We start from the raw sequence: 115,343 nt of genomic DNA on the forward strand, positions 1-115,343 counted from the left end.
AAGCGCGAAGCCCACCTTAAGATAAGATTTCCCATCCGAAAGGAGTAAGACCCCAGAAAGACCATCTGGTTGATAGGCCTAAGGTGTAAGGGCAGTAATGTCTTTAGCTGATAGGTACTAATAGGTCGAGGGCTTGACCAAAACATCCATTGTTCAGTTTTGAGAGAATAAAAAAACAATTATTAGTTATGCACTATACATTGTTCATTTCCACGATAGTGCACAAATCCGGTGGCAATAGCGAAGGGGATACACCTGTACCCATATCGAACACAGAAGTTAAGCCCTTCAGCGCCGATGGTACTTGGCGGGTAACTGCTTGGGAGAGTAGGTCGTTGCCGGTTATAAATAAGAAAAGAGTAAGAAGAAATTATTTCTTCTTACTCTTTTCTTATTTGAGAAACTTGTATAATTAACATTATCAATTTCAAAATACAATATGTAGATAATTTGACTGACTCCCTCTATTACATTTTGCATTTTAAAATTCTTCACATGTATTATGCAATTTCTTCATTTATAAAAATAGAAACTTAAAACTTTTGAAAAATAGTAAAATTATGATAAAATAATGTAAAAATCCATAAGGTTTAGTGGGTAGCTTAAAATTTTTAACTATTAACTATAAAAAAAGTTATATACAAAGGAGATAAGGATATGATTACCGAGAATGAGCGAAAGGTGTATGAAGTTTTATGTAATTTAGGGATATCATATACTAAATATGAACATGATCCGGTATATACTATTGAGGAAGCAAATAATTTAGATGTAAATATTATTGGGAAGCATTGTAAAAATTTATTCATCCGCAATAGAAAAGGAAATAAGCATTATCTCGTTATTGTTATTGATTCAAAAAGGGTGAATTTAAAGTTGTTATCTAGCGAGATAGAGAGTACAAGTTTAAGTTTAGCTTCAGAGAAAAGGTTATTCAAATATTTAGGACTTAAGCCAGGAGCCGTTAGTCCATTTGGATTGATAAATGACACTACTAAACATGTAGAAGTACTAATAGATGAAGATTTAATAGGTTCAGATATTATAGGTTTTCATCCAAATGTAAATACTGCGACAATTACTATATCCTATGATGACTTTAGAAAGTTTATTGATTGGTGTGGTAACAAAGTTTCTCATGTTCAGATAGACTAATAAAATAAAAGTGTATAAATATAAATATTACTAAAGAGCTTTTTTGATGTTTTCGAAAAAAGCTCTTTAGCGTTTTTTATTTATTTATTTATTTTATTTACCTTTTTAACCCAATAGTCATTTTTACTAATACCGCAAAAACTACATTTATACACACCATTTTTTTTGTCCTTTTTAAAAATTGTCTTTTGTTGACAATATGGGCAATAAAGTTCTCCCAATTTTAGTTTTATACTTTTTGGTATTGATTTATCTTTAACTTCTTTAGGTTTTTCCATGATAGAAAATATAGTTATTTGTTCGTTAATAAAGATCACCCTCAATTAAAACTATTAATAATTTTATTTAGGATCTACATAGTAAACCTTAATATATACATATCAAAATATAGGGTGTTTCTGAGAAGGTTTGATATATTAAAGTATTTGTTTAAATCCCTATAGTAGCATCTAATAGTCAGCCAAAAAATTTGAATTAAAAATATTTAATATTATTATAACCTAAAGCTAGAGGGCTGTACATATTATTTTAATTTTATAAAATATTAGAAATAGTACAAATTTTATTTTGTGAAATATTTTAGTTGAAAAATAGAATATAATTTAGTAAGGTTTTATATAGTGAAAGAAATTAAAAGGCGAGTTTATATATCAAAACAATCGTAGAAACATTGATACTTTTAGGATGTATAAATTAAGTTTGAGATTGTTTCATTATAATCATAAGGAGGAAAGAAATGGATAGCAATATAATAGTAGATAGATTAATTGTACATGTATTGGATATATCAGTTGGAACACCAGTCTTAGCTAATTTAGAGTATAATTTGGATTCTAATATTAAAGAATACATAGAAAACCATATTTTGAAAATATTTAAAGATATAGATTTAAAGAAAGTATATTTTAAAAATGATGATAATAATATTAAGAAAAATTGTTTAGTACTAAAGAATAAGAAGGAAGATTTTGTTGATGTGAGTAAAGATATAGCATCAATGATATACTTTTTCATAAATCAAAATCCAGATATTCCCTCAGCTGATTTAGTATGTACTTTATTTGAAAAAGATGGTTGTGAGTATTTTGGTATACTAAAGTTCAATTACAAAGAATCCTATATACATTTTATACAAGAAGATGATGGTGGTAGAGATGTCAGGATTATTAAGCAAAAAACTGCATTACCTACTACATCACAGAAGATTGATGAATGTATAATTATTAATATGAATGATTTATCTATATTACTAAAGGAAAAAAAATATGAAATAGATGGGGAAAAGCAGTTATATTTATCAAAAAAAATACTACAATCTACAGAGGTTTTATCGGATAAAGAGAAAGTGGATATAATTAATAAGGCATCAAAAAAAGTTGTAAAGAAATATTGTAATGATGATGTTACAAAAATGGCTGAAATAAGAAATGCTATGGCAAAAAGTTTTGAAGATTCTAGTACTATTAATATTGAAGAAATAGGTGACAAAGTATTCACAGGAAATTTAGAAATACAGAAAATCTATGCTGAAGAAATAGAAAAGCAAGGCCTTAAAGAAAAATCTGTTACTGTAAATGAAAATGTGGAGAAAAGGATTAATAAAAAACAACGATTAGTAACTGATGATGGGATTGAGATTAAGCTGCCTACTTCATATATGACTAGAAAGGATAAGGTAGAATTTGTGACTAATATAGATGGAACAATTTCAATTCTTTTGAAAAACATCAATGAGATAAAAGACAAATAAATTTATCATAAAAATAACATTTTCAAAACTAGTAAATGGGAGATTTATAATAAATTTATTATAAACAAAATAAAGGTACTTAAAGTTTTTCTTATATCCGTATGCTATATGTAAAATCAATTTTTAAATAAGTAGGTGATATAAGTGGAACGGGGAATATGCCAAATTTGTGGAATGTTTTTCGAAAAAAATTATAAAAACCAAGAGCTTTGTTATAAATGTTATGAAAAGGATAAATCTGAATATAGCATTGTCAAAAATTATTTGCTGGAAAACAATGGCGCTACTATTATGGACATATATTATGATACAAATGTTACAATAAAGACAATAGAAAGATATATAAAAGAAGGTAAGATAGAGATTATTGATGAATAAAATATATTTATTAAGTACACCTAAATTCTCTAAAATACATCTTTTTTAAAAGGGGTGATTTTAGATAGTTTAGGTGTTTTATATTACTTAATAAATATAAGTTCATTTTGTTTAGATTTAGTTGAAATTCAATAGAGCTTAAAATATAGCTGTTCTTTTAACGAAATAAGTTGAATTGGACAATATTGAAGAAATATTGCTATAATATGGATAAAAGATGTTTAACTATGTTATTGAAAGGCAGATAATATGAATGATAAAAATGATATAAAAATATCAGTTAGAAATTTAGTTGAATTTGTTTTGCGAAGTGGAGATTTAGATACTAGTTTCAGAAGTACGTCAAGAGCTGTAGAAGGGACAAGAGCTCATCAAAAAGTACAAAAATCCAAGGGGGAGAATTATGAAGCCGAAGTTATGCTAAGACATAGTTTTAAATATAGAGGTTTTGTATTTAAGATAGAGGGTAGAGCCGATGGAATTATAAAGGAAGCGATAGGTAGTAATGTGAAAAATGATGAAAATTTAGCTTTAGGCTCACATACAAGTCTAATTTGTATAGATGAAATAAAATCTACTATGAAATCTCTTGAAGCTATAGATGAAAATTATAATGAGGTACATTGGGCCCAAGCAAAGTGTTATGCATATATTTATTCATTACAAAACGGATTAAAAAATATAGATGTTCAGCTGACTTATTTTCATTTGGAAACGGAAGCTGTCAAAAATATTAAAAAAAATATTAGTTTTGTAGAATTGGAAGAGTTTTTTCATAATATTTTAGATAAATATATAGTCTGGGCAAATTTCACTTCCAAATGGTCTAATATACGCAATAATACAGCAAAGGATTTAGTTTTTCCCTTTGATAATTATAGAACAGGGCAAAGAGACCTTGCAATTTTAGTTTATAGAACTATTAGAGATAAAAAGAAATTATTTGCTCAAGCTCCTACAGGAATAGGAAAAACAATATCAACACTATTTCCTACAGTAAAGGCATTGGGTGAGGGGCACACAACAAAAATATTTTATCTAACAGCAAAAACTATTACTAGACAGGTTGCCGAAGAAGCCTTTATAAAAATGAGGCAAAAAGGTTTGAAATTCAAATCTTTAACACTGATAGCTAAGGATAAAATATGCTTTAAAGAAGAATCAAGGTGTGACCCTGAATACTGTGAATATGCAAAAGGTCATTTTAATAGAGTCAATGATGCACTGTTAGATATACTTAATAATGAAGATGAATTTTCTAGAAATGTTATTGAAAAATATTCAAGAAAGCACAATGTTTGCCCATTTGAGTTTTCCCTTGACTTAGCTATATGGGCAGACTGTGTTATATGTGATTTTAATTATGTTTTTGATCCTAGAGTATATCTTAGAAGGTTTTTTGAATTTAATAGTAATGACTACACATTTTTAATAGATGAGGCTCATAATTTAGTTGATAGATCTAGAGAAATGTTTTCAGCCACTTTGTATAAGAAACCTTTTCTAGAGTTAAAAAAAATATTCAAGGATAAAGAGCCTAAAATAGAAAAGGCGCTTGATAAGATTAATTCATATATGCTTAAGATAAAGAAGCTTTGCAAAGAGGAACATTTTTATATACAAAAAGAAATGCCTAATGATATATGTTATTTATTAAATTCATTAATGGCTGATAGTGAAGAATTTCTTGCCACAAAGCAAGGAAATGAAGGGCATAAAGAGTTATTAGAATTGTTTTTTGATTGCTTAGCTTATGTAAGGATTTCAGAACTTTATGATGATAAGTATGTGACTTATATAGAAAAAAATAATAAAGATGTAAAGTTGAAAATGTTCTGTCTAGATCCATCTTATCTATTAAGAGAAGCAGCAAAAAGAGGGAAGTCAGCGGTGTTTTTTTCCGCCACATTATCGCCAATAGAATATTTTAAGGAGATTTTAGGTGGAGATATGGAAGATAATAGTGTTTTGTTACCTTCTCCATTTGATAAAAGGAATTTATGTATTATGATTGCTGGTAATATTTCAACCAGGTATAAAGATAGAGAAAATAGTTACAATGAGGTGGTAGATTATATAAAAGCTTCAACAACTGAAAAACAAGGAAATTATATTGTGTTTTTCCCATCATATAAGTATATGAATGAAGTTTATGAAAGATTTTTGGAGAAGTATCCTGGGATAAATTTAGTAATTCAAGCTAATATAATGACAGAGGAAGAAAGAGAAGAATATCTTAATAAATTTCATAATAATCCAAAGGAAACTTTAATAGGTTTTGCAGTAATGGGAGGAATATTTTCAGAAGGAGTGGATTTAAAGGGTGAAAGATTATCAGGAGCAGTAGTAGTAGGCGTAGGACTTCCTAAAATATGCTTGGAGAGAAATATAATAAAGAACTATTTTAATGAAAAAAACAATATGGGGTTTAATTATGCTTATCTTTATCCAGGAATGAATAAGGTTTTACAGGCTTCAGGGCGTGTTATCCGAACTGAAAAGGATAAAGGCTTAGTGTTATTGATAGACGATCGCTTTACCTACAAATCTTATAAGAGGATTTTCCCCAAAAGCTGGGGCTATAATATTCATGTTTCATCAGAAAATCAAATTAGAACTTTACTCATGTCCTTTTGGCGTAATAGGAAATAAGAAAATATTTAATATTATATTAGAAGATATATATAGTTATGATATAATATATTAAAAATATGATGATAATTGTTATATTATGTCGAAAATAAAAAAATAATTTGTTATCATGGTCTGGAGAGGCTAAAAAAATTTTTAAAATATATTTTATTCTAACTAAGTTAAGAGGATAATATTCCTATATATAATTTTGCTAAATTAGAATTATGTGATTTCCTCATTTATCTGAAATTAATTTTTAAGTCTTTCTGTATCGATACATCAGTAAGGCTTTTTTGCTTTAATTTATATTTGAAATTTATTAAACTTTGAGGTTTGTTTATCTTTATATATTTATAACTTTAAAATATACGGTTGTAAAACTCATATATAGATCCCAAAAGACTTTTCTCTTTATTAGGGAGGATAAAAGATGAAAGAGCTTAAGGAAAGTTTATCTGTAGTTAGCATGAAGGATTGCTTAAAAATGAATAGTGGTAAAAATATTGACCAAGATACTATTCAAAAAGATAGTGCTAATTTTCTTCAAAAAATTATAAATACAATACCAAATCCAATTTTTGTAAAAGACTTTAATGGGATCTACCAATATTGTAATATTGCTCTAGCTAAGTATTTAGGTTTAAAACATGAAGATGTTATTGGGAGTAGTGTTTATGATGTTTATCCAAAAGAATTGGCAGATATTTATTGTAAGGCAGATAGTGAGCTTATGAAAAAAGGAGGGACTCAGACTTATGAGGCAAAATTAATTCATAAAGATGGATCATTACATGATGTAATTTTTAATAAAGGAGTTATTAAAGATTTAAAAGATGAAATCACTGGTTTAGTTGGAGTAATTGTTGACATTACTGAGAGAAAAGTTAATGAAAAGAGGATACGAAGGCTTTTAAAAATGAAAGAAGTGGCTTTAGAAGTGAATCAAGCTATTATAGGCATAAAAAATATTAATGAATTATTTGATATTATTTTGAAAAAAGTAACTGATGTAATAGAAGATTCTCAGCTTGCTTGCGTTTTACTCTTAGATGATAATAAAAAACTAAAAATTGCATCTAGTAAAGGATACGATGATGAAGCAAGTAAAAGTTATGCACTTAACTTAACTGATACATTTTTATGGAGAGAAGCAAATGGAAAATTTGAGAAAGCTATAATCATAAATGACATACAGAGAAAATACAAAAATGAATTTCCAGATATTTTAGAAAACAACAAATTTTTTGATGTTCAATCTTCAATCAGTGCTCCAATTATAGTAGATAAGAAGTTATACGGGTTTATAAATGTTGATAGTAGCTATAATAATGCATATGATGAACTTGATTTAGAAATGATGGAATATTTACGAAATCAAGTTTCTATAGTCATTAGTAATCATAAACTTTATGAGAAAATAATTTATTTATCAAAGTATGATAAGTTAACCAAAGTGTATAACAGAAGCTATTTCGAAGAATTATTTAATGAATATATAGAAAATGCAATGAAAAATAATGAAAGATTCTATCTCGTACTATTTGATTTAAATGGATTAAAACTTGTAAATGATACATATGGACATTTAGCGGGAGATAAATTGATTAAGAGTTTTGCTATTAATATTTCAAATCTTATTGAAGATAATAATTTTCTTGCACGGTTTGGTGGAGACGAATTTATTGCTGTATTTTCATATATTAAATTACAGGAGCTAATAGATAAATTCGAGATTATAATTAAATATTTTAAAAATAATCCAATTAATTTTGAAGGAAATTTTATTACATGCCAATTTAGTTATGGAATTGCTAAGTTTCCTTATGATAGTAAATATTACGATCAATTGGTAAGTATTGCTGATGAAAGAATGTATGAATTTAAGAAAAAAATAAAAAAGCCCAAGGAAATCTATAAATATAATATTTGAGGAAATTGCATAATACATGTGAAGACTTTTAAAATAGAAAATGTAGTAGAGGACGTCAGGCAAGTTATCTACATATTGTATTTTAAAATTAATAATGTTAATTATGCAAGTTTCTCATTTAAGTAAGAAATAATTATTTTCCTGATTTTTTTATAAAAGTGAACTAGGCTTACACAGAGTATTCCCCTTCATCATACTATAATATTAAGTACTAAAGAATAATCTGTTTTAAGATTACCACTGTCAGTAGTGAGAGAAGGGGTGAAAAATAAAATAATTTATTATGTATAATAGACATAGAAATCTAAGGGTATTGAAAAATAATAACGAAAATGATTCAGACATTATCAATATTGAAGAAGACTTTGAGGAAAATATTGATGATTTAATAAATATAGACACTGAGGAGAATAATGTAATAACTCCTACTGAAGTAACCGATGGAAAAGATAATCAAATAGTAGATCCACAGACACAAGCAGATTCACTGGAAGATATTATTCAAAGACTAATAGAAGATCAAGATGAAGAATCAATAGAACAGATGAGAAGGCTTATACATCTATTTAAACAAATACAAGGACCACTTAGGTTCATCCAGCAAATACAAGGACCTTTAAGATTTATTCAGCAAATACAGGGACCTTTGCAGCTTGTGAGACAATTACAAGGACCTTTGCAAATACAAAGGCAAATGATGAATATGCAGCGGCCAACACAAATGTTAGGAAAATCAATGGCAACTAAACAGATTTATAATCAAGTCCAAAGAAAAGCAAGTCAGCAAGTCAGTAGGCAGATGCAACAGCAGTTTAATAAACAAATACAGGATGTAATATATAAACAAATGTATAGTATGGTTCAAAGGCAAATAGGAGAGCAGATAAAACAGAAATTAGGAAAAGAAATACAGCAGCAATTACCAAATTTACTTAGGAACTTTATAAATAATAAGTCTAAATAAGATTTGAAATTAATCCAGGGAGATATCCTTGGATTAATTATTGAATTTAAAACAGGTTTATAGAAATCAACAAAAGAAAACTTCAGAGTTTAATTTGATTTTTTTAGATTTTCAGTCACGTGTTTGTATAGAAATTCAAGTAAAACTATTAATTTAGAGACATTAAAAACTCTTAAAAGCATTGAGTATTTAAATATCTCAAAATTAAGTTTTACTATATGTTGTCTGTTACTACCGTGTCTTTTTCATTTTTAGGATAACCAATAGAAGCTTCCAATTTTGCCTCCAAAAGTTCTTGGAATATATCTTTAAAACTCTCTTTAAAGAGGGCATAGATATCTCCTACGTTATTAATTTCATTAGCACTGATGATCTGCCGCAATTGCTCTTTTGTAATAGCCATAATAAAACTCCTTCCTGATTAGAATTATTTATATCTAATTCTTGCCAAGAAAGAGCTGTTTTCTACCTGGGACACAAAGTTTTTTACATTACCTTCAGGAACTTGAGGCATAATTTTATCGGTTATCTTGCTTACAAGCTCTGAGGATATTTCTACATCATAAAGTTTTTTTATTTGTTAAATTTTATATTCTCTCGTGGTTCACCCTGAAGGGAACACTCCTAGTATCTGAATTTAAAATTAGCTAATTGTTCAATTTCTAAATGCTTTTCATTTTCAAACATGAATACATAATATTTATCATATAAAAGTTCAGATTGAAAATTTGTCGACTCTGACAAATTTATTATGTTTTCTACATTATTTTTACTAACACCAAGATAAATATAAGAAGTCTCAATAAATCCATATGTATTTTTATCGTCATCACACCTAATCAAAATTCCATTTTCAGTAGACTTTTCTAAGTTGTGAAGATTAAATTTTTTTCTATTATATATTTTGAAAGACTCTTTTGGTGTAATTAAGTCGAAAACTATCCGTTCATCTATAGTAGGTAATTTTGACAAATTTAATATGTCAAAAGATATATCCTTTACCTTAATAAAATTCAATTTGTCATTATCCAAATAAACAATACAACGATTAGCGTTATTTGTATCGTAAATAATAGTATTTTTACAAAGTAAATTTAATGAGATTTCATATGTAAAACACAAGACAATACATAATAACACATATAAAGTAACGGAAACTAAAATTATTTTTTTTATTTTATTAAGCATTTTTATAATTCCTTTAATATATTGTGTTTCCTAGAAAACTCTGATAGATTTAAAATAGTAGGGAATGAGACTTTATTCAAAAATCCCACTCCACCATTTTGTACAATTAAGCTTTTGGCTCAACTGATCCTAGTATTTGAAATATTGATATAAAATATTTTTTTCTAGGATACTCATATTTTATAGCCCTGGAATACTCCAAAGTTCAGAATAGTAATTAGTATTTATTTTACCTTTATAATCACCATCATAATACACCTTTAAGTCGCCAACTTTAAATTCTTCTTTATATTTATTTTGATGGTATCTTTGCGTTGGTCTTGAAACATCAGCGTAATATCTAGATTCGGCGTGTCTTAAAATTTTATCATCAAGGTCATCTTCCTCAACATAACCATAGCGATTAATTCTTGATACAATATCCGAGTTTACGGAAAGTCTTTCACTTGTTTGCATATGATCATACCAATCTACGCCTCTTTCTGCCACATAAGCATATACAAATATCTGAGTCGCATCATATTCATATATTAAACTCTCCTCTACACTTTGTCCAAAATAGGCACTTGGTGGGATTGCTGTACTATATAATGCATATGGAATATTAAATAATGAAGCAACATAACTGGATTTGTAAGTAATTGTTTCTGCAAAATCACTTAGCGTATAGTTACCATCATCTAATAAATTCATAGTACCCCAATTAAAAAGTGGGTTATACCTTGCGTTGCTTCGTTTAGTATCATTTGTATAAACAACAACCTCGTATACTTCATATTCTTCCCCACCATAAGATGTATAAGATGTAATACCATAGGTTTTTAAATATCTAGTGCTTGAAGGAGGGTTTGGCTTAAGGCTAGACATACTAATGCTATTAGATTGTGCATTAACATCTAATTCAACAACTGTTTCTAGTTCATTAATTTCAACAAATAATGATTGTATTTCTGCTTCTGTTTCAGCTGTAACTTCTTGTAACTGTAGCTCTTGTATCTTATGTAAATTATCAAGAAGTATTTGTTTATCACTATTTGATGATTTATCTACAATTTTTTTATCTTGCTCTGTATAAATACTTTCTACTTCACTTTTACTAATTTTATTCCCACTTAATGAAAGAGATGTACTCTCACCTGCAAAACTGGTTACTGATATGCTAAAAAATATACTAATTGTTAAAATTAAGCTTGTTATTTTTTTTTATCATATGTATTCTCCTTTTATAATAAGTGTTTCCTCGAAAACTCTAATAAATTGATCAAAAATCATACTTCCAACATTTTATGTAATTAAAGTTTTTGACTTAGCACCCCTTAGTATTTGCAATATTAATATAAAATAGTTCTCGAGGTTATTCAGTTTTAGTTTCTAATCCCTTGCAAGGTATTATCTTTAGTATATCAGTTTATCTATTATTTTGCAATACATACATTTTTTAAATAATATGTAAAAATATATAAAATAGTTAAGCAAATAGTCTAACGATAACTTTATTGATAGACTAAATAAAAACACCGAACGTATTGAAACAGAATATATTGATAGCTTAAAAATAAGGATAACCTTATTAATTCTTGCTTATGAACAATAAGACCAGGAGAAATAGGATGATGAAGAAAAAAGATAAATTGGCGACCGATGGAAGAATCCCCCTTTCAAATAATCTTTGTGAGGCCAATATAAAACCATTTGCCACAGCAAGACGTGTATGGCTCTTTGCATACGTTATGGAAGTTTAGCATAAATATGTTGCTTTGCATATGACGCCTTCTTTTGAAGCGCTTACTTTTGCTATATGAATTCTATATAGAAATTCAAGTAAAACTATTAATTTAGAGACATTAAAAACTCTTAGAAGCATTAAGTATTTCAATATCTATAAATTAAGTTTTACTATATGAATTCTATATAGAAATTCAAGTAAAACTATTAATTTAGAGACATTGAAAACTCTTAGAAATATTGAGCATTTCAATATCTATAAATTAAGTTTTACTATATGAATTCTATATATATGATAGAATATTTATATAGTTATTTTTTGATTGGAGGATTCTCATGGAAAAGGTATGGAAAATTATTTCTGAAAAAGCTGAAGGTATGTCTATAGTAGAAAATATACTTCATTCTAAAGGTATTACCGAAAAAGAAGAAATAGAAGAATTCTTAAGTGACAAACCTCAAAAAACCTATGATCCATTTATTATAAAGAATATGACGGAGGCTGTAGGTAGAATTATTTATCATATAAATAAGAGAAGTAAAATTATAATTGTTGGAGATTATGATGTTGACGGAGTCACAGCCACAGCATTATTATTGCAATTTTTTGAAGCCATAACTAAAAATATAGATTATTATATACCTAATCGTTTTACCGAAGGCTATGGATTGAATTTAGAAGCTATAAAATATATGAAAGAAGAAATGAAGGCTGATCTTATTATTACAGTCGATAATGGTATAAGTTCTGTAAAAGAGGTTGATTATGCTAAGGAATTGGGGCTAGAAGTTATAATTACTGACCACCATAATCCCCCTGAGATATTGCCTAATTGTTTAGTTATTGATGTGAAACAGCAAGAGGATAATTATCCATTTAAAGAATTATGTGGATGCGGTGTGGCTTTTAAGCTTGCACAGGCGATTCAAAAAACCCTTGGATTACCAAAATCAACTATATCTAGGCTTCTTGATTTAGTTACCTTAGGAACTATTTGCGATATTGTTCCTTTAATAGATGAAAATAGAACTTTTATTAAATATGGACTAAAAAGAGTTAATAAAAATAAGCGCTTAGGATTATCTATTTTAAGACAGGTAGTGGGACTTAAGGATAAAGAGATAACTTCAGGAAGAATTGGGTTTGTATTGGGGCCATGCTTTAATGCTGCTGGAAGACTTGAGGATGCCAAGTATGGTGTGGAGCTTCTTCTTTCTAATGATATAAGCCAAGCTACAAAATTAGCACAATATTTATACAAGCTTAATAGAGAAAGAAAATTAGTGCAAGAATCAGGAGAGGGGTATTGTAAAGATATTGTGGAAAAAAACTATATGAATAATGACTTTTTAGTAGTTCGTGCTGATAATATTTCAGAAGGGGTTATTGGTATTGTTGCTGGAAAAATAAAGGATACTTTTTATAAGCCTACATTAGTAGTTACTAAAAGTGATGAGGGACATCTAAAGGGAAGTGGAAGGAGTATATCTGGTATTAATATTTATGAAGAGATGAAAACTTGTTCCGATATTTTTCTTGGCTTTGGGGGGCATGAAATGGCTTGTGGATTTTCCATAGAGGAAGATAAACTAGATGAGTTAAGATCAAGATTAGATTTTAGAGCTAAAAGGATAAAAAAAGAAAATCCAGATATATTTGTTCCTAAACTAAATATTATGACTCAGATTTCCCCGGATGAATTTACTATTGAACTTATCAATGATATAGCAAAATTAGAACCATATGGTATGGGGAATCCTAAACCTTTATTTATGATAAATAATATACGGGTGGATAAAACTAAGACAAAAGGCTGTGGAGCAAAGGGGAAGCATCTTAAATTTGTTGGGAAAAGTAATAATATTGTTTTGGATGGAATAGGATTTTCTCTAACAGAAAGGTATCGAAGAGTTGGTGAACCCCAGTCTTTAAATCTTGTATTTTCAGTTGACATAAATGAGTGGAATGGCAATATAAAACCTCAAATGATCATTGAGGATTTCAAAAAAGCTCAAAATTAATAGAAATAAAATGTTATAATTATAACATTAGAAGTTGCATATTTATACTTAAAAAATAAAAAAGTTTAAGTGTTATGAAGAAATTGTAAAAAATCAAATAAGTTGATGTATAATCTGTTATAATTGGATATATAAGGATTATTTAAATATACAACTTATAAAAGGAGGATAAATATGAATGATAATAATTTGTTCAGAAAAGAGGTACTTACTTTAAAGCGTTATGTTCCAGGGAAACCTATAGAAGAGGTAAAAAAGGAACTAGGATTAGAAGACATAATTAAACTTGCCTCCAATGAAAATCCTTTGGGTCCCTCAAAGAAAGCTGTTGAGGCTATAAGAAAAGAAGCAGAAAGTATTAATATCTATCCTGATCCAGCTGCCGCTAATTTAAGAGAAAAATTAGCGAGGAGATATGATTTAAATCCGCAGCAGATAGTAATAGGAAATGGCGGAGAAGAAATTATAAAATTTATAGCCCAGACATTTATTAATGCTGGTGATGAAGCAATAATGGCAAATCCATCCTTTGGTTTATATGGAACCAGCGTTTCTCATATGGGTGGAAAGTTGGTACAAATTCCACTTAAGAATTATAAACACGATTTTGAAACATTTGTTCAAAAAGTTAATGACAAAACAAAATTAATATTTGTATGTAATCCTAATAACCCAACTGGAAATATAATGACCAGTGAAGAAATAGAGTATTTATTTAATAATATTCCGGAAGATATAGTAGTAGTTCTTGATGAAGCATATTATGATTATGCCATAAAAAATCCCAAGTATCCTGAAAGTTTGGAAATACTTAAGAAAAGACCTAATACTATTATACTTAGAACATTTTCAAAGGTAGCAGGTTTGGCAGGGGTTAGAACAGGATATTGTTTAACATCAAAAGAAATAGCTAATGAAATGACCAAGGTTAAAGGTGTTTTCAATGCAAATAGATTGGCGCAAGTAGCTGCTCTTGCTGCACTTGAAGACAAAGAACATATAGAAAAAACTGTAGAGTTAAATTATGAAGCTATGGAAATCATGGAAGAATATTTTGAAAAGAATAATTTAGAATACATAAAATCCAATTCTAACTTTGTTTTTGTCAACGTAAATATGGATTCAAGAATAGTATTTCAAAAATTATTAGAAAAGGGAGTTATAATAAGACCAGGATATTTATGGAACTGGGATAACTGGCTTAGGGTTAGTACAGGAACAATTGAACAAACACAAAGATTTATAGAAGCATTAGGTGAGTTATTGTAAAAATAGATTTAAAAGATAATTAAAATAGAAATGTTTAGGAATAATAATATGTTCCTAAACATTTTTATTATATATATTTCTCAAACATTTTCAAAAAAGCTCAGAATTCAATAATTAGAATGGACAAAGTGATATTAATCTTTTTTGGTTCTATATGGAATCAAATCTAGCATTTCTTACATTCCAATGTACATCTTTAATATATTTTTCAAGTTTTTCTTTATCTTTTAGATCAAATAAATTAACTATTTCATTGTGCTCAGAATTGGTTCTCTTTAAGATTTGAGTAAGATCTTCAGTTTCTTTAGTTATATAGGTTTGTCTTATAAAACTTCTTTTTAATTGATTAAGAAGACGTATAAGTTCTTCATTATTACAAATATTTATAAAGGTATTATGGAACCTAGCTTGTAACTTATAATAATCATCAAAACACTTGACATCAATTGCTTCATCCATGTCTGTAACCAACTTTTTCATCCTTTTTATTTCTTTGGAAGTGATGAAGTCTAAAGCATGAATTGCTGCTAATCCTTCTAAAGACCCAATAATTATATACAATTCCATAGCTTTATTTTCATCTATTGGTCTAACACGAAAACCTTTTCGTGGAATATTTTCTAAATAACCTTCTGTGGCTAGTTGAATAAGAGCTTCTCTTACTGGAGTTCTACTAATTTGTAGTGCTTCGCAAATTAATTGTTCATTGATTTTTTCATTTGGGGTAAGGCTACCTTCATTAATTTTTTTTGATATGTAATTATAGACATGATCTTTTAAACTCATATATTGGCTCATTACGTTCCTCCTTAATACTATTATACTATATAAAAAAAATTTTTCTAAAGATAAATAATTTAAAGGTTTAATAATTTTAAAATAGAAAATATAAAAGCCCTTATTATTTTTTTGGTTTACTTCTAGTGCTAAATTATATTATACACAACATACTATATATTGTATACGAAAATTCTTATTAAAAAGTAGTTGACTTTTAAGTGAAAAGGGTATATATTATAAGTGAATATATGAACAATCATTCATATGAAAACAAAAAGAGGTGATCTCATGATAAAAAATAACTCAAGCATAGATATATTGAGGGATAATTCTATTGATGAAGATATTGTTGATAAAGTAAGATCAAATATGCCTACAGAAGAAAAACTATACGATTTAGCAGATCTATTTAAGGTATTTGGCGATACCACTAGAATAAAAATAATATGTGCTTTGTTTCAAGAAGAATTATGTGTAGGTGATATTGCTACAACATTAGGCATGTCACAATCTGCAATATCTCATCAGTTGAGAGTTCTTAAGTCATCAAAACTTGTGAAATATAGGAGAGAAGGTAAGGTTGTTTATTATTCTCTTGATGATGAGCATGTTAAAAATATTTTTGATCAAGGATTTAGTCATATAAGCCATAAATAGCTGACTTTAAAGGGGGAAGAAAAATGTTGAAAAAAGCTAAAATAGAACTAATGCTGGAAGGTCTTGATTGTGCAAATTGTGCTGGAAAAATAGAAAGAAAAGTCAGTGAACTAAAAGAAGTTATAATGGTTTCACTAAATTTTGTTACTAAAATACTTACTATTGAGATAGATAGTATAGATGAAATAGAGGCTGTAATATTAGAAACAAAGAATATAGTAAAAAGATATGAACCTCATGTTGTAGTTAAGGAAAAAATAATTGATAAAGCTTCAAAAAAGGTTTTAGTTTTGATGGGACTTGTATGTGCAAGTTGTAGTGCAAAAATTGAAGGAAAGATTAAGGATTTAAAGGGTGTCCAAAATGCATATATTGATTTTGCAACTGGTAAATTAATTATAGAAGGGAATAAAAAGGATTTAAATAGTATAACAAAACAAGCAATAGAAATAGTCAAAAAGATTGAACCAGATGTAGATGTTGTTGAGGAAAATAAGAAAGATATTCAAAGGAATAGTCATAACCATGATAATGATAATTGTGATGGTGCTTGTCAAGGTCATGTTCATAATCATACCCATGAGCATAACCATGGTGAAGGTAAAAATAAAAGAGAGCTTATAAGATTAGGAATAGGCGCAGCATTATTTCTAACTGCTATAATTTTTAAATTTTCTTACCCTATTGAATTTATTATATACTTTGCAAGTTATATTTTAGTTGGTGGAGAAGTACTTTTAAGGGCAGTTAAGAATATAATAAGAGGACAGGTGTTCGATGAAAACTTTCTAATGGCCATAGCAACTGTTGGAGCCTTTGTCATTGGAGAATTTCCAGAAGGTGTAGGAGTTATGCTTTTTTATCAGGTAGGAGAGTTTATGCAGGGCTTGGCAGTTAATAGATCAAGAAAATCTATTGCTGATTTAATGGATATAAGACCAGACTATGCAAATTTGAAAATAGGAAATGAAATAGAGAGAGTATCGCCTGAAAATGTAAGTGTTGAAGATATAATAGTTGTAAAGCCCGGTGAAAAAATTCCCCTTGATGGAATAATTACTTTAGGAAATTCTACTGTCGATACATCTGCACTTACTGGGGAATCAGTTCCAAGGGAAGTAGAAACAGGAGATGAAGTCTTAGGCGGCTTTATAAATAAAAGAGGACTTTTAAATATTAAAGTAACAAAGGAATTTGGAGAGTCTACTGTATCTAAAATATTAGATATGGTACAAAATGCAAGTAGTAAGAAAGCACCAACTGAAAATTTCATAACAAAATTTGCAAGATATTATACTCCAGTTGTAGTATTTAGTGCCCTTGCACTTGCCGTTATTCCACCACTTATTATTGATGGGGCAACTTTTTCAGAGTGGATTTATAGGGCATTAATATTCTTAGTAGTATCTTGTCCCTGTGCTTTAGTTATATCTATCCCTCTTGGATTCTTTGGCGGGATAGGTGGGGCATCTAAAAATGGAATACTTGTAAAGGGTGGTAATTATCTTGAGGCGCTTAATAATGTGGATACAGTAGTCTTCGATAAAACAGGAACATTGACAAAGGGTGTATTTAAAGTAACTGAAATTAAAACAAGCAATAATATATCAAAGGAAGAACTATTAGAATTTGCAGCATTAGCTGAAAGTTATTCTAATCATCCTATTGCTACTTCTATATTAAAGGAATATGGAAAAGAAATTGATAAAGAAGATATACAGTCATATAACGAAATATCAGGTTTTGGAATAACTGCAGTAGTAAAAGGAAAAGAAATTTTAGCAGGAAATGATAAATTAATGAAACAAAATAATATTGAATTTACTAGTATAGATATACCAGGAACAATAATTCATATAGTTATAGAGAGAGAATATGCAGGATATATTATTATTTCCGATGAAATTAAGGAAGATTCAAAAGAGGCAATAATAGGACTTAAAGCAATTGGAATAAGAAATACGGTAATGCTTACTGGTGACAATAAAAATGTAGCTGCAAAAGTGGCCGATAAGCTTGGCTTGGATAAAGTATATTCAGAGCTATTGCCTCATCATAAAGTAGAAAAGATAGAGATGTTAGAAAGACAGAAGAAATCCAAGGATAAACTTATCTTTGTTGGAGATGGTATAAATGATGCACCGGTGCTTGCTAGGGTAGATGTAGGGGTGGCCATGGGAGCTTTAGGTTCAGATGCTGCAATTGAAGCAGCCGATGTTGTACTTATGACCGATGAGCCATCTAAACTAGTCAGTGCAATAAAGATAGCAAAGAGAACTAAGAGAATAGTAATGCAAAATATTATATTTTCTTTAGCCGTAAAGGGTGGCGTTTTACTTCTTGGAGCTATTGGATATGCAACTATGTGGGAAGCGGTATTTGCTGATGTAGGAGTGGCCTTAATAGCTGTACTTAATTCTATGAGAGTATTGAATGTGAAAAATATTTAAAATAGTTTGTACTAGTTGAAGAGATTATAGCTAGATTTATTATAGAGGTTTTCGGTAATCCTCAGCTATTGGAGAATATTAAGATGGAGCATAAGAAATATAGATCAATTTAATATTATGGTTTGTCGATATGTGGTAAGAATTTTTATATTGTATAAATTATAAAATTTTTTAAGGGTTTTTTTAAAACATTAATAAAAATAAAACTTAGGTGATAAGCAAATTATCTCCTAAGTTTTTATATATTATAAGTATATACTCCTTAATTAAATTACATTAAGACCATAATATAAGCATTAAAGATAAGAATTAGCATTAGATTTCCTAACCTAAATAAAGTTAATCTTAAGGTTAAAGTTTAAAATTAGGATTAAATTATTTATGTGTATAAAGTCATTACTAATTTATCAAAATTACTGTCTTCAAGTAATCCATTCTCTAATAGAGTATCTCTAGTTTCTTCAGGTGACTTTGTCATTTCATAGCATGAGCCCATAAGCTCATATAATCCAGCCTTTTCTAAAATAGGCTCAAGAACTTTCATTTCTTCATTCTTAAATCCCTGATCCATTGTTCCTTGGTTTTCCCAAGTATCCTTTGACGTTATAAAAACAACAGCTCCGTCATCTGTTTCTGCAAATGAAAATAAAAAATAACTTCCATCCATATTTTATCATCTCCTAATCATTAAGGAAATTGCACAATTACCTTTTGTAAAAATTATCTATTATATTTGCTTTTAAAAAAATATATATTATGCAATTACCTCCATTATGAAATTTACTTAATATAGATATGTGACTGAGGAACTAAAGAAACGGAAGTAGATTCTGAGGTTTTCTTGGGGGCGATTTTTATAACACATTTTGTCCTTTTTCTTCCATTTGAATAAAAACTCGTTTATAGACAGAGATAAAAAGGATTCTCAGTGGCTACTGGAGTAAGTTGAATTTCTTAAGCACATATCTATAGATAAAAAAATTATTTTTCATACTATATTAAATATGTCCATTTTTTTAATGTTTTATGATATAATTTTTAAATCTGAAGATTTAACTTGTTCATGAAAAGATATTGAATAGTTTAAAAAGAATGGTAAAAGTATATAATGTTGTATTTATGTAGTGGGATCTTATAAAAAGAAAGAAAGTGATAAATATGTATAGAATAAAAAGTTTTTTTAATACACATAAAATTTTATTGACCTCAATTATAGCTATAGCTTTGCCTGCTATTGGAGAAATGAGCTTAAACACTCTGCTTGGAGTAGCTGATACCTTGATGATTAGTCACTTTATAGGACCAAATGCTTTATCTGCTGTAGGTTATGCAAATCAAATAGTTTTCACACTAATTTTTATTTTTTCTTCATTCAATACAGGAGCTACAGCAATGATTTCAAGAACCTATGGAGAGAAAAACTATAAAAAGCTTAATATTATTGCAGCACAATCAACTTCTATTAATTTGATAATAGGAATTATTGTAACAATTTTAGCCTTTCTATTTGCAAGACAAATTATAGGCATCTATGATGTTTCTGAAGATGTATTTCGTATGGCTCTTGAATATTTCTATATTATTGTATTGGGAATGCTATTTATGTTCTTATCATTTTCATGTGCAGCTATTTTAAGAGGGTCTGGAAATACTATTACGCCTATGGTAATTACAGGTATTGCTAATGTAATGAACATTATTGGTAACTATATATTAATTACTGGCTTTGGTCCTTTCCCAGAAATGGGAATAGCTGGGGCAGCATGGTCTACAACCATTTCAAGAATGATAGCTATTATTTTATATACAAATATATTATTTATTAAGAAAAATCGTGTTCGTATTAAAATAAAGTATATGAAGATTACAAAAAATATACTGAAGCCATTATGGAATTTGAGTTATCCAGGGGCCATTGAACAGGCATTAATGCAAATATCCTTTGTTATTGTAGGTATTATTGTATCAAAACTAGATACTAATTCTGAAGCAGCATTTCGTATACTTCTTAATATTGAATCTATTTCGTTTATGCCAGCAGTTGGATTGTCAATAGCTGCTGCAACCTTAGTTGGTAAAACCTTAGGAGAAAATGATACAGAAAAAGCTTCAGCCACAGGCTATACAGCTGCCATTATAGGAGTTCTATGGGGAATATTTATGGGAGGAATTTTCTTTGTTTTTCCTAAACAATTGTTAGGAGTATTTACTCCAGAAAAGAAAATCATTCTACTTTCATTGACCACCATGTATTTTATAGGTTTAAATCAACCCTTTTTAAATTATATGATAGTTATTTCAGGAGCGTTAAGGGGAGCTGGAGATACAAGAAGTGTAATGGCTATAGTTTTTCTAAGATTATGGAGTATGTTTGTACCTTTAACATATTTATTCATTATAGTATTAGACAAAGGAGTAGTAGGAGTCTGGTATGCAGAGATTATGTCGTTTCTTGTTTTTTCCATAGTGATTTCATTGAGATTTAAAAGTAAAAAATGGACAGAAATTAGAATCGATTCATAAGATAAAGGGATTTTAGAATATATTATAATTATTAAATTTTACTGGAAACGATCAGAAGCTATTTTGAAATTTTGTGATATATTTGTTTGATTGGGAAAAACTATATAGTATCTTTAATTATATATAGTTTTATTAAAAATCTATATATGATAATCTACGATAATCTACTTCAATTTGGAGGACTAACATTGAAGAAAGAAATTATTTCAGATAAACAGGGTATATCTCTTATAGTTCTTTTTATGATCGGAGAGTCCTCAATACTTGTATCAGGTTTGAGTGCAAAAGAAGATTTATGGTTGTCTATCTTATTATCCATAGTTATAATGATACCCTTTATGATTCTATATTGTAATTTATTAGCTAATCATTTTGGGAAAGATTTATTCCAAATAATAGAGTTGTATTTTGGAAAAATTATTGGAAAAATTATAATTTTATTCTATACTTTATATTTTTTTGATTTGGTTGCCATAGTATTAAAGGATTTTGGAAACTTAGTTACGACTACTAATTTTCCTGAAACTCCCATTATTATCCCAATGGTGTTTATTCTAATTTTATGTAGCTGGATAGTTAAGGAAGGAATTGAGGTTATTGGAAGGTGGGGAGAGGTTATAGTAATTATCCCCGTTGTTTTAACATTTATTGCTATAATATTTCTTATTCCCAATATGGATTTAAGAAATATTATTCCATCAATGAATAGCGGTGTAAAACCAGTTATTAAAGGAGCTTATGAAGTATTTATGTATCCCCTTGGTGAGACAGTAGTATTTACAATTGCATTTTCTACTTTTAAAAATAAAAAATCCGTATATAAAATATTTATTAACAGTTTATTAATTGGAGGAATATTTTTATTAATTACATCATTAACTATTATCCTAGTTCTAGGGGTTGACTATGCTTCCAGCTTGTATTTTCCTTTATATGCCACAATTGCAAGGGTAAATGTTGGAAGTGCATTACAGAGAATAGAAGCTATATCGGCAATTGTATATTTGCTGGGAGGTTTCATAAAAATAAGTATATATTTATTAGCAGCTTGCAAGGGAATTGCTGAAATATTTAAATTTAAGGATTATAGATTTATAGTAATGCCTGTATCTCTATTAGCAGCTAATTTGTCTTATTTTGAGTTCGATAGTATTATTAGCTTTAATGAATGGGTTTTTGATGTTTGGATATATTATGCTTTTCCATTTATAGTTATTTTGCCTACTATTATATTTATTGTTTATAAAGTAAGAAATAAACTGTTATTAAAGCACAATATGTAATATATAATTTTTTTAGGACACGTGTCAAACTGCTATAAAATAGAGAGGAAGAAATGGTAAAATGAGAATGAAGAAATTGACATTTCTATATATGCCAATTTTCTCCACCCATGTTCTACAATTTCTTTTGATTTCCACTGAATTATATGGGATTAAGGTTTTTTATTATTGATATTCATCATTCAATTGAGGAAATTGCATAATTATCTTTTTTTAAAATTAACTGCCATACATAGTTTTAAAATTTCTATAGAACTATTATATATATTATACGGTTTATCTTAATCTATTAACATTAAAATTATTTTGTATAGGTGTTTAAGTCAACACTATCTATGATTTTATTCATTTCATCATCACTTATTCCACTAAAGATTAAAGCATAGTCTATATTATTTATTGAAACTTCAGCAATAGTTGTTCCATCTTCCTCCAATAATGTATACTTAGTTCCATCTGGAGTTGTATAAGTGTCTTTATAAACTGCATCAGTTACTGTTATAGAAGTCATGTCTCCACTTAAATTATTGGTCATTACAGTAACACCAAATAATCTTTCTTTATTTTCTTTAGAAGTATAAGTAGTATAGATATTAAAATTTTTATCGTAGAGATTTTCTACCCTAATATTATCATCAATTACAAAATCCTCTGGAATATAGGAAGGCAAAACAATATCTATATCTAAAGCTTCTTTAACTTCTTGGATATTAGAAAATGTTTTTATATCAACTTCCCTTGATGATTTTTTTGTGGCAGATGGAGTATTGTATGCATCACTTGCTTCGCTTGCAAGTCTTTTAGCTTCATCTTCTCTTATATCCTGATTAGATCTAACTTTAACGGTAGTATCTCTATTAAAGAAATTAAATTCTTGGAATAAACCTGTAGCATATGCTGCCGTTATTCCTATAGTTATAGTTAGTATTAAACTAGCTGCTAAAGTTGTAAATTTCTTATAATTATTTTTCATGGTATCATATCCTTTCTTATTTTGTTTAATAATTTTTTTGGCGAAAATTTTGCTGTCTTCTATTTCATAAGGAAAAGGCTTATCAGCTGATAGTTTATCAAGTTGCTTTTCGATTTCGGGCATATCCATATTATCAATAGCCTTATCAAGTTTGTTTTTTATGTTATTAGATTTCCCTATATCTTTAAAAGTATCTTTCATTTAAAAAACCTCCCTTTTGATTTGGAATGAGCTCATATCCAATCACTTAATATATGTAGAAAATATATGTTTGTAACAAATTTTATATAAAATTTTCTTTAGCCACATTATGTGTTAATTTTTTAATTTCACGTCTTAGCCGTACATATCTCATACGCAAGGTTGCTTGATTTATATTGAGCATTTTAGCAATTTCCTTATAGTTTTTATTATCAACATAATAAAGTTTATAAAGCAGTTGTTTTTCTTCAGACAATTTCTTTAATATATAATCAATATAACAATTTTCATCAATTTTTTTGTCATATTGTGTTTGAAGTTCATCATATACATCTGAATAATCACTTAAAAAATCTTCATCTATGGAGGTTTCCATCGATGTTTTCTTGAAATTTTTTCTCTTAAAGTTGGCTGCTAAATATTTAGCTGTTTGATAAATGAATCCACCTATATTATCATGTTTTTGAAGGTCACCTATACGGTTATATACAATAACAAAAACCTCCTGGGTAAGGTCTTTGGCATCTTCTATATTTCCTACTGAATAATATAGATATTTTATTATTTTTTTATGGTATTTTTCGCATAATGATATAAATAGTTTATCCAAATTTAAAACCCCCTTTCTATGTTGTATATGTAGGGATAAGTAAAATGTAACATAAATTTTATTATTAATAAAATAAAAAAATGTGACTAGAAGAATTTCAAGTCACATTTACATTTCAAAAATTTACTTTGTATATATTAAATTATTTGAGCAAATTCAATAATAACCTTATAAATTAACTATCTTACTGGGATATTTATACAACTATTTTATTTATGAAGAAACTTTAGATATTTTAATGTGCTGGAATAAAAGTTTTCAAATCATACATATGATACTCAATTGGTAAAGAATCAGTTACTATTTTACCATTAAGCATATTATTTTTTTCTATTTTTGATTTTAAATTTTGGAAATCTATGCTGCCAAGAGAAATGTCTCCATTATTATGATTTGAGCCATTAACGATTAAACCAGAGTTTCCTGTTATATTACATTTTAGGATAATAGTTCCTTCTTTGTTTAATACTATATTACCAAGAATATTTTTTGTGTCACTAAGAATTTTACTTTCATATAAACTTCCATCTTCTAATAATAAATATCCAATCATTTTTCTACCTCCTATTATTTTTGTCTCACTGAACAAACTTAATAAAAAAGAGTAAAAATTATACATCGAAATGAATAAATATACAATTGCTCTTTATAAAATTATATCATATCATATGATTTTTTCAAGAAATTTTATAAAATTTATATATCCAGATAAATACATAATTTCAATTTGAGACAATTGCATATACTAATATTATTCTTAATTTAGTTATTTACAATACAATATATTTTCATAGTAGTATTCTAGAAATTTTTACAATAGATAATTATGCAATTTTTTCATATCAAAAAATTCACAAGTATTGATGTTTTTATGATGTATAAATTTAAAATCGAAGATTTTGTTAAAATGGATTATAATATAAATAAATAGCAAAGGTAATATTTTGATACTGAAAAAGGAGGGCTTTATTTGAATAAAAACACAAAGATTATGATTGTTGATGATGATGAAAACATTGCTGAATTAATATCATTATATCTTGATAAAGAAGGCTATGAAACAAAAAAGTATTTTAATGGAGTAGAAGCTCTAAAGGATTTTAATTTGTTTATTCCAGATTTAGTTATTTTAGATATTATGCTTCCCCAGATAGATGGATATGAGATATGTACAGAAATTAGGAAAAAAAGTGCTGTTCCTATAATAATGCTTACAGCAAAGGGTGAAACCTTCGATAAAGTTTTGGGATTAGAGCTTGGAGCAGATGATTATATAGTAAAACCCTTTGAACCCAAAGAGCTATTAGCAAGAGTAAAGGCAGTTCTTAGAAGATATAAGACAAAAAATGCTGACAATAGACAATTAGTAATTCCAAATCTTACTATAGATTTATCCGATTATTCAATAATATATCATGGCAAAAAAGTTGAAATACCACCAAAGGAATTGGAACTGTTATATTTTTTAGCTTCTAATCCCAATCAGGTTTTTACTAGACAGCAAATTCTTGATAATATTTGGGGATATGATTTTATTGGAGAAACAAGAACAGTAGATGTGCATATTAAAAGGCTAAGGGAGAAATTTAATAAGAATGATCCGTGGAAAATAAAAACAGTTTGGAGTGTAGGATATAAATTTAATTCTGATTATTCCTAGAAGATTGAAAATAATAATTTATTTGATTTTATAAATTCAATTTCGGACAATTGCATAATATATATGGTAATGTTTTAGAGATTTTAAAGCTAGATGTAGTATGTGACTTTCACAATAGGTGATTATATAATTTTCTTAACTAAGCTTTCATGAATTTTTATGAATGATGAGGGATTAAACTAGAATAAAGAGGCGATTAAATTGAGATCATTATTTGGTAAGATGTTTACAATATATGCGATTATTATATTAATAAGTTTTATAGCACTAATTTCTATATTATCTGCCACATTTGAAGATTATTTCATGACTCAAAAGGAAAAAACACTTATTGAGCAATGTCAAAAAATCCAAAAGCAGTATTCTTTGGTTTATGAAAGGGGACCAAGATATATAGAAAGCTTGGAGAGGGAAATGGAGGCTTTAGATAAATACTTGGATGCTAGAATATGGTGGGTAAATAGAAATGGAGAAATTTATGTTGATTCAAAAATAGATGAAACAACATGGATAGGTGAGAAGCTTAGAGTTCAGGAAATAGAAGAAGTATTTAAAGGATATATAATAAAAAGGAAAGGTAGATTTAGAAATTATTTTAAAGAGCCTGTACTTACTATTGGATATCCCATTATAGTTAATGATAAGGTTGAAATAGCTCTATTTATGCATTCTCCAATACCAGAGATAAAAAGAACGGTGTCAGATGTTTATAGGATAACCATAATAGGTCTTGTTTTTTCAATAATAGTGGCGTTTATAGCAGTATTTTTCTTATCAAAGAACTTGAAAAAGGATATAAAAAATCTCAATGAGGCAGTTGAATTCGTTTCAAGAGGAAATTTTGAAAATAGATTAACAGTTACAAGAAAAGACGAGTTAGGCAAGCTGGCCGAAAATTTCAATTATATGGCTGTTGAGCTCAACAAATTGGAAGAACTTAGAAGAACATTTATATCGAATTTGTCCCATGATATCCGTTCACCTCTCACATCAATCAAAGGATATCTTCAAGCCATTTTAGATGGAACCGTTCCTATAGACAAACGGGATAAATATTTAAATATTGCTTTAAAGGAAAGCGAAAGATTAACTAAAATGACAAATGATATTTTAGACTTATCAAAAATGGAAAGTGGACAGCTAGATTTATCAAAAAGTGAGTTTAGCATAAATAATTTATTAATTAATGAAATAGAAAAGCATGAAAATAGATTAATTGCTAAAAATATTGATATAGAATTTGATTTATTGGAGGGAAATGATTTAGTATATGCAGATATAGAGCAAATTACAAGGGTAGCATATAATTTGATTGACAATGCCATAAAGTTTGTAAATTGCAATGGTAAGATTAGTTTAAAAACAACCCATAAGAAAGATAAAGTATATATTTCAATAAAAAATACTGGGGATATCATTGAAGAGGAAGAGCTAAGATATATATGGAATAGGTTTCACAAGTTGGATAAGTCTAGAGGGGAAGATAAAAAAGGATCTGGCTTGGGATTATCTATAGTGAAGGCGATAATTAAAAAACATGGAGAGGATATAGTAGTAAGGAGTAGCAAAGAAGAAGGAACACTATTTACTTTTACCCTGCCAAAGAAGTAAATTTACTTGAGCAAATTGCATAATTACCTTACCCAAAAATTATCTACTATATATGGTTTTAAAATCTTCAAAGCCATACCATATATATTATGCAACCCAGCCAAATTAGAGTTATGCAATTTCCTCACTTATGAATTTGTTTACAAACAGTTCATATTCTCTTAAATTTTATGGTCTATTATGTAATTATAATCATTATAAAGCTTAGGAGGGATTAAAAATGTTTGATAACAAAAATGAATTCTTACGTGATTGTAAGGAAATAATTGAAGTAAAAAGCAAACCTGTTAAAAAGAAAAAGTCTTTTAGAAATATTTTGATATTCGGGATTATATTTTCTATGATTGGAGGTTTTTCTATAGGGGTTGGATACAAATTTAGTGAAGACTATTTAGCTGGATATGCTAACAATAATGAAGTAGTAAAGGAAGATAATGAAACTAAAATCATAGACTCCTCTTTAACTGAAAAAGTAAATTACAAAAGAAGCGAATCTGCAATAGCTGATATAGTTGAAGATGTGGGACCTTCAATAGTTGCTATTACCAGTAAAGTTAGGGTAAGGGATTGGTTTAACAATCAATTCATACAGGAAGGGCAAGGTTCAGGGGTTGTATTTCAAGTCAATGATGAAAATATTATGATTGTAACAAATGAACATGTTGTAAATAGGGCAGAGGATGTAATTGTAAGGTTTTATGATAACAAAAATGTGCCGGCTAAAATTGTTGGTGTAGATCCAGAAACAGATTTAGCCGTTTTAATGGTAGAAAAAAAGAATATGGATAAAGAAATTTCAGATAAAATTAGAGCTGCAAAATTAGGAGATTCTGAAGGATTAAGAGTTGGAGAGACAGCTATAGCAATTGGAAATCCTATAGGATATAATAATACAGTAACAGTGGGTGTTATTAGTGCCTTAAATAGAAAAATTGAACTACCCGATAAAAAATTAGAATTAGTTCAGACAGATGCTGCTATAAATCCGGGAAATAGTGGCGGTGCTCTTGTAAATGTCTATGGTGAAGTTATTGGAATAAATACAGTGAAAATTGCAGACACAAAGGTTGAAGGAATAGGTTTTGCTATACCAATTAATTCAGCTAAACCTATTATCAATGAACTAGTAGAAAATGGTTCAATATCAAGGCCATATTTAGGAATACTGGGAAGAGATGTTGATCAAAACATTTCTGAACTCTATGAATTACCTATTGGAGTCCTTGTGGCTGATGTAATAGAAAAAAGCTCAGCAGATAGAGCAGGACTTCTAAGAGGCGATGTTATAATTGAATTTGATGGTAAAAAAATATTTTCAATGGATGAGCTTAGTCAATTAATAAAAAACAAAAAAATAGGAGATGCTGTTAAAATAAAAATTATTAGAAATGGTAAGGAAAAAAAGGAATTAAGAGCTGTATTGCAAGAGAAAAATTAGAATAAAACGATAGAAAATTTTATTTAACGATAATTTTTTAGATTGTAACAAAGAGTTTAAGTCAAAACTGATTTAAACTCTTTGTTTTTATTTTCTTTACAAAAGGGTTATTAACATCTATAATCTTACATAGATTGTATTTTAGCATTTATAAATAATAATACTTTTATTTTAATCTTATTTTGACTTCCTATATGATATAAATTTAATTTACTAATATTTAATTATATATACATAAAAACTATGATTAAGGAGACATAAATTATGGACAAGATTATATACACCCTTTTGATTGCAGGAGCTGGAGGATATATAGGAATAAAGTTGAAGGTACCAGCAGGAGCTCTAATTGGAGCAATGTTTTTTGTTGCAATTTATAATGTTTATACTGGGCAAGGCAATATTCCTAAAAATTTTAAATTAGCAGCCCAGATTGTAGTTGGTGGAATGATTGGATTAAATTTTACCATGGATACAGTTCAAGGATTAAAAAAATTAATAATACCAGCATTGATGTTAGTAATAGGATTAACACTTTTTAGTATTAGTTTAGGATTTATAATATCAAAACTTACAGGTTTAGATTTAATAACTGCACTATTTAGTTGTTCACCAGGAGGACTTACAGATATGACAATAATATCTGAGGCCTATGGAGCCCAGACCCATAAAGTGGCTTTGCTTCATCTGATAAGATTAATAACAGTTATAACTGTATTACCATTAGTAATAAAACTATTTTCACAATTTATTGAAACGTAAACGTAAATTTTATTTGTTTAAAGTTTCAAGCTTTTTTGTTCCTATATTTTGATATCAAATAGCATAATGTATAGAATAAAGTAAGACCAATTCCGGCAGCAAGCCCCGGACCTTGTCCTGGAACTAAAGGCATACTAATTATAATAATAATCAAAGCAACAATTGCTGTCCATGAAGTATATGGGAAGCCTGGAAGTTGACAATTTCCTTTGGGGGGACATCCATGAACTTTACGAAATTTATAATGAGTTAAGACAATAATCAAATATGTAAGCAGCAATGAAAAACCGCCAGAACTAACTAAAAATACATATATTTTTTCAGGTAAAAAGAAGGATAATGCAAAGGCTAGAAGCATAGCTATTCCTGAAAAAATAATTCCCCTATAGGGTATATCACCTTTATCTTTAACCCATTGAGGAGCATAGCCTTCATCAGCCAGAGAACGCAGCATACGGCCAAGTCCAAAGGTTGCGGCTAACATAGTGGAAAGAATTGCAGTAACTAGAACAATATTCATTCCCTTTGCAGCCCAATGTATTCCATTTAATTTTAGGGCAGCCACCATAGGACTCACTTCTTCAGTAAGTTCTTTAGTTTGAATTAAAGGCAAAAGCAGTGCAATGGCTGTAGTGTATAAACCAACCAATCCCAAGACTGTATAAGTAATAGCCTTTGGGACATCACGATGGGGATTTGCTGTTTCTGAAGCAGCCAGACCAATTATTTCAAAGCCTGCATAAGTAAATATTACAATCAGCATGCTGCCGGCTATTCCTGAAATACCTCCAGGGAAAAAGGGTTCTCTGTTTAGTTCACCAATTCCTACAGGAGCTTTGTTTGGCAAAAGGCCAGTGATTAATATAAAAGCTAAGAATATAAATCCGATTATTGATAAAAGCTTTATTGCTGCTAAACCGCTTTCTAGCTTGCTTAGACGGTCAGTTCCAATTAGATTTATCAATGTAATTAAAACAATTATTATTGATCCTAAAAGAGGCAGTGAAATTTTAGGAATCCATCCACGAATAAGTATAGATACAGCCGTTGCTTCACTAGACATGGCTAGAACTAATCCAGTCCAATATACCCATCCCACAACAAATCCAACACTTGGACCAAAGGCCCTTTCCGCAAAGGTTCTAAAGGAGCCTGGAGTATTGTCAGCAACTGTCATTTCCGATAGAGCAAATAAAATAAGATAAATTAGTCCCCCACCCAGTAGATAAGCAATAAGTACTGCAGGTCCTGAAGCTTTTATAGGTATGGCTGAACCCAAGAAGAATGAACCGCCGACTACAGTGCCTAGAGCCAACATAGTAAGTCCCAATGCTGATATTCCTTTGTTTTCCATATTTATATGCCTCCTAAAATAGATAGTAATTATATATATTTAGTATTGCCATAATAAAACTTTCATATTAATTTAACCTGTTGTACTAGTAAATTAAATATTTAATTTCAAATGTGATTTGAGTGATTTTAATAAACTTGTTTTTTCCTTCAGGTACCTTCCATACTCCTTTGGATTAATATGTTATAATAGTAGCAAAATATACAAATATGGCATTAAAAGGGATTGGTGAAAGATGACAAAATCACTGCTTAAGCAAATACAATCAACTGTAATGAAATATGCCGAAGCAATAGCTAGTATCGTTGGCGTTGAAGTTGAGATTATAGATAAGAACTTTATAAGAATTGCTAGTACAGATATATATAAAGATGGAATAAATGAGAATATGCTCAATGAAGGGTTTGTATATCAATATGTTTTATCAACTGGACAATATCAGGTTATAGAAAATCCAGGGGAACATAAATTGTGTGAAAATTGTATAAACAGACATTGCTGTGTAGAAAAGTTGGAGTTATGTACTCCAATTAAATTTAAAGATGATATAATAGGGGTTATCGGACTGATTTGTTTGGAAGAAAAACAAAGAGAATATATTTTAAATAATTTAGATTCTCATTTAAAATTCCTTCATCAAATAGCCTACTTTATCAGTGTAAAAGTATCTGAGCATATGGAAAAGAAAAAAAATAATTCTCTAATAGTATTATTAAAAAAAGTAATAAATAGTATAAATAAAGGTGTATTGATAATTGATTCAGAAGAGCGAATTGTAGAGATGAATAACAGTGCTATTACTCAGTTGAAATTAGATAAGTCCTGTATTAATGAAAGGATACAAATCAAATCTAATGAAGAGTATATAATGGGAGGAGAAAGTTTACAAATTAAAATTTTAAAAAATACACATTATGTTATAGGGCAGACTATACTTGTATCACATATTATCCCTAATTATGAAAAAATATTGATATTTGATAAAATAAATAAGTTAAAAAAGGTAGTTTATGAAGCTAGTAATCTTGATTATAATGTGGCGGGAAAAGAAATTATTGGGAAATCAAAACAAATTATTGATATCAAAAGAAATATAAAGAAGATTTCTACATCTAGTTCAACAGTATTAATTACTGGAGAAAGCGGGACAGGAAAAGAACTAATTGCCAGAGCTATACATAAGCAAGGAGATAGAAAAGATAACCCCTTTGTTGCAATTAATTGTGGTGCTATTCCTGATACTCTCCTTGAAAGTGAACTGTTTGGTTATGTCAGAGGTGCATTTAGTGGAGCAGATCCAAAGGGCAAAATTGGAAAATTTGAATTGGCAAACGATGGTATTATATTTTTAGATGAGATAGGAGATATGCCTTTACATCTTCAAGTTAAAATTTTAAGGGTTCTTCAAGAAAGAAAGATTATTAGAATAGGTTCAAATAAGCCTATTGATTTAGATGTTAGAGTAATAGCAGCCACTAATAAAGACTTAATGAAGCTTATTATAGAAAAGAAATTTAGAGAGGATTTATTTTATCGTTTAAATGTAATCCCTATTAAAATCCCACCTTTAAGAGAAAGACGAGAAGATATTGAAATTTTAGGGATGAAAATGATAGAAAAATATAATAAGTTATTCAATAAAAAAGTTCAGGGAATAGAGGAGAAGGCTATAGAAATTTTAAAGAGACATCCCTGGTATGGAAATGTAAGAGAATTAGAAAATGTAATAGAATGTATGATTAATTTTGCAGATGATAGTGGGATGCTAACTGTTAATATGATACCTAAAACTGTTCTTGAACACAACGAAGTTAAATATGAAAAAAATATAGAAATAGGAGATTTAAAAACTTCTGAATATGAATATATATTAAAGGCTTTAGATATATACGGATATGATACAAAAGGAAAGAAAAAAGCTGCTGAAAAACTTGGAATTGGAATAGCAACTTTATATAGAAAATTAAAAGAAAATGGAAAAAATAAGGTTATAAGATATTAGAGAATTTAAGAAATTATTTTCTTAAGTAAAACATTAACTAAAGCATAGGGGAGCAAACCTCTATGTTTTTTTAAGCACTTATCAAAATGATAATCATTATTATTTTGATAAGTGCTTAAAAATACACAAATTGAATCAAATTTTTATTAAAATGATAAAAATTTATAAAAAAAATTATATATAGTAAAGTAAATTTATAAATGATATGATAAAAAATTAACTTTTTAAGCTGTGTTAGAAACATAGAAATCAAAAAAGAAAGCCAGTGGTATAGTATTTGCATGTAGAGTATAGAGAAAATATTTCTAAAAATTTTAAGAAGTTTAATAAAGATGGCCTATTTTAAATCTTAGAATTGTTTATCTATAGTGAAACAATATGAAAGCGTAATTTATACATCCTAAAACTATCGATGCTTTTGCGATTTTTGATGTATAAATTCACCTTTCAATTTGTTTCACTATATAAAAGGTGGTGAAAAATAAAGGAAGTAATTTAAAAAATAAGGGGGATTATATTTATGAAGAATAATGCATCTGTTTATGAATTGGATGGAAGACCAGAGTTGAAAATAGCTCTTCCTTTAGGATTACAGCACGTCTTAGCAATGTTTACGGGGAATTTAGCACCTATTATCATAATTGCCAATGTAGTAGGTCTTACAGAGGCGGAAAAGATATATATGATACAATGTGCTATGGTCGTTGCAGGGATAGTTACAATGATTCAGTTATATCCTGTAGGAAGGATAGGAGCAAGACTTCCGCTTGTAATGGGTACAAGCTTTGCCTTTGTTCCAACAGCTATTGCAGTAGGGCATGCATATGGATTATCAGGTGTGCTTGGGGCTTCCTTACTTGGTAGTTTTGTTGAAATAATAATGGGGATTTTTATTAAACCCTTAAGAAAATTTTTTCCACCTCTTGTAATTGGTTCAGTGTTAATGGCTATAGGATTATCACTACTTCCAGTGGGGATTGAGTACTTTGCAGGAGGAGCAGGCGCCGAAGATTTTGGATCATTAGATAACATGTTTTTAGGATTCTTGGTATTGTTTATTATTATATTATTACAAAGATTTGCAAAAGGAATATTTAGTATATCTGCTATACTGGTAGGAATAGTTGTTGGATATCTAGTGGCAATTCCTATGGGAAAAGTAGAGTTTTCATCAGTGGCAGCAGCCAGCTGGATTAGTATACCAATGCCTATGAAATTTGGAATGGATTTTCATTTGGATGCTGTTTTAAAATTTTCTGCCATCTATCTTGTGGCAGGACTTGAATCTATGGGAAATATTTCAGGCATTACTATAGCTGGGTTAGATAGAGAAGCAACAGAGGATGAGTTATCTGGAGCTGTTATTGCTGACGGAGCAGGGAGCTTATTTGCTGCTATATTTAATGTACTTCCCAATACAGCCTTTGGCCAAAATGCCGGTATAGTTGCAATGACAAAGGTTGTAAACAGGTATTGTGTTGCAACAGGAGCCGTATTTTTAATATTAGCCGGTATTATTCCTAAGATCGGGGCAGTTGTTTCAGTAATGCCCACAAGTGTACTTGGAGGTGCAGTGATAACTGTCTTTGCAATGATTACTATAAATGGAATAAAGATGATTAGTAGAGCAGGATTTAATAGTAGAAATAATATAATATTAGCAATAGCATTTTCCCTTGGACTAGGACTATCACAAGTACCAGAAGCTATGGAGAATATGCCCTATTTATTTAAAGAAATTTTTAGTGACTCAGTAGTTGGAGTAGGGGTTTTAGCATTGATATTTAATATAGTATTTCCAGAAAATAAGGAAGAAGTAGATGAAATTAGTAAAGTACAAAATTAAGAATATTGGATTATATCTATTTTTATAATAATATAATTAGAAATAAAAGGAATTCATTAACAATTAAATGAATTCCTTTTATTCTAGAATAAATTTTCTTTATATTTCTTTATAATTGATTTTACATCAAATAGAATTTTTTATAAAATCATCAAATACCTTATTAGCTTCATAAGCCAAGCGTTCTTCATCAATACCATAAAGCTTTCCGTTTTTTACAACTATCTTTCCGTTAATAATTGTATAGTCTACAGGTCTTTTTATTCCAACGGTTCCAAGAATAGATTGGGGATCTAGCTTAGCGCCAACACAATCTATATTATCAATATTTATCATAAAAAGGTCGGCAGGTTTTCCTTCTTCTATAGAACCTATGTCATTTCTACCTAATATCTTAGCTCCTCCTTTAGTTGCAATTTTTAATATACTATAAGCAGTTGGTGCTAGATGACTGTATTTTAATCTATGCAGTAAATAACAAACTCTAATTTCTTCCAATAAATTAGAACCATCATTACTTGCACTTCCGTCAACAGCAAGACCAACAGGAACACCTAACTCCAGCATTTTTGAAATTTCTGCTACGCCGGAAGATAGTTTCATATTTGAAATTGGACAGTGAGCTATACCCGTGCCTGTGCTGGCAAGTAATTTCAATTCTTCATCGTTAAAGTGAATTCCATGGGCATACCAGACATCATTTCCTATCCAGTCAACACTTTCCATATATGCAAGAGGCCTCATACCAAATTTTTCTATACAAAAGTTTTCTTCATCAATAGTTTCTGCTAGGTGGGTATGAAGCCTTACATCTTTATGTCTTGCAAGTTTTGCAGATTCCTTTAGCAAATCAGAAGTTATACTAAATGGTGAACATGGGGCAAGGACTATTTGTTTCATTGAGTTGAAATTAGCATCATGGTATTTATCTATCAGTCTTTCACTATCTTTTAATATTTCTTCTGTAGTCTGTACCAAATCATCTGGAGGTAATCCACCGTCATTTTTTCCCAGTGACATACTACCTCTGGAAGCATGAAATCTTACTCCCAAAAGCTTAGCAGCAGAAAATTGTTGATCTATAAAAATTTTATTATTGATTTTGGGAAATACATAGTGATGATCAAATACAGTGGTACAGCCGTTTTTTAATAAATCAGCCATTCCTATTAATGAGCTATAATAAATCACATCAGGATTTAATTCCCTCCATATTTCATATAAAGTTGTTAACCAATTAAACAATTCCATTTTTTGAACCTGTGGAAGATTGCGAGTAAAGGTTTGATATAAGTGATGGTGTGTGTTTATTAGACCAGGATATACAAACATGTTCTTGGCATCTATAATAGTATCTGCCTGATATTTTTCTGGTCCAATTTTTTTTATTATATTTCCCTCTATTAAGATATTAGTATCTCTAAGTACTCTGTCCTGCCTATCAATAGTTACTATAGCCTTAGCATTTTCAATTAAAATACTCATTTCAATATCCCTCCTTTTATTTACTGTAAATAGCAAAATATATGCCAATATTCTGCTTATACCTATGAAAATAGTGATGTAAAGATGAAAATCTTAACTCATTATAGAATTTATTAAAATGTATTACAAACATCAATACTATGGGTTTTAATCTGATGAATAATTTAACATGAAAAAGTTCTAACAATTTTTATGTTTATCAAAACGGTAAATATTATCAATTTGATAAACATGCTGATTCTAAGGCAGTCAATTTAAAAAAATATCAAAATGATAATTATTAGTAAATAATACTTTCTGAAAAGGCTATTTAACAAGATAAAATGTATTATCCATAATATCTTTAACAAAAAAGTATATGTACAATAAATCAGGAAACTAATTTTAGTAAAAAGTTTTAAATTATGCAGACGAATGAAATTTTTGTACTGTCTTTTACAGCAGCTAGGTTAGAAAAGAAAAAAATATGTTTTTCTTTCAAATATAAATACACAATTGGCATAGTATTTGCTCTTTAAAATTAGTGGAATGATGAAGACTAGAAAGGGGTACAAAAAATGGAAAAAAATGTAAAATGGAAAGAAAATAATATGTCAGAGGATAATAAAAAAGCTTCATTAGACTTTTTAAGTTATAAGGAAATAAATAAAGCAAGAAATTTTCATGAAAGTTTTCCTCAATATAGTAGGACTCCTTTAGTTAATTTAGATAATTTAGCTAAAAGATTAGAGGTGGGAGGAATTTATCTTAAAGATGAATCTTATCGTTTTGGATTAAATGCTTTTAAGGTACTGGGAGGTTCTTTTGCTATTGCACAATATTTAGCTAAGAAGCTTGGAAAGGATATTTCAAAACTTCCCTTTGAAAAGCTAATTTCAGATGAAGTCAGAAATAAATTAGGAGAAATAACATTTTTTACTGCCACGGATGGAAACCATGGTAGAGGGGTGGCATGGACAGCAAATCAATTAAAACAAAAATCTGTCGTATATATGCCAAAGGGATCTTCCCAGATAAGATTAGAGAATATTAGAAAGGAAGGGGCTAAGGCTTCTATTACTGATCTTAATTACGATGATGCAGTACGTCTAGCAAATAGAGATGCTAAAAAATGTAATGGAGTTATGGTTCAGGACACAGCTTGGGAAGGATATGAAGAAATACCTACTTGGATTATGCAAGGATATGGAACGATGGCTTTGGAGGCTTTTGATCAATTAAAGGAATATAAAGTAGAAAGACCAACCCATATTTTTATTCAGGCAGGGGTAGGCTCATTAGCAGGTGCAGTTCAAGGATTTTTTGCTTCAGTATATGATAATTGTCCGACTACTGTTGTTGTTGAAGCAGATGAAGCTGCATGTCTTTATAAATCAGCTTTAGCTAGCGATGGAAAACCAAGATTTGTGTCGGGAGATATGCCTACTATAATGGCAGGTCTTGCTTGTGGGGAACCAAATACCATAAGCTTTGAGATATTAAAATCATACAGCAGATATTTTGTATCATGCCCAGATTGGGTTGCTGCAGATGGCATGAGGATTCTTGGAAATCCATTGAAGAAAGATAAAAAAGTCATATCAGGAGAGTCAGGTGCAGTAACGGCTGGACTTCTGTCTGCTATTATGAGTAGAGAAGAGTATAAGGAGCTTAGGGAAGAGCTTAAATTAGATAGACAATCTAAAATATTGTTATTTAGTACAGAAGGAGATACGGATCCAGAGCACTATAGAAAAGTGGTTTGGAACGGTAAAAATCCTTCTATAGATTTATAATAAAAAACTTAAAATTTTTGAAGGGGGAATAAAGATGAATATAGAATTCAAAAAAGTGGTTGAAAAGGCAGAAGAATACAAGGAAGATATCTCTAAATTTTTAAGAGATATGATAGCTATTCCAAGTGAGAGCTGCATGGAAAAGGAAGTAGTTTTAAGGATAAAGGAAGAAATGGAAAAAGTGGGCTTTGATAAGGTGGAAATTGATCCTATGGGTAATATATTAGGATATATTGGACATGGAAAACATGTAATTGCTATGGATGCCCATATTGATACAGTAGGTGTAGGAGATGAGAGCCTTTGGGAGTACAACCCATATGAAGGGTATGAAGATGATGAAATTATAGTGGGAAGAGGTGCTAGTGACCAAGAAGGCGGAATGGCTTCTATGGTATATGCCGGTAAAATTATTAAAGACCTTGAATTGGAAGATGATTATACATTGATTGTTACAGGAACAGTTCAGGAAGAGGATTGTGATGGCCTTTGCTGGCAATATATCATTAATGAAAGAAATATAAAACCTGAGTTCGTTGTAATCACTGAGCCTACCTCTTTAAATATCTATAGAGGTCAAAGGGGAAGAATGGAGATTAAAGTAACTACTAAAGGAGTAAGCTGTCATGGTTCGGCTCCGGAAAGAGGAGAGAATGCTATTTATAAAATAGCACCTATTCTTAATGAATTAAAAGCATTACATGAGAACTTACATACAGATGAATTTTTAGGAAAAGGTAGTTTAACTGTATCAGAAATATTTTTTACATCACCATCAAGGTGTGCAGTAGCAGATAGCTGTACTATTTCTATAGATAGAAGATTAACCTGGGGTGAAACTTGGGAAGGAGCATTACAAGAAATTAAAAATTTACCCTCGGTAAAAGAAGGAAAAGCTGAAGTATCTATGTACAATTATGATAGACCTGCATATACAGGATTAGTTTATCCAACTGCATGTTACTTCCCAGCATGGGTAGTTGAAGAGGAACACTTTGCTTGTAAAACATTAGTAGATGCTTATGAAGGGCTATTTAAAAGTAAACCTTTCGTAGATAAATGGACATTTTCTACCAATGGGGTTTCCATTATGGGAAGATATAATATTCCATGTATTGGATTTGGACCAGGCCATGAAGATCAGGCCCATGCACCAAATGAAAGAACATGGAAAGAAGAGCTGGTGAAATGTGCTGCAATGTATGCAGTTATTCCTAAAATTTATGTAAATAAATATGCATAGTAATTCCAATATATAATATCTATAAAAAATAAAAAAGGGGAGAATGGCAATGCAAACTACATTTAGAGGAAAACACTTTATAACTTTACAAGAATGGACAAAGGAAGAGATAGATACATTACTGGATGTGTCCTTTGACCTTAAAAGAAAATTTGCTATGGGAATGGAGACAAATTATCTGAAAAATAAGACTGCTTTTTTAATGTTCTTTGAACAGTCCACTAGAACGAGAAACTCAATGGAAGCCGGAATTGCACAACTGGGGGGACATGGAAATTTCCTTGATACAAGTACAATGCAGGTATCCCATGGTGAGGTTGGTAAAGATACTGCTGTTATACTTTCAAGATTTGGTCATGGTATAGCATGCAGAAACTGCTTCTGGGAAATAGGTAATAAATATTTAAGAGAAATGGCTAAATGGTCTACAGTACCTGTGATGAATTTACAATGTGACCTATACCATCCAATGCAAGGAATTGCTGATTTAATGACTATCAAAGAAAAAGTTAAGGACACAAATAGATTAAAGGTTTCAATTATATGGGCTTATGCAACTAGTCATAAAAAGCCAATTTCAGTACCGGTTACACAAGCTTTACTATTCCCTAGATATGGTATGGAAGTAACACTTGCTTATCCAGAGGGATATGATTTGCCGGATTGGGTGATAAAGCAGGCTAAAGAAAATGCTGAAAAACATGGGGGCTCATTCAAAATTACACATAATATGGAAGAAGCCTATAAGGATGCACATGTTGTTATTCCTAAGAACTGGGGCAGTTGGGTAAATAATCAGGATGATGCAGTGATAGATGATTTGTTGGAATCTTATAAAGATTGGAAATGCACAGAAAAAATGATGTCTTTAGCTGATAAAGATGTAATGTACATGCATGCATTGCCTGCAGATAGAGGAAATGAAGTGGAAGATTCAGTAATTGATGGTCCACACTCTATTATTTATGATGAAGCAGAAAATAGACTTCATACTGCTAAGGCTGTTATGACATTGACAATGGGTGGTAAGTAAAGATGAGTAAATTAGCAGTAATAGCTATAGGTGGAAACTCATTAATTAAGGATAAAGATCATCAAACAGTAGAGGAGCAGTATAATGCTATTTGTGGTACGGCTAAACATATAGCTGATATTATAGAAAAAGGATATGAAGTAGTAGTAACCCATGGAAATGGTCCACAAGTAGGGTTTATTTTAAGACGATCAGAAATTGCTTCAGAGACAGAAGGTATTCATTCTGTTCCACTAGTAAGCTGTGGTGCCGATACCCAGGGAGCTATAGGATATCAGATACAGCAGGCACTAAATAATGAATTTGCAAAAAGAGATATCCATAAAAAGGCTGTTACAGTAGTTACTCAGGTAGAAGTTGACAAGGAAGACAAAGCTTTTTCAAATCCAAGTAAGCCAATTGGGTCCTTTTATACTAAAGAACAGGCTGATGAATTAAAGCAAGAACATCTCGACTGGAATCTAGTAGAAGATGCAGGTAGAGGTTTTAGAAGAGTAGTGCCTTCACCAATACCAAAAGAAATAATAGAAAAGGATGTAATTGATAAATTAACAGATTCAGGATACACAGTAGTAGCAGTTGGCGGCGGTGGAATACCCGTAATTAAGGATGATAATAATCAGTTGAGGGGTATTGATGCAGTAATCGATAAAGACTATGCTTCTAGTCTATTGGCAAGTCAGCTTAAAGCAGATTTACTAATAATATCTACAGGTGTTAAAAAGGTTTGTATTAATTTTGGCAAGCCAGATGAAGAAGCATTGGATAAACTAAGTGTAGAAGAAATAAAAAATTTAAGAGAAGAAGGACATTTTGCACCTGGCAGCATGCTTCCCAAAATTAATGCAACACTAAACTTTCTAGAAAATGGTGGAAAGAAAGCGATTATTACTTCACCAGAGAACTTAAAGGAAGCTGTGGCAGGAAAGGATGGTACTCATATTTATAGATAAAAAAATTAATTTCTTAGATGTAGATTTAAATCTACATCTAAGAAATCATAGTATAGAAAATTTTTTCACATTACATGTTTTTTTAAAAAGCAGAATCAATGTTTAAAAACAAAAAAGGATTGATAAAAATGCTACTTTTAGGAAATGGTAGAGTAATTACCCAAGATAAGGATATACCTTATATAGAAAAGGGCTGCATTGCAATTCAAGATAATCTCATAAAAGAAGTTGGGAAAATTGAAGAAATTAAAAAAAAATATCCTCAAGGTGAGTTTTTAGATGTAAAAGGAAAAATAATTATGCCAGGTATGGTGAATACCCACCATCATATTTATAGTGCCTTTGCAAGAGGAATGAACTTAACAGGAAAAGCACCTCAAAACTTTATAGACATATTAGAGGGGCTGTGGTGGAAAATAGATAAGAAGCTTAGTTTAGAAGATGTAAAATATAGTGCTTACACTACTTATATAGATTGCATAAAAAATGGAACAACTACTGTCTTTGATCATCATGCAAGTCCAGGAGCAGTCAGAGAAAGCTTATTTACTATAGGAGATGCTGCAAAGGAGCTTGGAATACGCAGTTGTCTTTGCTATGAAGTATCTGATAGAGATGGTCAGAATATAATGCAGGATGGTATTAAGGAAAATATAGAATTTATGAAATATGCTAATAGCTCTAAAGACAATTTATTAAAGGGAATGTTTGGTCTCCATGCATCCTTTACTTTATCTGACAAAACCCTTAATCAATGCGTAGAGGCTATAGATACTTTAGATGGAGGATTTCATATTCATACAGCAGAAGGAATAGAGGATGTTTATGACTGCTTAGACAAATATGATAAAGGTGTAGTACAAAGACTTATGGATTTTAGCATCTTAGGAGAAAAGACTATAGCAGTCCATTGTATACATGTCAACAACTTAGAAATAGATATATTAAAAGAAACAAAAACCAATGTAATACATAACCCAGAATCAAATATGGGGAATGCAGTAGGATGCGCTCCAGTTATTGAAATGATGAATAGGGGAGTATTACTAGGACTTGGAACAGACGGATATACAAGTGATGTATTTGAATCAATGAAGGTAGGAAATATTATTCATAAGCATCATCTTGGCAATCCAAATGTGGGATTTACAGAAATTCCTAAAATGCTATTCCAAAATAATAGTAAAATAGCAGCTAAATATTTTAAACATCCTGTAGGAGTATTAAAGGCAGGTGCATATGCAGATATTATTGTAGCTGATTATGATCCATTAACACCTATGAATAAAGATAATTATAATAGTCATATATTGTTTGGATTGTCAGGAAAAAGCGTTGAAACTACTATTGTTAACGGAAAAATAGTAATGAAGGATAGAAAATTACAAGGGGTAGATGAAGAAAAGATTTATGAGAAATCAAGACAATTGGCTTCAAAGCTTTGGATGAGAATTTAGACAAAAGATATATAGTGAAACAAATTCAAAGGGAGGGATAATCATGGCAAATTTGAGAGTAAATATATGTGGAATGGAATTTTCTAATCCAATCATGACAGCAGCAGGACCGGGAGCTAAGGACGGAGAAATGTGTGTAGCAGCAGCAGAGGGAGGAGTAGGAGGAATTGTTACAAAAACTATATCATTAAACCCAGCAGATGTACCTCGTCCATGTATGGCTAAAACAAATAGTGGATTTTTAAACACTGAGCTTTGGTCAGAGCTTTCAAAGGAACAGTGGATAGAAAAAGAATATATAAAGGCTAAAAAAACTAATTGTCCTCTTATTATTAGCATGGGGTATACAGAGGAGCAAATTAAAGAACTAGCACCCCTTATAAAACCCTATGCAGATGCTGTAGAATTATCTACCCATTATGTGGGAACCGATGCCACTCCTATTGTAGAAGCACTAAAGGCTGCTAAAGATATATTAGATGTTCCAGTCTTTATGAAAATGAGTCCCCATACAGATATTCAAACTATAGCAAAAGCCGTTGAAAATGCAGGTGCCGATGGACTTGTAATGATTAATTCCTTTGGTCCATGTATGGCTATAGATGTAAATACTGGATATCCTATTATGGGAAGTAAAACAGGCTATGGTTGGCTTTCAGGGGCTCCTATTCGTCCCCTTGCAATTAGATGTATTTATGATGCTGCACAGGTTGTAGATATTCCAATTATTGGAGTAGGCGGGATAACTTGTGGCAAGGATGCAGCTGAAATGATGATGGCAGGTGCTTGCGGAGTACAAGTATGTACTGAAGCTATATTAAAGGGCCCAAGCATTTACGGTAAAATTGCAGAGGAATTAGATCAATTTTTAGATAAAAAAGGTTATAGGGATATTAATGAAATTGTAGGACTAGCAATTAACAAAACTAAAGAAAGAGTATTTAGGACAAACTCTTTGCCTCCAAAGATAGATTTTGAAAAATGTATTAAATGTGGTAAGTGCAAAGTAAGTTGTGTTTATGATGCTATTACTATAGAAGATAGATTAAAAATAGATGAGAATAAATGTTTTGGATGTGGATTATGTGTAACAAAATGTCCTAAGAATGCTTTAAGTATATCATACAAGTAGCTTATTGCTAGATATTTTAAGAGGAAAAAATTCTTTTATAAAGAAAGAAGGAAATAAAGTGTATGAATTTATAGTAAATGGGACAAATGTAAATTGTAATGAAGATAAGCGGCTTATAGATTATTTAAGAGAGGATTTAAGGTTAACATCAGTAAAGGATGGATGTTCCGAAGGAACTTGTGGTGCGTGTACCATATTGGTGAACGGAAAAAAAATGAGAGCATGTATATTAAAGACTTCAAAAGTTACTGGTAAAGAAATTATAACTGTAGAAGGTCTTTCAGAAAGAGAAAAGGATGTATATTCTTATGCTTTTACAAAGGTAGGAGCTGTCCAATGCGGTTTTTGTATACCAGGAATGGTTATAAGTGCTAAAGCACTTTTAGATAAAAATTTAGCCCCTACAGAAGAAGATATTAAAAATGCAATAAAAGGAAATGTGTGTAGATGTACGGGATATGTTAAGATTATTGAAGCTATAAAAATGGCAGCTCGTATTTTAAAAGAAAAATCCATAGTTCCTAAAGTAAGCTGCAAAGGATTAGTCGGAGATAAAATGCAAAGGGTAGATGCTAGAAATAAAGTATTAGGTGAAGGCAAATATGTTGATGACATGTGTATAGAAGGAATGCTTTATGGTAGCGCTTTAAGACCAAAATATCCAAGGGCTTTGGTGAAAAAAATAGATATATCAAAGGCTGAAAAACATCCTGGAGTTGTCTGTGTATTGACAGCAAAGGATATTCCAGGTCAAAGATATATAGGGCATTTAAAGCAGGATTGGCCAGCATTGATTGCAGAAGGAGAAGAAACAAGGTATGTGGGCGATGCTATTGCACTTGTTGGAGCTACAAGTAAGCAGGTTTTAGAAGAAGGATTAAAACTAATAGAAGTTGAGTATGAAGAGTTAAAACCACTAACATCACCTAAAATGGCAATGGAGGAAGGTGCTCCCCAAATACACAAAGGTGGAAATATTCTGCAAAAAGATGTACTTAAAAGGGGAAATGTTGATGAGACTATTGAAAAGTCAAAATATGTAGTAACCAATAAATATTATACCCCCTTTACAGAACATGCATTTCTTGAACCAGAATGTGCAATTGGGATGCCCGATGGCGACGGAATACTTTTATATACGGCAGATCAAGGAATTTATGATGATCAAAGAGAAGTTGCAAACCTTTTAGGGGTACCTAAGGAAAAGGTGCGTGTTATAAGCAAATTAGTAGGTGGGGGTTTTGGTGGAAAGGAAGATATGAGTGTACAGCATCATGCAGGATTGCTTGCATGGCATACAAAGAAGCCTGTAAAAGTAAAGCTTTCCAGAAAAGAAAGTATTATGATTCATCCCAAAAGACATGCTATGGAAATGGAGTTCACTACTGCCTGCGATGAAAATGGATATCTGACAGCAATGAAGGCCAGAATTATAGCCGATACAGGGGCCTATGCTTCACTTGGAGGACCGGTACTTCAAAGAGCATGTACCCATGCTGCAGGACCCTATAACTACCAGAATGTAGATATAGAAGGAATTGCTGTATATACTAATAATCCACCGGCAGGAGCATTTAGAGGCTTTGGAGTTACTCAATCTAATTTTGCCACAGAATCTAATTTAAATGAATTAGCTAGAATGGTTGGAATATCAGATTGGGAAATCAGATATAAAAATGCAATACGGCCAGGACAAATTCTTCCAAATGGACAAATTGCAGATGAAGGAACAGCCCTAGAAGAAACCTTACTAGCAGTAAAGGAAGAGTATGAAAGTTATCCCTATGCTGGAATTGCATGTGCCTTTAAAAATAGTGGATTAGGTGTAGGTGTTTCTGATATAGGAAGGTGCAGATTAACTATAGAAGATGGGAAGGTTCATATAAGAACCAGTGCTGCTTGCATGGGACAGGGAGTAGCAACTGTTACAACTCAAATTGTTTGTGAAACAACAAAATTATCTCCAGATATAGTAATAGCAGATGACCCTGATACGAAAGTCACACCTAATTCTGGAATGTCTACTGCTTCAAGACAAACATTATTTACAGGTGAAGCTACAAGAAGAGTCTCATCAAAATTAAAAGAAGCTTTAGATTCTGGGAAATCATTAGAAGACCTTGAAGGACAAGATTTTTATGCAGAGTATGAGGGAATAACAGATCCATTGGGATCAAAGAAGAAAAATCCAGTAAGTCATATTGCCTATGGATATGCTACTCATTGTGTATTTATAGATGAAAATGGAAAGCTTCAAAAGGCAATAGGTGCTCATGATATTGGCAGAGTCATTAATCCTATAAGTTTAGAAGGTCAGATTGAAGGTGGTATTGTTATGGGCCTTGGATATGCATTAACAGAGGATTATCCACTAAATGAAGGAGTTCCAACAGCTAAGTTTGGAACATTAGGCCTTTTCAGAGCTACAGATATTCCAGAAATTAAGCCCATTATTATAGAAAAAAATCCAAATGTATTAGCTTACGGAGCTAAGGGTGTAGGTGAGATTTCTTCTATTCCTACAGCAGCTGCAGTACAGGGAGCTTATCATAAACTAGATGGTATTCATAGAACAAAGCTGCCCTTAGAAAAAACTCCGTATAGTAGAAAAAAATAAATTTGTAAAGGAGATTTTAGTATGGAAAAATCAATAATAGCAACAGAAAAAGCACCGGGAGCTATAGGACCTTATTCACAGGCAGTAAAGATAGGAAATCTTATTTATACTTCTGGGCAATTACCAATTGATCCTGAAACTGGAGAGCTTATTGAGGATGTCAAAAAAGCTACAGCACAAGCATTAGAAAATGTTAAAGCTATATTAGAAAAAGCTGGAACAAGTATGGAAAAAGTAATAAAAACCTTAGTGTTTGTTAAAGATTTAAAAGATTTTGAAGCTATAAATGAAGTGTATGCAACATATTTTTCAAAGAATTATCCTGCAAGGTCTTGTGTAGAAGTAGCTAGATTGCCTAAAGATGCTAGAGTGGAAATTGAAGTTATAGCGTCATTATAATAGTAGTACATTTTTTTTAATATCTAAGTATTTTGTATTGTCCCTCCCAGTTTTTTTGGGGAGGGATTGTTGTTAAAAAATATGGAAAAAAAGGAATATGGTTTTTCTATATAAAAATGAGGTGAAATAGAATGTCAACCTTGATTAAAAATGGTATAATTGCAACAGCAAGTGATGTTTTCAAAGGAGACTTATATATTGAAAGTGGGATTATAAAGGAAATAGGGCTAAAACTAGAAAAAAGCAGATGTCATGTAATTGATGCAGAAGGGAAATATATTATTCCCGGGGGAGTAGATGTACATACCCATTTAAACTTAGATGTAGGAATAGGCGTTTCAAACGATGATTTTTATACAGGAACAGTTGCTGCAGCCTGTGGAGGAACAACAACAATTGTAGACCATATGGGTTTTGGACCAAAGGGATGTAATTTGCATCATCAGGTGAAAGTATATCATGAATATGCTAAAAACAATGCAGTTATAGATTATGGGTTTCATGGCGTAATTCAGCATATAAATGATGATATTCTTAAAGAAATGAAAGATATAATAGAGATAGAAGGAATACCTAGCTTTAAAATTTATTTAACTTATGATTTTAAATTAAGTGATGAAGAAGCAATAAAAACCCTATTGAGACTCAAGAAGCTTGGAGGGCTTACAACAGTTCATGCAGAAAATCATTATATGATAAAATATTTGAAGAAAAAGTTTATTGATAATAGAAAAATACAGCCTATTTATCATGCCTTGAGTAGGCCCGAGGAGAGCGAAGCTGAAGCTATCAGTAGAATAATTCATTTAGCATACGTTTCTGATAATGCACCCTTATATATTGTTCATTTATCAACTAAACTTGGACTTGATTATATAAAAAGGGCTCAAGAGACAGGTTGCAATGTATATGCTGAAACTTGCCCGCAATATTTATTGTTGGATGAAGAGAAATATAACTTGCCAAATAATGAGGGATTGAAGTATATTATGAGCCCTCCAATTAGGAAAAAGCATAATCAAAAGGCTTTGTGGAAAGGGATTAGAGACGGAAATATTCAAGTTATTGCAACTGATCACTGTCCCTTTTCGTTTTATAGGGAAAAGCAGATGGGAAGAGAAGATTTTACAAAATGTCCCAATGGTATACCTGGAGTTGAAACGAGGATACCTCTTATATTTTCAGAAGGAGTAATGAAAAATAGAATAGATATTAATAAATTTGTAGAGGTTACGAGCACGGCTCCTTCAAAAATTTTTGGATTATATCCAAAAAAAGGTACGATAGCAGTAGGGTCGGATGCTGATATTGTATTAATTGACACTAAAAAAGAAGTCGTATTAACTAAAAAGATTTTACATGAAAATGTAGATTATACTTGTTATGAGGGAATGAAATTAGTTGGCTATCCCATTCTTACGATGGTAAGAGGAAAGATAGTTGTAAAGAATCATGATTTTGTCGGAGAAAAAGGGTATGGCGAATTTATATGCAGAAGGAAAAATATTTCATGAAGAAACAAATATCAAAAAAATGTTGATTTTTGTAATGTTTTTATGGTAAAATCAGTTCTATAAAATTTAATACTAAGATAATAGCTTTGAAGCTATTATTTTTACTGGATGAAGATAGTGGAAGTGTTGATTGCGACCGTTATTGGACAGGCCTCTGGAGAGACTCGTCTGAGCACCGAAGGGGAAAGCCATAAAATATGGTGAAACTCTCAGGTAAAAGGACAGGGGATTTGGAAATATTAAAAACCTTGTAAAGGGCTTATTTAAGTCTTTATAAGTTTATTTTTGAATTTTCTATGTTTTATGGAGGCTATATCATTATGATTTAGTCTCTTTTGTTTTTTTGAAAAATCATTTAGATAAAAGGAGGAAATATTGGTGAAGGCAGTTATTACAGTTATAGGAAATGATAAAACAGGAATTATAGCTGAAATGTCATCGGTTTTAGCAAAAAATGGTGTTAATATTCTAGATTTAAATCAAACTATTTTACAGGGCTATTTTACAATGATAATGGTTGTTGAACTGGAAAAAATGGATATAGGTTTTATGGAATTAAAAGATAAGCTCCAGATTTCGGGAAAGAAAATAGGTATGTCAGTAAAAATACAGCATGAAGATATATTCAATTCAATGCATAAAATTTAATAAGCATAAAGAATTGCAAATAAAAAACATGGAAATATTCATTATTTTCTTTCAAATTTATTTTAATTTATATTTAATAGGAGATGAAAAGACAATGAGTTATTTTAATAATATATTAGAAACTATAAATATGATTGAAAGAGAAAAGCTTGATATTCGAACTATTACAATGGGAATATCATTATTGGATTGCTGTGATTCAGATGGAAAGAAAGCTAGAAGGAAAATTTATGATAAGATAATAAAATACGCTGAAAAATTAGTAGAAGTTGGAGAAAGTATTGAAACAAAATATGGAATACCCATAATAAATAAAAGAATATCTGTAACCCCAATTTCTATAATTGCTGGTGCTAGTAATGATGATAATTATGTGGAGTTTGCCAAAACCCTTGATGAAGCTGCAAAACATGTAGGAGTTAATTTTATTGGAGGCTTTTCAGCCCTTGTACAAAAAGGTTATTCAAAGGGAGATAAAATTCTTATTGAGTCAATACCTAAGGCCCTTGAAAAAACCGATAGAGTATGTTCTTCAGTAAATATAGGAGATACTAGGTCGGGAATAAATATGGATGCGGTACGGGATATGGGAAGGATAATTAAAAAAACTGCCTATTTAACAAAAGAAAATGAAAGTATAGGCTGTGCAAAACTTGTGGTTTTTGCCAATGCAGTAGAGGACAATCCTTTTATGGCAGGAGCATTTCATGGAGTTGGAGAAGGAGAATGTGTTATAAATGTAGGGGTGAGCGGTCCAGGTGTTGTTAAGGCCGCCCTTGAAAAGGTAAAGGGTAAGAGTTTTGATGTTGTTTCCGATACTATAAAAAAAACAGCATTCAAAATTACAAGGGCTGGACAATTGGTTGCTATTGAAGCTTCAAAAATGTTAAATGTTCCCTTTGGAATTTTAGATTTATCACTGGCACCAACACCTGCCGTTGGAGATAGTGTGGCAAGAATTTTGGAAGAGATAGGTATTGAAAGCTGTGGAGGTCATGGTACTACTGCAGCATTGGCATTATTAAATGATGCTGTTAAAAAAGGTGGGATAATGGCATCATCCCATGTAGGGGGATTAAGTGGAGCCTTTATTCCAATAAGTGAAGATGAAGGAATGATAAATGCTGTAAAGGCTGGTTCTTTAAATATAGAAAAGTTAGAGGCAATGACATGTGTTTGTTCTGTAGGACTTGATATGATAGCAATACCTGGAGATACTCCAGAAAATACTATATCGGCTATTATAGCCGATGAAGCTGCAATTGGAGTTATAAATAAGAAGACTACAGCTGTAAGAATAATTCCTGTTTATGGTAAGGGATTAGGAGAAGAAGCTATATTTGGAGGCCTTTTAGGAAGAGCTCCTATTATGCCTGTTAGTAAATTTTCAAGTGATAATTTTATAATTAGGGGTGGTAGAATACCTGCACCAGTTCATAGTTTCAAGAATTAATACTTACTATAGACAAACAATATTAAACCTCAAAATTGTTTATCTTTAGAATAGAATAAATATTTAAATTACTATGTTTAATATTAGTTACTGAGTATTCCAGCTTATCCTACGCCAGAACAAGTAGTTAATGCCATAGCTGCTCTAAGAAAGTATGGTAAGATAATAGAAAGATTTAAAAAATAATTAAATAATTATGAAGTTTTCTAAACTAAAACAAATGCTGCAACTCAAGCATTTGTTTTAGTTATTTCAAATTAATTTCCTTATATTGATAATATATTAAGAATTTGTTACAATATATATATATTATAAATTAAACAAATACTTTTCTATTAATAATATTATATTGTATCAAGCCAATATAGGTTATAGTTATCAATTCTATTTTTCTTATTATTTAGTTCTATTTTTCTAATAAATCCAATAATAATTATAAAAGCAATATTATAAATACTTTACTCCGATTCTGAAAAACCAAATCATGGCTTTTTGGAACGATAGGGTATAAGAAGTAATTTTTATGCCTGCCGATGTGCAAAGGAGTTCATCTATTAGAGATGTATCAAGATATCTCTTTAGATGAACTTTTTATATTCAAAAAATTAAAAGGGGGTGAGTCTGGCATCATAAAAATGGTGGCCAGAGTAAATTGTGAGTAAAATACTGATTATTTCACCTGAAAAGTGTACAGGTTGCAGGACCTGTGAATTGGCATGTTCATTTAATAAGACTAATGAATTCAATCCCAAACATGCAGCTGTTTCAGTAATAAACTATGATGAAGCAGCAATATCAGTGCCAATGATGTGTATGCAGTGTGAAGACCCATCTTGTATGAAGGTATGTCCTGTTTCTGCAATAAGAGCCAATGAACTGGGAGCAGTAGTTATTGACAGTGACAAGTGTATAGGTTGTAAAATGTGTATCAGCGCCTGCCCAATAGGAAATATAACCTACAATTCAAAGGAGAAAAAACTAATAAAATGTGATCTCTGTGATGGTAATCCAATGTGTGCAGAGTTTTGTCCATCGGGGGCTATTGAGTTTAAAGAAGGAAATGCCATTTTTCTTAATAAGAAGAAAAAAATTGCTGAAAAATTTAAGGAATTATTTGGGGAGGTGGAATAATGTTTGGTTGGGCTGGTAAATTATTAAGAGTCAATTTAACTGATGGAACCATAAAAAAAGAAAATTTGAACATGAAGGATGCCAATTTATATTTAGGAGCACGAGGGCTGGGAAGCAAAATTTTGATGGACGAAGTAGACCCTAAAATTGATGCCTTTAACCCGGGAAACAAATTGATTTTTATGGCAGGACCTTTAACAGGAACTTTAGCTGCCTGTCCTGGAAGATATGAAGTAGTTGCAAAGGCTCCTTTAACGGGAACAATAGGAGCTTCAAATTCAGGAGGTCATTTTGGACCAGAATTAAAATTTGCCGGATATGATGGAATAATATTTGAAGGAAAATCTGAAAAGCCAGTTTATTTATACATAAATGATGAAAAGGTAGAACTTAAAAGTGCAAGCCATCTTTGGGGAAAAACAGTACCTGCAACAACCGATGAACTTCTTAAAGAAACTATGGAAGATGTAAGGGTTGCATGCATTGGACCTGCAGGAGAAAAGAAAGTATTATTTGCAACTGTAATGAATGATAAGAATAGAGCAGCAGGGAGATCTGGACTTGGAGCTGTTATGGGATCTAAAAATTTGAAGGCGGTTGTTGTGAGAGGAACAAATTCAGTTAAAGTGGCAAAGAAAGAAGAATTTATAGAAGCTTGTAGAGATGCAAGAAAAAAAATAAAAGAGCATCCAGTAACAGGTGAAGGACTTGCAGCCTATGGTACTGAAGTACTTGTAAATATTTTAAATGAAATACAGTCTCTCCCTACAAGAAACTGGAGAGATGGGGGATATTTTGAAGATGCAGATGATACAAGCGGAGAAACCTTAACTGAAAAGTATTTGGTGAGGAATAAAGGATGTTTTGGTTGTTCAATAGGCTGTGGAAGGATAACAAAAATTGAGGAGGGGCCCTTTAAAGGCTTTGGAGAAGGACCAGAATATGAGGCAGGGTGGTCCTATGGTGCTAACTGTGGAGTTAACGATTTAGCGGCAATAAGTAAAGCTAATTTTATATGTAATGAGTTAGGTCTTGATCCTATTACTATGGGAGCAACCATAGCATGCGGAATGGAAATGTATGAACGGGGAATTTTATCAAAGGAAGAGCTGGGTAGGGAATTAGTATTTGGAGATGCCCAGGCCATAGTAGATTTTACAAAAATGACTGCAATGAGAGAAGATTTCGGTGATATAATGGCTGAAGGCTCCTATAGAATGGCAGAAAAGTATGGTTATCCTGAGCTTTCTATGTCAGTAAAGAAACAGGAAATGCCTGCTTATGATGCAAGGGGAGTTCAAGGAATGGGGCTAGAATATGCAACTTCTAATCGTGGAGGATGTCATGTTAGAGGATATCTTACTTCTCCTGAGGTATTAGGAATACCAGAAAAACTTGATCCCCTTGTTACTACAGACAAGGCAGCCTGGTTAAAGACCTTCCAAGATCTTACTGGTGTTATTGATTCGGCAGGTATATGCTTATTTACTAGTTTTGCAATTGGGTTACCAGAAATTTCATCAATGCTCAGAAGTGCTTTGGGATTAGACTATTCAGATGAGGAAATATTGAAAATCGGTGAGAGAATATGGAATTTAGAAAAAATCTTTAATATGAAAGCTGGTTTCACTGCAAAGGACGATAAGTTACCAACTAGATTGTTAAATGAACCATTGACTTCAGGGCCAGCAAAGGGAAAGGTTGTTGAGCTTGATACAATGCTTAAAGAATACTACCAAATCAGAGGATGGGATGAAGGAGGAGTGCCTACTGAAGAAAAATTAGAGGAGCTTTCCATAAGATTGTAGCTTTAATTATATTAATCAAAGATATATATGTAACTATAGATTTATGCTTATAAAAACTTTAGAAACTAAGGAAACCACTGAAGTTTTCTTTTAGGTTTCTTTATAAATATCTTTTATTCTTTTAATGATAATAAAGTCTATTTGCTGCTAGCAAATACTATAAAATTATTTTATTGACTAGAATAAAAAGGAGTTTATAAGAGAAGTGTAAAAGGATTCTCAGTGGTTTGCTGAATAAGTCAAACTTTACATGCTGTAGGAATTTAATTTTCCATAGACTGCATAGACTCTAAGCGACTATAAATACAAGGAGTACAGATTATGAAAATAAATAAATTGGATTCGACTAAAATGTTCAATATTATAAAAAAGTATCCAAATAAACAGCAGTATACCCTTGCTATACTTCAAGATATTCAAAAAAAATATAATTATATTCCAAGAAGTGCTTTAGAGATGATTTCAGATTATTTAGATATTAATCTAAGTGAGTTATATAGTATAGCCACCTTCTATAAAGCTTTAAGTTTAAAGCCAAAGGGTAAATACATAATAAAGGTTTGTGATGGAACTGCTTGTCATATAAGGGGTTCCCAAATAATAATAGATGAGATAAAAAAAATACTTAAAATAAATCCAGGTGAAACTACCGAAGACGGTATATTTTCCTTGGAGACGGTGGCATGTCTTGGATCATGTGCCTTAGCTCCTGTAATGGTTATTAATGATAAATATTGTGGTAAGGTTGTTCCTAATAGGATTAGGGAAATTTTAAAGGAATATGGGAGCGTGGAAAAGTATGAAGGATAGATGGAATAATAGGGAAGATAATTCTAATGAAAATAATACTATAAATAAGAGAAAAGTCTTAGTATGTTGTGGAACGGGATGTCTTGCTAATAATAGTCTTAAAATTTATAATGAGCTCAAGAAAAAAATTCAATTAATAGGTGAAGATATAGAGGTTGACACCCTTGTAAAATCTACGGGATGTAATGGTTTGTGTGAAAAGGGTCCTGTAGTAAAGATTATTCCGGATAATATTTCATATTTTCAGGTTAAAGTTCAAGACGTTGATGAAATAATAGATAAAACAATATTAAAAGGGGAGGCTATTGAATGTCTTCTTTATTATGATGTTAATAAAAAACAAAGAATAAGATATCATGGTGATACAAATTTTTATAAAAAGCAGTATAAAATAGCCCTCAGAAATATTGGAGAAGTGGATCCGATAAATATAGATGATTATATAAAACGAGATGGATATAAAGCCTTAAAGAAAGCACTATTTGAAATGAAAAAGGAAGATGTTATTGATGAAGTTAATGAGTCCGGTTTACGTGGGCGAGGGGGTGCAGGATTTCCTACAGGTCTCAAGTGGAGAAAGTGTAGAAGCATAGACAATTTTCCGAAATTTGTAATATGCAATGGAGATGAGGGAGATCCGGGAGCCTTTATGGATAGAAGTATTTTAGAGGGGGATCCAAATAGTATTATTGAAGGCATGATTATTTGTGGATATGCTATTAATGCCAAATCAGGTTATATGTATATACGGGATGAATATGGTCTTGCAATAAAAAATATGTCGAAGGCATTATTTAAAGCAAGAGAAAAGGGTTTTTTAGGAAAAAACATATTAGGGAGTAAATTTGATTTTGATATTGATATTGTTAGGGGGGGAGGGGCTTTTGTCTGTGGTGAGTCTAGTGCTCTTATGGCCTCTATTGAGGGAAGGGTTGGAGAGCCTAGAGCAAAATATATTCGTTCCATTGAAAAAGGCTTATGGAATCAACCTACTGTCCTCAATAATGTTGAAACCTTTGCAAATATACCACCTATAATAAACAATGGTTCAGATTGGTTTAGAAGGATTGGAAGCAAAGATAGTACAGGGACAAAGGTATTTTCCCTTGTAGGGAAAGTCAAAAACACGGGATTAGTGGAAGTTCCTATGGGTACAACCTTAAGGGAACTTATATTCGATATTGGAGGAGGAATTATTGGGGATAGGAAATTTAAAGCGGTACAGACTGGAGGACCTTCCGGTGGCTGCATACCCGATAGATATCTTGATGTTGGAATAGATTTTGGATCCCTCAGCAGTATAGGATCCATGATGGGTTCTGGCGGTATGATAGTTATGGATGATCGTACTTGTATGGTAGATGTGGCTAAATATTATTTAAGTTTTTTAGCAGAAGAATCATGTGGAAAATGTGTGACCTGCAGAGAGGGAATAAGAATGATGCAGCATATTTTAGAAGATATTACAAATGGTAAAGGGAAAGAAGAGGATATAGATTCGTTACTTGAGCTTTGTGAAGCCGTAAAGGAATGTTCTCTATGCGGATTAGGCAAAACTGCACCAAATCCTGTTATAACAACTATAAAATATTTTAGAGATGAATATATGGAGCATATAATTAATAAAAGATGTCCTGCAGGTGTTTGTAAGGAATTGACAAGCTTTTATATTGATAAAGAGCTTTGCAAGGGATGTGGGTTATGCAAGAAGAATTGTCCTGTTGATTCTATAAAAGGGACAATAAAAAGCCCTCATGAAATCGACATATCTAAATGTATTAAATGTGGAAGCTGTATTAATAGCTGTAAATTTAATGCTGTAAAGATTGGAGGGCAAATAAATGCAAATTAAAATAGACGGAGATTATTATGAAGCAAAAATGGGAGAATTTATACTTGATGTGACAAGAAGAAATAGTATTAAAATTCCAACATTATGTCATAATCCAGCTTTACCAGGGTTAGCCAGCTGCAGACTTTGCATAGTGGAGGTAATAGATGAGAGAGGCAGTAAAATCGTAACTTCATGTATATATCCTATTAAAAAGAAAATTGAAGTAAAGACAAATTCAGAAAAGATTATTAAAATGAGAAAAACTATTATTAAACTTCTTGCAGCCAGATCACCAGGAAATCAAGCTATTAGGGAACTTGTTGAGGAATATAAAGTAAACACTGACGTATTTGCTGGTATATTTCAGAAGGATGAATGTATACTTTGTGGACTTTGTGTAAAGGCATGTGATGAAATTGGAACAGGTGCAATAGTAACTGTAAATAGAGGTATTATAAAAAAAGTTTCGACTCCCTATGATGAGGCTTCAGAGGATTGTATAGGATGTGGAGCATGTTCTGAAATTTGTCCTACCGATGCTATTCCAATAGAAGAAAGAAATGGTATAAGAACTATATGGAATAAAGACTTTCAACTACTTAAATGCTTAAAATGTGGCAAATATTTTTCCACTAAAGAAGAATTTGAATATATAAATAAGAAGCTTGGAAATGAAGATTGTGAGCTTATATGTAAAGACTGTAAAAGAAAAATTTTGGCCAAGGAATTCAAGGAAATATTTAAGGGGATAAGATAAAATGAAATTTAAAATCTAATGCTTATAACTTAGAAGGAGAGTATTATCGGTGAAAAAATAGTTCTCAAAAAATCATGACCATAATAATCAAAAGTTATAAATATGATTATCGTGGTCATATTTATTATAAATGAAACTATTAATTTAATCAATTAAGTCATTTTCTAAAATCTACTATTGAGAAATTTTGGCTTGATATAATTTCTCAATGAAGAAAATGGTATTTTAATTTCTGGGATTTGTGATGCAATAGGTGCTATTTCATGGAAGCCAAAAAACACAACAAGATTTCCATTTTTTATATAGAAGGGATGATACTCAGAAATCCCTTTGAAGCTTTCAGCTGCACCTGGGAAATACTTTTCCCTATTAAACAATAGTTCATTCTTTACTTCATTATTTATTAAATTCTGATAATCCACATCTTCTTTGAATAAGTCCTTTAAAGAAATAGGTTCCCCTGTTAAAATATTAAAATTATAGGATACTTTGATGTATGAATTGATTCTATTAATATATTCATGATAAATTATTAAAATACTTATGATATTATGATTATTATAAGTAATCTCATATATGGATGAAATAATAAAAGGGGTGAAATCTTCTCCATTTCTTTCGGCCTCTTTTGCATATTCTTTGGCCGCTTTTTCCATCTGTCTTTTAAATTCCATAATATCACTTTTAATAGAATTATTAATAAAACCTTGGGATTGTTGGCTTTCAAGGCCTTCTAGCTGAGGATATTTAAGATCCTCTCTAATATATTTATCTTTATATTTTATTTCATAGGTTTTTATTATAATGGGATTTACTCTATTTAGAATTGAGCGCTGTTTTGGACTGTCTATAATATATTGTTTTGGCATATAGGGAAAATATAGGGGGTAAATATATCTATATGTATATCTCATTTTTCCACTCCTAATTATCCTTTTTATAACAATATATGTATTAAGTAAATAAAGGTTACTGACCTTGACCATTAGGTAAAAATGATGTAAATAAACATTAAAGCATCGATAGAACTAGCATAACTAGTTAAAATAAGGATAGAGAAAATCTCCATCCTTACCTCATTTTAATATTGGCATATTATATCTTCTCAAAGCTTCGTTTAAAATTCTTTTAATAAGATCTTTGTATTCTCTGTCCATTGCTTTCCAAATTAAGGTTAAATCACTGAAACCATCAATTAACCCGGGCAAAGGATTAATTTCTATAAAATATGGTTTATTATCCAAATTAGATAATCTAAGATCAATTCTCGCAACATCCTTACATTCAAGAAGATTAAATATTTTTTTTGCAAATTTTTTAATCTCCTTTTCTTCTTTATCCGATAGATTAGCAGGACAAGTGTAAGAGGTAAAGTCCTTTGAATTCTTCTTTACATTATAACTGTAAAAGCTTGTTCCCCTTGCATTGTCAAAATTAATTTCCATTATAGGGAGAGCTTCTAAATCATCGCCGTTTCCAAGGAGTCCAACGGTAAATTCTCTACCATCTACATATTCTTCAACTAGTGCTGGTATATTATAGTTGACAATTATTCTATTAACTAATGAATATAACTCTTCATCATTTTTAGCAACTGAATTATCGATTATTCCTTTACTTGACCCCTCTGCATTTGGCTTTACGATCAAAGGATATTTCAATTTTTTACTTAAATTTTCCTTCCCTGTAAAGAAAACCTGAAATTTTGGTGTTTTAATATTATCATATGCAACTATTTTTTTGGTTAAAGACTTATCTAAAGCTACTCCTAAAGTAGTTTCATCGGAACCTGTAAAGGGTATAGAGAGCATGTTTAAAAGTGCAGGAACTTGTGATTCTCTACCTCGACCCTTTAAACCTTCAGCAAAATTAAATACAATATCAATATTTTTGTCATAAATTAAATTTACTATTTTACTTGTGGCTTCTAATAAAATAACATCACATCCAGCTTCCTCAAGAGAAGCCTTTATATGGTTTACTGTGGTAAAATCGTCCAATTCTGCTTCATCATCTTCATTTAGAATATTGTGATTCCTTTTTAAATTATAGGTTAGAGCAACTAAAAGCTTTTTGTCTTCTTCCATTTATATTTATCACTCCATTTAGATAAATTTTAAATATTGATGCTGTTTTACTATGATTACTTAAGGCAATTCTACCACTTACTTATGGGGTTAGCAACAAAAACTTTTACTATTTTACTAATCTTTTTTTTGTGATAAAACGCAGTTAATTCAATGGTTATAATTTATATCAAAAAGTTAAGATATAGTAAAGTATTGAATATAGCGAGATATTTATTAATACATGTAGATATAATAAAATTTATATTTATGATTTAAAAAACATGCTTAACCATATAGTTACTGATTAAGCATGTTTTCTATGTAAATATTAAGTTATTGTTTCACAAAAACCACATTAATAGCTTTAATTAATGCTTCAACTGAATCTCCTTGTTTAAATCCTGCATCTTCTAAACTCTCATGTGTCATCACGGACGTGACTATAGGTGAAGCAGCTCAGCCATCAACAGTCATTTTTATTTGTGCCATAATTTCATCATTTTTAATTTCTGAAATTTTTCCTACTAATTTGTTTCTTACTCCAGCTTCCATAAAATACACCTCCAATTTGTGATTTGTTTTGTTCCTAAGTAGTTTAATGATTATATAAACTTTTTATGCATAAAATTTTAGTATTTTTGAAATGTTTATAAAAAATAGTATTTTTTAACTATATAAATTTATTTAACATAATGCTAAAATTTAATTAAATATTAAGAATTATGGTGAAAGCAAGATATATAGCTATAAACAAAGTATTTTTTGCTTTATGGTTTTGTTTCTAATTTCACAAATATTGATATGTATGGTAGAATTTAATCGTGAATATAATATAGGGATATAGAATTAGAGCAATATTCTATATAATTATATTAAAATAATATTTAAACATTTATAATATTTAGGGAGGAATTAAATTGAAATTGAAAAGGAAAAAAATAGCTAGGAATATTGTTATTACCTTGTTATTAATTTTATTGATGGGAAGTAGTGTTGCATTTGGTGTAGGTTATAGTAAACAAATAACTGCTTATTTCAATAATATTAAAGTTAAACTTAATGGAAATCTTTTAAACTTCTCAAAGGAACCTTTTATATATGAAGGTACTGTATATATTCCTTTAAGAGATGTTTCTGAAAATCTAGGTCTTGAGGTTGTATGGGATGGCAATACAAATACTGTGTATTTAGCTAACAATATATATGGTTATGGTTCTACTCCAAGGTACGGCTACAATAATCCGTATGTTTTAAATAAAGATAAAGAAAAAGAAGAAGAAGAAGAAGATATTATTAAAGAGCTTGAAGATATGCTTAATGATGATTATGAAGAATATACAGAAGGTAAAAAGGATTTAGAATTCGAATATTCTCTAGATGAAAAGTCGAGATATATTAAGGTTGAAATGGAAGGTAAGAATTTTGAAAAGGATTCATCCCATTGGGAGGATAGAGATGAAGATGAATTTGAAGATTTTATTGAAGATATAATTGAAGAAATTTGTGATGAAATTGATGATATGGATGTTAAAGTTGATGTAGAGGATGAAGATGGTAAAAGTGTTGGGAAATATGAATACGATGAAAGTAAGGATAAATTCGAAGTGACATTCCAATATGGATCAGATGGAGATATTGATGATTTAGAAGAAGAGCTTAATGATGACTATGATGAATATACAAAAGGCGATGATGGGGATTTAGAGTTTAAATATTCTTTAAAAGAAAAGAGCGATTATATTGATGTTGAAATGAAAGGCAAAAATTTTAAGCGAGATTCATCTGAATGGGAAAACAGAGATGAAGATAAATTTAAGGATTTTATTGAAGATATAGCTGAAAAAATTTGTGATGAAATTGACGATATGGATGTTAAATTTTTTATAGACGATAAGGATGGCAAAAATACTGGAATATATGAATATGATGAAGGTAAAGATAAACTCCAAGATAAATTTGAATATGAACAAGATTAAGAATACGGTTGTTAATCAATGGAATACTATTTATGGTTAGATACCATTTTATGTTAAGTACATATAAAGAGAATTCACTAATGTGAATTCTCTTTTGTATTACTCTATAAATTTCATAGTACAAATACTTAATTGAAATCCACAAAAAAGTGTTTTAGGATTTTTTTCAAAATCATAAAATATTTTTTTATGCAAATAATAAGATGAAAGGAGAGTGAATATATGCAATTTTATGATGTGATTGAGAATAGAATAAGTGTAAAAAAATTTGAAAACACACCTGTTGATAAAGATAGCCTTGCAAGGGCAATAAATGCAGCAATGAGATCACCTTCATGGAAAAATAATACATCCTATAGGTTCATTTTAGTAGACGATCCAAGGGAAAAGGATTTAATAGCTGAGGCTGTATTAAATGATACTAATGAGTCATCAAAGGCGGTTAAACAGGCTCCAATGGTTGCCATAGTTGTGGCAGATCCATCAAAATCAGGAGTTGTAGCAGATAAAGAATATTATTTAGTAGATAGTGCCATAGCTATGGAGCATTTTATGCTTGCAGCAACAAATGAAGGATATGGAACCTGCTGGATAGGTGCATTTGATGAGAACAAAATACGTAGAACTCTATCTATACCAAATAATAACAGGGTAGTTGCAATAACTCCAATAGGGAAAGCCTCTGAAATTCCCAAGCATCATGATAAAAAAGATGTGAGCGAATATGTGTTTCTAAATAAATGGGGAGATTCATATACTAAAAATTATTCCTAAATAGGTTTTAATTAGCATTTTAATGTAAACCGTATGTGAAAGAATATAAATTTATGCACATACGGTTTTATTAATATTTGAGAAACTTGTATAATTAATATTATTAATTTTAAAATTCTTTACATGTATTATGCAATTTCCTCATTTATATAAAGGATCAATAAAAAAGTAAAGTAATACATTTATAGGTTTAGAATTGTAATTGTAAATATTTAATACTATATTGTGAAAAAATGTCAATAATATATATTAGTACTATTTAGTACTTAAACAAAGTAAAGTTTATAAAGTAATATTAAGCTTGCTAGGGAGAAAGTTAGAATTAATAGTATAAAAACACAAAAATAATTGAATAAATTTTATAATATATGGTATAGGTTTAAATTTTTTAAAACAGTATGAAGTAGTTAGTTTTTTAATAAGGCAATTAAGCAATTTGCTGAATTAATAAAAAATAGAAAGGAAGAAAGATATGAAAAAAACTATAATTGTATTGCTTATTATTTCCATATTTAGCTTAGGCTTTTATGGATGTACTCAGCAAGAACCGCCCCAAACTGATGATGAAAACCTTGGTACAGAAAATCAAGAGACACCTGATGAAGATCAGCAGGAACCTCCACAGGAGGTAACTAAAGAGGTAACTTTATACTTTGGAGGTCCAAATGCAGAGTATGTGGTGCCTGAAAAAAGAACTATTAATGTACCAGAGGATATTGAAAAAGAGGATTATATAAAACGAGTGCTAGAAGAATTAATAAAGGGTCCTGAGACAGAAAATTTAAATTTTGTAATTCCTTCAGAAACAAAGGTGCTTTCTGTTAATATTGAAAACAATATTGCGTATGTTGATTTTTCAGAGGAAATGCATACTAAACATTGGGGTGGTGCAGCGGGAGAATCTATGACAATAAATTCTATAGCAAATACTCTCACAGAATTTGATTATATTGACAAGGTAAAGATTACAGTAGATGGTGAACCTTTAGCGATAGAACATATGATACTAGAGGAGCCTGTAGGACGTAATGAAGATATGATAGCAAAATAATTAAGGAATTAGAAAGTCAAGCTTCTAAAATTCAGTAACAAAATATAAAAACAAAAAAATTTATAAAATAATACTAATATTTGATATAATAAGACGTAAACAGGAGGTGTTATTTTATGAATTATAAAATGCTTCATACTTGTATTAGAGTAATGGACTTAGAAAAGTCTTTAAAATTTTATAAGGAAGCACTTGGGCTGATAGAGCAAAAAAGAAAAGACTTTCCTGAGCATAAATTTACTTTAGTTTATTTAAGTGATGAATCAGGAAATTACGAGTTAGAATTAACATATAATTACAATCCCGATAAGCCCTATGAAATAGGAAATGGATTTAGCCACATAGCTGTGGCAGTAGATGACTTAGAGGGTTCTAGAGAAAGGCATAAGGAAATGGGTTATGAAGTTACTAAATTAATGGGACTTCCAGGTAGTCCTCCTAGATATTATTTTGTAACTGATCCAGATGGTTATGAAGTTGAAGTTATAAGAGGAAATTAATATACTTAGAGTTTATTTCATTATAGTAAAAAACTATATAATACATAAAAAAGAATGGCTATAAAATATTGAAAAGCTCATTATTTTAAAATCATTCTTTTTTATTTAGGAAATTTTATTAAAGCAATTTCAAAGTCAATTATTTAGTTTACTTTATTAATAATTATAGAAAATAAGGAGGAAAAAAGTCAAATGATGTCTAATTGTTAAAATTAATATTAAAATTCCCAAAAAGGAAGTGTTTATAGGTGGTTACTATTAATGCAAAGCTCTTTGGAACACCTAGAATAATGAAAAACAATAAACAAATAACCTTCCCTTATAGTAAGGCAGAAGCTCTTTTTTATTATTTATTAGTTGAAAAAGTTGCCTTAAGGGATAAATTAGTTAATTTGTTTTGGGGAAATTCTATTGAAAAATCTGCAAAAAAAAATTTAAGAAATGCAGTATATATTATAAAAAAGGAATTTAATGAAGATGTTTTAGTGTCTCCTAAAAGATCTATCATTCAATTGAATACGGATATAGATTTTAACATAGACTTAGAAGAATTTTTGTATGAAAAGGGACAAAAATCTTTAAAGGCGTATAAAGGTGAGTTTCTTGAGGGTTTTTTAGTAAAGGATGCTGATGGTTTTGAAAATTGGATGATAAATTTAAAGAATCAATATAAAGAGATATTTATAAAGAAATTACATAGTGAGATCAATAATTCTTTTAAATGTGATAATCTTTTGGAAGCTGAAAAATTGTGCAAAGAATTAATAAGAATAGAAGAATTTGATGAAAGTGCATATAGACTTTTAATAGAAGTATATAGAAAACAAGATAGATATAATAAATGTATAGAGATTTATAATTCTTTAGTAAAATTATTGGAGGAAGAGCTTTCCATATCTCCCGATCCTAAAACAACAAATTTATTTGATGAAGTATTAAAGGAGAGGTCAACAAATAAAGTATTAAGTGAACAAAAAAAAGAAGAATTTTTTTATGGACGTAAAAATGAGCTGAAAGAATTAAAGGATAATTATTTTAGATTTCAAAATAATAAAAAAGCAAAATCCATAATAATACTTGGTGAAGCTGGGATAGGAAAAAGTAAATTACTAAATAGATTTTTAGATTTTCTGCCAAAAGATAAAGTAAATATTTTTATAACCCATTGTTATAGAGCAGAAGAGAACTTTTTTTTAAAGCCATGGAATGAGGTGTTCCAACAATTATCCAAAATGATAGATAAAGAAAAAATAGAAATACCTAGTCATCTTGCAAAAATAATAGCAAGTATATTTCCAACATTTAATAGTAATAAAGCTGTAGTAGATGTAAATTCAGTAGAAAAGATGGATTTATTGAAATATGAAATTATAGAAGAATTTATAGTAGATACCTTAATCAAAATATCTAAGAGTAAGAAGATAATACTGGTTTTTGATGATTTACAATGGGCAGATAATATAAGCTTAATATTACTTAAAAATATTATTTTGAAAAACAGAAATCAAAATATTATATTAATGGCCACATGTAGAGAATCCTACGAAGAGAATATAGAAAATTTTTTAACTGATATGTTCATTTATGATATAGTAAAAAAAATAGATTTGAAGCGCTTTACTAAGACAGAAACTATTGAAATGATTATGAAGAAAATGCCTAAATGTGATTTTGATTTATATACAAAGGAATTAATATATAGAGAGACAGAGGGAAATGCATTATTTATTGTAGAGCTTTTAAATAATATGAAGGAAAATAACAATTTTACCTTAATGACTTCTAAGATGCAAAACATTTTAAAAAGTAGGTTTTTAAATGTATCGAAGGAAGGAAGAAAAATACTTTCTATTGCCTCAGTGTTTTTTGACAAAGTTACCTTTGAATATTTACAGAAAATAAGTCAAAAAAATGAACTTGAGCTTATTGAAATAATCGAGGAGCTTCAATTTAAGTGTCTATTTAAAGAAAGATTAGACTCAAATGACGATGTTGTATTTATATTTACCCATCAAAAACTTAGGGAGTTTATATATTCGGAGCTTAGTATCTCAAAGAAGAGAATAATCCATAAAAGAATAGCAAAATTGTTAGAAAAGGAGCTGAGAAACGATAATACAGATGTACTTTTGTACTCTAAACTGATCTACCACTATAAAAATTCAGGGAATAAATTTATGCTTTTAAATTACAGTATAAAAAATTTAGATAAATATCTAAATTTTAATCAAGAGGTTTTTCCTGTTATAAGCTATAGTAGCATATTTAAGAAAAAATATTTAGAATTCAACAGAAAAGAAATTATGAAACAATTAAATGAAATAGATGAATTATTCAAAGAAGTAAAAAAAGACTGCAAGAATATGGAAGGATTAATGGAACTGGAAATTTTATTTTTACATATGCTTGGACGATATTATATTAGAAAAGGTGATTATAACAAAGGTGTTAAAACAATAAATGATATGATTGAAAAAGCCCAAAATATAGGTAGCTTTAATTTAGCTTTAAAAGGATACTTAGAAAAAATATATTACTGCATAAACATCTATAATGTAGCTGGTATGTCTGTAAATATAAAATATGCCTTTGACATGGCAAAGAAAAAGGGTGAAAAGGGTGATATAGGAGTACTATTTAGATTAGAAGGTTTACAGAAAATCATGGAACATAAGTATGAAAAAGGGGAGAGCTTACTTAATAGAGCAATTAGAATTTTTAATAGTATGGAAAATAAGGATAGATATATATTAAATATTGCTGCTGCCTATAATTATATAGGAGAAAGCAAGAGATATCGTATGGAATTTGAAAAAGCCATTAAATACTATGAAAAAGCCATATCTTTATGTGAAAAAAGAGATATAGTAGGAGGCCTTACAATATTTAACACCAATGCTGGTCAAGCTTCCTATGATATGAAAGAATATGCTAAGGCAAGGGCGTATTTTAATAGGGCTTTAGAAATTTATAAGCAATTTAATTTTCTTTGGGGGCGGTCTACAGCAAATGGCTATTTATGTCTTTTGTTAGTAAAAGAAGGAGAATGTGATAAAGCTTTTCAACACCTTAAAAAGGCTGAAAAATGTTCTGAAAAATTAAAAAATCCCTATGAGATAGGAATTCTTTTCAAAATAAAAGCTCTAATAGCTAAAGAAATGAAATGTGATAATAGGGTAAAGAGTATTTTTAGAGAATATTTAAATGCTCCAATTGAATTTTATTGTAATAAAGGTATAGAACATATGAAACAAATAAAATACCATTATGAGATAGAAGAATTTAAAAGAATAAAAACGTTTATAAAATCTTCATAGAATTTTTCCTAAATCTATGAAGATTTTGACGGTTTTTGGACTTTATTTTGTTAAACTATAAACAGCAATATTCAGAAAATTTTCACTTAAAAACATTGTTGAAAATTTACTAATTTTCCGAATTTTAAAAATAACTAAAGGGGGCTTTAACTTGAAAATTTTAGAAAAGAACAATGGAGTAAAGCAAGCTAAATTAAGGAAAAACATTTTTTTGCCTATGTCTATTATTTTTTTAGGGGCAATTGTTTTGGGATTAGTGGCACCGAAAGCATTTTACGATATTGAAAATGTAATAGTATCCTTTGCCTTTGATAACTTTGGTTGGCTATTTCAAATAAGTGGAAATATATTCTTGTTTATCTGCCTATGGATAGCGTTTTCCAAATATGGAGAAATTAGACTAGGAGGAGAAAATGCAAAGCCTACAATGAGTAAATGGAATTGGTTTGCAATATCTCTTTGTGCAGGAATTGCAACAGGCATTTTGTTTTGGGGAATAGCAGAGCCAATGACTCATTTTATGGAACCACCAAAGGTATTGGGACTTGAGCCAAAGAGCGAGGCCGCAGCAATGTTTGCTATGACCACAACCTTTATTCACTGGACCTTCTTACCCTATGGAATGTATGCTATAGCAGGGATAGCCATAGCCTTTGCTACCTTCAATATGAAACTACCTTATCAAGTTAGCTCTACATTATATCCTCTATTTGGGAAAAAAATAAAGGGCACAGTATCAGCTGTAGTTGATAATATATGTTTATTTGCAATGGGATGTGCAGTTGCAGCCATACTTGGAGTCGGCACAATGCAAATAGGTAGTGGCTTGAATATTTTAACCGGTATAAAAACTGGGAAAGTACTATGGACTATAATTGTTGGACTCATAGTTATTACTTATGTTATTTCAAGTTATACAGGATTAAATAGAGGTATAAGATGGTTATCCGACAAGAATTCAAAGCTGTTCTTAGGAATAATGGTCTTTATTTTTATATTTGGCCCTACGACCTTTATATTATCATTTGGTACTCAATCTGTTGGACACTTTATACGAGATTTTTTTGTAAGAACCCATTATTTAAGTCCTATTGATGGATCCCAGTGGCCAAGATGGTGGCCTATATATTACTGGGCCATATGGTTGGCATATGCTCCACTTACCGGAATGTTTCTAGCTAGAATATCAAAGGGACGTACTATTAGGCAGTTTATGATTGTTAATTTAATACTACCTGCTAGTTTTGGATTTTTATGGTTTTCAGTTTTCGGAGGTTCAGCTATTCATTTAGAGCTGAGTGGTGCAGGCATTTGGGAGTCTATACAAAATTTGGGTCTTGAAGTATCAGTATTTGCCTTCTTAGAACATTTTCCCTTTACTTCGCTTTTAAGTTGGGTATTTATAATAGCTATATTTATTTCAATAGTAACTTTAGCGGATTCTATGACTACTACAGTATCATCTCTTTCTACCAATGCATATAATAATGCTGAAGTTGAGCCGCCGGGAAATGTTAAACTTTTTTGGGGAATAATAATGTCTTCAATGGCTATAATAAACCTCCTTGCAGGAGATGCAGGAGAAATAAGTGGTATAGATGCAACTAAGCAGATTGCCACGGTGGCAGGATTTCCCCTTCTCTTTTTAATGCTGATGATAGGCTCTTCAGCAGTTGTGATGATGATAAAACATAAAGAATTTGATTTAGCCAATAATCCGGAAACTGCAAATGTGGAAAAAGAACTACTTGAAGCTGAACAATAGAGATATATAATAAGCTCCCCTTTGGGAGTTTTATTCTTTGCTTTCTTGACTATTTATAGACGATTTAAATATAAAATTAATTCAGCATAACTGGAAGGGGATAGACCATGAAGATTGAATTTGTTGTAAATGGAATCAAAAGAGAAGTAGATGTTAACCCAGATGAGAGATTACTTGATGTTTTAAGGAATAAATTAGGGCTTACAAGTGTGAAAGAAGGCTGTGGGGAAGGCGAATGTGGTGCATGTACTGTTATTATAAATGGTCTGGCAGTAAATTCATGCATGGTTTTAGCGCCTCAAGCTAGGGGCAAGGAAATAACTACAGTAGAAGGATTAGAAAAAAATGGTGAACTAGATGAGCTTCAGGAGTCTTTTATAAAAAATGGTGCAATTCAGTGCGGATTCTGTACACCGGGAATGCTTATGTCCTGTAAAGCTTTACTTATGAGAAAACCAAATCCAACTGAAGAAGAAATTAGAAGAGCTATTGAAGGAAATCTTTGTAGATGTACAGGATATACAAAAATAGTTAATGCAGTAAAGGATGTAGTTAGTAAAAATAAATAACTTAGCTAGTTAATTATTATTGGGAGGTGTAGTAATGCAGAAAAACACAATAAAAACACCTAAAAACATAAAAGAACTTGAAGAATGTCTAAAATTAGCAGATGATTATACTTATCTAATCTCAGGATGCACTGATTTTATGATAAGGATGAGACAATATAGTATAAGATATGGAAGACTAATAGATTTGACAGGAATTGATGATATTAAATATATAAAAGAATCAGCAAGTTGTATAAAAATAGGAGCTGGTACTATTTTAACAGATATAGCAGAAAATGAAAGTGTAAATAAATATATTAGAGCATTGGCTCAAGCAGCAGGCAAAATAGGATCTACCCAAATTAGAAATGCTGCCACAATAGCAGGTAATATAGCCAATGCTTCACCCTGTGCCGATACCATTACACCCTTAATGGCTTTTAATGCTAAATTAAAAGTATTAAATGGACGAGGCAAAATAGTAGAAAGAAGAATTGATGAAGTAGTTGCAGGAGCAGGTAGTAATTTCCTTAAAAAGGATGAAGCAATTATAGAAGTATCAATTCCTAAATATAATGAAAACTATTTGTCTGCTTTTTCTAAGTTAGGTAGTAGAACTTCGGTTACTATTTCTAAATTAAATGCAGCGGCTTTGGTTAAGATTAGTAATAAAAATATAATTGAAGATGCTTATATGTTTTTAGGGGCTTTGGCTCCTAAAGCCTTTAGCTGTCAATTAGCTGAAAAAGTATTATTGGATAAAAAACCAGGCATGAAAGTCTTCAAAAGTTTCTGTGAGGCTTTAACAAAACAAGTAGACATTGCTATACCTAAAAGAAGTTCAAGATATTATAAGAGAGAAGCTATTTTGGGATTAGCTTATGATATATTTAGAAAATTATTTGGAGAAGACATATTAAAGGGGGATATGGAATGACTAATAATTTCAAATATGTTGGAAAATCTATACCCACTAGCGATGCACGAAAAAAGGCAACGGGAAAAATACGATATATAGACGATATGACAATGAAGGGAATGCTTTATGCTAAACTATTATTAAGTGATATAGCCCATGGAGAAATTATAAATATAGATACTTCAAAGGCTGAAGATCTTCCTGGAGTAGAAGCGGTATTTACATATAAAAACTCACCTAATAGAAAATATAATTCCCATAAGTTTATAGAAAGTCAAGATGATCTCATTTTAGACGAAAAAATTTTTAGTAAAAGGGTTAGATATGTTGGAGATAGAATAGCAGCTGTTGTGGCCAAAGATAGATATACTGCTGAAAAGGCAGTTAAGCTTATTGAAGTAGAATATAAAAAATTACCCGTTATTCTTGATCCCAGAATTGCTTTGAAAAAGGATTCAGTAGATATTCACTCCAATGGAAATATAACATTTTCCAAAAAAGTAGAATGTGGAAATGTAGACGGTGTTTTTAAAAATGCAGTCCATATAATAGAAGATGAAATATCTACACAGAAACAACATCATGCTGCAATGGAGACCCATATTTGTCTTGCAGCTCCTGACTATTTAGGGGGAATAACCATATGGTCTCCCTGCCAAGTAGTTTTTCAAGTTAGATTAATTGTATCTGAAGCATTAAATATGTCCCTAAATAAAATAAGAGTTGTAAAAGTACCTATGGGTGGCTCCTTTGGAGGAAAAGGTCAGCCCATATTGGAGCCCATATGCGCTTTTCTTTCAAAGGAAGTTGGTGCTCCCATTAAGTTACATATGGATAGAACACAATCAATTATTGGAACTAGAACAAGAAATGCAGTTATTGGAAAGGTAAGAACTGCAATTAACAGTGAAGGGAAAATAATAGGAAGGGATATAAATGTATTAGTAGATAATGGAGCTTATTTTACCAATGGTAGAGCAGTAAATATGGCTATGGCCAAGAAAGCCTTTCGATTATACAGAATAGATAATCAAAGATATACAGGAACATCTGTATATACAAATACACCTATTGGAGGAGCATGTAGAGGGTATGGTTCACCTCAAATCCATACCATTACTGAAATAAATATAAATAATGCAGCTAGGAAAATTAATATGGATCCAGCCGAGTTTAGAATTAGAAACTTAGTTCATCCCTATGATGATGATCCATTAGGAGGACCTAATTTAGGAAATGCAAGGGTCATTGATTGTATTAAAAGTGGTATGGAGGACTTTAAATGGAAAGATAGATGGAATAAACCAAGGGATGCAGGGAGATATATAAGAGGGGTAGGAACGGCTTGCGCAACCCATGGAAATGGATATTACGGTGCTTTACCTGATTTTATAACTATGTCTATTAGAATTACAGAGGATAATGGGGTATTTCTAAATTCAGCTATACATGATTTAGGTTGTGGAACTGTTACGACAATGCAGCAAATTATAGCTGAAGTACTGGATATAAGCCCGTATAAAATTTTAGTACCTGAGGGAGATACATTATTTAGTCATTATGATTCAGCTGGTACACAGGCAAGTAGAGTAACTTTTGTATGTGGAGGTTGTGCTAAAAAGGTGGCAGAAATGGTAAAAGTTAAATTGATTAATTATGCTTGTAAAATATTTGAGTGTTCAAAACAAGATATAGTTATGAGAAATGGAATAATATGGTCTAAAAAGAAAAGTCATATAAAAAAGACCTATGGAGAGATTGTAATAGAAGTAAAGAATAGATTTAAAGATGATATTATGACTACATACACTTATAAATCCCCGTCAAACCCAGGTGTTTATGCTGCTAACTTTGTAGAGGTTGAGATAGATAAAATGACGGGATTAGTTAGAGTTGTAGATATGTTAGCGGTACATGATATTGGAAGAGCTATAAATAAAGGGTTTGTAGAGGGGCAAATACAGGGTGCTTGTCAAATGGCTATTGGATATGCACTTACCGAAGATATAGAAATAAATAAAGATGGAAGTATTAAAACTAAAAACTTTAGTAAATATCATCTTATTAATGCACCAGATATGCCAGATGTTAGAGTTTTACTAATAGAAAAAGGTGAAAAAGATGGCCCCTTTGGAGCTAAAAGTGTAGGAGAAATATGTGCTGTACCAGGAGCCGCGGCTATTATAAATGCTATTAACAATACTCTAGATATAAATATTAATTCACTACCTGCAACACCAGAAAAAGTACTTCAAGCTATTAAGGAAAAATAATGGGGGGATGTAAATGGAAGGGAAAACAGTTATTTTAAATGGTAAAGACTTAACATTAGAAGATTTTATTGCTGTTGTAAGAGATAGAGAAAAGGTAGAAATTAGCAAGGAATCCATGGAGCTTTTAAAAAGAGCAAGAAAAGTAGTATTTGAGATGGCTGAGGAGGGAGTTCCAGTTTATGGTTTAAATAGAGGAGTTGGTTGGAATAAAGACAAAACAGTTTTTAAAGATTTTTTTCAGCAGTATAATAAGAATCTAATTTATGCCCATTGTGTTGCTGTGGGGCCTGAAATGAATGAAGAAGACGTTAGGGCAGTAATGCTTGCAAGACTTAACACATTTTTAGTTGGATGTGCTGGTATTCAGCCAGAATTAGCCCTTATGTATAAAGAATTTTTAAATCATGGTATTCATCCGGTAATACCAGAAAGAGGTTCAGTTGGAGAAGCAGATATAGCTAATCTTTCTCATGTGGGCTTGGCTATGATTGGAGAAGGTGAAGTGCTTTATAATGGCATGCGTATGTCAGCTAAAGAGGCTATAAATAAGGTGGGCCTTGAGCCTGCTGTACTAGGGCCTAAAGATGGATTAGCTATAGTTTCTTCAAATGCTCTGGCTGCTGGACCCGGGGCTTTGGCCATAAAAGAGATAAGTGATATAATTGATATTGCTAATATAATTTATTCAATGTCGCTAGAAGGATTGAAAGGAAATGTTGCACCTATAGGTGAGAAGATAAATAAAATGAGAAGGTTTGAAGGACAAAATTATTGTGCCGAAAAGATAAGAAGTTATTTAAAGGGAAGTTATCTTTGGGACCCTGCAACTACTAGACCCCTTCAAGACCCTCTTAGCTATAGATGTGCTTCTGCTGTGCACGGAGCTGTAAAGGATTCATTGGAATATACATGTGAAAATTTAATGATACATTTAAACACTACAGAAGATAACCCATGTCTTTTAGTTGATGAAAGAAAAATGATTACAAGCTGTAACTTTGAACCTACAACATGGGTATTGGGATTTGAAATGCTTGGCAGTGGATTAAATCATCTATCAAAAATGTCTTGCCATAGAACTATAAAATTGGCCGACCCTGCTTTTACAGGACTCTCAAGATTTCTTACCCCAGCTGAAGGTGATACAATAGCATATGGAACTATTCAAAAGTCATTTACTTCTTTGGCAACAGAAATTAATCATTTATCAAATCCAGCCACAGCTGATTTTTTTCCAGTGGCAGGAAATATAGAAGATCATGCCAATAATTCTCCATTTGTGGTTAGAAAGACCAGACAAATTGTAGATAATTTAAGATACATATTGGGTATAGAAATGCTTCATGCCGTTCAAGCCATTGACCTAAGAAAAGGTATAAAATTAGGAAATGGAACTAAGGCCATTTATGATGTAGTTAGAGAAATAATTCCCTTCCTAGATAAAGATAGGAATCTAACTTTGGATATAAAGAAAGCCTATGAAATAATAAAGTCGGGAAAACTACTTGACCTTGTTCAATAATATATATGTATAATGCACAAATCTATCCCTTTTAAATATATTGATAATAGAAATGTTCTTTTATTATATTAAAATTTGAAAGGGAGATTGTAATGATTCACAATATGCCGAGAAATGTATGTTCTAAAAGGGTGATTTTTGATATTGAAAATAATAGAGTTAAAGACGTTAGATTTGAAGGTGGATGTGATGGAAGTCTTAAGGCAATAGCTAAGCTTATAGATGGTATGGAGGTTGAGAAAGCTATAGAAGTTCTTCGGGGGATACCATGTAATAGAAATAGAACTTCCTGTCCAGATCAGTTGGCAAAAGCTCTCTCAAAGTATTTGAAATGAAATATTGAGAATATATTAGAAAAGGGCTGCCTCATTTTTGAGACAGCCTCTTAATCTTTGTATTTAATCAAAGTTACTTCTATTTCATTTCCATTATAATCAATTTCTGCTTCATCGGTCATCATTCCTACTAAAGTAAGTTCAGTATCAACATCAGAATCTCCTGCTAATTCCCAAAAATACTCTTCCATTCCTTCTTGTTTTTCACACTTTAAGGATTTAATCAATTTATCAATTTTTTCTTTACCTTTATATTTATAATTGCATTTAAGGGATATTTTATAAAACTCTTTTTCATCTTTCAGATTTATATTAATATCGGTTGCTCCCATGGAAAAGAAATAGGTAGTTAATTCATCTACTATTTTTGCAATCCTTTTTTTAACATGCTTCACTAGAAATCATCCTTTCTAAAAGCTTCAATTATTGGTACTAAAGTCGCAGCAACAATTCCTGCTGAAAATCCATTATTATAAAGATTAAGACCTCCATGTAAAACACCAACATTAAGAACAACAGAAGAATGTATAAAAGCAGCTATTACACCGTAAATCCATCCAAATTCTCCTGCAATCGGAGCTAAAGCTGTTCCAAATAATGCAGCTAGTAAGATTGCGGGATCATTAATTGCCCATATCTTTGTTAAAGAACCTAAAAATATACCTAAAAAGATTGGGAGGATATTTTTAAGATGTTTTCCAAAGGCTCCAAAACCTACTACTGTAAATATTCCACCGATTGTAGGGCCATTTAAATCTCCTCTTACTAGAAGAATGTAAGATGTTGAGATAAAGCCATTTATACCCATATTAATAAGTGATGGAGCAAAACCTTCTAATAAAACAAAATCCGTTACAAGTCTACCAGAATATTTTGTCATATTTTTTACTTTGCTAAAAGATTTATCATCTAAATAATATCCTAATATAATCATTGACAAAAACATTAAAAATAGATATATACTCAACAGTTTATTATTACCACTTGTCCATATAAATCTTGAATTTGGTAAAAAGCCATAGGATTTAAAGATCGATACAAATACGGTTCCGATTATTCCTGATGTAAATCCTATGTTATATAAATTAAAGCCCTGGTGTACTCTTAACAAATATGTTGAAAGAGGTGGTAGAATAAATCCTATACTTATTCCCACAAAAGCACCTAAGGGAATACTTATTATTTTATTTAAGGAAGTACTAAACATTATTTCAGTAACCATAGGAGCCATGGCTGTACCAAATAATGCAATATAAATGTATTTAGAAAATTTATTTTTTTGAACCCTTGCATATAAATATACTCCAAAAATAACGAACCATACATTCATCAAATTTTTACCAAAAAGTCCAAATCCAGCAATTAAGAACAATGAAGCGATTGAAGCGCCATTAATATTTAATTTTAATTTAAATAATAGAAAGAGAAAAACCAAGGTTAAAAGTCCGGAATTTATAAAGGCTGCTCCCATACCGCCTACTCCAATATAATCAGTTATAAGAGTATCAGGCTCAATAAGAATCCTGTATAAACCACTACAAATTTCACTCGGGGTGTTGGTCAAAAAGCCAAATATAATTAGAGAAAGGGCATAAATACCTAAAATAATATATTTTTTATTAAATGTAACATTGTCTTTAGATAAATTATTTTTTTTGATAAAGACCATATAAAACCTCCAATCAATTTAAAATTTTAAGTCATTCTTATTTTCTTAAGTTAGAGTAGAATACAATAAAATATACAGGGGAGATTATTTTATGGATAATATATCCCCATTATATTTTAACTTAAATAAGAGAGAAAATCTATGGTTATATATTCAAAGAAAGAAAATGTAATTTTAAAGAGACATTTTGAGATGTAAAGGATTTTTTATTTAATTAGGATAAAAAAGGGTATATAAATAATGTTATAACCGATATATATAGTGAAGTAAATTAAAAATTTGAATATTGTTTTACAAAATAATTTGAAAAATTATGAATTATTTGATTTAATATAATTATACCTACAAATAAAATCACTAAGGGGGATTAAAATTGTCAAAACTAGCACTTATGGGAGAAATGAGAGATAGTACAAAGAAAAAAAGCTTGAAAGCATTGAGAAGAGAAGGTTATGTACCAGGTATATTGTATGGACGAAATATCGAAAATAAGAACATAAAAATTAGAGAAAATGATTTGAAAAGGACTTTTAATTACTGTAATGTAGGATCAAAGGTAGAATTAAATATTGGAAATGAAGGAATTTTAACTCTTGTGAAAAACATTCAATATCATGCAGTAAAGGGAAATATTATTCACATAGATTTTCAAGAGTTAACCAAGGGAGAAAAAATAAGAGTTAAAATTCCTATACATCTGACAAATAAGAGTTCCGTTGAAAGTAATACAATGGTTGTACAAGAGCAGCTTAAAGAAATAGAAATACAAACACTACCTGAATATTTACCAGATAATATAGAAGTTGATGCATGTGTTTTAGATTCTAAGGAATCAATTACCGTTGCAGATTTAGATATTTATAACAATAAAGATATAGAAATATTGTCTGAACCGGAGCAAGTTATTGCCACACTTGCATATGCTTCAAAACAAGAAGCAGCAGTAACAGAGGAAGATACCTTTGCTAGTTTAACAGATTTATAATAGCGAAGAAATAATAGTTAATCATAACCATCCAGTAAAATGGATGGTTATGATTTTTTTGTTAAATATAAAAATTACATAATTGAGGAGATTGCATATGCCAATATTATCCTTAATTTAGTTATTTAGAATAAAATATGTTTTGATAGTATTGCTTTAAAATCTTTAGACAACTAAGGCTAGGATATATTCTATTTATAAATAGCCAAACAAATCATATTTTGCCACATTTCTATTGAAGAAATTTGAACGAAATAGGGCTTGAAAACTAGATGAATAGATGGTATAACTATTACAACAATTGATGATGTTAAATAATCATATTTGCACCATTAATGTGGCAAGGAGGTGAATAGCATGTTGGATAGCAGAAAAATTAATATTGTAAAATTTCTTTTACAGCAAGATGATTTTGTAACCATAGATCAGATTGCACAGAAGGTAAAGGTAAGCAAAAGAACTGTTAGATATGATTTTAAAGAAATAGATAACTGGCTTATTAATAATAATTTTTCTAAATTGCTTAGGATACCTAGAAAAGGTGTTATCATTGATCTTTCAGATGATGAAAAAGATCATATTATTCAAAAGTTAAATCAATCCAATTATTATACCTATATGCTTTCGCCAAAGGAGAGAAGGGAAATTGTACTATTTCATATATTGAATGAGGAAGGACCAACAAACTTATTGGAACTTGCAGAGAAAACCTTCGTTAGCAAAACGACGATTTCAAATGATCTTGATGAAATTTCTTCTTGGCTCAAAGGTTTCAATTTAAACCTTGTACGTAGAAAAGGATATGGAGTCTATGTTGATGGTCCAGAGGAGAATCATAGAGAAGCTATTGCCATACTGTTAAAGGAATTGGCAAAAACAAATAATAAAAATTACAATGAGGAATCAATAGACAGATATATTTTTAATTTAAAAGAGTGGTTTCCAAGAATAGACTTTGATTTTATAAAAAATGAAATAGAAAATGCACAAGATCATCTTGGAATAAAATTTAGCTATGAAGGGTTTGCAAATCTTTTATCTCATTTAGCTTTAGCTATCGAAAGAATTTTTCTTCATAAAGATATTGAAATGAGTAAGGAACAATTACATCGGCTTATGGCTAAAGAAGAATTCTCTATTGCTAAAATAATAGGAGAAAATATATCTGAATTTTTTAAAATAAAAGTACCTCTAGATGAAATTGGATATATAACATTGCATTTAACTGGAGCTAAGCTTAGTAAAGTAAATAATCAAGAGGAATATCTTAGAAAAAATACAAAGCTTTTAGTAATTATTGATCAAATGATTAAAAGGGTTGAAGAATCATTACAAATATTTATATCAAATTCTACTTCTCTCAAAAGAGACTTATATATTCATTTGATGCCTACAATACACAGGCTGCAATTTAATAAACCCTTGCAAAATCCATTGCTGAATGAGATAAGAACCAAGTATAAAGATGTATTTAAAGCTTGCTATGAAGCTAGCAGAATACTTGAATATGAATTTAATATTAAAGTAAATGAGCATGAAGTGGCCTATATAACAATGCATTTTGGCGCTGCCATAGAAACCCAAACTTCTAAAGTCCATAAATATACAAATGTATTGTTGGTATGTGCCAGTGGTATTGGTACATCAAGGTTGTTAAGAGCTAAGCTATTATCTTATTTTAAATTTTTTAACATAATCGATACTGTGTCCTACCAAGATGTAGGGAGATATATGGACTCTAGTGAAGTTGATTTGATAATTTCAACAATTCCACTTAAAGAGACAAAAAAACCAGTAATAGTTGTAACTCCCTTAATTAATCAAAGAGATATTGAAATTTTATCCAGTTATTTAATGTATAAAGGTAATTATAATAACATTCATTATGATAAATCTACCTTTGTTATGGATATGATAGATGTAATTTCTAAGCACTGTAAGATTGAAAATTTAGAGGGGCTTCAAACTGATATTACATCACTACTAAATAATATTAACAAACTCTATAGGCCACAGAATCGATTGATATTTATCAATAATATTTTATCTAAAGATAATATTCAAATGAAAGTAAAATGTAAAACCTGGGAAGACGCAATATATAAGTCAGCGGCGCCACTTTTAGAAAAAGGGTATATAGCGCCTAGATATATAGAGAATATATTCAAGAAAATAGAAAAATATGGACCATATATGGTTATAGCACCAGGAATAGCTATGCCCCATGCTGGAGTAAAGGATGGTGTATATAAAACAGGAGTATCTATAATGACCCTTGATAAACCAGTTAAATTTAACCATACTACCAATGATCCTGTACACACAGTAATTTTTTTAGCAGCAAAAGATAATTATGCTCATATAGAAACCTTAACCCATTTATTAGATATTTTATCAGTTAAGGAGAATATAGAAAAAATAAAGTTAGCTAAAGACCCAAAAACAATATTTGATTTGCTTAAAGAGAAGGAGGGGACTCAATGATAGATGAATTCGTAACACCTGATACAATAGCTGTTAATGTAAAGGTAGACACTTGGCAAGAGGCTGTACATTATGCCGGTAGCTTATTATTAAAATCTAATGCAATAGAGGAAAGGTATATTAATGCAATGGTTAATAAAGTAAAGGAGCTTGGGCCTTATATAGTTATTGCACCACAAATTGCCATGCCCCATGCAAGACCTGAGGATGGAACAAAGAAAAGTGCAATATCTATTATAACCTTAGATAAAGGCATAAATTTTGGCCATGAGAAGAATGATCCTGTAAAACTGGTAATAGCATTGGCGGCAGTAGATAACGAAGCCCATATTGAAGCATTAGCAAAACTTATGGAAGTACTTGGAGATTCTGATACTTTAGATAATATTTTTAGTAGCAAATCTCCCCAAGAAGTATATAAATGTATTTCACAATAGAGAGGAGGAGAAATTATGTTAAAAATATATACGGTTTGTGGAGCTGGAGTTGGAAGCAGCATGATGCTTAAGGTTTTTACACAACAGATTCTTTCAAAGGAAAATATTGAAGCCAGGGTTGATGCAACTGATATAGGATCTATTGATCCAAAGGGTGCTGATATCATAATAACTACTTCTGATTTTGCCAATGTCTTAAGAAATAGTGAAGCTCAAATTATTAAAATTGATAACCTTACTGATAAAGAATATCTTAAAAGTCAACTCATGGAAGTTATAGGAAAATTGGAAAAGTAGTTTGTGAATAGAGGAGGGCATTGACGTGAAAGATATCATAATGTATCTTATATCAAATGTGTTAAGTGAACCAGCTTTTTTGATAGGTATTGTCGCACTTTTGGGATTAGTGGTTCAGAAAAAGAAATTCAATGAGATTATAGCAGGTACAGTTAAAACAATGGTTGGTTTCTTATTGATTACAACAGGCGCTCAAAGTATGGGTATGACATTGTTGCCCATACAGCCTATGCTTCAAAAAATCTTTGGTATGGAAACCCAGATGGCAGACATAGGAGGAGCTATTGGTGCAAGTATGGCTGTGTTTGGAGCATCGGCAACATTGATATTTGCATTAGGTTTTTTAGTCAATGTATTATTGGCTAGAGTTACGAAATTTAAATATATTCATCTATCTGCCCATGTATCTTTCTTTTATGCGGGACTAATAGCAGCATTATTAACTGTGGGTACAAATTTATCACCACTATGGGTAACTATAATAGGATCAATTCTCTTAGGTGTATATCTAACCTTTACTTGTGCATATATAGCACCCCTTATGAAGGAAGTTCCTGGAGGAGAAGGATTTACCCTAGGGCATTCAAGCTCAATAGGTTGCTGGATATCTGCTAAAGTAGGAAAGCTAGTAGGAAATAAAGAAAAAAGTCTTGAAGATATAAAATTACCTAAACAATTAGAGTTTTTGAGGGAAACAACGATTGCATTAAGTGTAGTAATGACATTAATATTCTTTATTATTGCTTTATTTGCAGGTCCTGGATTTGTAGCAGAAAAAGTTAGTGGGGGAAAGGATATAGTTACATTTTCAATACTGAATGGTTTAACCTTTGGGTTATGGATAACGGTTATAATCACCGGGGTACGTATGATGATGTCAGAAATTGTACCGGCCTTCCATGGTATTTCTGATAAAGTTGTGCCTAATGCAGTTCCTGGATTAGATATTCCATTATTATTTCCTTCCCATCCAACATCTGTAATTGTAGGCTTTATTACAAGTTTAATTGCAAGCTTGATTGGAATGTTGATTTTAGGAGCATTAAAATATCCAATATTAGTATTCCCAGCATTAATACCTACATTCTTTACTGGAGCTGTAACTGCTATTTTTGGTAATTCAACTGGTGGACGTAGAGGTGCTATTGCAGGCTCCTTTATAAATGGTTTGATTTTGATATTTGGGCAAGCCCTTCTTATTCCATATATAGGAGGATTTGAACCAGTTATGAGGGTGCTTTGCGAAACCGATTATGCATTTTTCGGTCCTATAATTGGATGGATATTGGGAGTGATATAAATGGATAAGATAAATAATATATTTAGTGAGAAAAATAAATGTATAACCTTCTATCTTATGGCAGACTATCCAGATAGGAAAGGTTTTTTTAGAAGCTTAGATATTTTAGTTAAGAATGGAATGGATATTTTAGAATTGGGCATACCAGTAAAAAATCCTCATTTAGATGGAAAAACTATAAGCTATGCTCATAATAAGGTTTTAGAAAATGGATTTAGTGAAGAAATATTGCTTGAATTATTAAAGGAAATAAAAGAAAAATATCCTAGCTTACCCTTGGTTATTATGACATATAATCAGGGAATAAAGGAATACGATCTTATTTCTAAAGGAGAGTATTACGATGCAATTCTTTGTCCTGATGAGTATTTGACAAGAAAAAATAATAATGTGAATCTAATTCAAATATATAATGAAGAAATGGATGAAAAAACAATCAGCAGTAGAATTTCTAATAATCAAGGTTTTGCCTATGTGGTAACAGGTCTTGGAACTACTGGAGGTAAGGGAGAACTTCCAGACAAATATTTATCTACAATGAAGAAGATAAGAGAACTTTCATTTATTCCAATACAAATTGGATTTGGAATATACAGTGATGAGCAAGTAGAAACAGTATTGAATAATGGAGCAGATGGTGTTATTATTGGAAGTGAAATTATTAGGAAAATTAATGAAGGCAATGAAGAAAATCTCATAAGATATGTGCAATCAATAGTAAAAGCTAGAGGGTAGCCTCTAGCTTTTGTAGACAATAATTTTTAGAGCAAAAAATTAGATTGAAAATATAGATTTGACGTAGGAAAACTTAATTTATGCGTATAAAATATTCGATGGTTCTTGAAAGATGTCATAAATATAAAATAGCTGATTTGTTTACAAAAGTCCAGATTTATTTACTGGACTTTTGTTTTAGTTATTTGCAGAAGAAAACGGTAAATATTGTCTGTTGACATGAAAATTGTTATCAAATATACTGATGATAGTGAAAATCGTTATCAATATACTGGGTGCATAAATTGATAACTAATATCATCGAAGGAGGATACATAATATGAAAGGTAGATTTATGAAAATAGCTTTAGGACTAGTATTGGTAGCATCACTATTAGCTTTTGCAGGATGTCAGTCAAAAGAAGAATTACAAGCTCCACAAGAAAAAGTAGAGAATTCTTCAGATAACCAGGTGGAGAATAAGGCACAGGTTGTAAATCTTTACACAGATAGACACTATGACACTGATGAAGAACTATATAAGATGTTTACAGAGGAAACTGGAATAAAGGTTAATGTAGTTAAGGGTAAATCAGATGAGTTAATTGAAAGACTTTTAAGAGAAGGAGAAGATACGGAGGCTGATCTTTTAATTACTGCTGATGCAGGTAGATTATTTAGAGCAAAAGAAAAAGAATTATTGAAGTCTATAGAAAATGATACTTTAGTAAAGAATATCCCTGAAAATTTAAGAGATAAAGATAATCAATGGTTTGGACTTACTGTAAGAGGAAGAGTTGTTGTATATTTAAAGGATAGGGTTAATCCTTCAGAACTTTCGACTTATGAAGACTTAGCAAGTGATAAATGGAAGGGAAAAATTTTAGTTCGAGCATCATCTAATATATATAATCAATCTTTGCTAGCATCGATGATAGCAATAGATGGAGAAGATAAAGCTAAACAGTGGGCTAAAGGAATAGTGAAAAATATGGCAAGAGATCCAGAGGGCAACGATAGAGCTCAGGCTAAGGCTGTTGTTGCTGGTGAAGGTGACTTAGCAATAATGAACACATATTATATAGGAAAAATGCTTAATTCATCAGACCTAGAGGAAGTAAAGGTTGCTAAGAGTGTAGGCGTATTCTTTCCAAATCAAGAAACAACTGGAACTCATATAAATGTAAGTGGTATAGGACTTACAAGATACTCTAAAAACAGTGAAAATGCAGTTGAGTTAATGGAATTCTTATCAAGTGAAAAAGCACAAAGACAATTTGCAGAGGCTAACTATGAATATCCTGCAAATCCAAATGTTGAGCCATCCAAGCTCCTTAAATCTTGGGGAGAGTTTAAGACCCAAGAAATTAACTTATCTAAGTTAGGTGAGTTTAATAAAAGAGCAGTAGAAATATTTAATGAAGTTGGTTGGAAGTAATTAAAAAGCAGCCCTTAGAGGCTGCTTTTAAGCAAATGAGGTGTAAGAATTTGATGAAAAAAAGAGATATAAAGCATAATATTAATATTTGGTCGATTTTAAGCTTTATATTTATATGTTTAATTATACTTCCTAATGTGAATATACTTATTAATTTATTGAATAAACCTAATGAAAACTGGACTCATATAAAAACATATCTTTTAAAGGACTATATAATAAACTCTATGATATTAGTAGTATTCACTGGGGTATTTACTACCATTATTGGTATAGGTTTGTCATGGATAATATTAGCCTATAATTTTCCAGCAAGAAAATTCTTTAAATGGGCTCTTATATTACCATTAGCAATCCCGCCCTACATAGCTGCATATACTTATAATGGTATTTTAGATTATACAGGAGTTGTACAAACAACTTTGAGAAACTATTTTAATATTAGTGTGAATCAAAAATATTTAGATATTATGTCAATACAAGGTAGCATATTCATATTTACAATGTTTCTATTCCCATATGTATACATTATTACGAAATCCTTTCTAGAAAAACAATCAGCAGCTTTAGTAGAGAATGCCAGACTTTTAGGAAGAAATCAACTTGAAATATTTATACATGTTGTACTTCCTATATCTAGGGTTCCAATTATTGGTGGTGTTAGCTTGGTAATATTAGAGGTGCTAAATGATTATGGAGTTGTAAAGTATTTTGGGATACCTACCTTTAGTACAGCGATATTTAAGACATGGTTCGGAATGGGAGATATAGATTCCGCAATTAGATTATCAGCTATTTTATTATTTATAGTTTTTGCTATTCTTATGGCAGAAAAAATATTAAGAGGAAGAAAGAAATTTAGCTTTACAAATACAAAATTCAGACCAATTCAAAGACAAAGATTAAATGGTGGAAAAGGTGCTTTAGCATTTATGTTTTGCTTTACAGTTTTTAGTTTAGGTTTTCTAATACCTACATTACAGTTAGCCCATTGGAGCGTTATGACTTATGAAAAAATATTAGATATACAGTTTTGGAGCTTTACATTTAGTTCATTATCTATAGCAATAATATCTGCTGGATTAATTACTATAATAGGAACTATAATTGCAAATTATTGTAGATTAAATGATGGATTTATATCTAAAATTTACACAAAAACTACCACTGTTGGATATTCTATACCTGGTGCTGTAATAGCTATAGCTGTTATAGTATTTTTCATAGCATTGGATAAAAAGCTATTTTGGATATATAGGCTATTAGACGAAAACTCAGGTAAGCTTATTTTAAGCACTAGTATAGTGATGCTTATTTTTGCTTATGTTATAAGATTTTTAGCAATAGGATTCAATTCAATAGAAGCTGGTTTTGAAAAGGTTGGAAAGAAATTTTCAGAGGCTTCTAGAACACTAGGAATGAGTATGACTGAAACCTTTTTAAAAGTGGATTTCAAAATGGTAAAACCAGGAATTTTAAGTGGATTTCTTTTAGTATTTGTTGATATTTTAAAGGAACTGCCATTGACTCTGATTTTAAGACCCTTTAATTTTAATACATTAGCAACTAAATCCTTTGAGTATGCTAATGACGAAATGATTCATGAAGCATCAGTTTCATCACTAATTATTATAATTATAAGTATCATTTCTATTTATATATTTTATAAAGCTTCAGAAAAGGAGGCGAACTAATGTATGTTGAGATAAAAGGATTGAGCTTTAAATATAAGAATGCTAAAGAAGGAACATTGAAAAACTTTACTATTAATATAGAGAAAGGTGAGATTGTTTCTATTTTAGGCGAAAGTGGAAGCGGTAAAAGTACTATTTTGAGACTGATTTCAGGTTTGGAAACTCCAAACAGTGGTACTATCAAAATAGACAACAAAGTAATAGTAGATGATAAAGAATTAATTCTTCCTGAAAAAAGAGGAGTTGGGATGGTATTTCAAGACTATGCATTATTTCCACATATGACTGTTAGGCAAAACATTAAGTTTGGACTTAAGAGTATGAGTAAAAAAGAAAAAGATAGAAGGGTAGATGAAGTATTAGAGTTAGTTAATTTAAAAGGATTTGAAGAAAGATATCCTTATGAATTAAGTGGTGGACAGCAACAAAGAGTGGCACTAGCCAGATCACTAGCTCCCAGACCATCTTTATTACTTTTAGATGAACCATTTAGCAATTTAGATGCTGATCTTCAAGTTAAGATTCGAGGAGAGCTAAAGAAAATAATTAAAAAATCAGGTATAACTTCTATTTTTGTTACCCATGATAAAGAAGATTCAAAGGCTATTGCTGATAAAGTAATAATTTTAAAAGAAGGAAAAATAGTTAAGATAGGAGATCCAAATATACTATAAAATTTAATGAGAAATAAGAAAGTCCAGTTCAAAATTACTGGACTTTTAATCATTTAATATTTTTTTCTTATGAAGATACTCTTCTTCAGTAATTTCACCATTCACATATCTTTCGTGTAATAAATCTACTGCTTTATTTGAAGAAAAATAACTTCTATTAGAATTTTTTGTAATTGTTTTTACAATCCATACTACAGCACCTATAAACAGGGCCCATCTAAGCAAACTAAAACCAAACATCCATATCCAACTACTACCTCCATAGTTTAATCCCCAAAATCCACACAAATTAAACACCTCCTAAGTTTTAGAGTTTGTTTCACTATATCTGTAAAAACCTTATTTGAATTTCTATAGATATATTATAAAATAAACTTGTGAAGAAAATATGAAGACAAATAATTTAACTTATTGTGCTAGTCTTATACTGGGGTTTTTAAAGGAGATAATTATGAAATTTTCTTAATTAATAAAGGAAATATAAAGAATAATAAAGAACAATTATTATAGACATTAAAAATATTAATGAATTGAGGAAATTGTATAATATATATGTTATGATTTTGAAGATTTTAAGGCTATATATAGTAGATGGTTTTTGCAGAAGGTAATTATATAGTTTGCTCAATTATATAAAATGATTTAAAACTTGGAGGAATGCGTAGTGGAAAATAGAAAAAATAACTTTAGAATATTATCTCCTAAAATATCTACCCAATTAGGGGAAATTCAATCTTTAGATAATATAGAAGAGGAAGATTCATTATATGAGAAAATTGTCTATGATTGTTCTATTGAAAATGAAACTGCTGAACATGTGACTTTTAAGCAAGTAATATTTAGAAATGTTATTTTTAAAGAAGTATCCCTTAGATTTATTGATTTAACAGATGTTATTTTTGAAGATTGTGATTTATCTAATGTAGACTTTTATGGAGCTATTATACATAGAACTAAGATGATAAACTGCAAGATTTTAGGTGCTAACTTGAGTGAGGCGTATTTGCAAAATGTTATATTTGATAACTGTAACGGTCGTTATTCTACTTTTTCCTTTTCAGATATTAAAAAAGTTAGGTTTGAAGACTGTTTACTAAATAATTCTAATTTCTATCATTGTAAATTTAATAAGGTCGATTTTACAAATTCAAATTTGAGACAGGCTCAAATGTCAGGAACAAAATTAAAGGATATTGATTTAAGCGAATGTGAAACAGATGGAATGGCAGTTGGAATAGAAGAGCTATATGGTGCTGTAGTTTCTCCTATCCAGGCGGTTGATTTTTCAAAACTTATGGGTCTTAATATCAAGATATAATTGAGTATTTAGAATTATATATAGCCCTTACAAATTTAACTAAAAAAGTTATTGTTATAGATAATAATAAATAATTTGAGGTAATTGCATAATATATACAAAAAATAATTATGTAATTTATTAATTTAAATATTATTTTAATTTAGTAAATGTTTAAATCAAGCCACTTGAAGCTTTAAAGCTTCAAGTGGCTTGATTTTTTAAAATGCAATTTTTCTTAAGCTGAATCTTTTTTAAATAAAAAAGAATAAAAAGATTCAAAAAATTATATTATTTTGTCTAATTCTGTGATATAATGATACGAAAGATATCGAATTTTATGAAAATGATACAAAATTTAATTAAATTTATCAAAATGAGACAAAATGGAGGAGTGGAGTGTGAGCATAGATAGAGATAAATACAAAATGTACATTAGTATTCTGAAAGAAGAACTTTTACCAGCAACTGGGTGCACTGAGCCTATTGCAATTGCATACGCTTCTGCAAAAGCATGTGAGGTGCTTGGGGATTTTCCAGAAAAAATAGTAGTGAAGTGTAGCGGAAACATAATAAAAAATGCAAAGTCTGTTGTAGTGCCTAATACAGGGAATTTAAAAGGAATTAAGGCTGCAGCTTTAGCGGGAGTAGTAAGCGGTGATGCATCAAGGGAGATGCAGGTGTTGGAAGCTCTTAGACCGTTAGATATTGATAAAGTAAAAGAATTAATGGATGATAATATGTGTGATGTTGAGATAATTGAAAACGATGCCAATCTACATATTATAGTAAAAGCTATAAATGAAGAGCATGAGGCAATAGTTGAAATCATTCATACCCACACAAATATTTCAAAAATTGAGAAGGATGGTCAGGTTATATTTGAAAAGGAATATGAACGTGATGATTTTAATGCACCATTGTCCGATAGAAGTGTTTTAAATGTAAAAGATATATATGAATTTGCAAACACTGTAGACATTGATGATATACAAGAGCTTTTAGATAGGCAGATAGAGTACAACCTTAATATAGCAATGGAAGGACTAAATAGTAATTATGGTGCCAATATAGGAAAGATTCTTTTAAAGTTTTACGGAGATGATGTATTTACTAAAGTAAAAGCTTATACGTCAGCTGGATCTGATGCAAGAATGAGTGGGTGTAGTATGCCGGTAGTTACTAACTCGGGAAGCGGAAACCAAGGTATGACAACCTCTCTTCCAATTATTATTTACGCCCAGGAAAAAGGAATTCAAAAGGAAAAGATGTATCGTGCATTAGTCTTAGCAAATTTGATATCAATTCACCAGAAAACTGGAATTGGTAGATTGTCAGCATATTGTGGAGCTGTAAGTGCAGCTTGTGGTAGTGGCACAGGAATTACGTATCTTGAAGACGGTACTTTAGACCAGATTGAGAAAACGATAACTAATACTTTAGCAAATGTTTCCGGGATTGTATGTGATGGAGCCAAAGCTTCATGTGCTGCAAAAATTGCATCCAGTCTTGATGCTGCTATCATGGCACATTTCTTGGCAATGAGTAATATTGCCTTCGATGTAGATTCTGGAATAGTAAAAGAAACAGTGGAAGATACCATTTCAGCAGTGGGAAGACTTGGTCGTAATGGAATGAAAGAAACTGATATTGAAGTATTGAAAATTATGTTAAACAAATAGTGCTTAATGCCTGCCTTGTTATTGTAAACAACAGGTAGAATTTAGCGATATATAAAAATTAAAACTAAAAAATATGTGGGAGGAATTAAAATGAAGAAGATCAACAACGAAGCAAATCTATTAGACAATGAAAAAATCAATGCAATTAGGGCAGCAATTGAACACAGAGCAACATGGATGGCTTTAATGTTTCTTGAAATGGAAGAAGCGGGCTGTGATGCAGAAAAAATAACGAGGGCAGCAATTAGAAAAACTGGTTTAATTCATGGAGCGAAATTAAAGGAAAAATGTGAAAAACCAGAAGATATAAGGGATTTTAAACAAGGATTTTTAATGGAAGATACTTTGAAAATTTTTGAGATGGATTTAAAAACATTAGAGGAAAAAGAACTATATGTAGAGTTCCATTACTGTGCTTTAGTACAAGCGTGGTTAAAGCTTGGCATTGATCAAGAAAAAATCAGTTTGCTATGTGATATTGCTATGGAGGGTGATAGAGGTATTGCAGAGGCTATGGGCTTTGAATTTGAACTTACAGATACAATTGCTGAGGGTTGTAAGACGTGCAATATTAGATTTCTTAATAATAAGTAAAGCCAAAAAAATATAGGGGGAAATAATTATGAAGAGAACTATTAGCATTTTAATCGTTATTATGTTAATAATGACAACGTTTACAGGTTGTGGTCAAAAGTCAGGAAGCAGTAAAGATTCAGAAGTGGTTAAAATTGCTGTTGTAGGCCCATTAACTGGTGACTTTGCCGAATATGGTACAGGCTTTAAAAATGCTGTTGAACTTATGGTTGAGCAGTGGAATGAAGATGGTGGAGTGATTGGAAAGAAGATTGAAGTTGTGGCCTTCGATGATAAAAACAGTGGGGAAGAAGCTGCTTCAATAGCCGAAAAAATTGCTTCAGATAAGGACATAGTAGGCGTTGTTGGACATTTTGCCAGTGGTGTATGTATGGCAGCATCTCCAACTTATCAAGAGGTAGGAATTGTTGAGGTTTCTCCTTCAGCATCTCATCCCGATTATACTAAAGAAGGAGATTTTATTTTTAGAAATAATACGGTTATAGATGTTGAATCTGGTGTTGCTGTTGACTTAGCTACAAAAACTATTGGTAAAAAGAAAGTAGGTATTCTTTCAGTGAAAACTGACTGGGGTACTAATACTGCTGCAATTACTAAGGAGCTTGTTGAAGAAGCTGGTGGTACAGTTGTAGACCATCAAGAGGTTGTTGATGGAACCATAGATTTTAGTCCTAATGTTTCTAAACTTAAGGATGCAGGAGCAGAGGTTGTTATCGTTGCTGCTATGTATAATATTCTTGCTCCATTTGCAAGTCAGTATAAAGCTGTAAATCCAGATATAGAGCTTGTTGGATTCTCTAATGCGTATAGTCAACAGCTCATAAACCTTGCTAAAGAAAATGCTGAAAATATTCATTTCCCAACTATATTCTTTCACGGCAGTGAAGATGAAGCAGTTAGTTCCTTTGTGAAGATTTATGAAGAAAAATATGGTTCAATCCCAAGTAGTTTAACGGCCCAAGCCTATGATAGTACAGGTATTTTATTAGCAGCAATTGAAACTGCAAATAAAGTAGATAGAGCAGCTGTAAAGGATGAATTATATAAAATGACATATCCAGGTGTCACTGGAGAAACTAAGTTTGATGAGAATGGTGATGCTATAAAAGTGTTTACTAATGTTAAGGTAGAAAATGGAAAGTTCGTAGAGGTAAAATAATTATTAAAATGGGAGACTAAAGGATTATACCTTTATATCTCCCCATTATCCTAAATATATTTTATGATTTTATTTATAAAACATACTAAAATCTCTATTAAGATAATAAATTGTATAATTGTAATTTGATAAACTTACTACTATATATTGCTTTATAACAACTAAATCATAGAATATTTATTATATTATTTTAAGAAATTATAATTATGCAATTTTAAAGGGGTGTAGATGTGATAATACAGCAATTAACCAATGGTTTAACCTTAGGAATGGTATATGCACTAATTGCTGTGGGATATTCTCTTGTGTTTGGTATTTTGAGACTTGTAAATTTTTCCCATGGTGCAGTATACGCATTCGGTGCGCATATGGCAATGATTTTTGTTTCAATAAAATTTGGTATTTTTCCAGCTTTAATTCTTAGTATTATTTTAACAGGAGTTCTTGGAGTGGTAATTGATAAACTTGCATTAGCTCCATTACGTGCAAAAAAATCAAAGGGTATAGCAGCCCTAATTACAACAATTGGAATTTCCTATATTATTCAGAACTTCCTCATGATTGCATTTGGTACTCAAACTAAGTTTTTTCCAAAAATCTTCGATTACGGGACAGTATATATAGGAGGAGTAGGTTTTAGCACAACTCAAATATTTATATTTGGAGTATCTTTGGTATTACTTTTAGTATTAACCTTTATCATTAAAGGAACTAAGATAGGGCTTGCTATGAGAGCAGTAGAGCAAAATCAAAAAGCTGCCCATCTAATGGGTATAGATGTAAATCGGGTTATAACATTTACATTTTTTCTAGGAGGTGCTTCAGCAGCTATTGCTGGAACATTGATCAGTGGATATTATCAGGTTGTATATGCCAACATGGGCTTTTTAGCTGGGCTTAAAGCATTTTCTGCCGCTGTATTAGGTGGGATTGGTATACTACATGGAGCTATATTTGGAGGTCTGGTAGTAGGTGTTTCAGAAAGTTTCGCTGCTACTTATCTTGGAGGAACATATAGAGATGCTATAGCATTTTTAATTCTTATTATCGTATTACTTATAAAACCTGCCGGCTTATTTGGCAAGAAAGGAATAAAGAAGGTATAAGACTATGAAAAAGATAAGTTTAAAAAAGGAAAGTTTATCTCAGATGATAAAACTAATAAGAGATTACATCAGTAAAAATAAGAAAATAGCTTATCCTATTATAGCTCTAATATTTTTAGGTATGCCTTATATTGTACCATCCCAATATATCCTAAGAATTATAATAATGATAGGAGTTTATACAATTTTGTCACTGTCACTAGGGCTAGTTACCGGGTATACAGGACAGGTTTCTTTAGGACATGCAGCATTTTATGCCATAGGTGCATATGTATCAGCCTTATTGAGTGTAAATTATGGTCTGAATTTTTTCATCACGGCTCCTATTGCAGCAATTGTTGCAGCAGTATGTGGATTGTTACTAGGATTACCTACCTTACGACTTTCAGGCACATATCTAGCAATAACTACCCTTGGATTTTGTGAGGTCGTAAGAATGATTCTCTTAAACTGGGAAAGTGTTACAAATGGGCCTTTGGGGGTAAGTAGAATTCCAAAGCCTTCATTCTTTGGTGTAGATTTAACCCTCTATAATAATGGTTTATATTATTTAATGTTAGCTTTACTGGTATTAACTACTTTGGTTATGCTGGCTATTGTAAGATCAAAAATGGGAAGAGCTTTAGTGGCTATAAGAGAAGATGAAATGGCTGCAACTATGATGGGTATAAAGACTACTTTTTATAAAGTAATTGCTTTTGTAGTAGCTGCTTTCTTTTCAGGTCTTGCTGGTGCATTTTATGCACATATGATAAGGTTTATTGATCCAAATACCTTTGTATTTGATACATCCATTATGATATTAAGTATTGTTATCTTAGGTGGTATGGGAACCATTAACGGAATGTTCTTAGGCTCAGCTATATTGGTCTCTTTTCCTGAGGTTTTAAGATTTTTACAGGAATACAGATTTATTGTTTATGGTGCAGTTTTAGTTGTTATGATGAGATATCGCCCACAAGGTATCCTAGGGGGACAGAAAAAGACTGAATATAGATTACCTAAAGGCGTTAATAATGATTTTAGTAAAGAATCAATCAATGCTGTCAATGATGTTGTTAATATAGAAAAGGAGATGGTGTGATATGGCTCTCCTAGAAGTAAAAGGTCTATCAAAGCACTTTGGAGGACTTGTTGCAGTTGATGGGGTTTCCTTTGAAGTTAATCAAGGTGAAATCATAAGCATTATTGGACCTAATGGTGCTGGTAAAACAACTCTTTTTAACATGCTAACTGGTGTTTATACAGTAACTGATGGAGAAATTGTATTTGACGGAAACCCCATACAAAATCAACCTCCACAAGAAATTGTTAAAGCTGGAATAGCAAGAACTTTTCAAAATATAAGGCTATTTAGTGATATGAGAGTTATTGAGAATGTTTTGGTTGGAATGCATATAAATACTAATTATAATTTCCTAGATATACTTTTTAGAACAAAAAAATTTCGTGGCAAAGAAGTAGAGAAGCATGAAAAAGCAATTGAAATACTTGATTCAATAGGTCTTAAGGATAAAATGCATAATTATGCTGTTAATTTACCCTATGGGGATCAAAGAAGACTAGAAATTGCACGTGCCATTTCCACTGATGCTAAAATTATCCTTCTGGATGAGCCAGCTGCGGGAATGAATGAAAGAGAATCTGATAATTTATTGAACTTTATTAAAAAGCTAAGAGACAAAGGCTATACAATTATAATGATTGAACATGATATGAGCGTAGTTATGAATATTTCTGACAGGATATATGTTATAGACTACGGTAAGAAAATTGCTGAAGGGTTGCCAGCGGAAATCGCAAATAACAAACGAGTTATTGAGGCATATCTTGGAAGGAGTGAATAACTGTGCTTGTAGTCAAAAATCTAAACACATACTATGGAAATATTCATGCGTTAAAAGGAGTAAACCTAGAAGTAAAGCAGGGGGAGATTGTAACTTTAATTGGGAGCAATGGAGCAGGGAAAAGCACAACATTAGGGACGATAACAGGACTTTTGAAGGCCACTTCTGGTGAGGTTTGGTTTAAAGAAGAAAACATAACTAAAACACCGCCTTCTCAAATTGTAAAAAAAGGTATAAGCTTATCCCCGGAAGGACGAGAGGTTTTTCCTGCTTTAACAGTTGAGGAAAATCTAAAGCTTGGTGCTTTTACAAGGAATGATAAAAAAACTATAAATGAGACATATGATAGGGTTTATGAATTGTTTCCTCGACTTTTTGAAAGAAAAAAACAATTAGCAGGAACTCTATCAGGAGGAGAACAACAAATGCTGGCAATAGGTAGGGCGTTGATGTCTGAACCACAGCTACTGTTATTAGATGAACCATCTTTAGGTCTTGCTCCAAATTTAGTTTTGTTAATCTTTGACCTTATAGTTTCTATAAATAAACAGGGGACTACAGTTCTACTAGTAGAGCAAAATGCAAATATGGCATTGTCAATAGCCCATAGAGGATATGTTTTAGAAACTGGCAAAGTTACTATGTCGGATGATGCAAAAATTTTATGTTGTAATGAAATGGTTAAAAAGGCCTATCTAGGTAATATTTAATAATTTTTTTAGAAAATCAGAAGGATTTATACTATGACTGAGAGAACTTATTCACAAAAGGAATTAACAGATGCCTTTAGAAGTTCTATTGAAAATAGGGTAAATGGTTTTATTTACTTTGAAAATATAATCCCAAGGAATTTAATAATATAGCTGAAAAAGCTATTACAGAATTTGGTGTTGATAAAGGTAAAAAACTTGGCTACTTAAAAGATGAAGGAGCTCATTTATGTGAATTGGTTATTACAAAAAAATACTTTGTAGGTGGTGAATTATGAAAAAAATAATAAATGAACCTAATAATGTAGTGACTGAAATGCTTCAGGGATTTGTAAAAGCTAATCCTCAGCTTGTATATTTTGATGGTGCTGAGGTTGTTGCAAAAAAGGAAAAAGAAAATAAAGTGGGACTTGTTTCTGGTGGAGGTAGTGGACACGAACCAGCCCATGCTGGATATGTTGGGAAAGGAATGTTAGATGCGGCTGTTGCTGGAAATGTATTTGCTTCACCTTCACCAGATAGGGTATTGAAGGGAATTCAAGAAGCTAATACCGGTAAGGGAGTACTTTTGATAATCAAAAACTATTCTGGTGATATTATGAATTTTGATATGGCAAAAGAATTGGCTGAAATGGAAGATATTAGAGTAGAGTCAGTTGTGGTTAAGGACGATGTTGCTGTAGAGGATAGCACACATTCAACTGGTCGCCGAGGCATAGCAGGTACGGTTTTTGTACACAAGATAGCTGGAGCCAAAGCTGTAGAAGATGCAGAGTTAGATGAAGTTAAGCGAGTTGCTGAAAAGACTATTGCTAATGTTAGAAGTATGGGTATGGCTATGGCACCTTGTGTACTGCCGGGGGTTGGGAAGCCTGGATTTGCATTAGATGAAAATGAAATTGAAATTGGTATGGGTATACATGGTGAACCAGGAGTTGAAAGAACTAATATAAAGACTGCAGAAGAACTTGCAAATATTTTATGTGGTAAAATTCTTGAAGACTTTGATTTTGCTAACAGTGAAGTTGCCTTGATGATTAATGGTTTAGGGGCCACTCCATTGATGGAATTATTCATTTTAAATAATGAAGTTCAAAAAGTTCTATCAGAAAAAAATATTAGTGTTTATAAAAGCTTTGTAGGTAATTATATGACTTCCCTTGAAATGGCAGGTTGTTCTGTAACGTTATTAAAACTTGATGATGAACTAAAAAAATTGCTGGATGTGCCATGTAATACACCAGCATTGAAGGTTTGGTGATATAATGGAAATAAGAATGACTTCAAAGGATTATATTGAGTATATTGAGCTAGTTACTAAAAAAATTGAAGAAAATAAAGACTACGTAACTGAGCTTGATTCTATAACTGGTGATGGTGATCATTGGGCAAATATGAACATGGGTTTTCAAAAACTAGTGGAAAGTAAAGAAGAACTTTCCGCCATGAAATTAAGTGATATGTTTAAGAAAATAGGGATGCTTATTATGTCTACTGTAGGAGGATCTTCAGGCGTATTGTATGGGAGTGCATATATAAATGCTTCAAAAATAATTGGAGATAGAGAATATTTAGATATAAAGCTGCTATGTGATGTTTTGGAAGAAGAATTGAATGCTATCATGAAGCGTGGAAATGCAAAACCAGGATTTAAAACAATGATTGATTCACTTTATCCAGCCGTCAATCGTTTTAAATTAGCTCTTGAAAAGGATTTAGATGAAAGCACTGCTTTGAGAGAGTTAAAGCAAGGTGCTATTGATGGTATGAATAGCACCAAGGATATGGAAGCTATACGTGGACGTGCCTTTTATCAAGCCAATAAAGGTGTTGGACATCTTGATCCCGGTGCTGTTACCATGTGCTATCAAATTGAAGTATTAGTTGATTATTTATTATAAGCAAATGACATTAACATTTAAAATCTATAAGATCTAGAGTTGCGTATCTTTAGATAAATAATTGTAAAATATCACAAATTTTAATGTCTTTTATCTATAATTAAAATTTCAAAAGGAGGTATGTAAATGACCTCCTTTTAAAAAAGGTGATGAATGATGCATCTAGGAGAAATTAAAGAGACTACTTTAAAATTTGCAGAAACAATTTCAAAAATCCTCGATATAGATGTTATGATTATAGATGATAACTATAATAGGATTGCAAATACATTTAAATATATAGAGGATCCTACACCTATTACTAGATACTCAATGTTAGGAGAAGTACTGCATACTGGCAAGGTAGTGGCGGTAAAAGATAAAGCCACTTATAAGCATTGTAAAAATTGTCCTGATATAAGTGAGTGTATTATATCAGGATTAGTGGGCGTACCGATTTATTTTGAAAAAAATATAATAGGAGCAATAGCACTTTTAGTTCCTCTTAATAAAACCAATCCTGTTTTTGAAAATCTTGAAAATTCAATTGATTTTTTAGAAGGCATGTCTGATTTGTTGAGTTCTAAGCTTAAAAATATCGATGATTACAATAAACTCAATGTTATAAAAAAAGAACGAGAAACTATTATTGATGTAATTGAAGATGGATTAGTGTTTATTAATAATATGGGAAAGATAGTTCATTATAACCATCAGTTTCAAAGTTTTTTTAAATTCGAAAAAGATGTTGAAGGGGAGAAAATAGAAGAATTGATTGACCATCCCTTAATACATGAAATATTAATGTTTGGCGAAGATATCTTATATAAAATATTTTATTATGAACATATAAATCATAGCTTTTATGGGTTTGTATCATGTCGAAATATTATGCTAAATGGGAACCATTATGGTGCTTTATTAAGCTTTAAAAGTCTTGGAAAGGCATATAAGGCATTTAGTGAAATGTCTGATAATAGGACATATGTATCGTTTAGTGATATTCAAGGTGAAGACCCAAAACTCAAAGAGGAAATTAATAAGGCAAAACAGTTGGCGGTTACTGATGAAAATATTTTAATTTACAGTGCACCAGGATTTAAAAAACATATATTTGCAAGAGCTATACACAATTTTTCCGATAGAGAAAAGAATTATTTTGTTGAAGTTGATTGTGACAGCATATCATATGATATGCTTGAGTCAGAGATTTTTGGCCATGATAGAGATGAGATTCATATGAATCCTGGAATTGGAAAGATTAGAATGGCCCATAAGGGCACAATGTTTTTCAATAATATATCAAAAATGCCTCTATATCTACAAAAACGTTTAGTTAAGGTAATGAAGACTAAGGAATTAAGACAAAGGACATATAGAGGATTTAATATTGATGTGAGAATGATTTTTGCCACGTGCGAAGCTTTATCTCCTCTAGTAGGGCAAGGGCTATTTGATGAAGAATTATATTTCCGTATTTCAAAAAATATTATAACTATTCCTTCTTTAATAAATCGAAAAGGTGATATAAAAATTATTATAGATAATGTAATTAAGAAGCTGAAGGTAAAGTATGAAAAATCTCAGCTTAAATTTGAGCAAAATGTTTTAGATATGTTATATGAATATACTTGGCCGAATAATGTCTATGAAATTGAAAAGACCATAGATATGATTATAGCCAAAACTAAAAAAAATGTAGTGACAATTGATGATGTGAAGAATTTTAATTTTGCTGGTGACAATGGGAAAGAAGTAAAAGTAGTTGATAAAATAGAGAAAGATCTGATACAAAAAATGCTTACTGAATATAAAAGTAAAGAACAGGTGGCGAAGGCTATGGGAATAGGTCGTGCTACTCTTTATAGAAAAATGAAAAAATATGGGATCACATAATTTTTTATTGAATAGTTAATGATTATCTACATCGAAAGAGGAGTTATAAATTGAATAACTCTTCTTTTTTCATTTTAAAATAAAAAATATTTAAAGTGACCATTACAATTAAGTTGATTTGGTGGTAAAATAGTCAGAGAATATAAAGAATAGTGAGGGTTATTATGAAAACAGGATTTGATGCAAAAAAATATTTGGAAGAACAATCAAAATACATACTTGAAAGGGTAAATAATTATGATAAGCTCTATTTAGAGTTTGGAGGCAAGCTTCTATTTGATTTGCATGCCAAAAGAGTGCTTCCAGGATTTGATGAAAATGCCAAGATTAAGTTACTCCATAAGTTAAAGGAGAAGATTGAGGTTATTATCTGTGTTTATGCTGGCGATATTGAAAGAAATAAAATTCGTGGTGATTTTGGTATAACCTATGATATGGAAGTTCTAAGAACAATTGATGATCTTAGGGCCTATGAATTAGATGTTAATAGTGTTGTAATTACAAGATTTGATAATCAACCTGCAGCCAAAGTTTTTATGAATAAATTAGAAAGAAGGGGAATAAAAGTATATACCCATTGTGCAACAAAGGGATATCCTACAGATGTAGATACTATAGTTAGTGATGAGGGATATGGGAAAAATCCTTATATAAAAACAACAAAGCCTATTGTAGTTGTAACTGCTCCTGGACCTGGAAGTGGTAAGCTTGCCACTTGCTTGAGTCAGTTATATCATGAACATAAGCTTGGAAAAGAGGCAGGGTATTCTAAGTTTGAAACTTTCCCTGTTTGGAATGTTCCCCTAAAACATCCTTTGAATATTGCTTATGAGTCGGCAACAGTTGATTTAAAGGATGTTAATATGATTGACTCTTTCCATTTCGATGCTTACAATGAAATAGCAGTAAATTATAATCGTGATATTGAAACATTTCCTGTACTTAAAAGGATTATTGAGAAGATAACAGGTGAAGAATCTGTTTATAAGTCACCTACAGACATGGGAGTTAATCGTGTTGGATTTGGTATAATTGATGATGAAGTAGTTAAAGAAGCATCTAAACAAGAAATTATTAGAAGATACTTTAAAACTGGCTGCGAATATAAAAAGGGATATGTTGATCTAGAGATATTTAATAGAGCAAGGCTTATTATGGAAGAACTTAATCTTAAGGTAGAAGATAGAAAGGTAGTTGTACCAGCTAGAGAGAGAGGAGCTAAACTTAAGGAACAATTAGGGAAAAATGAACAACATCCTGTAGTAGCCATAGAGCTTCATGATGGAGCAATATTAACTGGTAAAAGCTCAAAAACAATGGATGCGGCGGCAGCAGTAATTTTAAATGCTATTAAGCATTTAGCTAATATTTCAAAGGAGATTCATTTAATTTCACCAGTGATTCTTGAGCCAATAATAAATCTTAAATCAAAAACTTTAGGTAATAAGATTACTGCTTTATCTTGTGAAGAAATCTTGATTGCCCTAAGCATTAGTGTAACAACCAATCATATGGCTCAAGTGGCTATGGAGAAATTATCTATGCTTAAAGGATGTCAAGCTCATTCTACTACAATTTTAAGCAATAGCGATGAGCAGACATATAGAAAACTTGGTATAGATGTTACTTGTGATCCTGAATATTCTTCAGAGCGCTTATATTATAATAACTGATATAATTGTATAATTTAAATATTAGGGTAAAATAAGTCTATATCAAAACTTGTCAGCTATATAACTGAATTAGGAAGGTATAGGCTTTTTATATGGTAAAGATGTGGCAGTTGTTTAATAAGAAATTTATATTATTTGTATGAGGTGAATTACATTTATTATTTTTAAAAGGAGGCCCTATATATTGAATTGGAAAATAAAGAAGTTTCAAGAATTAAATAAGGATGAAATATATGAAATTCTTAAAACTAGAAATGAAGTATTTGTTATAGAGCAACGATGCTTTTATCAAGAATGTGATGATAAAGATAAAAATGCATATCATCTATTTGCAGAGGAAAATGGTAAAATAATTGCCTATTTGAGAATCCTGGAAAAAGGTGCTTCCTATGATGAAATATCAATAGGAAGAGTCTTGGTGTCTAGGGATTATCGTCAAAAGGGTTTAGCAAAACAGATGATGTTAAAAGCCATTGAATTTATAGAAAATGAATTAAAAGAACAATCTATAAGAATCTCAGCACAAGAATATTTAATGGATTTTTATAAAAGCTTAGGATTTGAAAAAGTTTCTGATCTATATCTAGAAGATGGTATTCCACATTTGGAAATGTTTTATACCAAGTAATTGTTCTCTTGTCTAATATTTCATACATCTCTATTTGAGGTAAGAAAAATTGTTACTGAATGCTGGGGTCATCAATATAGAAAAATTAAGAAATAAGAAATATAATAATAGTTGTTATAAAAAATTCTTACTTAGATACAATAAGAAGACCAGCTTTAAATAAGGTGGCCTTCTTATCCGAGTATTCCTACAGTTTGAAAGAAAGGAACAAAGTTTTTACCATCCCATTCTAATGATGTCTGAACATATCCCAATCCATCTGCGTTATATCTACCAGCTATTCTTCTTAATGTGTATAAGTCATAAACCCCGTCCCTTTGAAAATCTATGGGATATAATCCTCCAAGGGGATTTACCCATCCTTCAATAGGTTCTTTAAGTTTTCCATTTTCATCATATATTTCTGATAGATATTCTTCTCCCTTATATTCAATGTCTATTATATATTTTTCTTCTCCATCTGTACTGGCTACTTCAACCTTATAACAATTTTTATATACAACATTGTACTGGTACTTTTCATTAAATATTTCGAAGTCAAAGATTTTTTGGGGGATATTATCTACAAAGGAATAAATATAATAAAAAGCATATCCACCGCTTCCTCCTGAATCAATGCTAATTAGAATATCATTTACTTTATCTCCAGTAAAATCCCCTAAAAAGATTGTAGGATTATATCCAGTATTTTCTTTTAGGGCAATTCTAGTAAAAGTATTTGTTCTACCATCCTGAATTATTAAAGTTATATTATCAACGAAGGGACTTTCTATTCCATATGGTTTTTCCCCAACTAAATATATATTGTCCTCAATCCTATCGCCATTTACATCTCCACGTTTAAAGTCAATTATATATATATTGTTATTTTGTAGCTGATTTCGAAAATAAGGTTGATAATAATACATATTTTCATCTCCCTTTAAAATTTATGTATTAGTATAATATGAATTAAAGTCTTGCAATGTGATAGGGGTAATCTATTATCCTTAGAGATTAATTATTGCTAATAATAACAATATTTCTCCATGTATACCTCTATAAATTAAATAAATATTATTATTACAGGAATGCTTTTACTTTGAAAAAATTCTATATTTTATTTATCTTATAAGAATAATTCTTCAGTTTAGATTATATTTAATATTTTTTAACTATATTTAATTCATTAATTAATTCTAAAGATGTATAATTTTATTAGGCAATTATTTGCACATGAGTATATTTAATGAACATAAAAAACTAAGGGAGTGGAACTCTGATGGAAAAGATAGCTATAATTTCAGATATTCATGGAAATTTACCAGCGATAGAAGCTGTTTTAAAGGATATAAGGATGCGCTCAGCAAATAAAATTGTTTGTTTAGGGGATATAGTTGGAAAGGGACCAAATTCAGCAGAAGCTATAGATATTTGTAAAAGAGAATGTGATATTATTGTATTAGGAAATTGGGATAAATATCTAGCATATAATAATAATCATGGTATTATTGAATGGCATAGGAAACAAATTGGTAAAGAAAGACTTGAATATTTTAAAAGCTTACCAGAAGCTGTAGGATTTTACTTAAGTGGAAGGTATGTTAGGCTTTTTCATGCACATCCTCATGATGTGTTTAAAAGAGTTTGGCAAAGCAGTTCTATAGAAGAGAGAAAGGAAATGTTTGAAGTTCCTAAAATAAACAGTAAAGATTCTCATAAATGCAAATCAGATATAGTAGGGTATGGAGATATTCATGGTTCATTTATTGAAACTTTAAGTGGTGGGAAAATATTATTTAATGTAGGCAGTGTAGGAAATCCATGTGACCATATTACCTTGGCTTCATATGTAATACTTGAAGGTGATTTTGACAGTAAAAAAATATCAAGCTTTTCTATTCAATTTCAAAGAGTCGAATATGATATTAAATTAGCTATTGACCAGGCTAAAAAAAGTAGTTTACCAATGTCAGAAATATATATAAAGGAATTATCCACAGCGGTTTATGGGGGGAAGAGAAGGTAGAGAAGTATTATAAGGATTATTTTAAAAATATAAATATGAAAAAACATTTATAACTGAATAAATATTTTTTATATTTAAAATTAATTTTAGATATTATTCAAATGTAATATGACTATATCACCTCCACATATAAATATATAGGGGGTGATTTATATTGAAAAGGTCATTTATATGGATTCTTATATGCATAGTGTGTATAGTTATTTTAATAGGAGTTGGAAGAATAATATTTAAAGATATAGAATTATCTCAATATTTAACAAATGTCTTTAGAAACAAAGGAATTAGAGAATATAGCCTCTGGGAAGAGAAAAAAATGAAGGAAAATCCTGACTATAAAAATTTAGCTATATTTATAGATATAAATTCCAAAGCTTTAGAACTTATAAACTTAGATGATAATAAGACAATAAAAAAGTATACAATAGCAAGTGGAAAAACAAGCACCCCATCTCCAATAGGAAGCTGGAAAATTATAAACAAGGGAAGCTGGGGACGAAGTTTTGGAACTAGATGGATGGGACTTAATGTACCCTGGGGGAAATATGGTATACATGGTACCAACAAACCAAACTCCATAGGATGGGCTTCTTCCCATGGATGTATACGAATGAGAAATAAAGATGTGGAAGAATTATATAAAATAGTAAAAACAGGAACACCAGTAACAATATGGGGTGGAACCTTTGGCCCCTTTGGAAATGGATTTAGAATATTAAAACCTGGATATAGAGGTTCTGATGTTTATGAAGTTCAAAAAAGAATGAAGCGGATAGGATATTATCCATTATATGTTGATGGAATATACGGAGATGGTATGAAAGCATATGTAATTAAGTTTAGAAAGGATAAAGGACTGAGTATGACTCATGATGTTGATTATAAGTTTTATGAAGCTCTTGGAATTAAATTATTTGAATAGGTATATAAAATCATAATGGGATTTAATTAATCCAATAGATTAATATCAAACACTTTATATCTATGATAAAATATATTTAATAAACCTGCTGAGAAAGAAAAAGAGGGCTGATACAATGGAAGATAAAACCTTTGAATTGTTAACGAAAATGTATAATGAAATGTAAATTAACTTTAAAGAAATAAGAAGTAAAATGAAAACAGTTCATAATTACAAAGCCCTTTATGATGAGTTACAAGTAGAACGTAAAAAGAATAAATGAACTAAGGACCGATATTAAGAATTCAAAGGTAAAGATTAAAGACCAAGGGTATAAAGCTTAATGATGTCCAAAGTATTAAATAGACCTAAATTATTAGACCTTGTAAATTAGTCAAAACGCTATCTACAAGGTTCTTTTAAATTTTTATGATGTACAAATTAAGTTTTAAGATTGTTTTACTATAGAAGTAAGAAAGTATAGAATTTATTTATAGGAAGTGATTTAATGAAAAAGAATAAAAGACTTATAAATAGACCCTTTATACTGGGAAGTCTAATATTAATAATAGTCGTAATAATATCTTTAATATTGAATGATTGGAATATAATTATAACAATATCTGGGTCATTGGGAAGTATATGTTTTATAATAGCAGCAGCGTTACTAGGAGTATTTGTAAGTGCTAATCAACAAAGGGCGAATTTTAACATGACTGAAAATAAAGATAGAATAAAGAAAAATGAAATAGCCACATATTTATTTCTTTTAGGAACACCTAATATTATTGGAGCGGTGATAGTAATTATTAATAGCAAAAGATAAATAGATAGTTTAGATTAATAATGACTAATGTAAGAAGGGGGATATTTTTTGAAAAAAAATAATATATCTATAGTTGTTTTTTTGTTTATAACCTTTATTATGTTTATGTTTATTGTATATAATACTAATTTTGAATCTAAACCTGTGATAAGTGGCTTTGAGGATAAAGAGCTAATAATAAAAAAGCCTAATTCTATTATTAAGTATAATAGTAAAGACAATGATTTTATGTTAGATAGTGATAAAACAATTTACCTATCTACTGATATACTTTCTGAAGATTTAGGGGTGAAAGTTCATTTTGATCCTCGACATAATATAGCTGTAATAACTACCTTAGATAGGGTTATAAGATTTTATGGGAATACTGATAAAGTTAAAGTAAATAATAAAGAAGCAGATTATATTAAATCAATGATTATGAATGGTGAAAAGCCTTTAATTCCAATAAATCAAATAAAAGAAGATTTAAAAATTGAAAATAAATTTTTTCCAGAGACTAATACCATAGTTGTTAAAAGTTTATATGATGATGAAATAATAGGAAAAATAGATAGGGACAATGTAATATTAAAAAAAGATATAAAAATTTGGTCCAAAGTCATAAGAGGAATAAATAAAGGAGAAGAGGTACAAATAATTGGAGAAGCTGATGATTGGATAAAGATCTTGACCCATGATGGAAAGGTAGGCTTTGTAAAGAAAAAACTTATTACCAATATAGAAGAGATCGTTGGAATAAAGCCTGAAAAAAATAATCCTATTTGGAAGCCTGAAAAGAATAAAATAATACTTACATGGGAAAGTGTATATTCTAGAAATCCGGATACAAGCAAGATAAAGGATATGGATGGTTTAAATGTGATATCTCCCACATGGATACACCTGATTGGAGCCGATGGAAAATTAAATCATAATATAGGAAAAGATTATATTAACTGGGCTAAGAAAAGGGGCTATAAAATTTGGGCTCTGTTTTCAAACTCCTTTGATCCAAAGCTAACAGATAAATTTTTAAATAATTCATTGGCCAGAGAAAGGGTTATTAATGACTTATTAAATCTTATAAAAGACAATAATCTGGATGGAATCAATATAGATTTTGAAAATGTATATTTAAAAAATAAGGAATTACTTGTTCAATTTATAAGGGAAATGACTCCAGTATTTCATGAAAATAATTTAGTAGTATCTATAGATGTAACTGTAATAGGAGGAAGTGATACTTGGTCAAGATTTCTAGATAGAAAGGCATTGGGCGAAGTAGTAGATTATATGGCGGTAATGACCTATGATGAGCATTGGGCTTCAAGTCCTGTTAGTGGATCTGTAGCTTCCATAGGGTGGGTTGAAAAGAGTATTGAGAGGATAATTAAAGAAGTGCCGTCAGAAAAGCTCTTATTAGGAGTTCCACTTTATACTAGAATATGGACAGAAACGCCATCAAGAGAAAGGGCCAATAAGATGTATGTAGAATCAAGGGCAGTACCAATGAAAAATGCCATGAAAATACTTGACAAGGAGAATATTGTTAAAATATGGGATGAAGGAGCTGGCCAATATTATATAGCCTATATAGAAAATAATAAACTTAATAAAATTTGGTTTGAAAATGCTGAATCTATTAAATTAAAAACGGACTTAGTAAAAAAATACAATCTTGCTGGAGTTGCAGCCTGGAGAAGGGGATATGAAACTGAAGAAATATGGAATATAATTGATAAAAATATAAATTAAAGAGTAGAAAGATCTTTAAATGCTCTTTTGTTATAAAAGAGCGTTTAACTTAAATAGAGAGTTTTTGAAAAAAGATTAAAATACTTTTTAATTGTATTAAGTTTCAAACTGGTATAAAATATGAAATAATACTGATTGTAAGGAGAAAAGAACATGTTATTTAGATTAATTTTACTTTTTACCATAACTCCAGTTATAGAACTGCTTTTATTACTTAAATTGTCAAAGATAACTAGTATAATTACGACAATATCTATAGTATTGTTTACGGGAATTATAGGAGCATATTTAGCTAAAAGTCAAGGAAGGTTAATACTTACTAGACTAAGAATAGAATTAAATGAAGGTAGGATGCCTGGCAATGAACTTTTAAATGGTTTATGTGTTTTAGTTGGAGGAGCTTTATTACTTACCCCAGGGATTATAACTGACCTATTGGGATTTGTTTTAGTAATACCTGGTACTAGAGAAATCTTTAAAGGAATTATTAAGAAGTTTCTCTCTAAAAAACTTGAAGATGGGAGTATAAACATACATTATAGACGGTGGTAGCATTATGAAATTTACATCGTGGATGATATAAGGAGGTTGAGGAAACTTGGATCATAAATTCTTGTTAGAAGCAATACTGACTCATCTAGATGAAGGAATATTAGTAGTAGATAATGATGCAAATGTAACCTTTTATAATGAGCCGGCCACAAGTATTGCAGGAATCTCAAAAGAAGAAGCTATTGGGAAGAATATATTAGAAATTTTTCCGGATTTAGATGATGAAACTAGTTCCTTTTATCATGTCCTTAAAACCAAAGAACCTATGATTGATTATGTTCAAACCTATTCAAATTATCAGGGAAGACAAGTGACTACAGTAACATCAACTATACCATTATTAAAAGAAGGAAGGCTTGTAGGTGCTCTTGAAATGTACAGGCCATTTGATTGTGTAAAGGAATTATCTGAAAAAGTTTTAGCATTACAAAAAGAATTATTTAAAAAGAATACTTGTAAGAACGAATATAAGGGAAATGGTACCCATTATACCTTTGATGATATAATTGGTGAAAATATTCAAATTAAAGAACTAAAGAAAAAAGCAACTAAAATTGCTGATAGCTTATCACCGATTTTAGTTTATGGTGAAACTGGAACTGGCAAAGAATTACTAGTCCAAGGCATTCACAATGCAAGTATAAAAAGAAGAAATAAACCTTTTATTGCTCAAAACTGTGCTGCAATACCTAACAGTCTTTTAGAAGGAATACTTTTTGGAACTTCACTTGGAAGCTTTACAGGAGCAAAGGATAAGCCTGGCTTATTTGAATTAGCTGATGGAGGGACTCTTTTTTTAGATGAAATCAATTCTATGGATATAGAACTTCAGGCTAAGCTTTTAAGGGTATTACAAGATGGTGTTATTAGAAGAGTAGGTGGGAAAAAAACCCTTGAGGTTGATGTTAGGGTAATAACCTCTACCAATGAAGACCCTGTAAAAGTTATGCAGCAAAAAAGGTTAAGAAAAGATTTATATTATAGACTGAATGTTATTGCTTTAGACATACCTCCACTTAGGGAAAGGATGGATGATATAGAAATTTTAGTAAAAAGTTTTATTGAATTGTATAATAAAAAATTGAATAAAAATGTTTTAGGATTAACAGAAGAATGTATGGATGCAATAAAAAAATATAATTGGCCAGGAAATGTAAGAGAATTAAAATATACAATCGAGAGTATTATGAATTTTGCTGAAGGAAAAAGAATAGAAGTTGATAATTTACCGTCTCATATAAAACATCATAATTATAACTCAAATAAAATTATAGATGAAGATGATAAACAAACGTATCATGAGCTTCCTCCGCTAAAAAAGGCTATATCACAGTATGAAAAAAAATTAGTTATAGAGGCTTTAGAAAGATCCGATGGAAACTGTGCTGAAGCTGCAAGGATGCTGAAGGTTCCCAGGCAGACCTTGCATAATAAGGTTAAAAAATATGATATAAAAATAAAGTATAAAGTTGAATATATGTAACAGAAAAGAGACAATGTAAAAAAAATTTTGAAAAACGTCCCTAAATTGGGACGTTTTTCCTTTTGTCTTTTTTAAAAATATATCTTAATAAATCTAATAAACACCATATTACACTATTCATATAATAAATAAAATTATGGCACAGTAATTGCAATAATTGTTTAAATGTATTAAAAATTAAAAATATAAGAAATATTTAGATTGATATACAAAAATATACTCTGAAAGGAGGTGAAAAAAATAGTAATTAATAGGTTTGATTTAAAATTCAAGTAGTAATAAATAATTTGGATCAAGTTAAAGGATTTAATTTTAAAAATATCATAGGGGGGAAGCAATGACTAAATTTATTCTTAGAAGAACAGCATATGGTTTATTAACATGTTTAATTATTGTCACAATAACCTTTTTTCTAATCCATAATATTCCCGGAAGCCCTTTGACAGCAAAAATGGCTGGAAAATATCTTCCACAAGAAGCTGTTAAAGCTTTTGAAGAAAAATATGGATTAGATAAACCCTTGATTGTTCAATATGGAATGTTCATGAAACGTTTAGTTTTAGAAGGTGATTTAGGAGATTCTCTAATTCATGTTGGGAGGTCTGTAAACGAAACTATCAAAGAGCACGCTCCCGTTTCTGCCAGGATTGGATTGCAAGCCATTATAATTGAAATGATAATTGGATTGACAATGGGTATTGTTGCAGGGTTTAAAAGAGGGAGTTGGATAGACCAAGCAGTTATGATTGTGGTGATTCTAGGTATTTGTGTGCCCAGCTTTGTAGTGGCCACCCTTTTGCAGTATGTATTTGGTGTAAAGCTATCAATTTTTCCTATTTTTGGTTGGGGAGAGTTTGAAAATACCATACTTCCTACAATAGCCTTAGCTTTTTATGGTATAGCAATGTTTAGTAAATATATGAGAAATAGTGTGCTAGGAGTGGTTGGTGAAGATTATATATTGACTGCTAAGGCAAAAGGAGTTTCTCAAACAAATCTTATTATAAAACATATCCTTAGAAATGCCATACTTCCTATAATTACACTATTTGGACCACATCTTATGTTTATATTCGCAGGATCATTTGTTATTGAGAAGATATTTTCTGTACCAGGTCTAGGCGCTTATTTTGTATCTTCTGTGGCAAATAATGACTATACTATGATATTAGGATTGACTATATTATATTCGGTATTATACATCTTTTCTCTTATTTTAGTTGATATTTTATATGGTATAGCAGACCCAAGAATAAGACTTACAAAGGATGATAGATAGGAGGGGGACCATGACCGAGAATGTAAAGAGCAGCATGGAACTGACTAGGGACAAATTTGTAATTATTGGATGTAAGGATTTGGATGCCGAAAAAATAAACAGACCCAGTATTACCTATTGGCAGGATGTCTGGAGAAGATTTAAGTCAAATAAAGTGGCAATTGGTGCAGCAGTACTTCTTTTGATTATTTGTTTATTGTGCATATTTGGACCTACAATTTCGGGATATGAATACGATGCTATGGATACCCAGTCTAGGAATATTTCTCCTAATTCTGAGAACTGGTTTGGAACAGATGAAATGGGGAGAGATATGTTTGCCAGAGTTTTTATGGGGGGAAGAGTATCTATTATTATAGGTATTGTGTGTACAGCAGTAATGGTAACAATTGGAGTATTAATTGGTGGAATAGCAGGCTATTTTGGAGGTGTAGTTGATGATGCTTTAATGAGACTTGTTGAGATAATAGGAAGTATTCCAAGATTGATTTTTGTAATTTTAATACAGATAATTTTAGGGAGAGGAATGTTTCAGCTGGTATTTGCCCTTACCATATCTGCATGGGGCGGAACAGCAAGATTAGTTAGAGGACAAATATTACAGTTAAAGGAAATGGAATTTGTATTGGCGGAACACTCTCTAGGGGCTAGTCCTTTTAGAATAATATGGAAGCACTTTATACCCAATGTTTTAGGAATTATTATAGTAAGGGTCACTTTAGCTGTTCCTATGTTTATATTTGAAGAAGCTTTTCTAAGTTTTGTAGGTTTAGGAATTCAGCCTCCAGAAACAAGCTGGGGAGCATTAGCATCAACAGCACAGGGTAATCTCATGTTTTACCCATATCAGTTATTTTTTCCATGTCTATTAATAAGTCTAACAATGCTTTCCTTTAATTTAATGGGAGATGGTCTAAACGATTCTTTAGATCCTAAATTACGTCAATGATTGTGAGGGTGATATAATATGGAAAAAATATTAGAAGTAAAAGACCTAAAAGTATCCTTCCATACATATGCAGGAGAATGCCAGGCTGTTAGAGGAATAAGCTTTCACCTTAACAAGGGAGAGACATTGGCTGTGGTTGGAGAATCAGGGTGTGGTAAGACTGTCACAGCTAAATCTATTATGAAGCTTCTACCTGTGCCTCCTTCAGAGATTAAGGAAGGATCGGAAATAATATTTAAAGATAAAAATTTAGTAAATATGTGTGAAAAGGAACTTAGACTATTAAGAGGATCTGAGATATCTATGATATTTCAAGATCCTATGACGTCTTTGAATCCTACTGCAAAGATAGGTAAACAAATAGCTGAAAGTTTAATTATACATAGAGGAATGAATAAGAAGGATGCCTTTAAAGAGGCAGTTAAGATGCTTGAATTGGTTAATATACCTAATGCAGATAAAAGAGCTAATCAATATCCCCACGAATTTTCTGGTGGAATGAGGCAAAGGGCTATAATAGCTATAGCATTGGCCTGCAATCCTAGCATATTAATTGCTGATGAACCTACCACAGCCCTTGATGTAACTATTCAAGCTCAAATAATGGATCTTATCAATGAATTGCAAGAAAAACTGGATACCGCTGTCATGCTTGTTACCCATGACCTTGGGGTTGTGGCAGATGTAGCTGATAGAATACAAGTTATGTATGCCGGTAAGATTGTTGAAAGGGGAACAACCGATGAAATATTTTATAATCCAAAGCATCCCTATACCTGGGCATTACTTCGTTCCGTTCCAAAGCTTTCAACCGAGAATAAAGAGGAATTATATGCGTTAAAGGGAACTCCACCGGATTTAGTTAATCCTCCAATAGGTTGTCCATTTTCAGCTAGATGTGATTATTGCATGGATATTTGTAAAGAAATCATGCCTGAGGTAACAAATATAAGTGATACACAAGAAGTATCCTGTTGGCTTCAGCATCCTCTAGCACCAAAAGTTGAGATTCCAGAAGAACTTCGTTATGGGGGTGAAATAAATGAAGCAAGCTGATAACGTTTTAATTCAAGTAAAGGACTTAAAAAAATATTTTAAAGTAGGTAGAAAAGCAGTTCTTAAGGCAGTTGATGGAGTAACCTTTGATATTAAAAAAGGAGAGACCATAGGACTAGTTGGAGAATCCGGATGTGGGAAAACCACCTGTGGAAGAACCGTTATGGGATTATATAAGGCCACTGGCGGTGAAGTTATATTTGATGGGGTAAATGTACATCATCTAAAGGCTGATGAAAAAAAGGCTTTTACAAGAAAGTCACAAATTATTTTTCAAGATCCCTATGCTTCTCTTAATCCCAGAATGACAGTTGGTGATATTGTAGCATCGGGAATTGATATACATAAGATTTATACAGGGAAAAAAAGAATGGATAGAATATACGAGCTTCTTAACCTTGTTGGACTTAATAAGGAACATGCATCTAGATTTCCCCATGAATTCTCTGGAGGGCAAAGACAACGTATTGGTATAGCTAGGGCACTTGCGATGGAGCCTCAGTTTATAGTATGTGATGAGCCTATTTCTGCATTAGATGTATCTATACAAGCCCAAATAGTAAACTTACTTATCAAGCTTCAAAGAGAATACGGACTAACATATTTATTTATAGCACATGATCTTTCAATGGTTAGACATATATCCGATAGAGTTGGTGTAATGTATTTAGGTAATATGGTGGAGTTGACATCCAGTAATGAGCTTTATAAAAATCCCCTACACCCATATACAAGTGCTTTAATGACTGCAATTCCAATAGCTGATCCTAAAACAGCCAGAAGTATTAATAGAGTTAAATTGGAGGGAGAAGTTGCAAGTCCCATTAATCCTAAACCAGGTTGTAAATTTTCCAGTAGATGTAATTATGTAAAGCCGGAATGCTTAACATCAACACCTAAGCTTCTTGAAGTAGAAAAGAATCATTTTGTTGCATGTCATTTATTTAATGAAGTCCAATAATTAATAATTTGGTTATTTTTATATAAATGTTTTTTATAGTTTTGAAAATATAATTTAGAGGGGGAAAAAAATGAAAGGTAAAAAAATTTTTGTATTATTTTTGGTTATGATTCTGATGGCAACGGTATTATTAAGTGGTTGTGGCGGAAATGAAGAACCAGCTAATATTGGTGGAACAAATGAAAACACTGAAGCACCTGCACAGGAATCTAATAAAAAGGCAGAAATTCCTAAAGGAATGAAAGAAGTAAACGGTATTGTGATGGATGAAGAGCAGTATTTGAATTTAATAGGAATGGAACCGGAATCATTAGACACTACAAGATCTAGCATATCTTCTGCATGGGAAGCACAAACTTTATTATTTGAAGGATTGACTAGAGTAGAGATGACAGAAGATGGTATTGAAAAGATAGTGCCAGGCATGGCTGAGAAATGGGAGAATAATGAAGAAGGAACAGAGTTCACTTTCTACTTAAGAGATGCATTATGGAGTGATGGTAAGCCAGTTAAGGCCCAGGATTTTGAATATGCTGTTAAAAGGCTCTTAGATCCTAAAACTGCTTCACCCTATGCCTGGTTATTTACACCAATCATAAAGAACGGTGCAGCTTTTAATAAGGGCGAAGTTTCAGCTGATAAAGTAGGTGTTACTGCAATAGATGATAAAACACTAAAGTTTCAGCTTGCTAAGCCAGTTCCATACTTTATGCAGCTATCATACTTCATTGTTATGTCGCCTTTAAGACAAGATATAGTAGAAAAACATGGCGATGCCTATGGACAAGAGGCAGAACAAATAGTATCAAATGGACCTTTTATCATTAAGGAATGGGTGCATGATAATAAAATGGTATTTGAAAAGAATCCAAATTATTGGGATAAAGACCATGTATATATAGAAAAGATGCAGTGGAATAATGTTCTAGAAGCTGATGCAAGAATGCAGGCCCTATTAAAGGGAGATATAGATGCAGCTATAGTTTATAAACGTGAATGGGAAGATAAATTCAAAAGTATGAATGATGAATTTAATTTCTTAGCTAAGCCTTTAGCATGGCAGTCTTGGAATATTTATAATCATAATGATAGATATTTTAAAAATGCGAAGATTAGAAAAGCCTTTTCAGTAGCCTTTGATAAAGAAGAGTTTAATGAAGTAGTTTTTGGTGGAAGTAGAATTCCAGCGGAAAATTATATTCCAGATGATATTATGATTGGTAATGAAAATTATCAGCAGAAAAATGGGAATCCTAAATTTGTTAAAAAGCTATCCAATGAAATAACAGATCCTAAGGCTTTATTGATAGAAGGACTTAAGGAATTGGGAGAAGATCCTGATCCTGCTAAGATGGACGTTACATATATGCCTCTTGGAAATACTGATATAGCAAGAAAAACTGGGGAATTCATGCAGCAATCCTTTAAGAAAAAACTTGGTGTAAATGTTAAGCTTGATATATTACAAGCTAATATATGTTATGATAAGTTTGACAAGGGAGATTTCCAGGTTTTTGATACAGGCTGGATCGGTGACTATGATGATCCAAGCACCTTCCTAGATTTATGGCATTCTACAGATGGATACTACAAAATTGGATTTGAGAATGAAGAATATAATAATTTAGTTGAAGAAGCAGCAAAAATTATAGACAACGATAAAAGAGCAGAGCTTTATAAAAGAGCAGAAGAAATACTTGTATATGAAGAAGCAGCTTGTGGGCCTACAGTAATAGGTAAAAGGAATACAGCTGTTAGAAATTATCTAAAAAATTATGAAGGTTTTTCATTTGCTAAGAGAAACTTTGTTGGAGTTTATACAGCTGGAAGAAAATAATAAATTATATAGATTAAGACCTTCTCATTTTGCCCTTAGTTGTTTTTACAGCTAAGGGCTTGTATTTTAAAATTTTTACATGTATTATGTAATTTCCTCAATTATATTTATGTCCCAAAAAAAAGACACAGTCTTGAAAAATAATAAATATAGCGTCTCAAAAAAGAGATATTATATTAAACTTATATATGAAATTTGTTTTATAAATAATATTTTGAAATTTTTTAGCCTTTAGAGGATTTATTAATATTAATAAATTTTCCTTTGTCTTGCAAAGAGAATTAGAATTTATAAGGGGTTTAGAGAAGTTTTCATGATACTGTTTTATGTAAAACAAATACATAATTAGTAAATATGTTAATAGAAAATTAGAGAACAGGATATATTGGCATGCAATTTGCTGTATATTTATAATAAAGAGAAATAACTTTAAGATTTAATGTAGTGAAATAAATTGAAAAGTAAATTTATACATGTCCAAAACTTCCAAAAGCTCTGAGTAGTTGTACATTTATGAATTAAGTTTTACTATGTAAACCCTATATGTAGATGTACGCCTTTAAGAGTTTAATTTGTGGTAGTAGCCACTGAGAATCCTTTTTACCTTTGTTTATAAACCAGTTTCTATTTAAATAAAGAAAAAGGATTAACAAGTTTATAATTTCTTTATCTATTTAAAATGTAATAAAGAAAAGTTTTTAATTGTTAGGAGTGATGCCCATGAAGCAAGGAGTAGTTTTTAATATTCAAAAATATTCAATACATGATGGACCAGGAATAAGGACAACTGTATTTTTAAAGGGATGCCCATTAAAATGCTGGTGGTGTCATAATCCAGAAAGTCAAAAAATTGAAGGACAACTTATGTTTTTAGCTAATAAATGTATTGTCTGCAGAGATTGTGAAAAAGTTTGTCCTACAGGGGCTATAAGCTTTTCAAATAAAGGGTTTAATTATGATAGTTCAAAATGTAAGTTATGTGAAAAATGTAGTGAAGCTTGTCCCAGTGAAGCTTTAGAATTTGCAGGCAAAAAACTAAGTCAAGAGGATGTTATAAAAGAAATAGAAAAGGATAAAATTTTTTATGAAGAATCTGGTGGAGGAGTTACATTTTCAGGTGGAGAACCCTTGGTTCAAATAGATTTTCTAGACAATCTTCTTAAGCTAGCAAAGGCAAAAGGGTTACACACTGCTATAGACACATGTGGCTATAGCTTATGGGAAAATATAGATAGAATTAAAGATAAAGTAGACCTATTTTTATATGATATCAAGCATATGGATGATGAAAAACATAAAAAATATACAGGTGTATCTAATAAAT

General features: G+C 30.7%; 97 protein-coding genes, 2 rRNA genes and 2 riboswitches (1 of these 101 running past the window's edge). Of the genes, 82 read left to right on the plus strand and 17 right to left on the minus strand.

All coding sequences use genetic code 11. The features are described from left to right. From B5X81_RS20240 to B5X81_RS20250, 3 genes are all read left to right on the plus strand, one after another. A 23S ribosomal RNA gene (locus B5X81_RS20240) occupies positions 1–141 on the plus strand; the annotation flags it as partial. An 86-nt stretch (positions 142–227) separates the two neighbouring features. Next, positions 228–344, plus strand: a 5S ribosomal RNA gene (gene rrf, locus B5X81_RS20245). A 313-nt stretch (positions 345–657) separates the two neighbouring features. Then, the gene (locus B5X81_RS20250) at positions 658–1,155 is read left to right on the plus strand and encodes a prolyl-tRNA synthetase associated domain-containing protein (protein WP_079494361.1); all 498 of its coding nucleotides are present in this window, start codon (positions 658–660) and stop codon (positions 1,153–1,155) included. A gap of 80 nt (positions 1,156–1,235) precedes the next feature. On the opposite strand, the gene B5X81_RS27915 is transcribed toward B5X81_RS20250, so the two are convergent. Beyond that, the gene (locus B5X81_RS27915) at positions 1,236–1,433 is read right to left on the minus strand and encodes a hypothetical protein (protein ID WP_139380409.1); all 198 of its coding nucleotides are present in this window, start codon (positions 1,431–1,433) and stop codon (positions 1,236–1,238) included. Between the two features lie 458 nt (positions 1,434–1,891). On the opposite strand from B5X81_RS27915, the gene B5X81_RS20260 reads away from it, so the two are divergent. The 5 genes from B5X81_RS20260 (at position 1,892) to B5X81_RS20280 (ending at position 8,811) form a co-directional block, all read left to right on the plus strand. Then, positions 1,892–2,905 carry a nucleoid-associated protein gene (locus tag B5X81_RS20260; protein WP_079494364.1) on the plus strand — a complete coding sequence of 338 codons (1,014 nt, stop codon included), beginning with the start codon at positions 1,892–1,894 and terminating at the stop codon, positions 2,903–2,905. Between the two features lie 174 nt (positions 2,906–3,079). After that, on the plus strand, positions 3,080–3,283 hold the full coding sequence (locus tag B5X81_RS20265) for a hypothetical protein (RefSeq protein WP_139380410.1): 204 nt from the start codon (positions 3,080–3,082) through the stop codon (positions 3,281–3,283). A 249-nt stretch (positions 3,284–3,532) separates the two neighbouring features. Next, positions 3,533–5,935 carry an ATP-dependent DNA helicase gene (locus B5X81_RS20270; RefSeq protein WP_079494367.1) on the plus strand — a complete coding sequence of 801 codons (2,403 nt, stop codon included), beginning with the start codon at positions 3,533–3,535 and terminating at the stop codon, positions 5,933–5,935. Between the two features lie 412 nt (positions 5,936–6,347). Beyond that, positions 6,348–7,847 carry a sensor domain-containing diguanylate cyclase gene (locus B5X81_RS20275; RefSeq protein WP_079494368.1) on the plus strand — a complete coding sequence of 500 codons (1,500 nt, stop codon included), beginning with the start codon at positions 6,348–6,350 and terminating at the stop codon, positions 7,845–7,847. Between the two features lie 283 nt (positions 7,848–8,130). Further along, a complete protein-coding gene (locus B5X81_RS20280) occupies positions 8,131–8,811 on the plus strand; it encodes a hypothetical protein (protein WP_079494370.1) in 681 nt (226 codons plus the stop codon). 214 nt (positions 8,812–9,025) lie between these two features. On the opposite strand, the gene B5X81_RS20285 is transcribed toward B5X81_RS20280, so the two are convergent. The 3 genes from B5X81_RS20285 to B5X81_RS20295 form a co-directional block, all read right to left on the minus strand. Continuing rightward, on the minus strand, positions 9,026–9,214 hold the full coding sequence (locus B5X81_RS20285; RefSeq protein ID WP_079494371.1) for a hypothetical protein: 189 nt from the start codon (positions 9,212–9,214) through the stop codon (positions 9,026–9,028). A gap of 221 nt (positions 9,215–9,435) precedes the next feature. Next, positions 9,436–9,828: a hypothetical protein gene (locus tag B5X81_RS20290; RefSeq protein WP_139380411.1), complete on the minus strand. Its 393-nt coding sequence runs from the start codon at positions 9,826–9,828 to the stop codon at positions 9,436–9,438. A 351-nt stretch (positions 9,829–10,179) separates the two neighbouring features. Further along, complete coding sequence (locus tag B5X81_RS20295) at positions 10,180–10,866, minus strand: hypothetical protein (RefSeq protein WP_079494374.1); 687 nt, start codon at positions 10,864–10,866, stop codon at positions 10,180–10,182. A 743-nt stretch (positions 10,867–11,609) separates the two neighbouring features. On the opposite strand from B5X81_RS20295, the gene B5X81_RS28220 reads away from it, so the two are divergent. The 3 genes from B5X81_RS28220 (at position 11,610) to hisC (ending at position 15,015) form a co-directional block, all read left to right on the plus strand. Then, a complete protein-coding gene (locus B5X81_RS28220) occupies positions 11,610–11,741 on the plus strand; it encodes an IS66 family transposase (protein ID WP_244282182.1) in 132 nt (43 codons plus the stop codon). 319 nt (positions 11,742–12,060) lie between these two features. Next, complete coding sequence (gene recJ / locus B5X81_RS20300; protein WP_079494376.1) at positions 12,061–13,746, plus strand: single-stranded-DNA-specific exonuclease RecJ; 1,686 nt, start codon at positions 12,061–12,063, stop codon at positions 13,744–13,746. A gap of 174 nt (positions 13,747–13,920) precedes the next feature. Beyond that, the gene (gene hisC / locus B5X81_RS20305; RefSeq protein WP_079494377.1) at positions 13,921–15,015 is read left to right on the plus strand and encodes a histidinol-phosphate transaminase; all 1,095 of its coding nucleotides are present in this window, start codon (positions 13,921–13,923) and stop codon (positions 15,013–15,015) included. Positions 15,016–15,165: 150 nt separating this feature from the next. On the opposite strand, the gene B5X81_RS20310 is transcribed toward hisC, so the two are convergent. After that, positions 15,166–15,813, minus strand: coding sequence for a GntR family transcriptional regulator (locus tag B5X81_RS20310; protein WP_079494379.1), 648 nt, complete (start codon positions 15,811–15,813; stop codon positions 15,166–15,168). Positions 15,814–16,083: 270 nt separating this feature from the next. Between B5X81_RS20310 and B5X81_RS20315 the strand changes: the two genes are divergently transcribed. Together B5X81_RS20315 and B5X81_RS20320 are read left to right on the plus strand one after the other, a co-directional pair. Beyond that, entirely contained in the window at positions 16,084–16,452 is a 369-nt protein-coding gene (locus tag B5X81_RS20315; RefSeq protein WP_079494380.1) for an ArsR/SmtB family transcription factor, read from the plus strand. Between the two features lie 23 nt (positions 16,453–16,475). Next, positions 16,476–18,902, plus strand: coding sequence for a heavy metal translocating P-type ATPase (locus B5X81_RS20320; RefSeq protein WP_079494382.1), 2,427 nt, complete (start codon positions 16,476–16,478; stop codon positions 18,900–18,902). Positions 18,903–19,281: 379 nt separating this feature from the next. Here B5X81_RS20320 and B5X81_RS20325 read toward each other — a convergent pair whose 3' ends face one another. Next, positions 19,282–19,569 (minus strand): hypothetical protein, encoded by a 288-nt coding sequence (locus B5X81_RS20325; RefSeq protein ID WP_079494383.1) that lies wholly within the window; start codon positions 19,567–19,569, stop codon positions 19,282–19,284. A gap of 491 nt (positions 19,570–20,060) precedes the next feature. On the opposite strand from B5X81_RS20325, the gene B5X81_RS20330 reads away from it, so the two are divergent. Both B5X81_RS20330 and B5X81_RS20335 read left to right on the plus strand, forming a co-directional pair. Next, a complete protein-coding gene (locus tag B5X81_RS20330) occupies positions 20,061–21,425 on the plus strand; it encodes an MATE family efflux transporter (RefSeq protein ID WP_079494385.1) in 1,365 nt (454 codons plus the stop codon). 188 nt (positions 21,426–21,613) lie between these two features. After that, entirely contained in the window at positions 21,614–22,708 is a 1,095-nt protein-coding gene (locus B5X81_RS20335) for a GerAB/ArcD/ProY family transporter (protein WP_170917521.1), read from the plus strand. 301 nt (positions 22,709–23,009) lie between these two features. Here B5X81_RS20335 and B5X81_RS20340 read toward each other — a convergent pair whose 3' ends face one another. The 3 genes from B5X81_RS20340 to B5X81_RS20350 form a co-directional block, all read right to left on the minus strand. Next, positions 23,010–23,882 (minus strand): DUF4367 domain-containing protein, encoded by an 873-nt coding sequence (locus tag B5X81_RS20340; protein WP_079494388.1) that lies wholly within the window; start codon positions 23,880–23,882, stop codon positions 23,010–23,012. Positions 23,883–23,964: 82 nt separating this feature from the next. Then, on the minus strand, positions 23,965–24,492 hold the full coding sequence (locus tag B5X81_RS20345; RefSeq protein WP_170917522.1) for an RNA polymerase sigma factor: 528 nt from the start codon (positions 24,490–24,492) through the stop codon (positions 23,965–23,967). 235 nt (positions 24,493–24,727) lie between these two features. After that, a complete protein-coding gene (locus tag B5X81_RS20350) occupies positions 24,728–25,045 on the minus strand; it encodes a hypothetical protein (RefSeq protein ID WP_079494391.1) in 318 nt (105 codons plus the stop codon). 417 nt (positions 25,046–25,462) lie between these two features. Between B5X81_RS20350 and B5X81_RS20355 the strand changes: the two genes are divergently transcribed. From B5X81_RS20355 to B5X81_RS20370, 4 genes are all read left to right on the plus strand, one after another. Next, positions 25,463–26,152, plus strand: coding sequence for a response regulator transcription factor (locus B5X81_RS20355; protein ID WP_079494392.1), 690 nt, complete (start codon positions 25,463–25,465; stop codon positions 26,150–26,152). A 201-nt stretch (positions 26,153–26,353) separates the two neighbouring features. After that, a complete protein-coding gene (locus tag B5X81_RS20360) occupies positions 26,354–27,763 on the plus strand; it encodes a sensor histidine kinase (RefSeq protein WP_079494394.1) in 1,410 nt (469 codons plus the stop codon). Between the two features lie 220 nt (positions 27,764–27,983). Next, positions 27,984–29,201, plus strand: a complete 1,218-nt coding sequence (locus B5X81_RS20365) for a S1C family serine protease (protein ID WP_079494395.1) — start codon at positions 27,984–27,986, stop codon at positions 29,199–29,201. A 264-nt stretch (positions 29,202–29,465) separates the two neighbouring features. Then, on the plus strand, positions 29,466–29,963 hold the full coding sequence (locus B5X81_RS20370; RefSeq protein ID WP_079494397.1) for an AbrB family transcriptional regulator: 498 nt from the start codon (positions 29,466–29,468) through the stop codon (positions 29,961–29,963). A gap of 25 nt (positions 29,964–29,988) precedes the next feature. On the opposite strand, the gene B5X81_RS20375 is transcribed toward B5X81_RS20370, so the two are convergent. After that, positions 29,989–31,317, minus strand: a complete 1,329-nt coding sequence (locus tag B5X81_RS20375; RefSeq protein WP_079494398.1) for an amino acid permease — start codon at positions 31,315–31,317, stop codon at positions 29,989–29,991. A gap of 235 nt (positions 31,318–31,552) precedes the next feature. Between B5X81_RS20375 and B5X81_RS20380 the strand changes: the two genes are divergently transcribed. After that, the gene (locus tag B5X81_RS20380; RefSeq protein WP_079494400.1) at positions 31,553–33,319 is read left to right on the plus strand and encodes a sigma 54-interacting transcriptional regulator; all 1,767 of its coding nucleotides are present in this window, start codon (positions 31,553–31,555) and stop codon (positions 33,317–33,319) included. A 520-nt stretch (positions 33,320–33,839) separates the two neighbouring features. Beyond that, positions 33,840–35,165, plus strand: coding sequence for a uracil-xanthine permease family protein (locus B5X81_RS20385; protein ID WP_079494401.1), 1,326 nt, complete (start codon positions 33,840–33,842; stop codon positions 35,163–35,165). 126 nt (positions 35,166–35,291) lie between these two features. Here the strand turns inward: B5X81_RS20385 and B5X81_RS20390 are convergent, their stop codons facing one another. Beyond that, entirely contained in the window at positions 35,292–36,650 is a 1,359-nt protein-coding gene (locus B5X81_RS20390; protein WP_079494403.1) for an 8-oxoguanine deaminase, read from the minus strand. Positions 36,651–37,207: 557 nt separating this feature from the next. On the opposite strand from B5X81_RS20390, the gene dpaL reads away from it, so the two are divergent. The 16 genes from dpaL to B5X81_RS20470 all read left to right on the plus strand — a co-directional run bounded on the left by dpaL (position 37,208) and on the right by B5X81_RS20470 (position 57,214). After that, positions 37,208–38,425: a diaminopropionate ammonia-lyase gene (gene dpaL, locus B5X81_RS20395; protein WP_079494404.1), complete on the plus strand. Its 1,218-nt coding sequence runs from the start codon at positions 37,208–37,210 to the stop codon at positions 38,423–38,425. 34 nt (positions 38,426–38,459) lie between these two features. Beyond that, entirely contained in the window at positions 38,460–39,668 is a 1,209-nt protein-coding gene (locus B5X81_RS20400; protein WP_079494406.1) for a YgeY family selenium metabolism-linked hydrolase, read from the plus strand. A gap of 49 nt (positions 39,669–39,717) precedes the next feature. Beyond that, positions 39,718–40,701, plus strand: coding sequence for an ornithine carbamoyltransferase (locus tag B5X81_RS20405; RefSeq protein WP_079494408.1), 984 nt, complete (start codon positions 39,718–39,720; stop codon positions 40,699–40,701). 2 nt (positions 40,702–40,703) lie between these two features. Beyond that, the gene (gene arcC / locus B5X81_RS20410) at positions 40,704–41,654 is read left to right on the plus strand and encodes a carbamate kinase (protein WP_079494409.1); all 951 of its coding nucleotides are present in this window, start codon (positions 40,704–40,706) and stop codon (positions 41,652–41,654) included. A 128-nt stretch (positions 41,655–41,782) separates the two neighbouring features. Next, the gene (gene ssnA / locus B5X81_RS20415; protein WP_079494557.1) at positions 41,783–43,111 is read left to right on the plus strand and encodes a putative aminohydrolase SsnA; all 1,329 of its coding nucleotides are present in this window, start codon (positions 41,783–41,785) and stop codon (positions 43,109–43,111) included. 43 nt (positions 43,112–43,154) lie between these two features. Further along, positions 43,155–44,243: a 4Fe-4S binding protein gene (locus B5X81_RS20420; RefSeq protein WP_079494411.1), complete on the plus strand. Its 1,089-nt coding sequence runs from the start codon at positions 43,155–43,157 to the stop codon at positions 44,241–44,243. A 58-nt stretch (positions 44,244–44,301) separates the two neighbouring features. Then, entirely contained in the window at positions 44,302–46,860 is a 2,559-nt protein-coding gene (xdh, locus tag B5X81_RS20425; RefSeq protein ID WP_079494559.1) for a selenium-dependent xanthine dehydrogenase, read from the plus strand. A gap of 21 nt (positions 46,861–46,881) precedes the next feature. Beyond that, on the plus strand, positions 46,882–47,259 hold the full coding sequence (locus B5X81_RS20430; protein WP_079494412.1) for a RidA family protein: 378 nt from the start codon (positions 46,882–46,884) through the stop codon (positions 47,257–47,259). Positions 47,260–47,390: 131 nt separating this feature from the next. After that, entirely contained in the window at positions 47,391–48,773 is a 1,383-nt protein-coding gene (hydA, locus tag B5X81_RS20435) for a dihydropyrimidinase (RefSeq protein WP_079494414.1), read from the plus strand. A gap of 144 nt (positions 48,774–48,917) precedes the next feature. Further along, a riboswitch (glycine riboswitch) is annotated at positions 48,918–49,008 on the plus strand. Between the two features lie 143 nt (positions 49,009–49,151). Next, a complete protein-coding gene (locus tag B5X81_RS20440) occupies positions 49,152–49,421 on the plus strand; it encodes an ACT domain-containing protein (protein WP_079494415.1) in 270 nt (89 codons plus the stop codon). A gap of 94 nt (positions 49,422–49,515) precedes the next feature. Beyond that, positions 49,516–50,874 carry a PFL family protein gene (locus B5X81_RS20445; protein ID WP_079494561.1) on the plus strand — a complete coding sequence of 453 codons (1,359 nt, stop codon included), beginning with the start codon at positions 49,516–49,518 and terminating at the stop codon, positions 50,872–50,874. A 449-nt stretch (positions 50,875–51,323) separates the two neighbouring features. Beyond that, positions 51,324–51,436, plus strand: a riboswitch (molybdenum cofactor riboswitch). 92 nt (positions 51,437–51,528) lie between these two features. After that, a complete protein-coding gene (locus B5X81_RS20450; protein WP_079494417.1) occupies positions 51,529–52,005 on the plus strand; it encodes a 4Fe-4S dicluster domain-containing protein in 477 nt (158 codons plus the stop codon). Further along, positions 52,005–53,813, plus strand: a complete 1,809-nt coding sequence (locus B5X81_RS20455) for an aldehyde ferredoxin oxidoreductase family protein (RefSeq protein WP_139380414.1) — start codon at positions 52,005–52,007, stop codon at positions 53,811–53,813. Before B5X81_RS20450 ends, B5X81_RS20455 begins: the two co-directional genes overlap by 1 nt. Positions 53,814–54,134: 321 nt before the next feature. Then, positions 54,135–54,623, plus strand: coding sequence for an NADH-quinone oxidoreductase subunit NuoE (nuoE, locus tag B5X81_RS20460; RefSeq protein ID WP_139380415.1), 489 nt, complete (start codon positions 54,135–54,137; stop codon positions 54,621–54,623). Continuing rightward, positions 54,613–56,475, plus strand: coding sequence for an NADH-ubiquinone oxidoreductase-F iron-sulfur binding region domain-containing protein (locus B5X81_RS20465; protein ID WP_079494421.1), 1,863 nt, complete (start codon positions 54,613–54,615; stop codon positions 56,473–56,475). Before nuoE ends, B5X81_RS20465 begins: the two co-directional genes overlap by 11 nt. Beyond that, positions 56,465–57,214, plus strand: coding sequence for a 2Fe-2S iron-sulfur cluster-binding protein (locus B5X81_RS20470; RefSeq protein WP_079494423.1), 750 nt, complete (start codon positions 56,465–56,467; stop codon positions 57,212–57,214). Before B5X81_RS20465 ends, B5X81_RS20470 begins: the two co-directional genes overlap by 11 nt. Positions 57,215–57,378: 164 nt before the next feature. Here the strand turns inward: B5X81_RS20470 and B5X81_RS20475 are convergent, their stop codons facing one another. Both B5X81_RS20475 and B5X81_RS20480 read right to left on the minus strand, forming a co-directional pair. Continuing rightward, positions 57,379–58,128: a DUF3298 and DUF4163 domain-containing protein gene (locus tag B5X81_RS20475; RefSeq protein WP_170917523.1), complete on the minus strand. Its 750-nt coding sequence runs from the start codon at positions 58,126–58,128 to the stop codon at positions 57,379–57,381. 162 nt (positions 58,129–58,290) lie between these two features. Next, positions 58,291–59,301, minus strand: coding sequence for a D-alanine--D-alanine ligase family protein (locus tag B5X81_RS20480; RefSeq protein ID WP_079494424.1), 1,011 nt, complete (start codon positions 59,299–59,301; stop codon positions 58,291–58,293). A gap of 899 nt (positions 59,302–60,200) precedes the next feature. On the opposite strand from B5X81_RS20480, the gene B5X81_RS20490 reads away from it, so the two are divergent. From B5X81_RS20490 to B5X81_RS20540, 11 genes are all read left to right on the plus strand, one after another. Next, positions 60,201–61,259, plus strand: coding sequence for a copper amine oxidase N-terminal domain-containing protein (locus tag B5X81_RS20490; RefSeq protein ID WP_079494427.1), 1,059 nt, complete (start codon positions 60,201–60,203; stop codon positions 61,257–61,259). A gap of 222 nt (positions 61,260–61,481) precedes the next feature. Further along, positions 61,482–62,033 (plus strand): nitroreductase family protein, encoded by a 552-nt coding sequence (locus B5X81_RS20495; RefSeq protein WP_079494429.1) that lies wholly within the window; start codon positions 61,482–61,484, stop codon positions 62,031–62,033. A gap of 472 nt (positions 62,034–62,505) precedes the next feature. After that, the gene (locus tag B5X81_RS20500) at positions 62,506–63,084 is read left to right on the plus strand and encodes a GerMN domain-containing protein (protein ID WP_079494430.1); all 579 of its coding nucleotides are present in this window, start codon (positions 62,506–62,508) and stop codon (positions 63,082–63,084) included. Between the two features lie 116 nt (positions 63,085–63,200). Beyond that, positions 63,201–63,584: a lactoylglutathione lyase gene (gene gloA / locus B5X81_RS20505; protein WP_079494432.1), complete on the plus strand. Its 384-nt coding sequence runs from the start codon at positions 63,201–63,203 to the stop codon at positions 63,582–63,584. A gap of 248 nt (positions 63,585–63,832) precedes the next feature. Further along, the gene (locus tag B5X81_RS20510; protein ID WP_079494433.1) at positions 63,833–66,901 is read left to right on the plus strand and encodes an AAA family ATPase; all 3,069 of its coding nucleotides are present in this window, start codon (positions 63,833–63,835) and stop codon (positions 66,899–66,901) included. A gap of 151 nt (positions 66,902–67,052) precedes the next feature. Beyond that, positions 67,053–68,666, plus strand: coding sequence for a BCCT family transporter (locus B5X81_RS20515; RefSeq protein ID WP_208985109.1), 1,614 nt, complete (start codon positions 67,053–67,055; stop codon positions 68,664–68,666). A gap of 107 nt (positions 68,667–68,773) precedes the next feature. Then, positions 68,774–69,235, plus strand: coding sequence for a (2Fe-2S)-binding protein (locus B5X81_RS20520; protein ID WP_079494435.1), 462 nt, complete (start codon positions 68,774–68,776; stop codon positions 69,233–69,235). A 34-nt stretch (positions 69,236–69,269) separates the two neighbouring features. Further along, positions 69,270–70,154: an FAD binding domain-containing protein gene (locus B5X81_RS20525; protein WP_079494436.1), complete on the plus strand. Its 885-nt coding sequence runs from the start codon at positions 69,270–69,272 to the stop codon at positions 70,152–70,154. Next, entirely contained in the window at positions 70,151–72,409 is a 2,259-nt protein-coding gene (locus tag B5X81_RS20530) for a xanthine dehydrogenase family protein molybdopterin-binding subunit (RefSeq protein WP_079494438.1), read from the plus strand. The genes B5X81_RS20525 and B5X81_RS20530 overlap by 4 nt, the downstream gene beginning before the upstream one ends. A 13-nt stretch (positions 72,410–72,422) precedes the next feature. Beyond that, positions 72,423–73,931 carry an HAL/PAL/TAL family ammonia-lyase gene (locus B5X81_RS20535; RefSeq protein WP_079494439.1) on the plus strand — a complete coding sequence of 503 codons (1,509 nt, stop codon included), beginning with the start codon at positions 72,423–72,425 and terminating at the stop codon, positions 73,929–73,931. Positions 73,932–74,035: 104 nt separating this feature from the next. Next, complete coding sequence (locus B5X81_RS20540; protein ID WP_244282184.1) at positions 74,036–74,266, plus strand: TIGR03905 family TSCPD domain-containing protein; 231 nt, start codon at positions 74,036–74,038, stop codon at positions 74,264–74,266. Between the two features lie 50 nt (positions 74,267–74,316). Here B5X81_RS20540 and B5X81_RS20545 read toward each other — a convergent pair whose 3' ends face one another. Together B5X81_RS20545 and B5X81_RS20550 are read right to left on the minus strand one after the other, a co-directional pair. Continuing rightward, positions 74,317–74,661, minus strand: coding sequence for a hypothetical protein (locus B5X81_RS20545; RefSeq protein WP_079494442.1), 345 nt, complete (start codon positions 74,659–74,661; stop codon positions 74,317–74,319). Next, positions 74,661–75,935, minus strand: coding sequence for a DUF1576 domain-containing protein (locus B5X81_RS20550; protein WP_079494444.1), 1,275 nt, complete (start codon positions 75,933–75,935; stop codon positions 74,661–74,663). The genes B5X81_RS20545 and B5X81_RS20550 overlap by 1 nt, the downstream gene beginning before the upstream one ends. Before the next feature lie 373 nt (positions 75,936–76,308). Between B5X81_RS20550 and B5X81_RS20555 the strand changes: the two genes are divergently transcribed. From B5X81_RS20555 to B5X81_RS20595, 9 genes are all read left to right on the plus strand, one after another. Then, the gene (locus B5X81_RS20555; protein ID WP_079494445.1) at positions 76,309–76,920 is read left to right on the plus strand and encodes a 50S ribosomal protein L25; all 612 of its coding nucleotides are present in this window, start codon (positions 76,309–76,311) and stop codon (positions 76,918–76,920) included. Positions 76,921–77,277: 357 nt separating this feature from the next. Further along, positions 77,278–79,404 (plus strand): BglG family transcription antiterminator, encoded by a 2,127-nt coding sequence (locus B5X81_RS20560; RefSeq protein WP_079494446.1) that lies wholly within the window; start codon positions 77,278–77,280, stop codon positions 79,402–79,404. Further along, the gene (locus tag B5X81_RS20565; RefSeq protein WP_079494448.1) at positions 79,401–79,841 is read left to right on the plus strand and encodes a PTS sugar transporter subunit IIA; all 441 of its coding nucleotides are present in this window, start codon (positions 79,401–79,403) and stop codon (positions 79,839–79,841) included. Before B5X81_RS20560 ends, B5X81_RS20565 begins: the two co-directional genes overlap by 4 nt. 15 nt (positions 79,842–79,856) lie before the next feature. Then, positions 79,857–80,138, plus strand: coding sequence for a PTS sugar transporter subunit IIB (locus B5X81_RS20570; protein WP_079494449.1), 282 nt, complete (start codon positions 79,857–79,859; stop codon positions 80,136–80,138). Between the two features lie 25 nt (positions 80,139–80,163). Next, positions 80,164–81,438 carry a PTS ascorbate transporter subunit IIC gene (locus tag B5X81_RS20575; RefSeq protein WP_244282186.1) on the plus strand — a complete coding sequence of 425 codons (1,275 nt, stop codon included), beginning with the start codon at positions 80,164–80,166 and terminating at the stop codon, positions 81,436–81,438. After that, complete coding sequence (trpA, locus tag B5X81_RS20580; protein ID WP_079494451.1) at positions 81,439–82,173, plus strand: tryptophan synthase subunit alpha; 735 nt, start codon at positions 81,439–81,441, stop codon at positions 82,171–82,173. A gap of 319 nt (positions 82,174–82,492) precedes the next feature. Further along, a complete protein-coding gene (locus B5X81_RS20585; protein WP_079494452.1) occupies positions 82,493–83,590 on the plus strand; it encodes a Fe(3+) ABC transporter substrate-binding protein in 1,098 nt (365 codons plus the stop codon). A 53-nt stretch (positions 83,591–83,643) separates the two neighbouring features. Next, a complete protein-coding gene (locus B5X81_RS20590) occupies positions 83,644–85,284 on the plus strand; it encodes an ABC transporter permease (protein ID WP_079494569.1) in 1,641 nt (546 codons plus the stop codon). Then, a complete protein-coding gene (locus tag B5X81_RS20595) occupies positions 85,284–85,958 on the plus strand; it encodes an ABC transporter ATP-binding protein (protein WP_079494454.1) in 675 nt (224 codons plus the stop codon). Before B5X81_RS20590 ends, B5X81_RS20595 begins: the two co-directional genes overlap by 1 nt. Positions 85,959–86,003: 45 nt before the next feature. Here B5X81_RS20595 and B5X81_RS20600 read toward each other — a convergent pair whose 3' ends face one another. Next, on the minus strand, positions 86,004–86,246 hold the full coding sequence (locus B5X81_RS20600; protein WP_079494456.1) for an SHOCT domain-containing protein: 243 nt from the start codon (positions 86,244–86,246) through the stop codon (positions 86,004–86,006). Positions 86,247–86,622: 376 nt separating this feature from the next. Between B5X81_RS20600 and B5X81_RS20605 the strand changes: the two genes are divergently transcribed. The 13 genes from B5X81_RS20605 (at position 86,623) to B5X81_RS20665 (ending at position 100,430) form a co-directional block, all read left to right on the plus strand. After that, positions 86,623–87,276: a pentapeptide repeat-containing protein gene (locus B5X81_RS20605; protein WP_170917524.1), complete on the plus strand. Its 654-nt coding sequence runs from the start codon at positions 86,623–86,625 to the stop codon at positions 87,274–87,276. 380 nt (positions 87,277–87,656) lie between these two features. Next, positions 87,657–88,937, plus strand: a complete 1,281-nt coding sequence (locus B5X81_RS20610) for an L-cysteine desulfidase family protein (RefSeq protein WP_079494460.1) — start codon at positions 87,657–87,659, stop codon at positions 88,935–88,937. Between the two features lie 90 nt (positions 88,938–89,027). Then, complete coding sequence (locus B5X81_RS20615) at positions 89,028–89,531, plus strand: L-2-amino-thiazoline-4-carboxylic acid hydrolase (protein ID WP_079494461.1); 504 nt, start codon at positions 89,028–89,030, stop codon at positions 89,529–89,531. Between the two features lie 28 nt (positions 89,532–89,559). Further along, a complete protein-coding gene (locus tag B5X81_RS20620; protein ID WP_139380417.1) occupies positions 89,560–90,690 on the plus strand; it encodes an ABC transporter substrate-binding protein in 1,131 nt (376 codons plus the stop codon). Between the two features lie 230 nt (positions 90,691–90,920). Then, entirely contained in the window at positions 90,921–91,796 is an 876-nt protein-coding gene (locus B5X81_RS20625; protein ID WP_079494465.1) for a branched-chain amino acid ABC transporter permease, read from the plus strand. Between the two features lie 4 nt (positions 91,797–91,800). Beyond that, positions 91,801–92,880 carry a branched-chain amino acid ABC transporter permease gene (locus B5X81_RS20630; protein ID WP_079494467.1) on the plus strand — a complete coding sequence of 360 codons (1,080 nt, stop codon included), beginning with the start codon at positions 91,801–91,803 and terminating at the stop codon, positions 92,878–92,880. Between the two features lies 1 nt (position 92,881). Beyond that, a complete protein-coding gene (locus B5X81_RS20635) occupies positions 92,882–93,643 on the plus strand; it encodes an ABC transporter ATP-binding protein (protein ID WP_079494469.1) in 762 nt (253 codons plus the stop codon). A 2-nt stretch (positions 93,644–93,645) separates the two neighbouring features. Next, positions 93,646–94,353 (plus strand): ABC transporter ATP-binding protein, encoded by a 708-nt coding sequence (locus tag B5X81_RS20640; protein WP_170917526.1) that lies wholly within the window; start codon positions 93,646–93,648, stop codon positions 94,351–94,353. 274 nt (positions 94,354–94,627) lie between these two features. Beyond that, the gene (dhaK, locus tag B5X81_RS20645; protein ID WP_079494473.1) at positions 94,628–95,614 is read left to right on the plus strand and encodes a dihydroxyacetone kinase subunit DhaK; all 987 of its coding nucleotides are present in this window, start codon (positions 94,628–94,630) and stop codon (positions 95,612–95,614) included. A 4-nt stretch (positions 95,615–95,618) separates the two neighbouring features. Further along, positions 95,619–96,254: a dihydroxyacetone kinase subunit DhaL gene (dhaL, locus tag B5X81_RS20650; RefSeq protein ID WP_079494475.1), complete on the plus strand. Its 636-nt coding sequence runs from the start codon at positions 95,619–95,621 to the stop codon at positions 96,252–96,254. Between the two features lie 153 nt (positions 96,255–96,407). Further along, the gene (locus tag B5X81_RS20655; protein ID WP_079494477.1) at positions 96,408–98,129 is read left to right on the plus strand and encodes a sigma 54-interacting transcriptional regulator; all 1,722 of its coding nucleotides are present in this window, start codon (positions 96,408–96,410) and stop codon (positions 98,127–98,129) included. A 164-nt stretch (positions 98,130–98,293) separates the two neighbouring features. Further along, positions 98,294–99,802, plus strand: coding sequence for a DUF1846 domain-containing protein (locus B5X81_RS20660; RefSeq protein WP_079494479.1), 1,509 nt, complete (start codon positions 98,294–98,296; stop codon positions 99,800–99,802). A gap of 184 nt (positions 99,803–99,986) precedes the next feature. Next, positions 99,987–100,430: a GNAT family N-acetyltransferase gene (locus B5X81_RS20665; protein ID WP_079494481.1), complete on the plus strand. Its 444-nt coding sequence runs from the start codon at positions 99,987–99,989 to the stop codon at positions 100,428–100,430. 173 nt (positions 100,431–100,603) lie between these two features. On the opposite strand, the gene B5X81_RS20670 is transcribed toward B5X81_RS20665, so the two are convergent. Then, positions 100,604–101,338: a spore coat protein gene (locus tag B5X81_RS20670; RefSeq protein ID WP_079494483.1), complete on the minus strand. Its 735-nt coding sequence runs from the start codon at positions 101,336–101,338 to the stop codon at positions 100,604–100,606. Positions 101,339–101,691: 353 nt separating this feature from the next. Between B5X81_RS20670 and B5X81_RS20675 the strand changes: the two genes are divergently transcribed. From B5X81_RS20675 to B5X81_RS20730, 12 genes are all read left to right on the plus strand, one after another. Next, positions 101,692–102,438 (plus strand): metallophosphoesterase family protein, encoded by a 747-nt coding sequence (locus B5X81_RS20675; protein WP_079494485.1) that lies wholly within the window; start codon positions 101,692–101,694, stop codon positions 102,436–102,438. Between the two features lie 154 nt (positions 102,439–102,592). Continuing rightward, positions 102,593–103,360 (plus strand): L,D-transpeptidase family protein, encoded by a 768-nt coding sequence (locus B5X81_RS20680; protein ID WP_280175291.1) that lies wholly within the window; start codon positions 102,593–102,595, stop codon positions 103,358–103,360. Between the two features lie 487 nt (positions 103,361–103,847). Then, positions 103,848–104,165 carry a DUF5316 domain-containing protein gene (locus tag B5X81_RS20685; protein WP_079494486.1) on the plus strand — a complete coding sequence of 106 codons (318 nt, stop codon included), beginning with the start codon at positions 103,848–103,850 and terminating at the stop codon, positions 104,163–104,165. Between the two features lie 48 nt (positions 104,166–104,213). Continuing rightward, positions 104,214–105,902, plus strand: a complete 1,689-nt coding sequence (locus tag B5X81_RS20690; RefSeq protein ID WP_079494488.1) for a glycosyl hydrolase family 18 protein — start codon at positions 104,214–104,216, stop codon at positions 105,900–105,902. 153 nt (positions 105,903–106,055) lie between these two features. Beyond that, positions 106,056–106,454, plus strand: coding sequence for an FxsA family protein (locus tag B5X81_RS20695; RefSeq protein WP_079494490.1), 399 nt, complete (start codon positions 106,056–106,058; stop codon positions 106,452–106,454). A gap of 46 nt (positions 106,455–106,500) precedes the next feature. After that, the gene (locus B5X81_RS20700) at positions 106,501–107,937 is read left to right on the plus strand and encodes a sigma-54 interaction domain-containing protein (protein ID WP_079494492.1); all 1,437 of its coding nucleotides are present in this window, start codon (positions 106,501–106,503) and stop codon (positions 107,935–107,937) included. A gap of 337 nt (positions 107,938–108,274) precedes the next feature. Continuing rightward, positions 108,275–109,216, plus strand: a complete 942-nt coding sequence (locus B5X81_RS20705; protein WP_079494494.1) for an ABC transporter permease — start codon at positions 108,275–108,277, stop codon at positions 109,214–109,216. Positions 109,217–109,226: 10 nt separating this feature from the next. Continuing rightward, positions 109,227–110,165 carry an ABC transporter permease gene (locus B5X81_RS20710; protein WP_244282188.1) on the plus strand — a complete coding sequence of 313 codons (939 nt, stop codon included), beginning with the start codon at positions 109,227–109,229 and terminating at the stop codon, positions 110,163–110,165. Between the two features lie 18 nt (positions 110,166–110,183). Next, entirely contained in the window at positions 110,184–111,221 is a 1,038-nt protein-coding gene (locus B5X81_RS20715; protein ID WP_079494496.1) for an ABC transporter ATP-binding protein, read from the plus strand. Beyond that, a complete protein-coding gene (locus tag B5X81_RS20720; RefSeq protein ID WP_079494498.1) occupies positions 111,208–112,182 on the plus strand; it encodes an ABC transporter ATP-binding protein in 975 nt (324 codons plus the stop codon). Before B5X81_RS20715 ends, B5X81_RS20720 begins: the two co-directional genes overlap by 14 nt. Positions 112,183–112,252: 70 nt before the next feature. Beyond that, a complete protein-coding gene (locus B5X81_RS20725; protein ID WP_079494500.1) occupies positions 112,253–114,019 on the plus strand; it encodes a peptide ABC transporter substrate-binding protein in 1,767 nt (588 codons plus the stop codon). A gap of 720 nt (positions 114,020–114,739) precedes the next feature. Next, positions 114,740–115,343, plus strand: the 5' portion of a protein-coding gene (locus B5X81_RS20730) for a trans-4-hydroxy-L-proline dehydratase activase (RefSeq protein WP_079494502.1). 299 nt of this gene lie beyond the right edge of the window; the window shows 604 of its 903 coding nt (coding positions 1–604); its start codon is at positions 114,740–114,742; its stop codon lies beyond the right edge, outside the window.

The organism is Maledivibacter halophilus (assembly GCF_900167445.1).
Lineage (GTDB): Bacteria > Bacillota > Clostridia > Peptostreptococcales > Caminicellaceae > Maledivibacter > Maledivibacter halophilus.

Excerpts from the sequence above, each read along its gene's own strand:
- B5X81_RS20250 (WP_079494361.1), top strand. The coding sequence starts at position 658 with ATGATTACCGAGAATGAGCGAAAGGTGTATGAAGTTTTATGTAATTTA.
- B5X81_RS27915 (WP_139380409.1), bottom strand. The coding sequence starts at position 1,433 with ATGGAAAAACCTAAAGAAGTTAAAGATAAATCAATACCAAAAAGTATA.
- B5X81_RS20260 (WP_079494364.1), top strand. The coding sequence starts at position 1,892 with ATGGATAGCAATATAATAGTAGATAGATTAATTGTACATGTATTGGAT.
- B5X81_RS20265 (WP_139380410.1), top strand. The coding sequence starts at position 3,080 with ATGTTTTTCGAAAAAAATTATAAAAACCAAGAGCTTTGTTATAAATGT.
- B5X81_RS20270 (WP_079494367.1), top strand. The coding sequence starts at position 3,533 with ATGAATGATAAAAATGATATAAAAATATCAGTTAGAAATTTAGTTGAA.
- B5X81_RS20275 (WP_079494368.1), top strand. The coding sequence starts at position 6,348 with ATGAAAGAGCTTAAGGAAAGTTTATCTGTAGTTAGCATGAAGGATTGC.
- B5X81_RS20280 (WP_079494370.1), top strand. The coding sequence starts at position 8,131 with ATGTATAATAGACATAGAAATCTAAGGGTATTGAAAAATAATAACGAA.
- B5X81_RS20285 (WP_079494371.1), bottom strand. The coding sequence starts at position 9,214 with ATGGCTATTACAAAAGAGCAATTGCGGCAGATCATCAGTGCTAATGAA.
- B5X81_RS20295 (WP_079494374.1), bottom strand. The coding sequence starts at position 10,866 with ATGTCTAGCCTTAAGCCAAACCCTCCTTCAAGCACTAGATATTTAAAA.
- B5X81_RS28220 (WP_244282182.1), top strand. The coding sequence starts at position 11,610 with ATGATGAAGAAAAAAGATAAATTGGCGACCGATGGAAGAATCCCCCTT.
- recJ (WP_079494376.1), top strand. The coding sequence starts at position 12,061 with ATGGAAAAGGTATGGAAAATTATTTCTGAAAAAGCTGAAGGTATGTCT.
- hisC (WP_079494377.1), top strand. The coding sequence starts at position 13,921 with ATGAATGATAATAATTTGTTCAGAAAAGAGGTACTTACTTTAAAGCGT.
- B5X81_RS20310 (WP_079494379.1), bottom strand. The coding sequence starts at position 15,813 with ATGAGCCAATATATGAGTTTAAAAGATCATGTCTATAATTACATATCA.
- B5X81_RS20315 (WP_079494380.1), top strand. The coding sequence starts at position 16,084 with ATGATAAAAAATAACTCAAGCATAGATATATTGAGGGATAATTCTATT.
- B5X81_RS20320 (WP_079494382.1), top strand. The coding sequence starts at position 16,476 with ATGTTGAAAAAAGCTAAAATAGAACTAATGCTGGAAGGTCTTGATTGT.
- B5X81_RS20325 (WP_079494383.1), bottom strand. The coding sequence starts at position 19,569 with ATGGATGGAAGTTATTTTTTATTTTCATTTGCAGAAACAGATGACGGA.
- B5X81_RS20330 (WP_079494385.1), top strand. The coding sequence starts at position 20,061 with ATGTATAGAATAAAAAGTTTTTTTAATACACATAAAATTTTATTGACC.
- B5X81_RS20340 (WP_079494388.1), bottom strand. The coding sequence starts at position 23,882 with ATGAAAGATACTTTTAAAGATATAGGGAAATCTAATAACATAAAAAAC.
- B5X81_RS20350 (WP_079494391.1), bottom strand. The coding sequence starts at position 25,045 with ATGATTGGATATTTATTATTAGAAGATGGAAGTTTATATGAAAGTAAA.
- B5X81_RS20365 (WP_079494395.1), top strand. The coding sequence starts at position 27,984 with ATGTTTGATAACAAAAATGAATTCTTACGTGATTGTAAGGAAATAATT.
- B5X81_RS20370 (WP_079494397.1), top strand. The coding sequence starts at position 29,466 with ATGGACAAGATTATATACACCCTTTTGATTGCAGGAGCTGGAGGATAT.
- B5X81_RS20375 (WP_079494398.1), bottom strand. The coding sequence starts at position 31,317 with ATGGAAAACAAAGGAATATCAGCATTGGGACTTACTATGTTGGCTCTA.
- B5X81_RS20380 (WP_079494400.1), top strand. The coding sequence starts at position 31,553 with ATGACAAAATCACTGCTTAAGCAAATACAATCAACTGTAATGAAATAT.
- B5X81_RS20385 (WP_079494401.1), top strand. The coding sequence starts at position 33,840 with ATGAAGAATAATGCATCTGTTTATGAATTGGATGGAAGACCAGAGTTG.
- B5X81_RS20390 (WP_079494403.1), bottom strand. The coding sequence starts at position 36,650 with ATGAGTATTTTAATTGAAAATGCTAAGGCTATAGTAACTATTGATAGG.
- dpaL (WP_079494404.1), top strand. The coding sequence starts at position 37,208 with ATGGAAAAAAATGTAAAATGGAAAGAAAATAATATGTCAGAGGATAAT.
- B5X81_RS20400 (WP_079494406.1), top strand. The coding sequence starts at position 38,460 with ATGAATATAGAATTCAAAAAAGTGGTTGAAAAGGCAGAAGAATACAAG.
- B5X81_RS20405 (WP_079494408.1), top strand. The coding sequence starts at position 39,718 with ATGCAAACTACATTTAGAGGAAAACACTTTATAACTTTACAAGAATGG.
- arcC (WP_079494409.1), top strand. The coding sequence starts at position 40,704 with ATGAGTAAATTAGCAGTAATAGCTATAGGTGGAAACTCATTAATTAAG.
- ssnA (WP_079494557.1), top strand. The coding sequence starts at position 41,783 with ATGCTACTTTTAGGAAATGGTAGAGTAATTACCCAAGATAAGGATATA.
- B5X81_RS20420 (WP_079494411.1), top strand. The coding sequence starts at position 43,155 with ATGGCAAATTTGAGAGTAAATATATGTGGAATGGAATTTTCTAATCCA.
- B5X81_RS20430 (WP_079494412.1), top strand. The coding sequence starts at position 46,882 with ATGGAAAAATCAATAATAGCAACAGAAAAAGCACCGGGAGCTATAGGA.
- hydA (WP_079494414.1), top strand. The coding sequence starts at position 47,391 with ATGTCAACCTTGATTAAAAATGGTATAATTGCAACAGCAAGTGATGTT.
- B5X81_RS20445 (WP_079494561.1), top strand. The coding sequence starts at position 49,516 with ATGAGTTATTTTAATAATATATTAGAAACTATAAATATGATTGAAAGA.
- B5X81_RS20455 (WP_139380414.1), top strand. The coding sequence starts at position 52,005 with ATGTTTGGTTGGGCTGGTAAATTATTAAGAGTCAATTTAACTGATGGA.
- nuoE (WP_139380415.1), top strand. The coding sequence starts at position 54,135 with ATGAAAATAAATAAATTGGATTCGACTAAAATGTTCAATATTATAAAA.
- B5X81_RS20465 (WP_079494421.1), top strand. The coding sequence starts at position 54,613 with ATGAAGGATAGATGGAATAATAGGGAAGATAATTCTAATGAAAATAAT.
- B5X81_RS20470 (WP_079494423.1), top strand. The coding sequence starts at position 56,465 with ATGCAAATTAAAATAGACGGAGATTATTATGAAGCAAAAATGGGAGAA.
- B5X81_RS20475 (WP_170917523.1), bottom strand. The coding sequence starts at position 58,128 with ATGAGATATACATATAGATATATTTACCCCCTATATTTTCCCTATATG.
- B5X81_RS20480 (WP_079494424.1), bottom strand. The coding sequence starts at position 59,301 with ATGGAAGAAGACAAAAAGCTTTTAGTTGCTCTAACCTATAATTTAAAA.
- B5X81_RS20495 (WP_079494429.1), top strand. The coding sequence starts at position 61,482 with ATGCAATTTTATGATGTGATTGAGAATAGAATAAGTGTAAAAAAATTT.
- B5X81_RS20500 (WP_079494430.1), top strand. The coding sequence starts at position 62,506 with ATGAAAAAAACTATAATTGTATTGCTTATTATTTCCATATTTAGCTTA.
- gloA (WP_079494432.1), top strand. The coding sequence starts at position 63,201 with ATGAATTATAAAATGCTTCATACTTGTATTAGAGTAATGGACTTAGAA.
- B5X81_RS20520 (WP_079494435.1), top strand. The coding sequence starts at position 68,774 with ATGAAGATTGAATTTGTTGTAAATGGAATCAAAAGAGAAGTAGATGTT.
- B5X81_RS20525 (WP_079494436.1), top strand. The coding sequence starts at position 69,270 with ATGCAGAAAAACACAATAAAAACACCTAAAAACATAAAAGAACTTGAA.
- B5X81_RS20530 (WP_079494438.1), top strand. The coding sequence starts at position 70,151 with ATGACTAATAATTTCAAATATGTTGGAAAATCTATACCCACTAGCGAT.
- B5X81_RS20535 (WP_079494439.1), top strand. The coding sequence starts at position 72,423 with ATGGAAGGGAAAACAGTTATTTTAAATGGTAAAGACTTAACATTAGAA.
- B5X81_RS20540 (WP_244282184.1), top strand. The coding sequence starts at position 74,036 with ATGCCGAGAAATGTATGTTCTAAAAGGGTGATTTTTGATATTGAAAAT.
- B5X81_RS20550 (WP_079494444.1), bottom strand. The coding sequence starts at position 75,935 with ATGGTCTTTATCAAAAAAAATAATTTATCTAAAGACAATGTTACATTT.
- B5X81_RS20560 (WP_079494446.1), top strand. The coding sequence starts at position 77,278 with ATGTTGGATAGCAGAAAAATTAATATTGTAAAATTTCTTTTACAGCAA.
- B5X81_RS20565 (WP_079494448.1), top strand. The coding sequence starts at position 79,401 with ATGATAGATGAATTCGTAACACCTGATACAATAGCTGTTAATGTAAAG.
- B5X81_RS20570 (WP_079494449.1), top strand. The coding sequence starts at position 79,857 with ATGTTAAAAATATATACGGTTTGTGGAGCTGGAGTTGGAAGCAGCATG.
- trpA (WP_079494451.1), top strand. The coding sequence starts at position 81,439 with ATGGATAAGATAAATAATATATTTAGTGAGAAAAATAAATGTATAACC.
- B5X81_RS20585 (WP_079494452.1), top strand. The coding sequence starts at position 82,493 with ATGAAAGGTAGATTTATGAAAATAGCTTTAGGACTAGTATTGGTAGCA.
- B5X81_RS20590 (WP_079494569.1), top strand. The coding sequence starts at position 83,644 with ATGAAAAAAAGAGATATAAAGCATAATATTAATATTTGGTCGATTTTA.
- B5X81_RS20595 (WP_079494454.1), top strand. The coding sequence starts at position 85,284 with ATGTATGTTGAGATAAAAGGATTGAGCTTTAAATATAAGAATGCTAAA.
- B5X81_RS20615 (WP_079494461.1), top strand. The coding sequence starts at position 89,028 with ATGAAGAAGATCAACAACGAAGCAAATCTATTAGACAATGAAAAAATC.
- B5X81_RS20620 (WP_139380417.1), top strand. The coding sequence starts at position 89,560 with ATGAAGAGAACTATTAGCATTTTAATCGTTATTATGTTAATAATGACA.
- B5X81_RS20630 (WP_079494467.1), top strand. The coding sequence starts at position 91,801 with ATGAAAAAGATAAGTTTAAAAAAGGAAAGTTTATCTCAGATGATAAAA.
- B5X81_RS20635 (WP_079494469.1), top strand. The coding sequence starts at position 92,882 with ATGGCTCTCCTAGAAGTAAAAGGTCTATCAAAGCACTTTGGAGGACTT.
- dhaK (WP_079494473.1), top strand. The coding sequence starts at position 94,628 with ATGAAAAAAATAATAAATGAACCTAATAATGTAGTGACTGAAATGCTT.
- dhaL (WP_079494475.1), top strand. The coding sequence starts at position 95,619 with ATGGAAATAAGAATGACTTCAAAGGATTATATTGAGTATATTGAGCTA.
- B5X81_RS20655 (WP_079494477.1), top strand. The coding sequence starts at position 96,408 with ATGATGCATCTAGGAGAAATTAAAGAGACTACTTTAAAATTTGCAGAA.
- B5X81_RS20660 (WP_079494479.1), top strand. The coding sequence starts at position 98,294 with ATGAAAACAGGATTTGATGCAAAAAAATATTTGGAAGAACAATCAAAA.
- B5X81_RS20670 (WP_079494483.1), bottom strand. The coding sequence starts at position 101,338 with ATGTATTATTATCAACCTTATTTTCGAAATCAGCTACAAAATAACAAT.
- B5X81_RS20675 (WP_079494485.1), top strand. The coding sequence starts at position 101,692 with ATGGAAAAGATAGCTATAATTTCAGATATTCATGGAAATTTACCAGCG.
- B5X81_RS20685 (WP_079494486.1), top strand. The coding sequence starts at position 103,848 with ATGAAAAAGAATAAAAGACTTATAAATAGACCCTTTATACTGGGAAGT.
- B5X81_RS20695 (WP_079494490.1), top strand. The coding sequence starts at position 106,056 with ATGTTATTTAGATTAATTTTACTTTTTACCATAACTCCAGTTATAGAA.
- B5X81_RS20705 (WP_079494494.1), top strand. The coding sequence starts at position 108,275 with ATGACTAAATTTATTCTTAGAAGAACAGCATATGGTTTATTAACATGT.
- B5X81_RS20710 (WP_244282188.1), top strand. The coding sequence starts at position 109,227 with ATGACCGAGAATGTAAAGAGCAGCATGGAACTGACTAGGGACAAATTT.
- B5X81_RS20715 (WP_079494496.1), top strand. The coding sequence starts at position 110,184 with ATGGAAAAAATATTAGAAGTAAAAGACCTAAAAGTATCCTTCCATACA.
- B5X81_RS20720 (WP_079494498.1), top strand. The coding sequence starts at position 111,208 with ATGAAGCAAGCTGATAACGTTTTAATTCAAGTAAAGGACTTAAAAAAA.
- B5X81_RS20725 (WP_079494500.1), top strand. The coding sequence starts at position 112,253 with ATGAAAGGTAAAAAAATTTTTGTATTATTTTTGGTTATGATTCTGATG.